This window comes from Streptomyces viridifaciens, assembly GCF_001888885.2.
Classification (GTDB): Bacteria; Actinomycetota; Actinomycetes; order Streptomycetales; family Streptomycetaceae; genus Kitasatospora; species Kitasatospora aureofaciens.
Map to the genome: position 1 here is coordinate 5,487,374 of NZ_CP090841.1, position 110,964 is coordinate 5,598,337.

Annotated in this window: 110 protein-coding genes and 1 tRNA gene (2 of these 111 only partly in view); 62 read left to right on the plus strand and 49 right to left on the minus strand. The window is 71.9% G+C overall.

Annotation, left to right across the window (positions count from 1 at the left end; all coding sequences use genetic code 11):
• The 3 genes from BOQ63_RS31715 to dnaE form a co-directional block, all read left to right on the plus strand.
• Nucleotides 1–160 carry the 3' portion of a VOC family protein gene (locus BOQ63_RS31715; RefSeq protein WP_030280400.1) on the plus strand. Its footprint begins 227 nt before the window's first position, so only the last 160 of its 387 coding nucleotides appear in the window; its start codon lies beyond the left edge, outside the window; its stop codon occupies nt 158–160.
• Nucleotides 161–247: 87 nt separating this feature from the next.
• Nucleotides 248–1,105: a hypothetical protein gene (locus BOQ63_RS31720; RefSeq protein WP_072655353.1), complete on the plus strand. Its 858-nt coding sequence runs from the start codon at nt 248–250 to the stop codon at nt 1,103–1,105.
• A 138-nt stretch (nt 1,106–1,243) separates the two neighbouring features.
• Nucleotides 1,244–4,777 carry a DNA polymerase III subunit alpha gene (gene dnaE, locus BOQ63_RS31725; protein ID WP_030280404.1) on the plus strand — a complete coding sequence of 1,178 codons (3,534 nt, stop codon included), beginning with the start codon at nt 1,244–1,246 and terminating at the stop codon, nt 4,775–4,777.
• Nucleotides 4,778–4,832: 55 nt separating this feature from the next.
• On the opposite strand, the gene BOQ63_RS31730 is transcribed toward dnaE, so the two are convergent.
• On the minus strand, nt 4,833–5,720 hold the full coding sequence (locus tag BOQ63_RS31730) for a LysR family transcriptional regulator (RefSeq protein ID WP_030280407.1): 888 nt from the start codon (nt 5,718–5,720) through the stop codon (nt 4,833–4,835).
• A gap of 72 nt (nt 5,721–5,792) precedes the next feature.
• On the opposite strand from BOQ63_RS31730, the gene BOQ63_RS31735 reads away from it, so the two are divergent.
• From BOQ63_RS31735 to BOQ63_RS31760, 6 genes are all read left to right on the plus strand, one after another.
• On the plus strand, nt 5,793–6,680 hold the full coding sequence (locus BOQ63_RS31735) for a dihydrodipicolinate synthase family protein (RefSeq protein WP_030280409.1): 888 nt from the start codon (nt 5,793–5,795) through the stop codon (nt 6,678–6,680).
• Between the two features lie 112 nt (nt 6,681–6,792).
• The gene (locus tag BOQ63_RS31740) at nt 6,793–7,821 is read left to right on the plus strand and encodes an aspartate-semialdehyde dehydrogenase (protein ID WP_030280411.1); all 1,029 of its coding nucleotides are present in this window, start codon (nt 6,793–6,795) and stop codon (nt 7,819–7,821) included.
• A 267-nt stretch (nt 7,822–8,088) separates the two neighbouring features.
• Nucleotides 8,089–9,390, plus strand: a complete 1,302-nt coding sequence (locus BOQ63_RS31745; RefSeq protein ID WP_030280413.1) for an NYN domain-containing protein — start codon at nt 8,089–8,091, stop codon at nt 9,388–9,390.
• A 90-nt stretch (nt 9,391–9,480) separates the two neighbouring features.
• Nucleotides 9,481–10,479 (plus strand): ABC transporter ATP-binding protein, encoded by a 999-nt coding sequence (locus BOQ63_RS31750; RefSeq protein ID WP_046386933.1) that lies wholly within the window; start codon nt 9,481–9,483, stop codon nt 10,477–10,479.
• A complete protein-coding gene (locus BOQ63_RS31755) occupies nt 10,476–11,285 on the plus strand; it encodes an ABC transporter permease (RefSeq protein ID WP_150476193.1) in 810 nt (269 codons plus the stop codon). The genes BOQ63_RS31750 and BOQ63_RS31755 overlap by 4 nt, the downstream gene beginning before the upstream one ends.
• Before the next feature lie 77 nt (nt 11,286–11,362).
• Complete coding sequence (locus BOQ63_RS31760; RefSeq protein ID WP_191093604.1) at nt 11,363–12,142, plus strand: hypothetical protein; 780 nt, start codon at nt 11,363–11,365, stop codon at nt 12,140–12,142.
• A gap of 101 nt (nt 12,143–12,243) precedes the next feature.
• Here the strand turns inward: BOQ63_RS31760 and ybaK are convergent, their stop codons facing one another.
• The 3 genes from ybaK to BOQ63_RS31775 all read right to left on the minus strand — a co-directional run bounded on the left by ybaK (nt 12,244) and on the right by BOQ63_RS31775 (nt 15,464).
• The gene (ybaK, locus tag BOQ63_RS31765) at nt 12,244–12,738 is read right to left on the minus strand and encodes a Cys-tRNA(Pro) deacylase (RefSeq protein ID WP_030280422.1); all 495 of its coding nucleotides are present in this window, start codon (nt 12,736–12,738) and stop codon (nt 12,244–12,246) included.
• Between the two features lie 59 nt (nt 12,739–12,797).
• A complete protein-coding gene (locus BOQ63_RS31770) occupies nt 12,798–13,526 on the minus strand; it encodes an LON peptidase substrate-binding domain-containing protein (protein ID WP_030280424.1) in 729 nt (242 codons plus the stop codon).
• Nucleotides 13,527–13,886: 360 nt separating this feature from the next.
• Nucleotides 13,887–15,464 (minus strand): hypothetical protein, encoded by a 1,578-nt coding sequence (locus tag BOQ63_RS31775; RefSeq protein WP_030280426.1) that lies wholly within the window; start codon nt 15,462–15,464, stop codon nt 13,887–13,889.
• 89 nt (nt 15,465–15,553) lie between these two features.
• Between BOQ63_RS31775 and hisD the strand changes: the two genes are divergently transcribed.
• From hisD to hisF, 8 genes are read left to right on the plus strand one after another with little or no spacing between them, the layout of a single operon-like run.
• Nucleotides 15,554–16,861, plus strand: a complete 1,308-nt coding sequence (gene hisD / locus BOQ63_RS31780; RefSeq protein WP_030280428.1) for a histidinol dehydrogenase — start codon at nt 15,554–15,556, stop codon at nt 16,859–16,861.
• A complete protein-coding gene (locus BOQ63_RS31785; RefSeq protein WP_078867136.1) occupies nt 16,858–18,054 on the plus strand; it encodes a histidinol-phosphate transaminase in 1,197 nt (398 codons plus the stop codon). The genes hisD and BOQ63_RS31785 overlap by 4 nt, the downstream gene beginning before the upstream one ends.
• Before the next feature lie 7 nt (nt 18,055–18,061).
• Entirely contained in the window at nt 18,062–18,655 is a 594-nt protein-coding gene (hisB, locus tag BOQ63_RS31790) for an imidazoleglycerol-phosphate dehydratase HisB (protein ID WP_030280433.1), read from the plus strand.
• Nucleotides 18,652–18,804, plus strand: a complete 153-nt coding sequence (locus tag BOQ63_RS31795; protein WP_030280435.1) for a CG2302 family histidine operon protein — start codon at nt 18,652–18,654, stop codon at nt 18,802–18,804. Before hisB ends, BOQ63_RS31795 begins: the two co-directional genes overlap by 4 nt.
• A gap of 37 nt (nt 18,805–18,841) precedes the next feature.
• Nucleotides 18,842–19,477, plus strand: coding sequence for an imidazole glycerol phosphate synthase subunit HisH (gene hisH, locus BOQ63_RS31800; protein ID WP_030280437.1), 636 nt, complete (start codon nt 18,842–18,844; stop codon nt 19,475–19,477).
• A gap of 20 nt (nt 19,478–19,497) precedes the next feature.
• Nucleotides 19,498–20,232 carry a bifunctional 1-(5-phosphoribosyl)-5-((5-phosphoribosylamino)methylideneamino)imidazole-4-carboxamide isomerase/phosphoribosylanthranilate isomerase PriA gene (gene priA / locus BOQ63_RS31805; RefSeq protein WP_030280439.1) on the plus strand — a complete coding sequence of 245 codons (735 nt, stop codon included), beginning with the start codon at nt 19,498–19,500 and terminating at the stop codon, nt 20,230–20,232.
• Entirely contained in the window at nt 20,229–20,669 is a 441-nt protein-coding gene (locus tag BOQ63_RS31810; RefSeq protein ID WP_030280441.1) for a RidA family protein, read from the plus strand. Before priA ends, BOQ63_RS31810 begins: the two co-directional genes overlap by 4 nt.
• The gene (gene hisF, locus BOQ63_RS31815) at nt 20,666–21,436 is read left to right on the plus strand and encodes an imidazole glycerol phosphate synthase subunit HisF (protein ID WP_030280443.1); all 771 of its coding nucleotides are present in this window, start codon (nt 20,666–20,668) and stop codon (nt 21,434–21,436) included. Before BOQ63_RS31810 ends, hisF begins: the two co-directional genes overlap by 4 nt.
• Before the next feature lie 104 nt (nt 21,437–21,540).
• Here hisF and BOQ63_RS31820 read toward each other — a convergent pair whose 3' ends face one another.
• The 3 genes from BOQ63_RS31820 to BOQ63_RS31830 all read right to left on the minus strand — a co-directional run bounded on the left by BOQ63_RS31820 (nt 21,541) and on the right by BOQ63_RS31830 (nt 23,966).
• Nucleotides 21,541–22,320: a VOC family protein gene (locus BOQ63_RS31820; RefSeq protein ID WP_030280446.1), complete on the minus strand. Its 780-nt coding sequence runs from the start codon at nt 22,318–22,320 to the stop codon at nt 21,541–21,543.
• A gap of 379 nt (nt 22,321–22,699) precedes the next feature.
• Nucleotides 22,700–23,338, minus strand: coding sequence for a TIGR03085 family metal-binding protein (locus BOQ63_RS31825; RefSeq protein WP_030280449.1), 639 nt, complete (start codon nt 23,336–23,338; stop codon nt 22,700–22,702).
• A 49-nt stretch (nt 23,339–23,387) separates the two neighbouring features.
• Nucleotides 23,388–23,966, minus strand: coding sequence for a hypothetical protein (locus tag BOQ63_RS31830; protein WP_050366829.1), 579 nt, complete (start codon nt 23,964–23,966; stop codon nt 23,388–23,390).
• Between the two features lie 123 nt (nt 23,967–24,089).
• On the opposite strand from BOQ63_RS31830, the gene hisI reads away from it, so the two are divergent.
• From hisI to BOQ63_RS31925, 19 genes are all read left to right on the plus strand, one after another.
• Complete coding sequence (gene hisI / locus BOQ63_RS31835) at nt 24,090–24,461, plus strand: phosphoribosyl-AMP cyclohydrolase (RefSeq protein WP_030281929.1); 372 nt, start codon at nt 24,090–24,092, stop codon at nt 24,459–24,461.
• Between the two features lie 39 nt (nt 24,462–24,500).
• Nucleotides 24,501–26,021, plus strand: a complete 1,521-nt coding sequence (locus BOQ63_RS31840; RefSeq protein WP_030281927.1) for an anthranilate synthase component I — start codon at nt 24,501–24,503, stop codon at nt 26,019–26,021.
• Nucleotides 26,022–26,041: 20 nt separating this feature from the next.
• On the plus strand, nt 26,042–26,503 hold the full coding sequence (locus tag BOQ63_RS31845; RefSeq protein ID WP_050366830.1) for a Uma2 family endonuclease: 462 nt from the start codon (nt 26,042–26,044) through the stop codon (nt 26,501–26,503).
• A 26-nt stretch (nt 26,504–26,529) separates the two neighbouring features.
• Complete coding sequence (locus BOQ63_RS31850) at nt 26,530–27,141, plus strand: TIGR02234 family membrane protein (protein ID WP_030281923.1); 612 nt, start codon at nt 26,530–26,532, stop codon at nt 27,139–27,141.
• Nucleotides 27,142–27,298: 157 nt separating this feature from the next.
• Complete coding sequence (locus BOQ63_RS31855) at nt 27,299–27,574, plus strand: HGxxPAAW family protein (RefSeq protein WP_030281921.1); 276 nt, start codon at nt 27,299–27,301, stop codon at nt 27,572–27,574.
• A gap of 137 nt (nt 27,575–27,711) precedes the next feature.
• The gene (locus BOQ63_RS31860; RefSeq protein WP_030281919.1) at nt 27,712–28,152 is read left to right on the plus strand and encodes a DUF2752 domain-containing protein; all 441 of its coding nucleotides are present in this window, start codon (nt 27,712–27,714) and stop codon (nt 28,150–28,152) included.
• Nucleotides 28,153–28,366: 214 nt separating this feature from the next.
• Complete coding sequence (gene trpC / locus BOQ63_RS31865) at nt 28,367–29,173, plus strand: indole-3-glycerol phosphate synthase TrpC (RefSeq protein ID WP_072655361.1); 807 nt, start codon at nt 28,367–28,369, stop codon at nt 29,171–29,173.
• Nucleotides 29,174–29,183: 10 nt separating this feature from the next.
• On the plus strand, nt 29,184–29,333 hold the full coding sequence (trpM, locus tag BOQ63_RS31870; RefSeq protein ID WP_167395798.1) for a tryptophan biosynthesis modulator TrpM: 150 nt from the start codon (nt 29,184–29,186) through the stop codon (nt 29,331–29,333).
• A 50-nt stretch (nt 29,334–29,383) separates the two neighbouring features.
• Nucleotides 29,384–30,634: a tryptophan synthase subunit beta gene (trpB, locus tag BOQ63_RS31875; protein ID WP_030281915.1), complete on the plus strand. Its 1,251-nt coding sequence runs from the start codon at nt 29,384–29,386 to the stop codon at nt 30,632–30,634.
• A 2-nt stretch (nt 30,635–30,636) separates the two neighbouring features.
• Nucleotides 30,637–31,461 (plus strand): tryptophan synthase subunit alpha, encoded by an 825-nt coding sequence (gene trpA, locus BOQ63_RS31880; protein WP_030281912.1) that lies wholly within the window; start codon nt 30,637–30,639, stop codon nt 31,459–31,461.
• 217 nt (nt 31,462–31,678) lie between these two features.
• On the plus strand, nt 31,679–31,924 hold the full coding sequence (locus tag BOQ63_RS31885) for a hypothetical protein (RefSeq protein WP_157846574.1): 246 nt from the start codon (nt 31,679–31,681) through the stop codon (nt 31,922–31,924).
• Between the two features lie 129 nt (nt 31,925–32,053).
• On the plus strand, nt 32,054–32,563 hold the full coding sequence (locus BOQ63_RS31890; RefSeq protein WP_078656452.1) for a MauE/DoxX family redox-associated membrane protein: 510 nt from the start codon (nt 32,054–32,056) through the stop codon (nt 32,561–32,563).
• A 61-nt stretch (nt 32,564–32,624) separates the two neighbouring features.
• Entirely contained in the window at nt 32,625–33,488 is an 864-nt protein-coding gene (locus BOQ63_RS31895; protein ID WP_030551222.1) for a DsbA family protein, read from the plus strand.
• Nucleotides 33,489–33,607: 119 nt separating this feature from the next.
• Nucleotides 33,608–34,693, plus strand: a complete 1,086-nt coding sequence (gene lgt / locus BOQ63_RS31900) for a prolipoprotein diacylglyceryl transferase (RefSeq protein ID WP_072655363.1) — start codon at nt 33,608–33,610, stop codon at nt 34,691–34,693.
• 145 nt (nt 34,694–34,838) lie between these two features.
• Nucleotides 34,839–35,576 (plus strand): VIT1/CCC1 transporter family protein, encoded by a 738-nt coding sequence (locus BOQ63_RS31905; RefSeq protein WP_370863283.1) that lies wholly within the window; start codon nt 34,839–34,841, stop codon nt 35,574–35,576.
• A gap of 445 nt (nt 35,577–36,021) precedes the next feature.
• Nucleotides 36,022–40,665, plus strand: coding sequence for a glutamate synthase large subunit (gene gltB, locus BOQ63_RS31910; protein ID WP_191093681.1), 4,644 nt, complete (start codon nt 36,022–36,024; stop codon nt 40,663–40,665).
• Entirely contained in the window at nt 40,658–42,118 is a 1,461-nt protein-coding gene (locus tag BOQ63_RS31915) for a glutamate synthase subunit beta (protein WP_072655364.1), read from the plus strand. Before gltB ends, BOQ63_RS31915 begins: the two co-directional genes overlap by 8 nt.
• A gap of 411 nt (nt 42,119–42,529) precedes the next feature.
• The gene (locus BOQ63_RS31920) at nt 42,530–43,396 is read left to right on the plus strand and encodes a Sco1979 family transcriptional regulator (protein ID WP_030281894.1); all 867 of its coding nucleotides are present in this window, start codon (nt 42,530–42,532) and stop codon (nt 43,394–43,396) included.
• 48 nt (nt 43,397–43,444) lie between these two features.
• Nucleotides 43,445–44,902: an aldehyde dehydrogenase family protein gene (locus BOQ63_RS31925; protein WP_030281892.1), complete on the plus strand. Its 1,458-nt coding sequence runs from the start codon at nt 43,445–43,447 to the stop codon at nt 44,900–44,902.
• A gap of 29 nt (nt 44,903–44,931) precedes the next feature.
• On the opposite strand, the gene BOQ63_RS31930 is transcribed toward BOQ63_RS31925, so the two are convergent.
• The 7 genes from BOQ63_RS31930 to BOQ63_RS31960 form a co-directional block, all read right to left on the minus strand.
• On the minus strand, nt 44,932–45,867 hold the full coding sequence (locus BOQ63_RS31930) for an AraC family transcriptional regulator (protein ID WP_072655365.1): 936 nt from the start codon (nt 45,865–45,867) through the stop codon (nt 44,932–44,934).
• A gap of 32 nt (nt 45,868–45,899) precedes the next feature.
• Nucleotides 45,900–46,826, minus strand: a complete 927-nt coding sequence (locus tag BOQ63_RS31935) for an NADP-dependent oxidoreductase (protein ID WP_072655366.1) — start codon at nt 46,824–46,826, stop codon at nt 45,900–45,902.
• Nucleotides 46,827–46,963: 137 nt separating this feature from the next.
• Entirely contained in the window at nt 46,964–47,524 is a 561-nt protein-coding gene (locus BOQ63_RS31940) for a Uma2 family endonuclease (RefSeq protein ID WP_072655367.1), read from the minus strand.
• Between the two features lie 74 nt (nt 47,525–47,598).
• On the minus strand, nt 47,599–49,434 hold the full coding sequence (locus tag BOQ63_RS31945; RefSeq protein ID WP_072655368.1) for a bifunctional metallophosphatase/5'-nucleotidase: 1,836 nt from the start codon (nt 49,432–49,434) through the stop codon (nt 47,599–47,601).
• Between the two features lie 267 nt (nt 49,435–49,701).
• Nucleotides 49,702–50,250, minus strand: a complete 549-nt coding sequence (locus tag BOQ63_RS31950) for a hypothetical protein (protein WP_143174807.1) — start codon at nt 50,248–50,250, stop codon at nt 49,702–49,704.
• Nucleotides 50,237–51,892 (minus strand): vWA domain-containing protein, encoded by a 1,656-nt coding sequence (locus tag BOQ63_RS31955; protein ID WP_223886092.1) that lies wholly within the window; start codon nt 51,890–51,892, stop codon nt 50,237–50,239. The genes BOQ63_RS31950 and BOQ63_RS31955 overlap by 14 nt, the downstream gene beginning before the upstream one ends.
• Nucleotides 51,889–52,986 carry a substrate-binding domain-containing protein gene (locus tag BOQ63_RS31960; protein ID WP_030551206.1) on the minus strand — a complete coding sequence of 366 codons (1,098 nt, stop codon included), beginning with the start codon at nt 52,984–52,986 and terminating at the stop codon, nt 51,889–51,891. Before BOQ63_RS31960 ends, BOQ63_RS31955 begins: the two co-directional genes overlap by 4 nt.
• 303 nt (nt 52,987–53,289) lie before the next feature.
• On the opposite strand from BOQ63_RS31960, the gene pyk reads away from it, so the two are divergent.
• The gene (gene pyk / locus BOQ63_RS31965) at nt 53,290–54,720 is read left to right on the plus strand and encodes a pyruvate kinase (RefSeq protein WP_072655369.1); all 1,431 of its coding nucleotides are present in this window, start codon (nt 53,290–53,292) and stop codon (nt 54,718–54,720) included.
• Between the two features lie 194 nt (nt 54,721–54,914).
• On the opposite strand, the gene BOQ63_RS31970 is transcribed toward pyk, so the two are convergent.
• On the minus strand, nt 54,915–55,703 hold the full coding sequence (locus BOQ63_RS31970; RefSeq protein ID WP_030281873.1) for a helix-turn-helix domain-containing protein: 789 nt from the start codon (nt 55,701–55,703) through the stop codon (nt 54,915–54,917).
• Nucleotides 55,704–55,804: 101 nt separating this feature from the next.
• Nucleotides 55,805–55,890 (minus strand) — tRNA-Leu (locus tag BOQ63_RS31975).
• A gap of 92 nt (nt 55,891–55,982) precedes the next feature.
• Here BOQ63_RS31975 and BOQ63_RS31980 point away from each other — a divergent pair.
• Entirely contained in the window at nt 55,983–56,639 is a 657-nt protein-coding gene (locus tag BOQ63_RS31980) for an ANTAR domain-containing response regulator (RefSeq protein WP_037828837.1), read from the plus strand.
• 61 nt (nt 56,640–56,700) lie between these two features.
• Here the strand turns inward: BOQ63_RS31980 and BOQ63_RS31985 are convergent, their stop codons facing one another.
• The 6 genes from BOQ63_RS31985 to BOQ63_RS32010 form a co-directional block, all read right to left on the minus strand.
• Nucleotides 56,701–57,417: an ABC transporter ATP-binding protein gene (locus BOQ63_RS31985; RefSeq protein WP_030281869.1), complete on the minus strand. Its 717-nt coding sequence runs from the start codon at nt 57,415–57,417 to the stop codon at nt 56,701–56,703.
• Complete coding sequence (locus tag BOQ63_RS31990) at nt 57,414–58,223, minus strand: ABC transporter ATP-binding protein (RefSeq protein ID WP_046385622.1); 810 nt, start codon at nt 58,221–58,223, stop codon at nt 57,414–57,416. The genes BOQ63_RS31985 and BOQ63_RS31990 overlap by 4 nt, the downstream gene beginning before the upstream one ends.
• A gap of 8 nt (nt 58,224–58,231) precedes the next feature.
• Nucleotides 58,232–60,163: a branched-chain amino acid ABC transporter permease gene (locus BOQ63_RS31995; protein ID WP_191093605.1), complete on the minus strand. Its 1,932-nt coding sequence runs from the start codon at nt 60,161–60,163 to the stop codon at nt 58,232–58,234.
• A gap of 5 nt (nt 60,164–60,168) precedes the next feature.
• The gene (locus BOQ63_RS32000) at nt 60,169–61,098 is read right to left on the minus strand and encodes a branched-chain amino acid ABC transporter permease (RefSeq protein ID WP_030281863.1); all 930 of its coding nucleotides are present in this window, start codon (nt 61,096–61,098) and stop codon (nt 60,169–60,171) included.
• 123 nt (nt 61,099–61,221) lie between these two features.
• Complete coding sequence (locus BOQ63_RS32005; protein ID WP_030281859.1) at nt 61,222–62,466, minus strand: branched-chain amino acid ABC transporter substrate-binding protein; 1,245 nt, start codon at nt 62,464–62,466, stop codon at nt 61,222–61,224.
• A 581-nt stretch (nt 62,467–63,047) separates the two neighbouring features.
• Nucleotides 63,048–63,512: a PaaI family thioesterase gene (locus BOQ63_RS32010; RefSeq protein WP_030281858.1), complete on the minus strand. Its 465-nt coding sequence runs from the start codon at nt 63,510–63,512 to the stop codon at nt 63,048–63,050.
• Nucleotides 63,513–63,741: 229 nt separating this feature from the next.
• Between BOQ63_RS32010 and polA the strand changes: the two genes are divergently transcribed.
• Complete coding sequence (gene polA, locus BOQ63_RS32015; RefSeq protein ID WP_050367169.1) at nt 63,742–66,429, plus strand: DNA polymerase I; 2,688 nt, start codon at nt 63,742–63,744, stop codon at nt 66,427–66,429.
• A 126-nt stretch (nt 66,430–66,555) separates the two neighbouring features.
• On the opposite strand, the gene BOQ63_RS32020 is transcribed toward polA, so the two are convergent.
• Nucleotides 66,556–67,284, minus strand: a complete 729-nt coding sequence (locus tag BOQ63_RS32020; protein WP_030281853.1) for an SDR family oxidoreductase — start codon at nt 67,282–67,284, stop codon at nt 66,556–66,558.
• 189 nt (nt 67,285–67,473) lie between these two features.
• On the opposite strand from BOQ63_RS32020, the gene BOQ63_RS32025 reads away from it, so the two are divergent.
• The 4 genes from BOQ63_RS32025 (at nt 67,474) to BOQ63_RS32040 (ending at nt 69,943) form a co-directional block, all read left to right on the plus strand.
• Nucleotides 67,474–67,689 carry a hypothetical protein gene (locus BOQ63_RS32025; RefSeq protein WP_030281851.1) on the plus strand — a complete coding sequence of 72 codons (216 nt, stop codon included), beginning with the start codon at nt 67,474–67,476 and terminating at the stop codon, nt 67,687–67,689.
• 11 nt (nt 67,690–67,700) lie between these two features.
• The gene (locus BOQ63_RS32030; protein ID WP_030281849.1) at nt 67,701–68,147 is read left to right on the plus strand and encodes a tetratricopeptide repeat protein; all 447 of its coding nucleotides are present in this window, start codon (nt 67,701–67,703) and stop codon (nt 68,145–68,147) included.
• Nucleotides 68,148–68,415: 268 nt separating this feature from the next.
• Nucleotides 68,416–68,562, plus strand: coding sequence for a hypothetical protein (locus tag BOQ63_RS32035; protein WP_157846573.1), 147 nt, complete (start codon nt 68,416–68,418; stop codon nt 68,560–68,562).
• Nucleotides 68,563–68,692: 130 nt separating this feature from the next.
• Nucleotides 68,693–69,943 (plus strand): chymotrypsin family serine protease, encoded by a 1,251-nt coding sequence (locus BOQ63_RS32040; RefSeq protein WP_030281846.1) that lies wholly within the window; start codon nt 68,693–68,695, stop codon nt 69,941–69,943.
• A 5-nt stretch (nt 69,944–69,948) separates the two neighbouring features.
• Here BOQ63_RS32040 and hrpB read toward each other — a convergent pair whose 3' ends face one another.
• Together hrpB and BOQ63_RS32050 are read right to left on the minus strand one after the other, a co-directional pair.
• Nucleotides 69,949–72,462: an ATP-dependent helicase HrpB gene (gene hrpB / locus BOQ63_RS32045; protein WP_150476194.1), complete on the minus strand. Its 2,514-nt coding sequence runs from the start codon at nt 72,460–72,462 to the stop codon at nt 69,949–69,951.
• Between the two features lie 8 nt (nt 72,463–72,470).
• Nucleotides 72,471–73,343: a class I SAM-dependent methyltransferase gene (locus BOQ63_RS32050; RefSeq protein WP_050366833.1), complete on the minus strand. Its 873-nt coding sequence runs from the start codon at nt 73,341–73,343 to the stop codon at nt 72,471–72,473.
• A gap of 413 nt (nt 73,344–73,756) precedes the next feature.
• Here BOQ63_RS32050 and rpsA point away from each other — a divergent pair, with 413 nt between their 5' ends.
• Nucleotides 73,757–75,247, plus strand: a complete 1,491-nt coding sequence (rpsA, locus tag BOQ63_RS32055; RefSeq protein WP_030281838.1) for a 30S ribosomal protein S1 — start codon at nt 73,757–73,759, stop codon at nt 75,245–75,247.
• 227 nt (nt 75,248–75,474) lie between these two features.
• Nucleotides 75,475–77,691 (plus strand): MMPL family transporter, encoded by a 2,217-nt coding sequence (locus tag BOQ63_RS32060; RefSeq protein WP_072655370.1) that lies wholly within the window; start codon nt 75,475–75,477, stop codon nt 77,689–77,691.
• Between the two features lie 20 nt (nt 77,692–77,711).
• On the opposite strand, the gene BOQ63_RS32065 is transcribed toward BOQ63_RS32060, so the two are convergent.
• A complete protein-coding gene (locus BOQ63_RS32065; protein WP_030281833.1) occupies nt 77,712–78,143 on the minus strand; it encodes a MarR family winged helix-turn-helix transcriptional regulator in 432 nt (143 codons plus the stop codon).
• 62 nt (nt 78,144–78,205) lie between these two features.
• Here BOQ63_RS32065 and BOQ63_RS32070 point away from each other — a divergent pair, with 62 nt between their 5' ends.
• Both BOQ63_RS32070 and coaE read left to right on the plus strand, forming a co-directional pair.
• Nucleotides 78,206–78,850 (plus strand): MBL fold metallo-hydrolase, encoded by a 645-nt coding sequence (locus BOQ63_RS32070; protein WP_072655371.1) that lies wholly within the window; start codon nt 78,206–78,208, stop codon nt 78,848–78,850.
• Nucleotides 78,851–78,882: 32 nt separating this feature from the next.
• Nucleotides 78,883–79,482, plus strand: a complete 600-nt coding sequence (gene coaE, locus BOQ63_RS32075) for a dephospho-CoA kinase (RefSeq protein ID WP_030281827.1) — start codon at nt 78,883–78,885, stop codon at nt 79,480–79,482.
• A 50-nt stretch (nt 79,483–79,532) separates the two neighbouring features.
• On the opposite strand, the gene BOQ63_RS32080 is transcribed toward coaE, so the two are convergent.
• Nucleotides 79,533–80,168, minus strand: coding sequence for a sensor histidine kinase (locus BOQ63_RS32080; protein WP_141763777.1), 636 nt, complete (start codon nt 80,166–80,168; stop codon nt 79,533–79,535).
• 123 nt (nt 80,169–80,291) lie between these two features.
• On the opposite strand from BOQ63_RS32080, the gene BOQ63_RS32085 reads away from it, so the two are divergent.
• Nucleotides 80,292–80,834 carry a GNAT family N-acetyltransferase gene (locus BOQ63_RS32085; RefSeq protein ID WP_223886093.1) on the plus strand — a complete coding sequence of 181 codons (543 nt, stop codon included), beginning with the start codon at nt 80,292–80,294 and terminating at the stop codon, nt 80,832–80,834.
• Between the two features lie 16 nt (nt 80,835–80,850).
• Here BOQ63_RS32085 and BOQ63_RS32090 read toward each other — a convergent pair whose 3' ends face one another.
• The gene (locus BOQ63_RS32090) at nt 80,851–81,579 is read right to left on the minus strand and encodes a CTP synthase C-terminal region-related (seleno)protein (RefSeq protein WP_072655374.1); all 729 of its coding nucleotides are present in this window, start codon (nt 81,577–81,579) and stop codon (nt 80,851–80,853) included.
• Nucleotides 81,580–81,649: 70 nt separating this feature from the next.
• Here BOQ63_RS32090 and BOQ63_RS32095 point away from each other — a divergent pair, with 70 nt between their 5' ends.
• Both BOQ63_RS32095 and BOQ63_RS32100 read left to right on the plus strand, forming a co-directional pair.
• Complete coding sequence (locus BOQ63_RS32095; protein ID WP_318299386.1) at nt 81,650–82,540, plus strand: LysR family transcriptional regulator; 891 nt, start codon at nt 81,650–81,652, stop codon at nt 82,538–82,540.
• 128 nt (nt 82,541–82,668) lie between these two features.
• Nucleotides 82,669–83,226: a hypothetical protein gene (locus BOQ63_RS32100; RefSeq protein ID WP_030281817.1), complete on the plus strand. Its 558-nt coding sequence runs from the start codon at nt 82,669–82,671 to the stop codon at nt 83,224–83,226.
• Between the two features lie 114 nt (nt 83,227–83,340).
• Here BOQ63_RS32100 and BOQ63_RS32105 read toward each other — a convergent pair whose 3' ends face one another.
• The 4 genes from BOQ63_RS32105 to BOQ63_RS32120 all read right to left on the minus strand — a co-directional run bounded on the left by BOQ63_RS32105 (nt 83,341) and on the right by BOQ63_RS32120 (nt 87,142).
• Nucleotides 83,341–84,138 carry a hypothetical protein gene (locus tag BOQ63_RS32105; protein ID WP_030281815.1) on the minus strand — a complete coding sequence of 266 codons (798 nt, stop codon included), beginning with the start codon at nt 84,136–84,138 and terminating at the stop codon, nt 83,341–83,343.
• Nucleotides 84,139–84,762: 624 nt separating this feature from the next.
• The gene (locus tag BOQ63_RS32110) at nt 84,763–86,028 is read right to left on the minus strand and encodes an alpha/beta hydrolase (protein WP_030281813.1); all 1,266 of its coding nucleotides are present in this window, start codon (nt 86,026–86,028) and stop codon (nt 84,763–84,765) included.
• 102 nt (nt 86,029–86,130) lie between these two features.
• Nucleotides 86,131–86,655, minus strand: coding sequence for a DUF6879 family protein (locus BOQ63_RS32115; RefSeq protein ID WP_072655375.1), 525 nt, complete (start codon nt 86,653–86,655; stop codon nt 86,131–86,133).
• A 10-nt stretch (nt 86,656–86,665) separates the two neighbouring features.
• Nucleotides 86,666–87,142 carry a hypothetical protein gene (locus BOQ63_RS32120; RefSeq protein WP_046387154.1) on the minus strand — a complete coding sequence of 159 codons (477 nt, stop codon included), beginning with the start codon at nt 87,140–87,142 and terminating at the stop codon, nt 86,666–86,668.
• A 119-nt stretch (nt 87,143–87,261) separates the two neighbouring features.
• Between BOQ63_RS32120 and BOQ63_RS32125 the strand changes: the two genes are divergently transcribed.
• Complete coding sequence (locus BOQ63_RS32125) at nt 87,262–87,612, plus strand: MerR family transcriptional regulator (protein WP_030281806.1); 351 nt, start codon at nt 87,262–87,264, stop codon at nt 87,610–87,612.
• Nucleotides 87,613–87,622: 10 nt separating this feature from the next.
• Here the strand turns inward: BOQ63_RS32125 and BOQ63_RS32130 are convergent, their stop codons facing one another.
• Nucleotides 87,623–88,483 carry a helix-turn-helix transcriptional regulator gene (locus tag BOQ63_RS32130; protein WP_072655377.1) on the minus strand — a complete coding sequence of 287 codons (861 nt, stop codon included), beginning with the start codon at nt 88,481–88,483 and terminating at the stop codon, nt 87,623–87,625.
• 166 nt (nt 88,484–88,649) lie between these two features.
• Here BOQ63_RS32130 and BOQ63_RS32135 point away from each other — a divergent pair, with 166 nt between their 5' ends.
• Entirely contained in the window at nt 88,650–89,426 is a 777-nt protein-coding gene (locus BOQ63_RS32135) for an SDR family oxidoreductase (protein ID WP_072655378.1), read from the plus strand.
• Here BOQ63_RS32135 and BOQ63_RS32140 read toward each other — a convergent pair.
• The 9 genes from BOQ63_RS32140 to BOQ63_RS32180 all read right to left on the minus strand — a co-directional run bounded on the left by BOQ63_RS32140 (nt 89,401) and on the right by BOQ63_RS32180 (nt 95,816).
• A complete protein-coding gene (locus BOQ63_RS32140) occupies nt 89,401–90,363 on the minus strand; it encodes an aminoglycoside phosphotransferase family protein (protein ID WP_150476195.1) in 963 nt (320 codons plus the stop codon). The genes BOQ63_RS32135 and BOQ63_RS32140 overlap by 26 nt on opposite strands.
• A gap of 133 nt (nt 90,364–90,496) precedes the next feature.
• Nucleotides 90,497–91,690, minus strand: coding sequence for a methyltransferase domain-containing protein (locus tag BOQ63_RS32145; protein ID WP_051835476.1), 1,194 nt, complete (start codon nt 91,688–91,690; stop codon nt 90,497–90,499).
• Complete coding sequence (tgmB, locus tag BOQ63_RS32150; RefSeq protein ID WP_030281795.1) at nt 91,683–92,627, minus strand: ATP-grasp ribosomal peptide maturase; 945 nt, start codon at nt 92,625–92,627, stop codon at nt 91,683–91,685. Before tgmB ends, BOQ63_RS32145 begins: the two co-directional genes overlap by 8 nt.
• Before the next feature lie 9 nt (nt 92,628–92,636).
• A complete protein-coding gene (gene tgmA / locus BOQ63_RS32155) occupies nt 92,637–92,852 on the minus strand; it encodes a putative ATP-grasp-modified RiPP (RefSeq protein ID WP_030281793.1) in 216 nt (71 codons plus the stop codon).
• A gap of 139 nt (nt 92,853–92,991) precedes the next feature.
• Complete coding sequence (locus BOQ63_RS32160; protein WP_030281791.1) at nt 92,992–93,837, minus strand: helix-turn-helix domain-containing protein; 846 nt, start codon at nt 93,835–93,837, stop codon at nt 92,992–92,994.
• 3 nt (nt 93,838–93,840) lie between these two features.
• Nucleotides 93,841–94,359 carry a DUF6879 family protein gene (locus tag BOQ63_RS32165; RefSeq protein ID WP_030281788.1) on the minus strand — a complete coding sequence of 173 codons (519 nt, stop codon included), beginning with the start codon at nt 94,357–94,359 and terminating at the stop codon, nt 93,841–93,843.
• Nucleotides 94,337–94,564, minus strand: coding sequence for a hypothetical protein (locus BOQ63_RS32170; RefSeq protein WP_030281786.1), 228 nt, complete (start codon nt 94,562–94,564; stop codon nt 94,337–94,339). The genes BOQ63_RS32165 and BOQ63_RS32170 overlap by 23 nt, the downstream gene beginning before the upstream one ends.
• 189 nt (nt 94,565–94,753) lie before the next feature.
• On the minus strand, nt 94,754–94,957 hold the full coding sequence (locus tag BOQ63_RS32175; RefSeq protein WP_037828833.1) for a DUF397 domain-containing protein: 204 nt from the start codon (nt 94,955–94,957) through the stop codon (nt 94,754–94,756).
• A complete protein-coding gene (locus tag BOQ63_RS32180) occupies nt 94,947–95,816 on the minus strand; it encodes a helix-turn-helix domain-containing protein (protein ID WP_499504631.1) in 870 nt (289 codons plus the stop codon). The genes BOQ63_RS32175 and BOQ63_RS32180 overlap by 11 nt, the downstream gene beginning before the upstream one ends.
• A gap of 248 nt (nt 95,817–96,064) precedes the next feature.
• On the opposite strand from BOQ63_RS32180, the gene BOQ63_RS32185 reads away from it, so the two are divergent.
• From BOQ63_RS32185 to BOQ63_RS32205, 5 genes are all read left to right on the plus strand, one after another.
• Nucleotides 96,065–96,457, plus strand: coding sequence for an ATP-binding protein (locus tag BOQ63_RS32185; protein ID WP_030551171.1), 393 nt, complete (start codon nt 96,065–96,067; stop codon nt 96,455–96,457).
• Complete coding sequence (locus BOQ63_RS32190; RefSeq protein WP_030551169.1) at nt 96,454–96,732, plus strand: hypothetical protein; 279 nt, start codon at nt 96,454–96,456, stop codon at nt 96,730–96,732. Before BOQ63_RS32185 ends, BOQ63_RS32190 begins: the two co-directional genes overlap by 4 nt.
• On the plus strand, nt 96,729–96,905 hold the full coding sequence (locus tag BOQ63_RS32195) for a hypothetical protein (protein WP_167395799.1): 177 nt from the start codon (nt 96,729–96,731) through the stop codon (nt 96,903–96,905). Before BOQ63_RS32190 ends, BOQ63_RS32195 begins: the two co-directional genes overlap by 4 nt.
• Before the next feature lie 50 nt (nt 96,906–96,955).
• Nucleotides 96,956–97,405, plus strand: coding sequence for a hypothetical protein (locus BOQ63_RS32200; protein WP_143174809.1), 450 nt, complete (start codon nt 96,956–96,958; stop codon nt 97,403–97,405).
• A 295-nt stretch (nt 97,406–97,700) separates the two neighbouring features.
• Nucleotides 97,701–97,895, plus strand: a complete 195-nt coding sequence (locus BOQ63_RS32205) for a hypothetical protein (RefSeq protein ID WP_030551160.1) — start codon at nt 97,701–97,703, stop codon at nt 97,893–97,895.
• On the opposite strand, the gene zapE is transcribed toward BOQ63_RS32205, so the two are convergent.
• Together zapE and BOQ63_RS32215 are read right to left on the minus strand one after the other, a co-directional pair.
• Nucleotides 97,862–98,842 carry an AFG1/ZapE family ATPase gene (gene zapE / locus BOQ63_RS32210; RefSeq protein WP_223886094.1) on the minus strand — a complete coding sequence of 327 codons (981 nt, stop codon included), beginning with the start codon at nt 98,840–98,842 and terminating at the stop codon, nt 97,862–97,864. The two genes, BOQ63_RS32205 and zapE, sit on opposite strands and share 34 nt — an antisense overlap.
• A gap of 133 nt (nt 98,843–98,975) precedes the next feature.
• Nucleotides 98,976–99,410 carry an SRPBCC family protein gene (locus BOQ63_RS32215; protein WP_030281775.1) on the minus strand — a complete coding sequence of 145 codons (435 nt, stop codon included), beginning with the start codon at nt 99,408–99,410 and terminating at the stop codon, nt 98,976–98,978.
• Nucleotides 99,411–99,518: 108 nt separating this feature from the next.
• Between BOQ63_RS32215 and BOQ63_RS32220 the strand changes: the two genes are divergently transcribed.
• Together BOQ63_RS32220 and BOQ63_RS32225 are read left to right on the plus strand one after the other, a co-directional pair.
• The gene (locus BOQ63_RS32220) at nt 99,519–100,157 is read left to right on the plus strand and encodes a formylglycine-generating enzyme family protein (protein ID WP_030281773.1); all 639 of its coding nucleotides are present in this window, start codon (nt 99,519–99,521) and stop codon (nt 100,155–100,157) included.
• A gap of 54 nt (nt 100,158–100,211) precedes the next feature.
• Nucleotides 100,212–100,733 carry a GNAT family N-acetyltransferase gene (locus tag BOQ63_RS32225; protein WP_030281771.1) on the plus strand — a complete coding sequence of 174 codons (522 nt, stop codon included), beginning with the start codon at nt 100,212–100,214 and terminating at the stop codon, nt 100,731–100,733.
• Between the two features lie 52 nt (nt 100,734–100,785).
• On the opposite strand, the gene BOQ63_RS32230 is transcribed toward BOQ63_RS32225, so the two are convergent.
• Together BOQ63_RS32230 and soxR are read right to left on the minus strand one after the other, a co-directional pair.
• Nucleotides 100,786–101,709 (minus strand): phosphotransferase family protein, encoded by a 924-nt coding sequence (locus tag BOQ63_RS32230; protein WP_030281769.1) that lies wholly within the window; start codon nt 101,707–101,709, stop codon nt 100,786–100,788.
• A gap of 43 nt (nt 101,710–101,752) precedes the next feature.
• Complete coding sequence (gene soxR, locus BOQ63_RS32235; RefSeq protein ID WP_046386780.1) at nt 101,753–102,304, minus strand: redox-sensitive transcriptional activator SoxR; 552 nt, start codon at nt 102,302–102,304, stop codon at nt 101,753–101,755.
• A gap of 56 nt (nt 102,305–102,360) precedes the next feature.
• Between soxR and BOQ63_RS32240 the strand changes: the two genes are divergently transcribed.
• Nucleotides 102,361–103,068, plus strand: coding sequence for a thiamine pyrophosphate-binding protein (locus BOQ63_RS32240; RefSeq protein ID WP_072655384.1), 708 nt, complete (start codon nt 102,361–102,363; stop codon nt 103,066–103,068).
• Nucleotides 103,069–103,122: 54 nt separating this feature from the next.
• Nucleotides 103,123–104,016, plus strand: a complete 894-nt coding sequence (locus tag BOQ63_RS32245; protein WP_030551150.1) for a transketolase family protein — start codon at nt 103,123–103,125, stop codon at nt 104,014–104,016.
• Nucleotides 104,017–104,020: 4 nt separating this feature from the next.
• Here BOQ63_RS32245 and treZ read toward each other — a convergent pair whose 3' ends face one another.
• From treZ to glgX, 3 genes are all read right to left on the minus strand, one after another.
• Nucleotides 104,021–105,751: a malto-oligosyltrehalose trehalohydrolase gene (treZ, locus tag BOQ63_RS32250; protein ID WP_072655385.1), complete on the minus strand. Its 1,731-nt coding sequence runs from the start codon at nt 105,749–105,751 to the stop codon at nt 104,021–104,023.
• A gap of 2 nt (nt 105,752–105,753) precedes the next feature.
• Complete coding sequence (treY, locus tag BOQ63_RS32255) at nt 105,754–108,237, minus strand: malto-oligosyltrehalose synthase (protein ID WP_051746737.1); 2,484 nt, start codon at nt 108,235–108,237, stop codon at nt 105,754–105,756.
• Between the two features lie 72 nt (nt 108,238–108,309).
• Nucleotides 108,310–110,457 (minus strand): glycogen debranching protein GlgX, encoded by a 2,148-nt coding sequence (gene glgX / locus BOQ63_RS32260; protein WP_072655388.1) that lies wholly within the window; start codon nt 110,455–110,457, stop codon nt 108,310–108,312.
• Between the two features lie 382 nt (nt 110,458–110,839).
• On the opposite strand from glgX, the gene BOQ63_RS32265 reads away from it, so the two are divergent.
• A protein-coding gene (locus BOQ63_RS32265) for a DUF5919 domain-containing protein (protein WP_094742868.1) crosses the window boundary here: on the plus strand, nt 110,840–110,964 show its 5' end (the start). It continues 1,150 nt past the right edge of the window; only the first 125 of its 1,275 coding nucleotides appear in the window; the start codon lies at nt 110,840–110,842; its stop codon lies off the right edge, out of view.

The window sequence follows — 110,964 nt, forward strand, 5'->3', positions numbered from 1 at the left end:
CCGGATGCACCTGGACGTGTGGGGTGATGCGGCCCGATTGGTGACGCTCGGGGCGACGGTGGTGCGGGGGCCCAGCGGTGAGGTGCACTGGCATGTGCTGGCGGATCCCGAGGGGAACGAGTTCTGCGTGTTCGCTCCACGGGACGGCGAGGTCGGCTGACCGGGGCCGTACAGGAAGTCGGGCGGGCCGACTTCCTGTGCGGCGGCCTTTTGTCGCCGGCGAAGGGGGCTGGGGCACGATGGGGGCGTGGCAGAGCGGAGATACGAGTACGCGCCGGCGGGGACGCTGCCGGGGTTGTTGCAGCGGGGGCGGGGCCTGGGTGCGCTGATGGCGGCGGAGGATCCGGGGGCGGCTGCGGAGCTGGTGTACGGGTGCATCCGGTGGGAGTGGTGCTGGGATCCGCGCGTCGACGAGCGGGGGCGCTACCTCGCGCGGTTGATCCGGGATCTGGAGTTGCCGCTCGGGCCGGTGGTCGAGGTGTTGTCCGGGGCCGAAGAGGCCCGTGCGCGGGCTGTCCGGGTTCTGGGGCTGCTGGCGCTCGGCGGCTCGGCGGAGGCCCGGGAGGCGCTGGGAGCCCGCGGGGCGCTGGGGGCGCTGGGGGCGTCCGCGTCCGCGTGGCGGGAGCGCGCAGGGGCTGGGGCGGGTTCGGCGGTGGGGCACGGTGAGGAGCGGGACGTTCCGGCCCTCGTCGCCGAGTTGGAGCGGGCCTGGGTGGATCGTGCCTGGTGCGGTCCGATGCGCCTGGCACGCGGGCTGGCACGGTTCGGTCCCGAGGCGGCGGACGCCGTGTCGCTGCTGCGCCGGTTCTGGCTGCAGACGCCGCACTCGTCCGAGCGGGCCGCGTACCTGGAAGCGCTGGCGGCCCTGGGCTCGGCCGGGATGGCGGAGGCGTACACCGAGTCGCTCTGGGACTGCGAGGCGGACGCGCGCCTGCTGGGGGCGGAACACGCCCCGGACACGCCACAGGTGCGGGCCCGGCTGGCGTTCCTCCGGGACGACCCGATCGAGGAACCGGAGGTCAGTAACACGGCCGGAGCGCGGCTGGCCGGGCTCGCTCCGGCCGGAGGGTTGCGGGGGTGCGTCTCCCCGGGAGGGGCGGGCTAGAGTGGACGCGTGAACGTGTGAGTGATGGTCCGGACCCCGAGAGGTGTTCCGGGCCACCGCCATTTCCAGGGGAAACTCCTGTGACCTGCACGTTCGCCGGCCCACCAGATCAGCACCAGAGCCTCCGGAGGCCCCGCCTTGAGCGACCAGCCGTTCGCGCACCTGCACGTCCACACCGAGTACTCGATGCTGGACGGTGCCGCCCGGCTGAAGCAGATGTTCAAGGAGGTCGAGCGGCTGGGGCAGACCCATGTCGCGATGACCGACCACGGGAACATGTACGGCGCCGCCGAGTTCCACAAGCAGGCGACCGACGCGGGGATCACTCCGGTGATCGGCATCGAGGCGTACGTCGCGCCCGAGTCCCGGTCGAACACCAAGCGCGTCCTGTGGGGCCAGCCGCACCAGAAGAAGGACGACGTCTCGGCGTCCGGCGCGTACACCCACAAGACCATCTGGGCCCGGAACAAGGAGGGCCTGCACAACCTCTTCAAGCTGACCTCGCGCTCGTACGCCGAGGGCTGGCTGGTGAAGTGGCCCCGGATGGACAAGGAGCTGATCTCCGAACTGTCCGGCGGGCTGATGGCCACCACCGGCTGCCCCTCCGGTGAGGTGCAGACCCGGCTGCGGCTCGGGCAGTTCGACGAGGCCGTGAAGGCCGCCGCCGACTACCAGGACATCTTCGGCAAGGAGAACTACTTCCTGGAGCTCATGGACCACGGCCTGGAGATCGAGAAGCGGGTCCGCGACGGGCTGCTGGAGATCAGCAGGAAGCTGAACATCCCCCCGGTGGTCACCAACGACTCGCACTACACCACCGAGGCCGACGCCGCTGCCCACGACCTGCTGCTCTGCGTGCAGACCGGCAAGAACCTCTCGGACCCGGACCGCTTCCGCTTCGACGGGACCGGCTACTACATCAAGTCCGCCGCCGAGATGTACGCGCTGGACTCCTCGGACGCCTGGCAGGAGGGCTGCCGCAACAGCCAGCTGCTGGTCGCCTCCCGGGTCGACACCGAGGGCATGTTCAAGTTCAAGAACCTGATGCCCCGCTTCCCGATCCCGGAGGGCTTCGAGTCCGAGGCGGAGTTCTTCCGGTCCAAGGTCTGGGAGGGCATGGACTGGCGCTTCCCGAACGGGTACGACGAGGAGCACAGGAAGCTCGCCGAGTACGAGATGGACACCATCATCCAGATGGGGTTCCCGGCGTACTTCCTCGTGGTCGCGGACTTCATCATGTGGGCCAAGAGCCAGGGCATCGCGGTGGGCCCGGGCCGTGGTTCGGCGGCCGGTTCGCTGGTCGCGTACGCGATGGGCATCACCGACCTCGACCCCATCCCGCACGGCCTGATCTTCGAGCGCTTCCTCAACCCCGAGCGCATCTCCATGCCCGACGTCGACATCGACTTCGACGAGCGCCGGCGCGGTGACGTGATCCGCTACGTGACGGAGAAGTGGGGGTCCGACAAGGTCGCCATGATCGTCACGTACGGCACCATCAAGGCGAAGGCCGCCATCAAGGACTCCTCCCGGGTCCTCGGCTACCCCTACGCGATGGGCGACCGGATCACCAAGGCGATGCCGCCGGACGTCATGGGCAAGGGCATCCCGCTGTCCGGCATCACCGACCCGACGCACCCCCGCTACAGCGAGGCGGGCGAGATCCGGGGGCTGTACGAGAACGACCCGGACGTGCGGAAGGTCATCGACACCGCACGCGGCATCGAGGGCCTGATCCGTCAGCCCGGCGTGCACGCGGCCGGCGTGATCATGTCCGCGGAGCCGCTGACCGACCACATCCCGGTCTGGACCCGGCACACCGACGGCGTCACCATCACGCAGTTCGACTACCCCACCTGTGAGGGCCTCGGCCTTCTGAAGATGGACTTCCTCGGCCTGCGCAACCTGACGATCATGGACGACGCCGTCAAGGCGATCGAGAAGAACAAGGGCATCAAGATCAACCTTCTTGAGCTGCCCCTCGACGACAAGCCCACCTACGAACTCCTCGCCCGCGGCGACACGCTGGGCGTCTTCCAGCTCGACGGCGGGCCGATGCGCTCGCTGCTGCGGCTGATGAAGCCCGACAACTTCGAGGACATCTCGGCCGTCCTCGCGCTGTACCGCCCGGGCCCGATGGGCGTCAACTCCCACACGAACTACGCGCTGCGCAAGAACGGCCAGCAGGAGATCACCCCGATCCACCCGGAGCTGGAGAAGCCCCTGGAGGAGGTGCTCCGGCCCACCTACGGCCTGATCGTCTACCAGGAGCAGGTGCAGAAGGCCGCGCAGATCCTGGCCGGCTACTCGCTCGGCCAGGCCGACCTGCTGCGCCGCGCGATGGGCAAGAAGAAGAAGGAGATCCTGGAGGCGGAGTTCGTCCCCTTCCAGAAGGGCTGCCGCGAGCGCGGCTACTCCGACGCGGCCATCCAGGCGGTGTGGGACGTCCTGGTCCCCTTCTCCGGCTACGCGTTCAACAAGGCGCACACCGCCGGGTACGGGCTGGTCTCGTACTGGACGGCGTACCTCAAGGCCAACTACCCGGCCGAGTACATGTCCGGCCTGCTCACCTCCGTCAAGGACGACAAGGACAAGTCGGCGGTCTACCTCAACGAGTGCCGCAAGATGGGCATCCAGGTGCTGCCGCCGGACGTCAACGAGTCGGACTCCGACTTCACGCCGCACGGCAGCGACACCGTCCGGTTCGGCCTGACCGCCATCCGCAACGTCGGCGGGCCGGTGGTCGAGTCGATGATCCGCACCCGGAAGGCCAAGGGGAAGTTCAGCTCCTTCCCGGACTTCCTGGAGAAGGTGGAGTCGGTGGTCTGCAACAAGCGGACCGTCGAATCGCTGATCAAGGCCGGGGCGTTCGACTCGCTCGGGCACACCCGCAAGGGCCTGAGCGCGCAGTTCGAGCCGATGATCGACAACGTCGTCGGGGTCAAGCGCAAGGAGGCCGAGGGGCAGTTCGACCTCTTCGGCGGCGACGCCACCTCGGACGAGCCCGGCTTCGGGCTGGACGTCGTCTTCTCCGAGGAGGAGTGGGACAAGTCCTTCCTGCTCACCCAGGAGCGGGAGATGCTCGGCCTGTACGTCTCCTCGCACCCGCTGCACGGCATCGAGCACGTGCTCGCCGACAAGTCGGACTGCGCGGTCGCCGACCTCGCCGAGCGGCCGGACGGCTCGATCGTCACCATCGGCGGCATCATCTCGGGCCTCCAGCGGAAGATGACCAAGCAGGGCAACGCCTGGGCGATCGCCACCGTCGAGGACCTGGCGGGCTCCATCGACTGCATGTTCTTCCCGGCCAGCTACCAGCTGGTCTCCTCCCAACTGGTCGAGGACGCCGTGGTGTTCGTGCGCGGCAAGCTCGACAAGCGGGAGGACGTGCCGCGGCTGATGGGCATGGAGCTGTCCGTCCCGGACCTGTCGAACGCCCACGCCGAGGCGCCGATCACCATCAACATCCCGAGCGGGAAGGTCACCCCGCCGCTGATCGCCCGGCTCAGCGAGGTGCTGACCCACCACAAGGGCACCACCGAGGTGCGGGTACGGCTGGAGGGCCGCGCCAAGACGACGGTGCTCCGGCTGGACCGGCACCGGGTGAAGTCGGACCCGGCCCTGTTCGGCGACCTGAAGCAGCTGCTCGGGCCGAGCTGCCTGGCCGGCTAGCCGGAGCGCGGGAGGCCCGGGGTGGCCGTGCCGGCGCCCCGGGCCTCGTGCGTTCTCAGGCGCCGCTGCCGAGCCCCGGCGGGACGGCCGTGTGCAGGGCGGAGACGAAGGCGGAGATGGCCGGGTGGGAGCCCGCCCCGGCCCGGAAGGCGGCGCGGGTGCGGCGGTACATCGGCAGGCGGGTGAGGACGACGCCGGGCGGGGGCTGGGCGGTGCCGAGGTGGGGGACCAGGGCGACGCCCTGACCGGCGGCGACCAGGGCGAGCACGGTGGTGAAGTCGTCGATCTGGTGCCGGATCCGGGGAGCGAAGCCCGCAGCCTCGCAGGCCCGGACGGCCATGGTGTGGCAGAGGGTGCCGGGCGGGGACAGGATCCACGGCGCCCCGCGCTGCTCGGCGACCGTCCCCGGCGCACGGGCGGCCAGGTACATCGGCTCGGTGAAGACCGGGCGGGTCACCGCGAGGCCCGGTTCCGGGTCGGCCGGGACGAGGTCGTACTCGTGGACCAGTGCCACGTCCAGTTCCCCCGCGCGCAGCGCCGCCCCGACGGCCGCCGGGTCCACCTCGGTGACCATCGGCTCCAGCCCAGGGTGCCAGGCGGCCAGGCCGCCGAGCACCGCCGGGATGATCGCGCGGGCCGCCGAGGGGTAGGTGCCGATCCGCAGCGGTCCGGCCAACCCCCGCTTGGCGTGGGCGAGTTCCGCGCCCGCCTGCTCCAGCAGGGCGAGCACGGACTCGGCGTGGCGGACCAGGCCCCGTCCGGCCGGGGTGAGGGCGACCCGCCGCCCGGTCCGCTCGAGCAGCGGGACGCCGGCCTCCTTCTCCAGGACGGACAGCTGCTGGGACACCGCCGAAGGACTGAAGGACAGCGCCTCGGCGACGGCCGCGATGGTGCCGAGGTGGGCGAGTTCGCGCAGCAGGCGCAGGCGTCGGACGTCGAGCATCGGTTCAGCTTACGAGAAGCGTCGGAAATGTGAACTGGACCTGGGTGATCGGCGGGCCGCAGGATCATGGGCATGGAACTCAAGGGCATCCACATCCCGCTGATCACCCCCTTCGCCGCCGACGGCAGCGTCGCCCTCGACGCGCTGGAGAAGCTCGCGCACGAGGTCCTGGACGCCGGGGCGGCCGGCCTGGTCGCGCTCGGCACCACCGGCGAGCCCGCCGCGCTGACCGCCGAGGAGCGGGACGCGGTGGTGGACGTCGCCGCGGCCGTCTGCGCCGGCCGCGGGGCGCAGCTGACGGTGGGCGCCTCCGGCGGAGACACCCGGGCCGTCGGCGAGGCGCTGGCCGCGCTCGGCGCGCGGGTGCCGCGGGCGGCGGCGCTGGTCACCACGCCGGCCTTCGTCCGGGCGGGGGAGGCCGGGACGGTCGCCCACTTCAGGGCGCTGGCCGCGAGCAGCCCGCTGCCGCTGGTCGTCTACCACATCCCGTACCGCACCGGGCAGCAGCTCTCCACCGCCGCGATGCGCGAACTGGCCGCGATCGACGGCGTGGTGGGCGTCAAGTACGCGACCGGCGGACTGGACCGGTCGGCCGTCGAACTGCTCGCCGACACCCCGGCCGGGTTCGCGCTGATGACCGGCGAGGACGCGTTCCTGGCGCCGATGCTGGCGCTCGGCGCGGCGGGCGGCATCCTGGCCTCCGCGCACCTGGCGACCCGCCGGTTCGTCGAGCTGTACGAGGCCTGGCAGGCCGGGGATGTCGAGCGGGCCCGGGCGCTCGGGCACCGGCTGACCGCGCTCGCGCTGTCCGCGTTCACGGCGCCCAACCCGACGGTGACCAAGGGCGTGCTGCACGCCCAGGGGCGGATCCCCACCCCGAACGTACGGCTGCCGCTGCTTCCGGCGGGGGAGACGGAGGTGGCAGCCGCGCTCGCCCTCGCAAGTGGTCTGGACCAGTAGCGGCGTCCGGAGTCCCTCTCACACCCTGGAACACCAGCTCGTACGGCGCCCGTGACAAGGCATGATGGGCAGTGTGCGGCTGTAGACAGCACCATTCAGAGGAGTAGTCGGAATGAAGATCGGCATTGTCGGGGCCACCGGCCAGGTCGGCGGCGTGGTCCGCGAGATCCTGGCCGAGCGCAACTTTCCGGTGGCGCAGCTGCGGCTGTTCGCCTCGGCCCGTTCGGCCGGGCGCACGCTGCCCTGGCAGGGCACCGAGATCACCGTCGAGGACGCGGCCACGGCCGACTACACCGGCCTGGACATCGTGATCTTCTCGGCCGGCGGCTCCACCTCCAAGGCCCTGGCCCCCAAGGTCGCCGCGGCCGGTGCCGTCGTCATCGACAACTCCTCCGCCTGGCGCCGCGACCCCGAGGTCCCGCTGGTCGTCTCCGAGGTCAACCCGGAGGCCGTCGCGGACCGCCCCAAGGGCATCATCGCCAACCCCAACTGCACCACCATGGCCGCCATGCCCGTGCTGCGCCCGCTGCACGAGGAGGCGGGGCTCGCCGCCCTGGTCGTCTCCACCTACCAGGCCGTCTCCGGCAGCGGCGTGGCCGGGGTGGCCGAGCTGCAGGACCAGGCCGCCAAGGTCGTGGACGGCGCCTCCGCGCTCGCTCACGACGGCTCCGCCGTCGAGTTCCCCGAGCCCAGGGTCTACCGGCGCCCGATCGCCTTCAACGTGGTGCCGCTGGCCGGCGCCATCGTCGAGGACGGCTCCAACGAGACCGACGAGGAGCAGAAGCTGCGCCACGAGAGCCGCAAGATCCTCGGGATCCCCGCGCTCAAGGTCGCCGGCACCTGCGTGCGCGTCCCGGTCTTCTCCGGCCACTCGCTGCAGATCAACGCCCGCTTCGAGCGCCCGATCAGTCCCGAGCGGGCCGTCGAGCTGCTCACCGGCGCCCCCGGCGTCGAGCTGTCCGACATCCCCACCCCGCTGCAGGCGGCCGGCCGGGACCCGAGCTACGTCGGCCGCATCCGGGCCGACGAGACCGTGGAGAACGGCCTGTCGCTGTTCGTCTCCAACGACAACCTGCGCAAGGGCGCCGCCCTCAACGCCGTCCAGCTGGCCGAGCTGGTGGCGAAGGAGCTCAAGGGCTGACGAGGGCCGACCCGGGACCCTGGTCCGCCACGCGTGACGTTTGGCGGGCCCCGTCGTTGAACGGGGCCCGCCTTCGTGTTTCTTTGCGACTCGTTGGGGCGGCTGTTGCGGGACCGGGACATCCCCCGAGGTTCGGCGCTCGAACCGTGGGGAAAAGGTGACCCAACGATCGGGCGGTCACGGGGGCCCCTCACCCCACACGTTCGGACGACGGGCGGACCGCCCACCCAGACCGACCTTCGAGGGCGAGCGAAAAGAGGTGCGCAGATGGACCGCTGTGTCGTCCTGGTGGATGCCGGATACCTGTTGGGCGCCGCTGCCAGTCTGCTCGCCGGTGACCCCTCCCGCTCCAAGGTCACCGTCAACCACACCGCGCTGATCAGCGCCCTGCGGGAACGCGCCGAGGCCGAGACCGGATTGCCCCTGCTGCGGATCTACTGGTTCGACGCGGCCCCCGACCGCCGCCCGATGCCCGAACACCGACGGCTGCGCGTGCTGCCCCGGGTCACCGTACGGCTGGGCGCCCTCACCCGGGCCGAGGGGCGCTGGGTGCAGAAGGGCGTGGACGCCGCGATGCACGCCGAACTCTCCGAACTCGCCCGCAACCGGGCCTGCGCCGACGTCGTGCTGATCACCGGCGACGGCGACCTGCTGCCCGGGATGATGACCGCCAAGGAACACGGCGTGGCCGTGCACCTGTGGGCGCTGCAGGCCGCCGACGGCGACTTCAACCAGTCCGAGGACCTGGTCGGCGAGGCCGACGAACGGCGGGTGCTGGACCGCGAGTGGATCGAGGCGTCCTTCTCGCTGCGCGACCACTCCACCGTGTTCCCCGCCCCCGGAACGGGCGGCGCCCGGCAGGAGATCGCCAAGATCCTCGCCGCCCCGCCCGCCTCCCTCCCCAGCGTGGTGCCCCCGGTCGTCCGGCCGGCCGCCGCGGCGGCGCCCGAGGAGCCCGCCGCCAACGGGCGGCCGCAGCCGGCCGCGGCGCTGCGGGTGGTGCCCACCCCGAAGGACCTCGCCGGGCGGGTCTCGGCCGTCACCCCGATCAACCCGGCGGCGGGCCTGCCGGTCAACGGCCAGGCCAACGGGCACGCGGCCGGGCACGCGGCGGTCGGACAGCCGGCCAACGGGCACGCCGCGGGCGGGCCGGTGCTGCGCTGGTCCTCCGACCGGGGCTGGGTCGACCGGCCCGCGCCCGAGCCCTCCGTCACCGCCGGCGACGGCCTGCCGACGCTGGCCCAGCTGACCACCGCCGAACAGCGCTGGGCCGACCGGGAGGAGGACATCACCACCATCGGCGGTGACGCCCACGAGGTCGGCCAGGTCTTCGCCCGGCGCTGGAGCGACCGGCTCGGCGACCCCGAACGGCTCACCGTGCTCTGGCCCGACTACCCCCGCATCCCGCACCGGGTCGACGGAGAGCTGCTGCGCTACGCGGCCCGCTTCGGTCTGCTCGCGCACAAGGACGACCAGATCGACGAACACGACCGCTACGCCATCCGGGCGGGCTTCTGGAAGGAACTCGCACTCCGGGTGCCGGGCGGGTCGATGGTGGTGGACGACTGACCACCGTCGGCGCCGCACCGCTCGGTCAGGGGGCCGGTGATCAGCCCCCGTTGTCCGGTTCCCCCGTGTGAGCGCGTAAAGTCTCCGGTCGTGAACGAGACGGCCGGGAGGGCACCCCACGACACCCCGCCGTGCGTCGCCGTACGCGAGCTGGTCAGGACCTACCGCAGCGGGCGCGGCGCCGCCGCCACCGTGATCCGGGCCAACGACGGGATCAGTCTGACCGTCCGGCAGGGCGAGATCTTCGGGCTGCTCGGGCCGAACGGCGCCGGGAAGTCCACCCTGGTCCGCCAGCTCACCGGCCTGCTGCGGCCGGACTCCGGCACGGTCGAACTGCTCGGGCACGACATCGTCCGCCACCCGGAGCGGGCCGCCCGGCTGCTCGGCTACCTCGGGCAGGAATCCACCGCCCTGGACGAGCTGACCGTCGCCCTGGCCGCCGAGACCACCGGGCGACTGCGCGGGCTCAGCCGGTCCGCGGCCCGGGCCGCCGCGGCGGACGTCCTCACCGAACTCGGGCTGGAGGCGATCGCCGCGCGGCCGCTCGCCAAGCTCTCCGGCGGACAGCGGCGGCTCGCCTGCTTCGCCGCCGCCCTGGTCGGGGACCGGCCGCTGCTCGTCCTGGACGAACCGACCACCGGCATGGACCCGGTGGCCCGGCGGGCCGTCTGGTCGGCCGTCGACCGGCGGCGGGCCGAGCACGGCACGACGGTACTGCTGGTCACCCACAACGTGATCGAGGCCGAGACCGTGCTCGACCGGGTCGCCGTGGTGGACGAGGGCCGGGTCATCGCCTGCGACACGCCCGGCGGCCTCAAGGCGCTGGTCGACGGCGACGTCCGGCTGGACCTGGTGTGGCGGGACGAGGCGCCGATCGGCGTGCCCGCCGTCGCCGAGCTGGCCGACCGGGCCGAGCGCACCGGGCGCCGCTGGACCGTCCGCACCACCCCGGAGCAGGCCCGCGAACTGGTCGCCGCCGTCACCACCGGCCCGGCCTTCGCCGCCCTCGACGACTTCACCCTCGCCACCCCGAGCCTTGAGGACGCCTACCTCAAGCTGGGCGGCCGCCACGGAGGACTGGCCAAGTGACGCTGCTCTCTGTGCCCCCGCAGGCCCGCCGGTCCGCCGTCTCCCCGGCGCCGCTCGCCCCCGCGGCGCGGCTGCTGCCCGCGCTCGCCGCCGTGTACCGGGCGCAGTTCGCCCGTGCCAAGGTGGCGCGCATCCCGCTGCTGTTCGTGGCGACCTTCCAGTCCGTCGGCATCCTGGTCATGATGCGGGGCGTCGTGGACGCCGGGCAGACCTCGGCCGCGCGGTCCGTGGTCGCCGGGTCCAGCGTGCTGGTGGTGGCCTTCGTCGCACTGAACCTGCTGGCGCAGTACTTCGGGAAGCTGCGGGCCACCGGGGGCCTCGACCACTACGCGACCCTGCCGGTGCCCGCCGCCTCGGTGGTGCTCGGCGCGGCCGCCGCGTACGCCTCCTTCACCCTGCCCGGGACGCTCGTCACGGCCGGCATCGGCGCGGTGATGTTCGGGCTGCCGCTCGGCCAGCTGTGGGTGCTGCTCGCCGTCGTACCGCTGGCCGGGGCCGCGCTGTCCGGGCTCGGCGCCGCCTGCGGGCTGCTGGCGCCGCGGCAGGAGATCGCGACCATGCTCGGGCAGCTCGGCATGTCGGCGGCCCTGCTGCTCGGCGTCCTGCCCGTCGACCACCTGCCGCAGCCGGTGGTGTGGCTGCGCGACCTGCTGCCCTCGACGTACGGCGTCGAGGCCTTCGCCCGGACCTTCGCGCCGCGCCCGGACTGGGGGATGGTGCTCGCCGACCTCGGGGTCTGCGCGGCGGTCGGCGTGGCGTCGCTGGCCCTGGCCACCTGGGCCTACCGGCGGGCCGTCGCCCGGTAGGGCGTGCCCGGGGGCCCGCCCGGCGGCCGCTCGGGTGGGTGGGCCGTTCGGACGGCCGTCGTGAAACGATGGGGCGCGTGACCGTACCGAACACACCTCCGGAACCCGCCCGCGCCGACGCGGCGGCCGAGCCGGGCGCCGCACCCGACCCGTTCGCACCGCCGCCGGTCTCCGACGGGGAACCGCCCGCCGGCCTGCCGGCCGCCCCGCCCGCCGCGCAGCACCCGCTGCCGGCCGAGCTGCGGATCGGCTCCGGGGTCGTGCTCGCCTGCCTGCTGCTCGGACTGGTGATGGCCGGGCTGTGGGCCTGGCTCGCGCCCAAGGTGCCGCTGGTCGTGGACGGGGACCGGATCCTCTACGTCGACCCCGAGGGCGAACAGCGGGCCGGCGCCGACGCCGTGTTCGTGCTGATCGGGCTGGGCGCGGGCATCCTCACGGCGCTCGGCGCCTTCCTGCTGACCCGCAAGCGCGGCGGCGGGATCTCGGTCGCGCTGGGGCTGGCGATCGGCGGACTGCTCGGCTCGATCGGCGCCTGGAAGCTCGGGCGGTGGCTCGGGCCCAGCGACAACCTGATCGCGGAGGCCCGGCGGGTCGGCAACGGCGGGCACTTCGACGCCGGCATCGACCTGGGGGCGCTGGGAGCGCTGCTGGTGTGGCCGATGGCGGCGATGGTGGTGCTGCTCGCGCTGTCGGCGGCGTTCGGGAAGCGGGAGGAGGACCCGCCGCCGTACTGGGGGGTGCCGGCGGGGACGTACGGGCCTCCTGCGGAGGGGGCTCCGGCTCCGGGTCTGGATCCCGCTACAGGTCCGGCTCCGGTGGACGTGCGGCCGGGGGCGGAGGAGCAGGGCAAGGGCTGAGTCGGGCGGTAGCGCGGTGGGGCGGAGGGTCGGCGGTCGGGTACAGGCCGCCGACCCTCCGCCCCTTGTGCTTCCCGGTGCTCTCCCGTGCCCCCGGCGCGTCAGCGGGCGATGGTGGCGGTGCGGGCCCGGGTGAGGGCGATCAGGTCGGCGGGGGTCAGCTCCACCTCCAGGCCGCGGCGGCCCGCCGAGACGTAGACGGTGGGGTGGGTGAGGGCGCTGGCGTCGATCACGGTCCGTAGCGGACGGCGCTGGCCCAGCGGGGAGATCCCGCCGAGGACGTAGCCGCTGCTGCGTTCGGCGGCGGCCGGGTCGGCCATGGCGGCCCGCTTGCCGCCGACCGCGGCCGCCAGGGCCTTGAGGTCGAGCTGCCCGGCGACCGGGACCACGCCGACGGTCAGGGTGCCGTCCACGTCGGCCACCAGGGTCTTGAAGACGCGCTCGGCGGCCACCCCGAGGGCCTCCGCTGCCTCGCCGCCGTAGGAGGCGGCGGCCGGGTCGTGCTCGTAGGCGTGGACGGTGAAGGGGACGGCGGCGGTCTCCAGGGCGACGGTGGCGGGGGTGCCCTGGCCGCCCTTCTTCGGCTTCTTGGCCATGCGGCGGTTCCTGGATCGGTCGGGCTTCGGGCTTCGGTTCCGGGCTTCGGTCCCGGGCTTCAGTTGGGGCTGAACGACTGGCGGGTGAGGTCGACCGCGGGCAACGAGGGCAGCCAGCTGAGGACGGCGCTCTCGCGGCGCAGCAGGTCGAGTTCGGCACGCAGCCGCCGGGCGGTGTCCGGGCAGGCGAGCAGCTGCTGCTTGACCGGGGTCTCGAACACCGAGGCGGCGGCGACCAGGTAGGAGAGCACCTGGGGGTCGTCGGGGAGCTGCTGGCGGCCGTGGGTGGTGGCCTCGCGGGCGCCGGCCAGGCGCTTCTGGTAGACCCGGAAGGCCCGCTCGACCTCGGAGGCGAGGGCGCCGGAGCCCTCGCCGGGGCGTTCCTCGATCGGCTCGATCTCACCGGTCAGGTACGGCCCGCTGACGTCCACCGAGCGCAGCCGGAACCGGGTGGTGCCGGTGACCAGCAGCTCGTACCGGCCGTCGGGCTGGGGCTGGGCCGAGGAGACGTCGGCGACGCAGCCGACGTGGTAGATCGCCTCCAGCGGGTCCCCGGTGGCGGTGCCGAGGCCGTCGAGCGGTCCGGCCGGGCCGTCCTCGGGCCGGACCGGTGCGACCTCGCGGCCGTCCTTGATGGCGAGCACGCCGAACCGGCGCGGCTCGTCCTCGGGCTGTTCGAGCAGGTCGGCGACGAGACGGCGGTAGCGCTCCTCGAAGACGTTCAGGGGCAGCACGAGGCCCGGGTAGAGCACGGTGTTCAGCGGGAAGAGCGGCAGCCGTTCTGTCACGGCCGACAGCGTAGTTCTTCGGGGCCGCACCTTGTCGCCCGGTTGACGTGGTGGACGGCCTCAGCCGCGCTGGAGAGCGGTCCGGTCTCGCCGCTCGACGGTTGCACGGACCGTGTCCAAGGGGCTCCCTGGACACGGGCCCGGGTTCAGCGGGAGAGCGGCCGGTCTGAGGACTCCTCAGACCGGCCGCTCTCCCGCTGATCAGCGTTTTAGGGAATCCGATGTGTGGGTGGGCCCGTGTGCTTGGGCACGGGCCCACCCGAAGAAGGATCTGTTCACCGTGAATGTGGGAATTCACTTGGCCCGCAACCGGTGTCCCTGAGAGACCACTCAGCAGATTCGTTTCGACCGAAGTTCTCATCAGCCGCGCTGGAGGAGGCGGGTGGCGCCGGCGACGACGGTGGAGGCGAGCAGCCAGCCGACCACGACCAGGCCGGCGGCGATCCACTGGCCGGCCCCGCCGGGGTTCCAGGCGCCCTGGTTGAGGTCGATGATCGGCAGCAGCTGGTTGAGGGTGTAGAGCACCGCGTTCCAGTGCGGCTTCTCGTCGGGCTTGAGCGGGTCCGGGCGGTGGGTGTCGAACCAGATGCTGCCGAGCGCCCAGGCCAGCAGGAGCCACAGGCCGGCGCGCCCGGGGCGGTAGCCGTAACCGACGGTGACGTCCTGGACCAGGCCCCAGATCCGGGCGGGCAGTGGAAGGGTCTCCCGGCGGCGGCGCTGCTTGGCGTAGAGCACCTCGCGGGCGTCGTCGTCGGCGCCGTCACGGCGAAGGGCGGCGGCGAGCTGCTCGTAGGACTCCGGCTGGAACTCCACCGCGGAGCCCTCCAGCCAGGCGATCCGCTGCTGGACGGTGAACTGTTCGACCGGGCGGAGGTTCTCGTAGACGAAGCCGGTCAGGCCCAGGTGTTTCCCGAGCGGCCAGGACTCCGGGTGGTCGACCAGGTTGCCGACCCGGGCGCGGGAGAGCGAGACGGTGCCGGTGGGCCGGAAGCCGCAGGTGAAGCGGAGCTCGGGGGTGTGGATGCGGCGCAGCGAGAGCTCGTCGTCACCCTCCAGGTGGAATTCTCCGGAGATCAGGCAGGCGGCGTCGAAGCGGGCGTCGGAGAGCCGTACCTGGCCGAAGGCGCGGAAGGGGGTGCTGGTGGAGCCGGGCTGGGGGTTCTCGCCGTAGCCGGAGCCGTAGTAGCTGCGGGAGCCGGCCCAGCCGTCGTCGGAGGAGCTGGTCAGGTAGAGCGTGTGGCCGACGACGATCCGGACGGCGTTGAGGCAGACCCGGTTCTGCGGGTCGGCGTGCAGCTGGGCGCCGCGGAGCGAGAAGCGGCCGCCTATTCGGGCGGTGCGGACGCTCAACTCGCCGTGCACCTCGACGCGTTCGGCCTCGAAGTCCTGGTGGACGGTCATCCCGTCGGCGGACACCGCGCGGCCGTAGCGGTCGGCGCCGATGTGGGCGAGGTTGAGCAGCAGATCGGTGCCGATCTTGGCGTCGGTGAGCCGGATGCCCTCGGGGATCCGGCAACGGGCCAGGTGGAGGTCGCCGGTGGTGGAGAGCCGGGAGGCCTCGAGCCGGGGGAACAGGCAGTCGACCATGCGCACGGTGGTGGCGGAGGCCTCCGAGAGGAGGATCTTGTGCTCGAAGCGGCAGCCGCGCAGTTCGACGTACCGCTCGATGTGGCCGCCGGCCAGGTTGAGCGAGCCGGTGATGTTCACCCCGCTCATCCGCAGCGAGGCGACACGCCCGGCGGTGGGCTGCGGGCCGGCCAGCAGCAGGTGGGCGAGCACCTCGGCGCCGACAGTCCGGCCGGGCCCCCAGGGGGCGTCCCCGAAGGGGTCGTCGATGTCGTCCTGGCCACAGCGACGGTCGAAGACCTCGCCCTCGCGGAAGGCCGCCCAGAGCGCCCGTTCCGTGTCGGTCCAGCTTTCTGGAGCGCTTTCCGCCATGTTTTCCCGTCCCCCCGGTCGTCTCGCCTTTCGTATCACGGACTGAAATGTGCGACCACCCGTTCCGGCCACTCCTTACACTGGGTGGCGTGATCTCTCGAATCGACCTCCGCGGCTCGCTCGACGACCCGCGTGACCTGCTGCCCCGTGCCGAGTTCGACGTGGCGGCCGCCCTGGAGAAGGTGCGGCCGATCGCCGAGGACGTACGCCATCGCGGGGTCGCGGCGCTGATCGAGATCACCGAGCGCTTCGACGGCGTCCGGCTGGAGTCCACCCGCGTCCCGGCCGAGCAGCTGACCGCCGCCCTGGAGACGCTGGACCCGCGGGTGCGGGCCGCGCTGGAGGAGTCGATCCGCCGGGCCCGGGCCGTGCACGCCGACCAGCGCCGCACCGGGCACACCACCCAGGTGGTGCCGGGCGGCACGGTCACCCAGCGCTGGGTGCCGGTCGAGCGGGTCGGCCTGTACGTGCCGGGCGGCCTGGCGGTCTACCCGTCCTCCGTGGTGATGAACGTGGTGCCGGCCCAGGAGGCGGGCGTCAAGGGCATCGCGGTCACCTCCCCGCCGCAGAAGGAGTTCGGCGGCCGGGTCCACCCGACGATCCTGGCGGCCTGCGCCCTGCTCGGCGTGGACGAGGTCTACTCCGTCGGCGGCGCCCAGGCGGTGGCGATGTTCGCCCTCGGCACCGAGGAGTGCGCGCCGGTCAACATGGTCACCGGCCCCGGCAACATCTACGTGGCCGCCGCCAAGCGGCTGTTCGCCGGCCGGATCGGCATCGACTCCGAGGCCGGCCCGACCGAGATCGCCGTCCTCGCCGACGACAGCGCGCTGCCCAGCGACGTCGCCGCCGACCTGATCAGCCAGGCCGAGCACGGCCCGACCTCCGGCTCGGTGCTGGTCACCGACTCCCCGGAGCTGGCCGACGCGGTCGAGGCCGAGCTGGCCGTGCAGGTCGCGCGGACCAAGCACACCGAGCGGGTCGCCGAGGCGCTGGGCGGCCGGCAGTCCGGCATCATCCTGGTCGACGACCTGACCCAGGGCCTCGCCGTGGTCAACGCGTACGCGGCCGAGCACCTGGAGATCCAGACCCGCGACCCGCACGCGGTGGCGGCCCGGGTCGTCAACGCCGGCGCGATCTTCATCGGCCGCTGGACCCCGGTCTCGCTGGGCGACTACGCGGCCGGCTCCAACCACGTGCTGCCGACCGGCGGCTGCGCCTGCCACTCCTCCGGGCTGTCGGTGCAGACCTTCCTGCGCGGCGTCCAGGTCGTCGAGTACGACCGGGACGCCCTGGCGGAGGTCGCCGCGCACGTGGTCACCCTGGCCGACGCCGAGGACCTCCCCGGACACGGGGACGCCATCAAGGCGCGCTTCGACTGGACGGTTCCCGGCTCGTGACCATTCGTACGACTCGCATCGACGACCTGCCCATCCGGGACGAGCTGCGCGGCCAGTCCCCGTACGGCGCACCGCAGTTGGACGTCCCCGTCCAGCTGAACACCAACGAGAACCCGTACCCGCTGCCCGAGGAGCTGGTCGCCCGGATCGCCGAGCGCGTCGCCGAGGCCGCCCGCGGCCTCAACCGCTACCCCGACCGGGACGCGGTCGAGCTGCGCGAAGGCCTCGCCGCCTACCTGACCCGCACCACCGGCTTCCCGGTCGCGCGCGAGCAGGTGTGGGCCGCCAACGGCTCCAACGAAGTCCTCCAGCAGCTGCTGCAGACCTTCGGCGGCCCCGGCCGCAGCGCCCTCGGCTTCGAGCCCTCGTACTCGATGCACGCGCTGATCTCCCGGGGCACCGGCACCGCCTGGATCTCCGGCCCGCGCCACGACGACTTCACCATCGACGTCGACGCGGCGCTCGCCGCCATCGCCGAGCACCGGCCGAACGTGGTCTTCATCTGCTCGCCGAACAACCCGACCGGGACGGCGGTGTCCGCCGACACCGTGCTGCGGCTGTACGAGGCCGCGCAGGCCGCCCGGCCCAGCCTGGTGGTGGTGGACGAGGCGTACGTCGAGTTCTCGCACCGCGCCTCCCTGCTGCCGCTGGTCGAGGGCCGCCCCAACCTGGTCGTCAGCCGCACCATGTCCAAGGCTTTCGGCGCCGCCGGCCTGCGCCTGGGCTACCTGGCCGCCGACCCGGCCGTCGTCGACGCCGTCCAGCTGGTGCGCCTGCCGTACCACCTGTCGGCCGTCACCCAGGCCACCGCGCTGGCCTGCCTGGAGCACACCGACACCCTGCTCGGGTACGTCGGCCGACTCAAGCAGGAGCGCGACCGGCTGGTGGACGCGCTGCGCGCGATGGGCCTGGAGGTGACCGACTCGGACGCCAACTTCGTCCAGTTCGGCCGCTTCGCCGACACCCACGCCGTCTGGCAGGCCATCCTCGACCAGGGTGTCCTTGTCCGTGACAACGGCGTCCCCGGGTGGCTGCGCGTCACCGCCGGCACGCCCGCCGAGAACGACGCCTTCCTGGACGCCGTCCGAACCGCCCTCCCTCCCTCCTTGCCCGCCATCGGACAGGAGGGGCCCAGGCCCACCCCCACCCTTGATCGAGCTCGCTCCGCGCGCGCTGCCAGTCAGGAGCTGTAACCACCCCATGTCCCGCATCGGACGCGTCGAGCGCACCACCAAGGAGACCTCCGTCCTGGTCGAGATGGACCTCGACGGCACCGGCAAGACCGACATCTCCACCGGCGTCGGCTTCTACGACCACATGCTCGACCAGCTCGGCCGCCACGGTCTGTTCGACCTCACCGTCAAGACCGACGGCGACCTGCACATCGACACCCACCACACCATCGAGGACACCGCCCTCGCGCTCGGCGCCGCCTTCAAGCAGGCGCTCGGCGACAAGGTCGGCATCTACCGCTTCGGCAACTGCACGGTGCCGCTGGACGAGTCGCTCGCCCAGGTCACCGTCGACCTCTCCGGCCGGCCCTACCTGGTGCACACCGAGCCCGAGGGCATGGCGCCGATGATCGGCAGCTACGACACCACGATGACCCGGCACATCCTGGAGTCGTTCGTGGCCCAGGCCCAGGTCGCCCTGCACGTGCACGTCCCGTACGGGCGCAACGCCCACCACATCGTGGAGTGCCAGTTCAAGGCGCTGGCCCGGGCGCTGCGCTACGCCGCCGAGCGCGACCCGCGCGCGGCCGGAATCCTCCCCTCGACCAAGGGTGCGCTGTGAGCAAGTCCGCCACGATCCTCCTCTTCGTCGGCCTCTTCCTGGCCGGCGGAGTGATCTCCTTCTGGAAGCAGAAGCTGCCGAAGGGCGTCATCCTGGTGCTGGCCATCGGCGCAGTGATGTGCCTGGGCTCCGGCCTCATGCGCCTGTAGAACCGCCCGGCCCTGTAGAGAGACTGGACACCTGAACATGGGCAAGAACGTCGTCGTCCTCGACTACGGCTCCGGCAACCTCCGCTCCGCGCAGCGCGCCCTGGAACGGACCGGGGCGAACGTCACGGTCAGTTCCGACTACGACACCGCGATGGCCGCGGACGGCCTGCTCGTCCCCGGAGTGGGCGCCTTCGAGGCCTGCATGCGCGGGCTGAAGTCGGTCCGCGGGGACTGGATCATCGGCCGCCGACTGGCCGGGGGCCGCCCGGTCATGGGCATCTGCGTCGGCATGCAGATCCTCTTCGAGAAGGGCGTCGAGCACGGCGTCGAGACGCCCGGCTGCGACGAGTGGCCCGGCACCGTCGAGCCGCTGGACGCCCCGGTCGTCCCGCACATGGGCTGGAACACGGTGGACGTGCCCGAGGGCAGCCGGATGTTCGCCGGCCTGGACCCGGAGACCCGCTTCTACTTCGTGCACTCCTACGGGGTGCGGCACTGGGAGCTGGAGACCCACAGCGCGCGGATCAACCCGCCGCTGGTCACCTGGGCCACCCACGGGCAGCCGTTCGTCGCCGCCGTCGAGAACGGCCCGCTGTGGGCCACCCAGTTCCACCCCGAGAAGTCCGGCGACGCCGGTGCCGCCCTGCTGACCAACTGGGTCAACACCCTCTGACCGTCTGAGAGTTGCAACTGATGAGCCTGAACAGCCGCCTGGAACTGCTGCCTGCCGTCGACGTCCGGGACGGCCAGGCCGTCCGCCTGGTCAAGGGCGCCTCCGGCACCGAGACCTCCTTCGGCGAGCCGCTCGCCGCCGCCCTCGCCTGGCAGAACGCCGGCGCCGAGTGGCTGCACCTGGTCGACCTGGACGCCGCCTTCGGCACCGGCAGCAACTACGAGCTGCTGCGCGAGGTCACCGGTCAGCTGGACATCAAGGTCGAGCTGTCCGGCGGCATCCGCGACGACGAGTCGCTCGCCCGCGCGCTCGCCACCGGCTGCACCCGGGTCAACCTCGGCACCGCCGCCCTGGAGGCCCCCGAGTGGGTCGCCAAGGCCATCGCCGAGCACGGCGACAAGATCGCCGTCGGCCTGGACGTGGTCGGCACCACCCTGCGCGGCCGCGGCTGGACCCGCGACGGCGGCCAGCTCTTCGACGTGCTGGAGCGGCTGAACCAGGAGGGCTGCGCCCGCTACGTCGTCACCGACGTCAACCGCGACGGCACCCTGACCGGCCCCAACCTGCAGCTGCTGCGCGACGTCTGCGGCGCCACCGACCGCCCGGTGGTCGCCTCCGGGGGCGTCTCCTCGCTGGACGACCTGCGCGCCATCGCCACTCTCGTCGGCGAGGGTGTCGAGGGCGCCATCGTGGGCAAGGCACTCTACGAGCAGAAGTTCACCCTCGAAGAGGCCCTGGAGGCGGTTTCCGGATGACCGATGGTCGGATCGTACGCGGCCGGATCACCGGGTTCTCCCCCTGGGAGGAGGAGTTCGGCTACTCCCGGGCGGTCGCCGCGGGCGACCACGTGCACGTGGCCGGCTCCACCGCCTGGGTGGACGGCCGGATCGAGCACGAGGGCGACCCGTACCGGCAGACCCTCGCCGCGTTCGGCGTGGGGCTCCGGGCCCTGGCCGCGTACGGTCTGACCGCGGACGACGTGGTCCGCACCCGGATGTACATCACCCACGCCCGCGACGCCGAGGAGGTGGGCCGCGCCCACCGCGAACTCTTCGTCGCCGCACGCCCGGTGACCACCATGGTGGTGGTCGACGGGCTGATCGACTCCCGGATGATGGTCGAGGTCGAGATCGACGCGTACCGCACCGGGCTGGCAAAGACCCTGGAAGCCCCGGAAGGCAATCAGCCGTGACCCTTGCAGTACGTGTCATCCCCTGCCTGGACGTCGACGCGGGGCGGGTGGTCAAGGGCGTCAACTTCCAGAACCTGCGCGACGCCGGCGACCCGGTCGAGATGGCCAAGCTCTACGACGCCGAGGGCGCCGACGAGCTGACCTTCCTCGACATCACCGCCTCCTCCGGCGACCGCGAGACCACCTACGACGTGGTGCGGCGCACCGCCGAGCAGGTGTTCATCCCGCTCACCGTCGGCGGCGGCATCCGGGCCGTCGAGGACGTGAACAAGCTGCTGCGGGCCGGCGCGGACAAGGTCGGCGTCAACACCGCGGCCATCGCCCGGCCCGAGCTGATCCGCGAGATCGCCCAGCGGTTCGGGCGGCAGGTGCTGGTGCTGTCGGTGGACGCCCGGCGCTGCCCCGAGGGCACCGAGACCGCCTCGGGCTACGAGGTCACCACCCACGGCGGGCGGCAGGGCACCGGCCTGGACGCCGTCGAATGGGCGGGCCGCGCAGCCGAGTTGGGGGCGGGCGAGATCCTGCTCAACTCGATGGACGCGGACGGCACCAAGGACGGCTACGACCTGGAGATGATTCGGGCCGTCCGCAAGGCCGTCTCGGTGCCGGTGATCGCCTCCGGAGGGGCGGGCAAGCTCGGTGACTTCGCGCCGGCCGTCGAGGCGGGTGCGGACGCGGTGCTGGCGGCCAGCGTCTTCCACTTCGGGGACCTGCGGATCGGCGAGGTCAAGGACGCGCTGCGGGAGGCCGGGCACCCGGTCCGGTGACCCGGTTCCTGATCCGGCGCCGGTGATCCGGTGCCGGTGATTCGTGCCGGTGATCACGTCCTGCACCGAGGGCCCGCCGCTGCCGCAGCGGGCCCTGTTCCTGCTCAGGACTCCTGCGGTTCGCCCTTGATCAGGGCGAACGGGGCGCCGTTCGGGTCGGCCAGCCAGGCGATCCGGCCGACGTTCTCCACGTCCTCGGCCGGCATCAGCACCGAGCCGCCGGCCGCCGTCGCCCTGCCGACCAGCGCGTCCACGTCCGCGGCGGCGAAGTACGGCGTCCAGGAGGGGGGCTGGCCCTCGCCCATCGTCGGGGCGATGCCGCCGAAGCTGGTCTGCTGCTGGTCGCCCTCGGACGTGGAGACCACCCGGTAGCTCATGCCCGGGGTCGGCTCGAAGACCTCGACCCGCCAGTTGAACAGCCCCTGGTAGAAGGCGAAGGCGCCCTCCAGGTCGGAGGTGTGCAGCTCGGCCCAGACCAGGGTGTTCGGCTCGGAGACGGAGTCCAGCCCCCGGGTGTTCCCAGCCTGCCACAGGGCGAACTCGGCGCCCTGGGGGTCGGTGAGTGCCGCGAACCGGCCCTCCTGCATGACGTCCATCGGCGGCACGCGGACCGTGGCGCCGGACTGCTCGGCGGCCTTGACGGTGGTGTCCACGTCGGCGGTGCGGAAGTACGTCGTCCAGGCGGGCCGCGCGTCGGTGTCGAGGTTGCCGAGCGCCGCGACCCGCTTCCCGGCCAGCTGCAGGAAGCCGTAGCCGCCGGCCTCGGGGACGGGCTGGAACGTCCAGCCGAAGACCTGGCCGTAGAAGTCGGCGGTGGCGGAGACGTTCGGGCTGCCCAGGTCGATCCAGCAGGGCGAGCCGACGGGGAAGTCGGTGGTGAGCATGAGCTGGTGCTCCTTCGACGGAGAGTGACCGGGGCAGTCCCGTCGGGCGCGCACACGCCCCTCCCCGGCCATCTGCGAGTCTGCACCCGGGCACTGACATCCGCACGTCCTGCGCGGGGTGGCTGGGACCCGTCGGGACCAGGGACGACCTGGACCCGGAGGGCGAGCGCGCGGTCTCGGCCCACATCAGGGAGGCCGCCGGGCACCAGGCCGTACGGCGGCCTCGGCACGGGCCTCGGCCGGGTCCTGACGGCCCTGCCCGGCCTCGGCTCCACCCGCGAGGCCACCTTCCTCTTCCGCGGCCCGAACCGGCTCGCCCCCAGGCGGGTTGGGACGTTCCGCGCAGGAAGTCGGCCAGGCCGGCTTCCTGCGCAGGGGGCTACGGCAGCGGCAGGACGTGGCGGAGGGCCTCGACGGCGTCCGGGGGGCCGTCGACGGTGAGGGTGGTGCGGGCGCCGCGGCCGTAGGCGAAGAGGACGAGTTCGGCCGGTTCGCCGGTGAGGTGGACGGTGGGGGCGCCGGCGGGGCCGACGGTGAGGGACCGGCCGTCGGGGCGGGCGAGGGTGAGGCGGACGGGGGAGTGGCGGCCGGCCTCGAAGCGGGCGAGGAGGGGCAGCCGGCGCCAGAGGGCCTCGGAGCGGCCGGGCGGGACGGGCCGGGCGGTCCAGTCGTCGCCGGCCCGGGCGACGTCCTCGGCGTGGACGAAGTACTCGACGGTGTTGGCGGCCTCGTCGGCGCCGGGGAGGGCGAACAGGGAGTAGACCGGGGGCCCGGCGCGGAACAGCCGGACCAGGTCCTCGTACGGCCGCTCGGCGTAGCCGTCCTGCACGCGCCGGGTCCAGCCGGCCAGGGCACCGATCCGGATGCCGGGCGCCGCGTCGGCGCGGCGCTCGCGGATCACCAGGTGGGCGGCGAGGTCCCGGGTGGTCCATCCGGCACACAGGGTGGGGGCGTCCGGCCCGGCGGCGGTGAGGAGTTCGGCGAGACGGTGGCGTTCGGCGAGGGCGTGGTTCGACATGTCGTCAGCCTAGGGTCGGATGAGGGATGAGGGGGAACAGGAGCAGGTTCTACGGGTGCAACGGGCCGGTGAGCTTGGGCGCGCCCTGCTTGCTGCCCGCGGTGAGGGTGCAGGTGTAGTCGCGCCAGCCCTGCTGGTAGTTGGCCGTGGCGGGGCCGAACTGGCGGGGGTAGTAGGACTTTCCGTCGCCCTGGTGGGCCTTGGCGGTGGCCTCGGCGTCCTTGCAGCCGTCGCGCATGGCGAGGGCGATGGGGATCTCGCCGCTGAGCCCGTCGGGGAGTTTGAGGTCGGCGATGACCTCGCCGTCGTGGGGGGTGGTGCAGGGGCGTTCCTCGGCCTTGGTGATCACCGGGCTGAGCTGGGGGTGGTCGAAGCAGGTGCCCACGGGGAAGAAGGCGTAAGGGGGTTGCGGCCTCGTGGGGGTGGGCGTGGGGGTCGGGGTCGGCGTCGGGGTGGCCGTGGGGGAGGGCGGGGGCGGGGCGGCTGCCGGCCCGGGGGCGTCCTCGGGCCAGAGCAGCGCGGTGGCCACCACCGCGAGCAGCACGGCCAGGACGGCGGCGACGGCGATCGCCAGGCCCCGGGACGGACGGGAGGCGGCGGCTTCGGGCGGCTGCTGCTCGGAGGTCATGGGCCGAGGATGGCCCAGCCGGGCCCCACCCGGCAGGCGGTTGGCGGAAAGTCCCTCCGTACGGGCCGTCCGCGAACCGGTCGCGCCGTCCGGCGGCCGTGGCCGGACTGACACAATGGCCCCATGTCCACCACACCCGCCGCTCCCGGCACCACCGCCCTCGACCCGGCGATCGCCGCCCGCCTCAAGCGCACCGAGGACGGCCTGCTCCCGGCCATCGCGCAGCAGTACGACACCGGTGAGGTGCTGATGCTGGGCTGGATGGACGACGAGGCGCTGCACCGCACGCTCACCACCGGCCGCTGCACCTACTGGAGCCGCAGCCGCCGCGAGTACTGGGTGAAGGGGGACACCTCCGGTCACGCCCAGGCGGTCAAGTCGGTGGCCCTCGACTGCGACGGCGACACCCTGCTGGTCAAGGTCGACCAGACCGGCGCGGCCTGCCACACCGGCGACCGCACCTGCTTCGACGCCGACGTGCTCCCGCTCGGCTGATCCCCGAACCCGCCCGAACTCCAGAAGGTGCCGCCCCGCATGGACCTCGAAGCCTTCCGCAAGCTCGCCGTCGACACCCGGGTCATCCCCGTCACCCGCAGGCTCCTCGCGGACGGCCTCACCCCGATCGGCCTCTACCGCAGTCTCGCCGAGGAGCGGCCCGGCACCTTCCTGCTGGAGTCCGCCGAGCAGGGCGTCTGGTCGCGCTACTCCTTCGTGGGCGTGCGCAGCGCCGCCGTGCTGACGGCCGGCCCGGACGGCGGCGCCCGCTGGCTCGGCACCCCGCCGGTGGGCATCCCCACCGACGGCGACCCGCTGGAGGTGCTGCGCGCCGCGCTGGCGGCACTGCACACCCCGCGCCGCGCCGACGACGGCCTGCCACCGCTGACCGGCGGCCTGGTCGGCTACCTCGGCTACGACATCGTCCGCCGCCTGGAGAAGCTGCCCGACCTCAATCCGGACGACCTCCGGCTGCCCGAGCTGACCATGCTGCTCGCCACCGACCTCGCGGTGCTCGACCACCTGGACGGCACGGTGCTGCTGATCGCCAACGCCGTCAACCACAACGACCTGGCCAGCGGCGTGGACGAGGCCTACGCGGACGCGGTGGCCCGGCTGGACGCGATGGAGGCCGATCTGCTGAAGCCGGTCGACCCGGGCCTGGCGACCTTCACCCCGGCCGGCCCCGGCGAGGTGCGTTCGCCGTTCGGCGGGGCGCCGTACCGGGCCGCCGTCGAGGAGGTCAAGGAGCGGATCCGGGCCGGCGAGGCCTTCCAGGTGGTGCCCTCGCAGCGCTTCGAGGCGCCCTGCCCGGCCTCCGCGCTGGACGTCTACCGCGTGCTGCGCACCACCAACCCCAGCCCGTACATGTACCTGTTCCGCTTCCCCGGCCCGGACGGCGGCGCCGAGGGCGGCTTCGACGTGGTCGGCTCCAGCCCGGAGGCGCTGGTCAAGGTCGCCGACGGCGAGGCGATGCTGCATCCGATCGCCGGGACCCGGCACCGCGGCGCGACCCCGCACGAGGACGCGGCGCTGGCCGCCGAGCTGCTCGCCGACCCCAAGGAGCGGGCGGAGCACCTGATGCTGGTCGACCTCGGCCGCAACGACCTGGGGCGGGTCTGCGAGCCGGGCAGCGTCGAGGTGGTCGACTTCATGCAGATCGAGCGCTACAGCCACGTGATGCACATCGTCTCGACGGTGACCGGCAGGGTCGCCCCCGGGCGGAGCGCCTTCGACGTGCTGACCGCCTGCTTCCCGGCCGGCACCCTCTCCGGCGCGCCCAAGCCCCGGGCGATGCGGATCATCGAGGAGCTGGAGCCGACCCGGCGCGGACTCTACGGCGGCTGCGTGGGCTACCTGGACTTCGCAGGGGACTCGGACACCGCGATCGCGATCCGCACCGCGGTGCTGCGCGACGGCACCGCGTACGTACAGGCGGGCGCGGGTGTGGTCGCCGACTCCGACCCGCACGGCGAGGACACCGAGTGCCGCAACAAGGCGGCCGCCGTGCTGCGGGCCGTCGCCACCGCCAATACGCTGCGGAGGCCGGAACTGTCCTGAGGCGTGAGGAGGCGGCCGGGATGGCCGAGGTGCCGTACGACGAGCTGCGCTGGGAGGTCGTGCTCGCCGCCGCCGTGCGGATCAGGGACGAACTCGCGGGCCGGGGGCGGGTGTTGTCCCAGGTCCTGGTCGACTTCCCGGCCGCGCACGGCCCGCTCGCCCCGGACCTCACGGTGATCGCCCCGGACGCCGTCCACCACGCCCGGGGCCGGTACGCCGCCTCCGACGTGGAGGCGGTGCTGGAGGTGTCGCACCCGGGCCGTGACCACGCCTGGGCCCGGGCCTGCGCGGAGAGCGGCGTGCCGCTGTACGTGGTGGTCGACCCGGCGGCCGCCGTCTGCACCGTGCACACCGCGCCCTCCCCCGGCGGGGTGTACCGGGAGGCCGAGCGGGTGCCCTTCGGCAACGACCTGTTCCTGCCGCTGGGCGGGCGCACGGTGGTGCTGCGGACGGACGAGTTCCCCACCCCGGGTACGGCGTAGCGCGCGGCCCGGGGGATAGTGGACGGGTGACCGCTGCAGACCCCACCCCCGCGCCCGCCGCCACCGCTCCCGCCACGCCCGCGGCCGGCCGCCGCACCCTCGGCGTGATGCTGCTGCTGACCGTGCTGAGCGCCGTGCTGGTGCTGACCGCGGTCGGGCGGGTCTGGGCCGAGGGCCGGGCCGGCACCCTGGACGTGTCCGTCACCGGCGGCAGGATCTCCGAACTGCCCGGCGGACTGGCCCTGGTGGGCCTGGCCGCGGCCGTCGCGGTGTTCGCGGTGCGCGGCGTCGGGCGGCTCGCGGTCGGCGCGCTGACCCTGCTGGCCGGGCTGGGCGCGGCCGCCGCCTCGGTGGCCGGGGCCTCGGACACCTCCGCGCTGGACTCCGCCGCCTCCGGCAAGCTGGCGCTGGCCGGCACGACCGCCAGCGAGGTGTCGCACACCGCCTGGCCCTGGGTCGCCCTGGCCGGCGGGCTGCTGCTGGCCGCGGCGGGCCTGATCACCCTGCGCTTCGGCCGCGGCTGGCCGGCCATGGGCAGCCGCTACGAGGCGCCGACCCGCAAGGCGCCGGCGAAGGCCGACACCCCCGGTGACCTGTGGAAGGCCCTGGACCGCGGCGAGGACCCGACCGCGGTCTGAGACCCCCGCACCCCGCCGCCCCGACCGACGGGGTGTGACGCGATAGACGGGCCACCCGCTTTGGGCCGCCCGTGTGTGGCCCGGCACAATGGAACCCGTCAACCCGCCGGCGGCCCCGCAGGCCCGGCCGGGCCCCGAGAGCCTAGGAGCACCATCGATGTCAGCAGCTGCACACGGTCACAACCCCGCCGCCTGGACCGGCGTCGTCATCTCCTTCGCCGGCTTCGGCATCGCGGGTGTCGCGATGATCCTGCCGTCGCCGCTGCTGGTCTGGGCCGGTCTGGCGGTCGTCCTCGTGGGCGGCATCGTCGGCAAGGCCATGTCGATGGCGGGCATGGGCAAGCAGCCCAGCGCCAACGTCTACAAGTCGATCGAGGAGCAGACCGCGGCGCGCAAGGCGGCCGTGGAGTCCCGCGCGACCGTCGCCGCCTGACGACGGCCGGTACTCCCGGTCCTCCCGTACGGGCTCCGCGCGGACTCCGTGCACCTGAGGATTCGTACATCCGAACGGCGGGCGCGCCACGCCCGCCGTTTCGTTCTGTCCGGGCCCGGCACGGGCACAATCGGGGCGTGAACGCCGCTCCCACCGCCTCCGCCCCGCCGCCCGTGCTGCGCCGGATGGGCCCGCCGCTGGCCGCGCTGGCGGCGGTGGCCGTCCCCGCCGGGTACGTCGCGGTGGTGGACCCGAACGCCCCCGGGCACTACCCCGACTGCCCCTTCCTGACCGCCACCGGCTGGTGGTGCCCCGGCTGCGGGGGCCTGCGCTGCGTCCACGCGCTGGCCCACGGGGACCTCACCGGCGCGCTGCACGACAACGCGGTGGCCGTCCTGCTGTTCGGTGTGCTGGGGGTGCTGTGGCTGCGCTGGAGCTGGGCGGCGCTGACCCTCGGCCCGCCGGTCCGGGTCTCGGTCGGGGCCCGGCGCTGGGCACTGATCGGCCTGCTGGTGCTGGTGTTCGAGGTGGTGCGCAACCTGTCGATCGGGGCGGGGCTGGCACCGCCGGTGGTCTGAACGCCCCGGTCGGTGGCCCCCTGGACCGGCGGGAAGCCGGTGGAGGGCCGGTGAAGCCGCAGCTGGGAGCCCTCGAACGGAACGTCCCGTTCCGCGAGACGCGTACCGGGCGGATGCGCTGCGCGTGCCGGGTGCCGATACCATCGAAGTGCCGACGGGCCCCCGCCCGTCCGGCTCGCGCTGGCGAACCAGCAGAAATGATGGGGGCTCCTGAGTGAGTGTGCTCGACTCGATCATCGAAGGGGTCCGCGAGGACCTCGCCGAGCGGCAGGCGCGCGTCTCCCTTGACGAGCTCAAGGCGCTCGCGGCCAAGGCCCCGGAGGCCAAGGACGGCGTCGCCGCCCTCAGGGGCGACGGGGTCCGGGTGATCTGCGAGGTGAAGCGCTCCAGCCCGTCCAAGGGTGCGTTGGCCTCGATCGCCGACCCGGCCGCCCTGGCCCGCGACTACGCGGCCGGCGGTGCCGCCGCGATCAGCGTGCTGACCGAGCAGCGCCGTTTCGGCGGGTCGCTCGCCGACCTGGACGCGGTCCGCGCCGCGGTGGACACCCCGGTGCTGCGCAAGGACTTCATCGTCACCGCCTACCAGCTGTGGGAGGCCCGCGCCCACGGCGCCGACCTCGCGCTGCTGATCGTCGCCGCCCTGGAGCAGCCGGCCCTGGTGTCGCTGATCGAGCGCGCCGAGTCGATCGGCCTCACCCCGCTGGTCGAGGTGCACGACGAGGACGAGATCAAGCGTGCGGTGGACGCCGGGGCGCGGATCATCGGCGTCAACGCCCGCAACCTGAAGACTCTGGAGGTCGACCGCAGCACGTTCGAGAACGTGGTGCACGCCATCCCGGACGGCGTCGTCAAGGTCGCCGAGTCCGGTGTGCGCGGCCCGCTGGACGTGATCAACTACGCCAACCTCGGCGCCGACGCGGTGCTGGTCGGCGAGTCGCTGGTGACCGGCAAGGACCCGCGGGCCGCGGTCGCCGACCTGGTCGCGGCCGGCGCCCACCCCGCCCTCCGGCACAAGGACTGACGCGGCCCGGATGAAGATCGCCACCCGACTCGCCCCCGGCTGCCGCCCGCGCGGCTGCCGCGCGCCCGCACGCCGGGTGCTGGGGCGCCGGGTGCGGTACGTGATCGGCTGCGAACCGGGCCAGGTGCCGGGGCGGCGATGGCGCGTGACGCACGGCTGAACCCAGCCGATCAGACGTCACCGTCATCCATCTCCGCAAGGGAAACCACCATGTCCGAGAAGGACTACCTGCCCGGCGCCCAGGTGCCGGACGCCCGCGGCTACTTCGGCGCGTACGGCGGCCGCTTCATCCCCGAGGCGCTGGTCGCCGCGGTCGAACAGGTCGCCGAGGAGTACGAGAAGGCCAAGGCCGACCCGGCCTTCGCCGCCGAGCTCGACGGGCTGCTGAAGGACTACACCGGCCGCCCGAGCCCGCTGACCGACGTGCACCGCTTCTCCGCCGAGGCGGGCGGCGCGCGGATCCTGCTCAAGCGCGAGGACCTCAACCACACCGGCTCGCACAAGATCAACAACGTGCTGGGCCAGGCCCTGCTCACCAGGCGGATGGGCAAGACCCGGATCATCGCCGAGACCGGTGCCGGTCAGCACGGCGTGGCCACCGCCACCGCCTGCGCCCTGTTCGGCTTCGACTGCACCATCTACATGGGCGAGGTCGACACCGAGCGCCAGGCGCTCAACGTCGCCCGGATGCGGATGCTCGGCGCCGAGGTGATCGCCGTCAAGTCCGGCAGCCGGACGCTCAAGGACGCCATCAACGAGGCCTTCCGCGACTGGGTCGCCAACGTCGACTCCACCCACTACCTGTTCGGGACCGTCGCCGGTCCGCACCCCTTCCCGATGATGGTCCGCGACTTCCACCGGATCATCGGCGTCGAGGCCCGGCAGCAGGTGCTCGACCGCACCGGGCGGCTGCCCGACGCGGTCGTCGCGTGCGTCGGCGGCGGCTCCAACGCGATGGGCATCTTCCACGAGTTCATCCCGGACGCCGGGGTGCGACTGATCGGCTGCGAGGCGGCCGGCGAGGGCGCCGACACCCCCAAGCACGCCGCCACCCTGACCAAGGGCGACCCGGGGGTGCTGCACGGCTCCCGCACGTACGTCCTGCAGGACGAGGACGGGCAGACCGTCGAGTCGCACTCCATCTCGGCCGGGCTCGACTACCCGGGCGTCGGCCCGGAGCACGCCTGGCTGAAGGACACCGGACGGGCCGAGTACCGGCCGGTGACGGACGACGCGGCCATGCGGGCGCTGCGGCTGCTGTCCCGCACCGAGGGCATCATCCCGGCCATCGAGAGCGCCCACGCCCTCGCCGGGGCCCTGGACCTGGGCCGCGAGCTCGGGCCGGAGGCGACCATCCTGGTCTCGCTCTCCGGGCGCGGCGACAAGGACATGCACACCGCGGCCCAGTACTTCGGGCTGTACGACGAGCCGGCCGGCGACCGGGCCGAGGGGGGCAAGTGATCATGGCTTCGAAGCCGAGTGCCAGCAAGCTGAGCGGAGTCCTGGCCGGCGCCAAGGCCGACGGCCGGGCCGCGCTGATCGGCTACCTCCCGGCCGGGTTCCCCACCGTCGAGGGCGGGATCCGGGCGGTCGACGCACTGATCGAGGGCGGCTGCGACGTCGTCGAGATCGGACTGCCGCACTCCGACCCGGTCCTGGACGGCGCCGTCATCCAGACCGCCGACGACATCGCGCTGCGGGGCGGGGTGCGGATCAAGGACGTGCTGCGCACCGTCCAGGAGGTCGCCGCCGCGCACCCCGGGACGGCGGTGCTGGTGATGACGTACTGGAACCCGGTCGACCGCTACGGGGTGGCGCGCTTCGCGGCCGACCTCGCCGCGGCGGGCGGGGCGGGCTGCATCCTGCCGGACCTGCCGGTGGAGGAGTCCGAGGAGTGGCGCAAGGCGGCGGACGCGCACGGGCTGGACACCGTGTTCGTGGTCGCCCCCAGCAGCAAGGACGCACGGCTGGCCGAGGTCACGGCCGCGGGCAGCGGCTTCGTGTACGCGGCCGCGGTGATGGGCGTGACCGGCACCCGGTCGGCGGTCGGATCGCTGGCCGAGGACCTCGTCGCCCGCACCCGGGCCACCACGGACCTGCCGGTGTGCGTCGGTCTCGGGGTCTCGAACGCGGAGCAGGCGGCGGAGGTCGCCCGGTTCGCGGACGGGGTGATCGTGGGGTCGGCGTTCGTGAAGCGGATCCTGGAGGCCGGCGAGGACGAGGCCGCGGCGCTGGACGGTGTCCGGGCGCTCGCCGGTGAGCTCGCCGCGGGAGTGCGCAGGCGCTGACGCACGGTCCGGTCGACGGCCCGCCACCCCTGCGAGGGGTGGCGGGCCGTTCCGCTGCGCGGGCCCGGTTCGCCGCCGTCAGCTTCGGGGCGGCCCCGAACGGGTGAACACTGACGGCGACACGCATCAGGCGGGATTGACCGGCGTTGACTGGAGGGACGAGTGCACCGGACAACGTGCACGGGGGTAGCCGAGCGAGCGGAAGGGGTGAGCGCCGGTGGCGGGTCTTCATCGGGCCGTGCTGCTGCGGGCGGCGGCTGCCGCCCTGGCCCTGGGCGCCGCGGTCGGCGCGCACACCGAGGTGGGGCAGGCGCTGGCCAAGCGGGGGGCCGAGCGGGCGGAGCGGGACGCGGTGGCCTGCGCGGAGGCGGCGCGCTGGGACGCGGTCGAGCGGGCGGCCCGGGCACAGCACGAGGGACGTCCGGAGCTGTTCGATCCGGGGCGGGTGCCGGGCTGCCGGTGACGCAGGTGTGTTCGAGGAGAATCGGACACAACGTCACTCGTCCGGCTTAATTCCTGAATCCGGAGGAACCGGCCTTCGCCCCTTACGGTTCGTCAGGAAGTGAACGAGTTTCCCGAGGGGGGTTCCCTGATGGCCGGCGCCGCAGTGCAGCCCCGTGACTCCGCACCGGCGCGGCGGCCGCTGCCGGCCTGGAGCGAGTGGGCGGGCACGGCCGTGCGGCTCGGCCTGGCGGTGGTCTGGGGGTGGGCCGGGCTGGCCAAGATCGCCGATCCGGCCGAGGCCGCCCAGGCCGTCCGGGCGTACGAGATCCTGCCCGAGGGCCTGGTCAAGCCGATCGGCTACGGGCTGCCCTTCCTGGAGCTGGCGCTCGCCCTGCTGCTGGTGATCGGGCTCGGGGTCCGGCTGGTGGCCGGGGCCTCCGCGCTGCTGCTGCTCACCTTCGTCGCCGGGATCGCCTCGGCCTGGGCGCGCGGCATCTCGATCGACTGCGGCTGCTTCGGCGGCGGCGGGCACGTCGACGCCTCGCAGACCGAGTACCTCCAGGAGGTCCTGCGCGACACCGGGTTCCTGCTCCTGGCCGGATGGCTGTTGTGGCGGCCCCGCACCCGGCTCTCGGCCGACGGCTGGCTGGCGAGCTGAACCGTTCGGCCACTCCCATTCCCGCACCCGACGGAGGCCCCCGACCGTGGATGTCAACGCAATGAGCGAGAAGAACCGAGAAGGCAAGCGCACCGCCCGCGAGCGGATGCTGGAGCAGCGGGCGGTCGAGGAGGCCACCTCCCGGCGCAGGAAGAAGCTGATCGTCGGCGGGGCCGTGCTCGCGGTGATCGTCGCCGCGGTGGCCACCGGCGTCGTGGTGCAGAACCAGCGCTCCAAGCCGGAGACCCCGACCGCCGCCCCTGCCGGGACGATCGGTGACAAGAACCTGGTGGTCCCGGTCGGCGCGAGCAACGCGCCGTCGGTCCTCACGGTGTACGAGGACCCGCGCTGTCCGGCCTGCGGCATTTTCGAGCGCGAGTTCTCGGCGACCATCGACCAGCTGGAGGACGCCGGGAAGATCTACACCAACGCCCACGTCGTGTCCTTCATCGACCGGTCGCTGCAGGGCAAGGGCTCCAAGAACGGGGCCAACGCGCTGGGGTGCGCCCAGGACGCCGGGCACTTCCGGGACTTCCACGACGTGCTGTACCGCAACCAGCCGGACGAGACCAACGACGCCTTCGGCAACAAGGCGGTCCTGCTCAACCTGGCGAAGCAGGTGAACGGGCTGGACACGCCCGAATTCCGGGCCTGCGTCAACGACAACAAGTACGGCGGATGGGTGTCGGCGGTGCAGCAGGACTTCGACAGGTCCAGCTACAAGTCGACCCCGACCGTGCTGCTCAACGGCAAGCCGATCTACCCGAAGAACGGCGACGAGGACATCACCCCGGCGAACCTGGTGAAGTGGGTGGACGCCGCCAACCAGGGCAAGCCGTTGGGCACGGCGGGCTCGAACGGGCAGACCCCGGCGCCCACCGCGGCCGCTTCGGAGGCCAACAACCCGTCACCGGCGGCGGGCTGAGCCGCCGCTCCGCCGTCGCCCCCTCCCCGCCGGGAGGGGGCGACGGCGTCCGTTGTTCGGTTTCTGTGACCCCGGGGGTGCCCGACGGGGACGTCGGACCCTGTAGCGTCGGAACTGCCATGGATATCGCCTACATTCCCAGCCCGTCGCGGGGCGTCCTCCACCTCGGACCGATCCCGCTGCGCGCCTACGCCTTCTGCATCATCCTCGGGGTCGTCGCAGCCGTCTGGCTCGGCAGCAAGCGCTGGGTCGCCCGGGGCGGTGCCAAGCACACCGTCGGTGACATCGCCGTCTGGGCCGTGCCGTTCGGCCTGGTCGGCGGCCGGCTGTACCACGTGATCACCGACCACCAGCTGTACTTCGGCGAGGGGAAGAACCCCTGGAACGCCTTCAAGATCTGGGAGGGCGGCCTCGGCATCTGGGGCGCGGTCGCGCTGGGCGCGGTCGGCGCCTGGATCGGCTGCCGCCGCCGGGGCGTGCCGCTGCCCGCGTACGCCGACGCCATCGCGCCGGGCATCGTGCTCGCGCAGGCGATGGGCCGCTGGGGCAACTACTTCAACCAGGAGCTGTACGGACGGGCGACCACGCTGCCGTGGGGCCTGGAGATCCACAAGACGCTGCCCGACGGCGAGGTCGTGAACGGGGTCTTCCACCCGACCTTCCTGTACGAGTCGATCTGGGACGTGGCGGTCGTGCTGCTGGTGATCTGGGCCGACCGGCGCTGGAAGCTGGGGCACGGCCGGGCGTTCGCCCTGTACGTGGCCGCGTACACGGTGGGCCGGTTCTGGACCGAGTGGCTGCGGATCGACGAGGCGCACGTCTACTTCGGCCTGCGGCTCAACGACTGGACGTCGATCGTGGTGTTCATCGGCGCCGTGGCGTACCTCGTGATCGTCGGGAAGAAGCGGCCCGGGCGCGAGGACCCGGCGAGCATCGACCCGGCGGCGCACGCCGAGGCGGAGGCTGCCGGGGAGAAGGCGGCCGGGGACAGGGCGGCCGACGAGAAGGCCGTCGCGGGGAAGGCGCTCGCGGGGAAGGCTGCCGCGGCGAAGGCGAAGGGCGAGGGGCCGAGCGAGACGGTGGCCGGGGACAAGCCCTCCCGCATCGTGGACGGCGACGGGCGCGCGGAAGCGGACCCGCAGCCGGCCGCCGCGGCCTCCGCGGCCGCCGAGAAGACCGGCAAGGACGCCGAGAACCCCATCTGAGCAGGCACTTCCACTGACTGAGGCTGCCCTTCGCAAGCGCTGCGAAGGGCAGCCTCAGCATCGTTCGGGAAGCCTTATCTTGCTGGAAATGCCCAGGTCAAGCGGGCTACGGTCGGGGGGACGAACGAAGACGAGGGGAAGAACCGTGACTGCGAGCACCCTGGAAGCCGAGCCGGCCCAGCACCCGCGGATACCCGCGGCCGACCACCACCGGGACGTCAACGGCGGCTGGCTGCGGCCCGCGGTGTTCGGCGCGGTGGACGGCCTGGTGTCCAACTTCGCGCTGATGACCGGCGTGGTCGGCGGGGCGGCGTCCAACGGCACGGTGATCCTGACCGGGCTGGCGGGCCTGGCGGCCGGCGCCTGCTCGATGGCGGCGGGGGAGTACACCTCGGTGGCCTCGCAGCGGGAGCTGGTGCAGGCCGAGATCGAGGCCGAGCGGCTGGAGCTGAGCCGCAACCCGCACGGCGAGCTGGCCGAGCTGGCGCAGCTGTACGTCTCGCGCGGGGTCGACCCGGAGCTCGCCCACGAGGTGGCCCGGCAGCTGTCCCGGGACCCGGAGCTGGCGCTGGAGATCCACGCGCGGGAGGAGCTGGGGATCGACCCCACCGACCTGCCCTCGCCGCTGGTCGCGGCCGGTTCGTCCTTCCTGTGCTTCGCGCTCGGCGCGCTGCTGCCGCTGCTGCCGTACCTGCTGGGGGCCACCTCGCTGCTGCCCGCGGTGGTGCTCGCGGCGCTCGGCCTGTTCGGCTGCGGCGCGGTGGTGGCCCGGGTGACGGCGCGCAGCTGGTGGTTCAGCGGGCTGCGGCAGCTGGTGCTGGGCGGGGCCGCGGCCGGGGTGACGTACCTGCTCGGGGTGCTGATCGGCGGACACGTCGGGTAGGCGGCGGGGCCGACGGGCGGTCGACGAGCACTGCATGGTTATGCCGGGCAGTGCGTGACGTTTCACACATGGACGTCGCGCGCTGCCCGGCATCGTCTCATCATCCGGCGTTCCCGGCCGCGGATTCGCATCCGGCGGACCCGGTCCCGGAATGGATTCCCAGGCGCCCATGATCGGCTCGTGTGGCGATCCGGTTTCGCCCCTGTTTCGGGCCGGGGGTCGTTGGGCACAATCGTCGGGACGTGCACCGCTGCGCGTCCTCTTCCTCCAGCCCCCTGACCTGCGTGTCCGTCCGCCATGTGGACGGGATATTCCGCTTCTCGGGATCCTGGGCAACCATGTAACTTGCACGACACACCGCACCATCGCATCAGGGCCAACGTCGTCCCTACTTGCACCAACTTGCCGAAAGACGACGACGGGAGAGCCGATGCTGTCTGCATCCATGCACTCCGCCAACGAGCCTCAGGCCGGCGCCGCCCGCCAGCCGTACGCGCTCGTGCCGGATGCGCGACCTGCTGCTCAGGGCCTGTACGACCCGCGAAACGAGCACGACGCCTGTGGCGTCGGTTTCGTCGCCACGCTGACCGGCATCGCCGACCACACGATCGTCGAGCAGGCGCTGAACGTCCTGCGCAACCTGGAGCACCGCGGCGCCACCGGCGCCGAGCCGGACTCCGGTGACGGCGCGGGCATCCTGACCCAGATCCCGGACGCCTTCCTGCGCGGGCAGGTCTCCTTCGAGCTCCCGGCCGCCGGCTCCTACGCCGTCGGCATCGCCTTCCTGCCGGACGAGGACGGCGCCGACGCCGCCGCCGTCGCGCAGATCGAGGCGATCGCCGCGGAGGAGGACCTGACCGTCCTCGGCTGGCGCGACGTGCCGGTCACCCCGGACCTCCTCGGCGCCACCGCGCGCAGCGTGATGCCCCGGTTCCGGCAGCTCTTCCTCGCGTCAGCGCCTGTCGGGCAGAGCCCCGGCGCGGACGGGCGGGCCGGCATCGAGCTCGACCGCATCGCCTTCGTCGTCCGCAAGCGGGCCGAGCGCGAGGCCGGGGTGTACTTCCCGTCGCTGTCCGCCCGCACCATCGTCTACAAGGGCATGCTGACCACCGGCCAGCTGGAGCCCTTCTTCCCCGACCTGTCGGACCGCACCTACGCGTCCGCCCTCGGTCTGGTGCACTCGCGGTTCTCCACCAACACCTTCCCGAGCTGGCCGCTCGCCCACCCGTACCGCTTCGTCGCCCACAACGGCGAGATCAACACGGTCAAGGGCAACCGCAACTGGATGCGCGCCCGGGAGTCCCAGCTCGCGACCGACCTGATCCCGGCCAACAAGAACGGGCGGGGACTGGAGCGGATCTTCCCGATCTGCACCCCGGACCACTCCGACTCGGCCTCCTTCGACGAGGTCCTGGAGCTGCTCCACCTCGGCGGCCGCTCGCTGCCCCACTCGGTGCTGATGATGATCCCGGAGGCGTGGGAGAACCACGCCACCATGGACCCGGCCCGCCGCGCGTTCTACCAGTACCACTCCAACCTGATGGAGCCCTGGGACGGCCCGGCCTGCGTCACCTTCACCGACGGCACCCGGATCGGCGCCGTGCTCGACCGCAACGGCCTGCGCCCGGCCCGCTACTGGGTCACCGAGGACGGCCTGGTCGTGCTCTCCTCCGAGGTCGGCGTCCTGGACATCGACCAGCAGAAGGTCGTCCAGAAGGGCCGCCTGCAGCCCGGCAAGATGTTCCTGGTCTGCCTCAACGAGAAGCGGATCGTCCCGGACGAGGAGATCAAGGCCGACCTGGCCGCCGAGCACCCCTACGAGGAGTGGGTCACCGGCGGGCAGATCCAGCTCGCCAAGCTCCCCGAGCGCGAGCACATCGCCCACACCCACGCCTCCGTCACCCGCCGCCAGCAGACCTTCGGCTACACCGAGGAGGAGCTGCGCGTCATCCTCGCGCCGATGGCCCGCACCGGCGCCGAGGCCCTCGGCTCGATGGGCACCGACTCGCCGATCGCCGCCCTGAGCGAAAAGCCCCGGCTGCTGTTCGACTACTTCGTGCAGCTCTTCGCGCAGGTCACCAACCCGCCGCTGGACGCCATCCGCGAGGAGCTCGTCACCTCGCTGCTGTCCAACCTCGGCCCCGAGGGCAACCTGCTGACCGCCGAGGCCGCCTCCTGCCGCTCGGTCGGCATCACCTTCCCGGTGATCGACAACGACGAGCTGGCCAAGCTCGTCCACATCAACGCCGACGGCGACCAGCCCGGGCTGAAGGCCGTCACGCTGTCCGGCCTCTACAAGGTCGCCAGCGGCGGCGAGGGCCTGGCCGCGCGCCTGGCCGCGATCGCCGCCGAGGCCGACGCCGCGATCGCCGACGGCGCCCGGATCATCGTGCTCTCCGACCGGCACTCCGACGCCGAGCACGCCCCGATCCCCTCGCTGCTGCTCACCTCCGCCATCCACCACCACCTGATCCGCACCAAGCAGCGCACCCAGGTGTCGCTGCTGGTCGAGGCCGGCGACGTCCGCGAGGTGCACCACGTCGCGCTGCTGATCGGCTTCGGCGCCGGCGCGGTCAACCCGTACCTGGCGATGGAGTCCGTCGAGGACCTCGTCGCGCAGGGCACGTTCATGAATGAGGGGGGCATCGAGGGCGTCGAGGCCGAGAAGGCGATCAAGAACCTGATCAAGGCGCTCGGCAAGGGCGTGCTCAAGGTGATGTCCAAGATGGGCATCTCCACCGTCGCCTCCTACCGCGGCGCCCAGGTCTTCGAGGCCATCGGCCTCTCCCAGGAGCTGGTCGACGGCTACTTCGCCGGCACCACCACCAAGCTCGGCGGCATCGGCCTGGAGGAGATCGCCCGCGAGACCGCCGCCCGGCACGCCAAGGCGTACCCGGCCTCCGGCATCCCGGCCGCCCACCGCGCCCTGGAGATCGGCGGGGAGTACCAGTGGCGCCGCGAGGGCGAGCCGCACCTGTTCGACCCGGACACCGTCTTCCGGCTCCAGCACTCCACCCGCAACCGCCGGTACGACATCTTCAAGCAGTACACGGACCGGGTGAACGAGCAGTCCGAGCGCCTGATGACGCTGCGCGGCCTGTTCCAGCTGGACGGCCTCGGCCGCGAGCCGATCCCGGTCGAGGAGGTCGAGCCGGTCTCCGAGATCGTCAAGCGCTTCTCCACCGGCGCCATGTCCTACGGCTCGATCTCCCGAGAGGCCCACGAGACCCTCGCCATCGCGATGAACCGCCTCGGCGGCAAGTCCAACACCGGTGAGGGCGGCGAGGACCCGGACCGCCTGTACGACCCCGAGCGCCGCTCGGCGATCAAGCAGGTCGCCTCCGGCCGGTTCGGCGTCACCTCCGAGTACCTGGTCAACGCCGACGACATCCAGATCAAGATGGCCCAGGGCGCCAAGCCCGGCGAGGGCGGCCAGCTGCCCGGCCACAAGGTGTACCCGTGGGTCGCCCGGACCAGGCACTCCACCCCGGGCGTCGGCCTGATCTCCCCGCCGCCGCACCACGACATCTACTCGATCGAGGACCTGGCCCAGCTGATCCACGACCTCAAGAACGCCAACCCGGCCGCCCGCATCCACGTGAAGCTGGTGTCCGAGGTCGGCGTCGGGACGGTCGCGGCCGGCGTGTCCAAGGCACACGCCGACGTCGTCCTCGTCTCCGGGCACGACGGCGGCACCGGCGCCTCGCCGCTCACCTCGCTCAAGCACGCGGGCGGCCCCTGGGAGCTCGGCCTCGCCGAGACCCAGCAGACCCTGCTGCTCAACGGGTTGCGCGACCGCATCGTGGTCCAGACCGACGGCCAGCTGAAGACCGGCCGTGACGTCGTCATCGCCGCGCTGCTCGGCGCCGAGGAGTTCGGCTTCGCCACCGCCCCGCTGGTCGTCTCCGGCTGCATCATGATGCGCGTCTGCCACCTGGACACCTGCCCGGTCGGCGTCGCCACCCAGAACCCGGTGCTGCGCGAGCGCTTCTCCGGCAAGCCCGAATTCGTCGTCAACTTCTTCGAGTTCATCGCCGAGGAGGTCCGGGAGATCCTGGCCTCGCTGGGCTTCCGCTCGATCGAGGAGGCCGTCGGCCACGCCGAGCACATCGACGCCCGGGCCGCCATCGACCACTGGAAGGCCGCCGGGCTCGACCTGGCCCCGCTGTTCCACGTGCCCGAACTGCCCGAGGGCGCAGCCCGCCACCGCACCACCGACCAGGACCACGCCCTGGACAAGGCCCTCGACAACCAGCTGATCGAGCTGGCCCAGGACGCCCTGGAGCGCGGCGAGTCGGTCCGGCTGGAGCTGCCGATCCGCAACGTCAACCGCACCGTCGGCACCATGCTCGGCCACGAGGTCACCAAGCGGTACCGCGGCGAGGGCCTGCCGGAGGGGACGATCGACGTCACCTTCACCGGCTCGGCCGGGCAGTCCTTCGGCGCCTTCCTGCCCAAGGGGATCACCCTGCGCCTCGAGGGCGACGCCAACGACTACGTCGGCAAGGGACTCTCCGGCGGCGTGGTCGTGGTGCGCCCGGCGCGCGAGGCCGCGGCCATCGGCAACGACGCCCAGAACCACGTGATCGCCGGAAACACCATCGGCTACGGCGCCACCTCCGGCCGGATCCACCTGCGCGGCAAGGCCGGTGAGCGCTTCGCCGTCCGCAACTCCGGCGCGACGCTGGTCGTCGAGGGCGTCGGCGACCACGCCCTGGAGTACATGACCGGCGGCCGGGTCGTCATCCTCGGCGAGACCGGACGCAACCTCGCGGCCGGCATGTCCGGCGGCATCGCGTACGTCCTGGACCTGCGCCCCGCCAACGTCAACGACGGCATGGTGGGCATCGAGGCCCCCACCGCCGCCGACCGCGACTGGCTGCGCGAGACCGTGCAGCAGCACTACGAGGAGACCGGCTCCACCGTCGCCGCCGAACTCCTGGCCGACTGGGGCAGCGGGGTCTCCCGCTTCTCCAAGATCATGCCGACCGACTACAAGGCAGTGCTCGCCGCCAAGGACGCCGCTGAGCGCGATGGCCTCTCCGAGGCCGAGACCACTCGCAAGATGATGGAGGCGGCACATGGCTGACCCCAAGGGCTTCCTGACCACGCCCAAGCAGCTGGCCGAGCGCCGGCCCGTGGACGTTCGCATCCGGGACTGGAACGAGGTCTACGTCGAGCGCAGCCTCCTGCCGATCATCAGCAAGCAGGCCGGCCGCTGCATGGACTGCGGCATCCCGTTCTGCCACAACGGCTGCCCGCTCGGGAACCTCATCCCCGAGTGGAACGACCTCGCCTACCGCGACGACTTCACCGGCGCCATCGAGCGGCTGCACGCCACCAACAACTTCCCGGAGTTCACCGGGCGGCTGTGCCCGGCGCCCTGCGAGTCGGCCTGCGTGCTCGGCATCAACCAGGACGCGGTGACCATCAAGAACGTCGAGGTCACCATCATCGACAAGGCCTGGGACCGCGGCGGGGTCACCCCGCAGATCCCCGAGCGGCTCTCCGGCAAGACCGTCGCCGTCGTCGGGTCCGGCCCGGCCGGCCTGGCCGCCGCCCAGCAGCTCACCCGGGCCGGCCACACCGTGGTGGTGTACGAGCGCGCCGACCGCATCGGCGGACTGCTGCGCTACGGCATCCCCGAGTTCAAGATGGAGAAGCGCCACATCAACCGCCGCATCGAGCAGATGCGCGCGGAGGGCACCCGGTTCCGCACCGGAGTGCACGTCGGCGAGGACATCACCGGGCAGCAGCTGCGCGAGCGTTTCGACGCCGTCGTGGTCGCCGCCGGCGCCACCACCGCCCGTGACCTGCCGGTGCCCGGGCGCGAGCTCAAGGGCGTCCACCAGGCCATGGAGTACCTGCCGCTGGCCAACAAGGTGCAGGAGGGCGACCTCGTCGACTCGCCCATCAGCGCCAAGGGCAAGCACGTCGTCGTGATCGGCGGCGGCGACACCGGCGCGGACTGCGTCGGTACCGCCCACCGCCAGGGCGCCCTGTCGGTCACCCAGCTGGAGATCATGCCCCGCCCCGGCGAGGAGCGCCCCGGGCACCAGCCGTGGCCCACCACGCCGATGACCTACAAGGTCACCTCCGCGCACGAGGAGGGCGGCGAGCGGGTCTACTCCGTCAACACCACCCACCTCACCGGCGACGAGGACGGCAACGTCCAGGAACTGCACCTCGTCGAGGTCGAGTTCAAGGACGGCCGGTTCGAGCCCGTCCCGGGCACCGAGCGGACCATCCCCGCCCAGCTGGTCACCCTGGCCATGGGCTTCACCGGGACGGACGTCAGGAACGGCCTGGTCGAGCAGCTGGGAGTGGACCTCGACGCGCGCGGTAACATTGCCCGCGACGGCCGGTTCGCCACCAATGTCGATGGCGTGTACGTCTGCGGAGACGCCGGCCGAGGCCAGTCGCTGATCGTCTGGGCCATCGCGGAAGGCCGTTCGGCCGCCGCCGCGGTGGACAGGTACCTGGGCGGCAAGACCCCGCTTCCCGCCCCGATCCGGCCCACGGACCGCCCGCTGGTGGTCTGACGGGCCCTGACGGTCCGACCGGCCCCACCCCGAACCCCCGGCGCCGCATCGCCGGGAGCTCAACCCGCTGCCCCCGCCAGCGTCGCCGGGCCAACGCGGTCTCCTGGCGCCTGCCCTCTTCCCCGACCAGTTGGAGGGCGGGCGCCGTCGCGTTTCCGCCGAGTGTTCGCGCGGGCTTCGCGGGCCCTTCGGGCGGCGTTCCCAGGCGCTTCTCACCTGCGCTCTCACCCGCCTCTTACCGGCGCTCCCACCTGCGCCTTCACCACCGGGCCGCCAACCGCCTCACAGCTTCCTCCCAGGCTTCGCACAGCCGCCGGAACGCGCACCGGGACGGACTGTTGTTCGTCGGTGCCAGGTGGCAGACTGCCGCCGACGGCCGGGGGGCTGCGCGAGTGCGGAGGTTGACTTCTCATGGGCACGACTCAGGCAGGCGGAGGCGCCACCGTAAGGCGCCTGCTGCTCGGCAGCCAGCTGCGCAAGCTCCGCGAGTCCAGAGGCGTCAGCCGCGAGGAGGCCGGGTACTCGATCCGTGCCTCCGAGTCCAAGATCAGCCGGATGGAACTCGGCCGGGTCGGCTTCAAGGAACGCGACGTCGCCGACCTCCTCACCCTCTACGGCGTCGACGCCGAACAGGAACGGGCCAACGTGCTCGGACTCGTCCGCGAGGCCAACGCCACCTCCTGGTGGCACGACTACGGCGACGTGCTGCCCGCCTGGTTCCAGAACTACCTCGGACTGGAGGAGGCCGCCGCCGAGATCCTCAGCTACGAGGTCCAGTTCGTCCACGGGCTGCTGCAGACCGCCGACTACGCCCGCGCCGTCATCGCAGCCGGCTGCCACGGCCTCCAGGACGAGGAGATCGAACGCCGCGTCGAGGTCCGCCGCAAGCGCCAGGACCTGCTCACCGCCGAACACCCGCCCGAGCTGCTCGCCGTCCTCGACGAGGCCGCGCTGCGCCGCCCCTGGGGCGGACCGGAGCTGATGCGCGGCCAGCTCGACCGGCTGCTCGAACTCGCCGAACTGCCCAACGTGCGGCTGCAGGTGCGCCCGCTCGGCGGCGCGGCGCTGGGCGCCGAGAGCGGCGCGTTCAGCGTGCTGGGCTTCAGTGAGGCCGAACTCGCCGACGTGGTCTACCTGGAGCAGTTCACCACCGCGCTGTACGTGGACAAGCCCGCCGAGGTCGCCTCCTACCGGCAGGCGATGGACGGGCTGCTCGCCGAGAGCCTCGAACCCGGACCGACCCGCGATCTTCTGCGCTCGGTACGCCAAGAGCTTTGACACGTCAGTACGATGAGCTCCCATCAGGTCGGGCACGAGAGGGATCAGATGTCGTACTTCTCCGAGTTGGCGCTGCAGTACATCGACGGCGAATGGTGCGGCGGCAGCGGCTCCTGGGACATCGTCGACGTCGACCCGTACACCGGTGACAAGCTGGCCACCATCACCGTGGCCACCGTCGCCGAGGTCGACCGGGCCTACCGTGCCGCCGAGCGCGCCCAGCGCGGCTGGGCCGCCACCAACCCGTACCAGCGCCGGCTGGTCTTCGAGCGCGCGCTGCGGCTGGTCGAGGAGCGCCAGGACGAGATCGCCCGGGCGATCACGGCCGAGCTCGGCGGCACCGCGCTCAAGGCCGGCTTCGAGCTGTCCCTGGTCAAGGACATGCTGCGGGAGTGCCTGCACCTGTCGGTGGCCTCCGAGGGGCGGCTGCTGCCCTCCACCGCGCCCGGCAAGGAGAACCGCCTGCACCGGCTGCCGGTCGGCGTGGTCGGCGTGATCAGCCCGTTCAACTTCCCGCTGTTCCTGGCCCTCAAGGCCGTCGCCCCGGCGCTCGCGCTCGGCAACGGCGTCGTGCTCAAGCCGCACCAGGAGACCCCGGTCGTCGGCGGCAGCCTGATCGCCAAGCTCTTCGAGGACGCCGGACTGCCGCCCGGCCTGCTGAACGTGGTCATCACCGACATCGCGGAGATCGGGGACAGCTTCCTGGAGCACCCGGTGCCCAAGGTGATCTCCTTCACCGGCTCCGACCAGGTCGGCCGACACGTCGCCACCGTCGCCGCCGCCCACTTCAAGCGGACGGTGCTGGAACTCGGCGGCAACAGTGCGCTGATCGTGCTGGACGACGCCGACCTCGACTACGCCGTGGACGCGGCCGTGTTCAGCCGCTTCGTCCACCAGGGCCAGGTCTGCATGGCCGCCAACCGGGTGCTGGTCGACCGCAGCGTGCTCGCCGAGTTCACCGAGAAGTTCGTCGCCAAGACCGCCTCGCTGACCGTCGGCGACCCGAAGGACCCGGCCACCCACATCGGCCCGCTGATCAACTCCGTCCAGGCCGACGCGATCAACGCCCAGGTCGACCAGGCGATCGCGGCCGGCGCCACCGCGCTGCTGCGCGGCGACACGACCGGCAGCCTCATGGCGCCCACCGTGCTCACCGACCTGGCCGAGGACGCGCCCATCCTGCAGCGCGAACTCTTCGGCCCGGTGGCCCTCCTGGTGCCCTTCGACGGCGAGGACGAGGCCGTCCGGATCGCCAACGACACGCCCTTCGGACTCAGCGGCGCGGTGCACACCGCGGACGTCGAGCGCGGGGTCCGGATCGCCCAGCGGATCGAGACCGGCATGATCCACGTCAACGGCGGGACGATCGCGGACGAGCCCGGTGTGCCGTTCGGCGGGGAGAAGCACTCCGGGGTCGGCCGCCTCAACGGAGAGTCCACGGTGGACGCCTTCACCACGGTGAAGTGGATCTCGGTGCAGCACGGGCGGGCGCCGTTCCCGTTCTAGGGGTTCGACGCTCTGGGGCCCTGACGGCCTCAGGCGGCGCGGGCCTCCCGGCGGAAGCCGCCGGGGGCCTGGCCGAACTCCCGCTTGAACGCCTTCGCGAAGGCGTACTCCGAGCCGTACCCGGTCTGCGCGGCCACCGCCGTCAGCGGCGCCTCCGACTCGCGCAGCAGCCGGGCGGCGGTGGTCATCCGCCAGCGGGTCAGGTACGCCATCGGCGGCTCGCCCACCATCGAGGTGAAGCGGCGGGCGAACGCGGCCCGGGACAGGCCCGCCCGGTCCGCCAGGGACTCCACCGTCCAGGCGGTCGCCGGGGCCTCGTGGATGGCGTTCAGGGCGGGCGCCACGGCGCTGTCCCGCAGGGCCGCCGCCCAGCCCGCGGCGGCCGCGGGGGGCTGGTCCTCGAACCAGGCCCGTAGGACGTACAGCAGCAGCGAGTCGATCAGTGCCGGGACGATCCCGCTCGAGCCGATCCGGGGGTTCTCCAGCTCGGTGCCCAACAGCTGTACGGCGGCGGCCAGTTCGGGGTGGCGGCCGTGCCTGGTCGGCAGGTGGATCACGGCCGGCAGCTGGCGGACCATCGGGTGCGGACGGCCCTGGTCCAGGTGGTAGTTGCCGCACAGCAGACTGGTGCGGGCGCCGTCGCCGCCGATCGTCAGGGTGCCGATCGGCGAGCCGTGGTCGATCCGGCAGGCCTCGGCGTCCACCGGCGGGGTGTCCGGGGTGTCGGCCAGGACGTGGCCCCGGCCGTCCCGCAGGAAGATGACGTCCCCGGGACTGAGGGGAACGGGCCCGCCGCCGGCGGCCGGGTCGGCGGGGACCAGCCAGCAGGTGCCGTACAGCACCACGTGGAAGCCCGCCCCGGCCACCGGGGGCAGCCGGAGGGCCCACGGCGCGCGGCCCTCGGTGCGCACCGACGCGGGGTGCGCCGTGCGCATCGAGGCCAGCGCCTCGGTCAGGATGTCCATCGTCGGCCCCCGGGGTTCTCGTCGCTCGACGGTCAGTCCGTGGTGAGGACGACCTTGCCCTGGACGGTACCGGAGGCGACCAGCTCGTGGGCCCGGCCGGCCTCGGCGAGCGGGAACACCGCGGCGACGTGCGGGCGGATCCGGCCCTCGTCGACCAGGGCGGCGATCGCCTCCAGGCCGGCGTAGTCGGGTTCCACCGAGACGCCCGCGAAGCGCCGCCCGGCGGCCTCGATCTCGGCGGCCAGCTCATGGTTCCAGTGCTCCATGATGCTGACCAGGGTGCCGCCCGGCTTGAGCACCTCGAGGGCGCGGGTGCCCTCGGAGGAGGAGTCGAAGACGACGTCGACGTCCTGGACCGCCTCGGTGTAGTCGGTGGTCCGGTAGTCGAGCACCTCATCGGCGCCGATCTCCTTGAGGAAGGTGTGCTTGGGCTCGCTGGCGAGGGCGATCACGTACGCGCCGCGGGCCTTGGCGATGTGCACCGCGAGGTGGCCGACGCCGCCGGCCGCACGGTGGACCAGCACCCGGTCGCCCTCGCCGACCTTCGCCAGGTCCACCAGGCCCTGCCAGGCGGTCAGCGCGGCCAGCGGCAGCGCGGCGGCCTCGGTGTGGTCCAGCGAAGCGGGCTTGCGGGCCAGTTGGCGGGACGGCGCGGCCACGTACTCGGCGTAGGCGCCGGCCGCGCGGGGGAAGAACGGCATCCCGTACACCTCCTCGCCCACCCGGTAGCGGGCGCCCGGGCCGGCCTCCTCGACCACCCCGGAGACGTCCCAGCCCACCGTGAACGGAGGCTCGCCCAGCAGCGGGAACGCCCCCGCCCGCACCGCCACGTCCACCGGGTTCACCCCGGCGGCCTTCACCCGCACCAGCACCTCGCCGCTCAACGGCTTCGGGCGCTCCACCTCGGCCACCTTCATGACCTCGGGGCCGCCGAACTCCTGCTGCACGATTGCGCGCATCGAACTCTCCCTCATCCGGTTCAACACCGGCCCCCGTGGGGCCGTTCTCGACGTGCTCAACAGTAGGGAGGCCGGAAGAGCGGATGAATATCCTTCAGTCTCGGCTGGATGTCCGATCGTCTCGTGGGGAGAGTGGTTCAGGCCGAGTAGCGGACGAGGCGGTCGGTAACGAGCTCGAAGTCGAAGGGGGCCGGGACCGGCACGCGGTCGCCGAACTTGCCGTGCCACTGCTGGTGGTAGCCGCCAGCGGAGGGCTCGGAGTAGAGCGTGATGTCGCCCTCGCGCGGGTCGATCAGGAGATAGAGCGGGATGCCCATCAGTGGGTAGTCGCGCACCTTGCCGACCAGGTCGTTCTCCGGGTTCGACGGCGAGACGATCTCGACCGCGATGGGCGCTTGTTCGGCCGGGATCTGGTTGCCGCTCGATTCCAGGGGGATGTAAGTGAGGTCGGGGTTGCGCAGCTTTCCCACGTTGGGGGAGGCGAGGTCGGAGTTCTCGCTCGGCATCATGTCGGACGGGCGGTGTGCGTCGAACTGCTCGCGGATCTGCAGGAGGTTGCGCTGAGGGATCGCGGACGGTCCGGCCATCATGATGATCTCGTCGCCGGAGATCTCGAGCTTCCATCCGGCCGGGGGCGTCAGGCTCTGCGCGTACGCGAGCAGTTGGGCGTGGCGGTCGGGAATCTGGAACTCGCTCATGGCTCCATTCTTCCACCGGGAGAGGCACGAAGGCCGTCCGCGCGGGGGCGGACGGCCTTCGTGGAAAGCTGCGACTAGAACACCGGCTGGCCGGCGCGGACGAGGCGCCAGGAGTCGGTGAAGAAGTCGGCGGGGTCGATGACGCCCTTGGCCTTGACCCAGGCGATCATGGTGTTGCGGATCTCGTCGGAGTTCGACCAGACCGCCTTGGCGGTGGCGACGTGCGGGAAGTTGCCGCCGCCGTTGGCGCGGTAGTTGTTGACCGCGAGGACGAACTGGGCGTTCGGGTCGATCGGCTTGCCCTGGAAGCTGAGGTTGACGATCCGGCTGCCCTTGGGCTGGGCGATGTCGATGTCGTAGCTCAGGCCGTAGAGCGAGTCGTAGTTGTAGTCCGGGGTGTCCTCGGCGTTGGTCAGGGTGTCCTTGTTGACCGGGGCGCCCGCGGCGAGCTGGTTGTAGTACTTAGCCGAGAACTCCAGGTAGTCCTTGAGCTGGGCGCCCGTCAGGATGCGGGCCTCCAGGGTGTTCTCGTAGATGTACAGGCCGGCCGCGTCGCGCAGCTTGACCTGGCCGGACGGGATCAGCGCGGTGCGGTTGAACGGGGCGGCCTGGGCCAGGACCGGGAGGTTGGCGTACTGCCCGCCCGCCAGCGCGGCCTTGACGGCGTCGGCCTGGACCTTGCCGATCAGGTCGATGATCGGGGTGGCCTTGAACCGGGCGTCGGCGATGGACAGCTCGATCTTGCTGGTGCCGATGTTCTGGTTGACGTACGCCACGACCTTCTTGTGCTGGCCGAGGATGGCGTTGCTGATCTCCGGGTTCTCCGGCGCGGTGTTGGAGTTCAGCACCCGGGAGGAGACCGAGGCGACCTTCCAGTGGCCGTCGGCGAACTCGACCTCGAAGTCGAAGCAGCTCAGGCGCTGGCCCCAGCACAGCGGCTCGGAGAGCACGACCGTCTTGCCGGTCTTCTTGTTGACGATGAGGCGCTGGGCGACCTCCTTGTGGGTGTGGCCCACCAGTACCGCGTCGATGTCCGGGACGGTCGCGGCCATCTCGCCGGAGGCGTCCTCGGGCCAGGGGAGCTGGTCGCCGTAGGTGGTGGCCTCGTCGATGCCGGAGTGGGCGGAGACCACGATGACGTCCGCGCCGGCGGCCTTCATCCGGGGCACGTACTTGGCGGCGGTTTCCACGATGCCCGGGAAGACCATCTTGCCGGCGACGTTGGCCTTGTCCCAGATCGCGATGCCCGGGTTGGTGAGGCCGAGGATGCCGACCTTGATCGGGGTGTCCTCGTCCAGCCACACCTCCTTGATCACGTACGGCTTGAAGGCGGGCTTCTCGTTCTTCGCGTGCAGCGCGTTGGCGCCCAGCAGCGGGAACTCCAGCTGGTCCTCGAAGGCCTTCACGGTGGGGATGCCGTAGTTGAACTCGTGGTTGCCGAGCGCGGCGGCGTCGTAGCCCATGAGGTTCATGGCGACGGCCATCGGGTGGTCCGGCACGTTGTCGCCGTCGGTGGCGATCGGCTCGATCCGGGCGTAGTAGTAGGTCAGCTGGGTGCCCTGGATGATGTCGCCCGAGTCGATCAGCAGGCAGCGGTCCCAGCCCTTGTCCTCGCGGACCTGGTTGGCCAGGGTGGAGATCTTGGCGAGGCCGACCGCGTTGTGGGCCTTGTCGACGTACTCGGCGTCGGTGAAGTAGTCCCAGTTGAGCACCCGGCCGTGGAGGTCGGTGGTGCCCATGACGGTGAAGGCCTGGCGGCGCGGCTTGCGCTTGTTGCCCTTGGCGGCCGCCGTGTCCGGCTCGGCGGCCGCGGCGGCGGGGGCGGCGGCGACGACGGCTCCGCCGGTCAGGGCGGCGCCGGCGGCGGTGGCGGCGGACCGGGTGACGAAGTCACGGCGGTTCAGGGGCATGGACGACTCTCCCGAGTGGGAACGACGGCCGATGGGCCGTCAACTTGTGGACGTACGAAGTGCGTGGCGCGTCCGCTACTGCGGTGACGCGCGTAGAGGGACGCGCGTAGAAGTGTGCCGTGCGGGCCGGGCCGCTGGATAGCCCCCGGACGTTTCCAACAGGTGAGATCTTGGCGACTCGTTCGTGACCGGCATGGGCGGGGGAGGAGGTGGTACGGACCGGGACGGTCGGCTTCCGGCCGGTCGGGGGCCTTTCCGGAAAGCTGCTCAGCCGAGCTCGGCCGCCAGCTGCTTCACCTCCCGGCCCAGCTCCGCCGCGGGGTCCGGCGTGTCCGGGCCCGCCCACGGCAGCCAGGTCCGGGCCCGCAGATAGCCGTCCACCGCCACCGGCAGCCGGTGCCGGACGATCCGGTCGGCCGCCGGACCGGGCCCGGTCTCGCGCAGCGCCGCCAGCAGCGCGTCCACCCCGGCCGAGGCGGGCAGCGGGACGGTGTCCAGGTAGACGGTGAGCGCCTCCAGTTCGGGGTCGGGCGGGGGCTCGGCCGTCTCGCGTGGCGCTGACACAGACACGGACACAGGCGCAGGCGCAGGCGTCGGGACCGGCGGCGGTGCGGGCTGCGGGGGCGTGGGCTTCGGGCCGGGCGTCAGCAGCGCCCCGGCCCCGTACAACCCCGCCACCACCCCCGGCCACCACGCCCCGCCAAGCCCGGCGAAGTGCAGCCCCAGCCCGAGGGCGCCACCCCCGCAGCCGACCAGGTTCCTGGTCGACTCCAGGTACCGCAGCGCCCTCCGGCCGTACCCGTCACTGGTAGCCACGGATCTCCTCGAACACCCCGTCCAGCGAACCGCCGCCGTCGAACAGCTTGCCGCCGCTCACGTCCGCGATCCCCTGCAACTGGCCCACCGCCGCCTCACCGAACTTGATCGGGAACACCGGGATCGCCTTCTCGGCGGGCGACAGCGCATCGTGGAAGCTCCTGAAGTCGCCGTCCGTGGCACCCTCGTTGCTCTCCCCGTCCGTCATCAGCACGATCGAGGTGAAACGGTCGTCGTTCGCCGCCTTCTGCTGGCCCTCGATCACCCGGTACGCCTGCTCCAGCGAGTCGTACAGCGCCGTACCGCCCTCGGCCCGCAGCGACTGGACGTCGGCGTTGATCGACGCCAGCTCCGCCTCCGGACCGGGCGTCCCGCCGGAGGGCGGCACCACGTGGGTCTTCGTCCACTTCACCTGCGAGGCGAAGGAGATCAGCGTCACCTCCTCGCGGTCCCGGAACCGCCGCACCCCGCGGGTGTCGTCCGTGCCCGTCAGCCGGCCCAGCGCCGTCTTCAGAGAGCTCAGCCGCGCACCCTCCATCGAACCCGAGGTGTCCAGCACGTACACCGTCCTCGACGGGCGGCGCAGCTCGTTCTGGTACGAGCCCAGCAGGCCGTCCGCCACCGCCCGCGTCCCCGGGAACGGCAGCTCGCGGCGGCGGTCGGTCGGCAGCCCCGCCGCCGGGGCCGCGCCCGCCGTCACCGGGCGGCGCAGCGTCAGCTCCGAGATGCGCTGCTGCACGTCCTGCTTCAACAGGTAGGCGGCCAGCCGCTGGAAGGACTCCCGCTCGCCCGGCCCCGAGGAGGACAGCAGCGACAGCGGGTAGTCCGCCGAGACCACGCCGTCCACCGGGCGCACCACCGTCAGCCGCTGCTCCGGCGGCAGGGTCCTGTTCATCGACAGCAGCACCGACTCGTAGTTCACCAGCGCCCCCACCCTGCCCGGCTCGGCCCGGGTGTACGCCTGCGCCAGCCAGCCCGAGGAACCGGAGGTGAGCTTCTGGCCGGTGAAGAACTGCTTCAGCTGCGGCGTCGCCTTCTGCACGTCCGCCTCGCTCAGCGCCGCCCCCGCGCCCGAGAACGCCGAGGCCACCGCCACCAGGGTGGAGAAACCGGAGTTGGAACGCGACGGGTCGGACATCCCGTACGACAGCTTCCCCGCGGCGGCCGCGTCGCCGATCTGCGCCCAGGTGACCTTCGAGCCGTCGCCCCAGCCGAGGTCGGCGAGCACCGAGGAGCGCACCCCGACCGCCACCGGGGAGACCATCACCGGGGTCTCCGACAGCACCTTGGACCTGCCGGTCGGATCCAGGCGCAGATACTGGTTGGACGGGAACCAGACCGCGTCGTACTTGCCGTCCGCCCGGCCCGAGGACACCGTGTCCGCGCCGTCCAGCGTGCCGGTGAAGGCCAGCTGCACCGTCACCCCGGTCGCCTTGCGGGCATCGTCCAGGACCGGCTGGAGGTCCTGGAGCTCACTGCCGGCCAGGACGCGCAGCACCCCGGGGCGCGCGGTCTCCGCGAGCGAGCCGGTCGGGTTCGGCTGCGGTGCCGGGGCGGGGGAGGAGGTGCAGGCGGTCGCCGCGGCGAGCACCGCCGCCAGCGCGGCGATCAGCCAACTGCGGCTCTTGATCGGGTGGTTCACTTCGGGCTCCCCTTGGCCGCCGCGGTCAGTTTGAGCAGGTTGTCCAGGGACGGCACGGGCGACTGCTTCACCCTCGCCGCGTTCAGGTCCTGGGCGAAGGCCGGCTGCCTGCTGCCCTTCACCAGTTCGGCGAAGGCGCCCGGACGCGCCTGCGGGCGGAAGCCGAACCGGGCCTCCAGGGTGCGCAGCGCGTCGTCGTCCTGGAGCAGGGCGGCCAGCTTCCTGCCGTTCTCCGTGCGGGCGATGATGGTGTGGTCGGAGTAGACCGTGGTGTCCGGGTACATCACCACCGTGTCGCCGGCCGACTGGCCCTGGGCCGTCAGCGAGGCGACCTGGGACTCGTACCCGAACAACAACGGATTGCCGACCCCCGCCTGGAAGTCCCGGAACGGCTCGTCGCTGCTGCTCTTCTGGCCGCCCTGCATCGCCGTCGCCTGGTGCAGCACCGGCCGGGCGGCCTCCACCCCCGCGTCGTCGGACACCACCTGGTGGTTGTTGAGGACGTACGACAGCAGCGCGACGTACAGCGCGCCGGAGGACGAACTCTCCGGATCGGTGGTGGTGACGTAGATCGGCCCGGCCAGATCACCGTGGCCCTCCGCGTTCGTCAGATCCTGCCACCTGCGGTTCGCCCTGAGGACGTTGACGTACTCGTCCATCCTGAACGTCCAGACGCCCGAATCGGCGTCCTGCGCCGCCAGCTTGTTGTCCTTGAGGACCTGCGCGACCGGCGCGTGCGCCACCACCACCAGCGGTGAGTAGAACGGCACCAACGGCGAGTCCTGCTGCCCCCAGTTGCGCTGGATCTCGCGGGCCGGTGCGGTGCTCGCGGGGAACGCGAAGTCCAGCCCGGAGTTGCTCTTCGCCTGCTCGCTCATCGTCCAGGAACCGGTCGAGTCGGAGTGGACCTCCAGGCCCTGCTTCGCCAACTCCGCCTTCACCTCAGGACTTTCGAAGAACGCCCGCTTCTCCGAACCGATCAGCCCGGTGACCGTGACCGTCTTCCGCGGGTCCGGGCCGTCGTCCGGGACCAGCGCGTACGTCACCCCGCCCAACAGGGCCAGGGCGGCGACCACCCCCAGAGCGCGTCTCATTCCGAGCGCCTCCCCCTCGTCGCTCCACACCCGGGCGCGGTCACCCGGGGGTGACGAGCGTCCCGCCGGGCGGGGAGCACGGACGGAAGGGGCGGTGAACCGGGGGTGAACACCGTTTCACGGAATCGCATCGGCCGGGGGCCCCGGGGGCCTCCGCAGGCCGCTTCAGCACGACTGCGGGGAGGGCCCTCGCACAACGGTCCGAGGAAGTGTCAGATTGTTCAACTCCCCTTACCCCAAAGGTCATCCCGCGGTCCGTACCCACGTCGAGGTTACGCGCCGGTAATGCCTACCCTCAGCAGTATGCGCCGAGCAAAAATCGTCTGCACCCTCGGGCCGGCCACCGACTCGTACGACCAGATCAAAACCCTGGTCGACGCCGGTATGGACATCGCCCGACTCAACCTCAGCCACGGCTCGCACGCCGAGCACGAGGAACGCTACCGCCGCGTCCGCAAGGCCGTCGACGAAACCGGCCGCAGCGTCGGCATCCTCGCCGACCTCCAAGGCCCGAAGATCCGGCTCGACACCTTCGCCCACGGACCCGTACTCCTCGAACGCGGCGACGAGTTCACCATCTCCACCGACAAGGGCGTCGTGGGGGACAACACCATCTGCGGCACCACCTACGCCGGCCTCGCCGGCGACGTCGGCCGCGGCGAACGCATCCTCGTCGACGACGGACGGGTGACCCTGGAAGTCGTCGAGGTCGACGGCCCCCGAGTGCGATGTCTCGTCATCGAAGGCGGACTCGTCTCCGACCACAAGGGCCTCAACCTCCCCGGCGTCGCCGTCTCCGTCCCCGCACTCAGCGACAAGGACGTCGCCGACCTGCGGTGGGCGCTGCGCACCGGGGCCGACCTGGTCGCGCTCTCCTTCGTCCGCAGCGGGCGCGACATCGAGGACGTGCACCGGGTGATGGACGAGGAGGGGCGGCGCGTTCCGGTCATCGCCAAGATCGAGAAGCCGCAGGCGGTCGAGAACCTGGACTCCATCGTGGACGCCTTCGACGGCATCATGGTGGCCCGCGGTGACCTGGGCGTGGAGATGCCCCTCGAACAGGTCCCGCTCGTCCAGAAGCGCGCCATCAAGCTTGCCAAGCGCAACGCCAAGCCGGTCATCGTCGCGACCCAGATGCTCGACTCGATGATCAACGCCTCCCGGCCGACCCGCGCCGAGGCCTCCGACGTCGCCAACGCGGTGCTCGACGGCACGGACGCGGTCATGCTCTCCGGGGAGACCTCCGTCGGCAAGTACCCCGTCGAGACGGTCAGGACCATGGGCCGGATCATCGAGGCTGCCGAGAACGACATCCTGGCCGCGGGGCTGCCTCCGCTGACCACCGGCACCAAGCCGCGGACCCAGGGCGGCGCCGTCGCCCGCGCGGCGGCCGAGATCGGCGACTTCCTCCACGCCAAGTACCTGGTCGCCTTCACCCAGTCCGGCGACACCGCCCGCCGCCTCACCCGCTACCGCTCACCCATCCCCGTGCTCGCCTTCACCTACGAACCGGCCGTGCGCAGCCAACTCGCCCTCACCTGGGGCGTGGAGACCTTCCTCGGCCCGTTCGCCCCGACCACCGACCAGATGGTCGAACAGGTCGACGCTGCCCTGCTCTCCCTCGGCCGCTGCCAGAAGGGCGACATCGTCATCATCACCGCCGGCTCCCCTCCGGGGTTGGCGGGCTCCACCAACCTCGTCCGCGTCCACCACGTGGGGACCCTGGACGTCTGAGGGGCGTTTCCTCGGGCGGCATCCCTCGTGTGAGGGATGCCGCCCGTGCGCCGGGTCGGGTGAGAATCGGAGAGATGCGCGATCACGGGCGCACCCTCTGGCGCGACCTCCACGAGGAGGTTATGAACCGCCCCGGCGCAGGCGCGGCCTACGAGGCCGCCCGGGCCGAGTGCGAGCGAACCGCTGTGCGGGGGTCAGTACTTGGGGCCGATGTGGGCGTCCATGAGGGCGACGGAGTCCTTTCGGGCGATGGAGATGTTGACCTGCCCGGTGAGGCGGGGGATCGAGGCCTTCCACTGGACGCCGACGGCGTCGAGGGTGGCGGTGAAGAGGCCGATGATGTCGGTCGAGGTGTTGGTAAAGAAGTACCTCGGGTACTCGTAGCGACGGACCACGCCGTCGACGGTCTTGGTGGCCCAGTTGGTGATGCGGCAACCGTCGGAGTGGATGAGACCGCGTAGGAACTGCCACGGGTGCGTATCGACGATCTCCTGCTGCCAGGGCTCCAAGGCTATGCTGCGCTCGTGCTTCTTTCCGGGGCCGTGCTGGGGGAAGTGGCAGGTCAAGTGGTTCGAATAGACTTTGACGTCATGGCATCCGGTGCGCCGCACCCGGCAAGGCTTGTTGTTGGGGAGGACCTCGCGCATGGCCTGTTCGACGGAATCCATGATGCCCGGCCACTTGTCGTCGCAGGTGATCTGGAGGCTCTGGGTCCTCCGGTACTCGTTGGGCAGCAGGATGTGGCCGTCGCCGAGGTAGAGGCCGAGTAGGTAGGAGTAGGCGGGGCGGTTCAGCTCGTCGCCGTAGCAGTGCATACAGGCAGAGCGCTTACGGCCGGGGAGCTTGTTGCGCTTGGCGAGGTCCTGGTGCTTCCACCAGGAAACCGTGCCTTGCGGGACACGGAGCCGACGGGCCACTTCGGCATTGCTGATGCCGCGACGGAGGAGGTGGACAGCCTGTTCGCGCACGGAGAGAGCGGTCATGTGCGTCACATTGCGACGTGCGCAGCCGAATGCTGGATGCTTTGACGGCGTTCCACTAGATGAGGTGAATTTCCTGCAACCTGGGAATACCAGGGAAATTCTGGTGCCGAGTGTGGGATTCGAACCCACACGCCCTTTCAGGCAATCGCTTTTGAGGCGATCGTGTCTGCCCTTCCACCAACCCGGCTGGTTCGCGCCCACGAAGGATACCCTGTGGGCACCGTCGAGCGCAGCTAGGTACCCTCGTGCATGCAGTACCCCGCCGGAACTAGGAGCGCAGTGAGCACCGCCGACGAGCAGGCACAGCCGCTTGAGACCGATTCGCCCCAGATCACCCGGATCGTGATCGCCGAGGACGAGGCGCTGATCCGCCTCGACCTCAAGGAGATGCTGGAGGAGGAGGGGTACACCGTCGTCGGCGAAGCGGGGGACGGGGAGACGGCGGTACGGCTGGTGAAGGAGCTGAAGCCGGACCTGGCGATCTTCGACGTGAAGATGCCGGTGCTGGACGGGCTCTCGGCCGCTGAGCAGATCCATGAGGAGCACCTGGCGCCCGTCCTGATGCTGACCGCGTTCTCGCAGCGGGAGCTGGTGGACCGGGCGCGGGACGCCGGGGCGATGGCGTACATCGTGAAGCCGTTCTCGAAGTCGGACCTGGTGCCGGCGATCGAGATGGCGGTGTCGCGGTACACCGAGATGCGGGCGCTGGAGAAGGAGATCGGGGATCTCACCCAGCGGCTGGAGACCCGGAAGCTGGTGGACCGCGCCAAGGGTGTGCTGCAGACGAAGTTCGGGCTGAACGAGCCGGCGGCGTTCCGGTGGATCCAGAAGACGTCGATGGACCGCCGGATGACGATGGCGGCGGTGGCCGAGGCGGTCATCGAGGAGGGCGAGGCCCAGGACCGCAAGAAGGCGGAAGAGGGTAAGCCCGAGTAGGGCGGTACGCAGGAGGGCCCGGCAGAACGTTTCTGCCGGGCCCTCCTTGCGTTTGGCGGGGTCAGTCCTCGCCGAGGTACGCCTTGCGGACGGACTCGTCGTGGAGGAGGTCGGCGCCCGTCCCGGAGAGGACGACGCGGCCGGTCTCCATGACGTAGCCGCGGTCGGACAGCGACAGGGCGGCCTGGGCGTTCTGCTCGACCAGCAGGATGGTCGTGCCGCTCGCCTTGAGCTCGACGATGGTGGACATGATCTTCTGCATCATCAGCGGGGAGAGGCCCATCGAGGGCTCGTCCAGCATGAGCAGCTTGGGCTGGGACATCAGCGCCCGGCCCATGGCGAGCATCTGCTGTTCGCCGCCGGAGAGCGTCCCGGCGGCCTGGCGGCGGCGCTCCCCGAGGATGGGGAACAACGAGTAGGCGCGTTCCACGTCGGCCGCGATGCCGGCCGCGTCGGTGCGCAGGAAGGCGCCGAGGAGGAGGTTCTCCTCGATGGTCATGCGGGGGAAGATGTGCCGGCCTTCGGGGGAGTGGGCGAGTCCGAGGGCGACGATCTTGTGGGCGGGGACGGTGGCGAGGTCCTGGCCGTCGAAGGTGATCCGGCCGGCGGTGGGTCTGAGGAGGCCGGAGAGGGTGCGCAGGGTGGTGGTCTTGCCGGCGCCGTTGGTGCCGATGAGGGTGGTGACCTCGCCCTGGTGGACGGTGAAGCTGATGCCCTTGACGGCTTCGATCTTGCCGTAGGCGACGCGGAGGTCCTCGACCTCGAGGAGTGCGGTCACTGGGTGTCCTCCGGTGCGGCGGGGGTGGTGCTTTCGAGCGGGGCGCCGAGGTAGGCGCTGATGACGCGTTCGTCGTTCTGGACGGTCGCGCGGTCGCCTTCGACGATCTTCTGGCCCTGGACGAGCACGGCGGTGCGGTCGCAGAGGTTGAAGATGAACCGCATGTCGTGCTCGATGACGAGGACGGAGACGCCCTGGTCGCGGATGGCGAAGACGAGTTCCTCGGCGGCCCGGGTCTCCTGGGGGTTCATGCCGGCGGTGGGTTCGTCGAGGAGCAGCAGGCCGGGGTCGGAGGCGAGGGCGCGGGCGATTTCGAGCTTGCGCTGTTCGCCGTAGGGGAGGTTGCGGGCGAGGTGGTCGGCCTTGTGGGCGAGGCCGGTGAAGGCGAGGAGTTCCATGGCCTTCTCGCGGCTCTCGGCCTCGGCGTGGTGGTAGCGGGGGAGGCGGAGGATGGCGGAGAAGATGCCTTCCCTGGTGCGGGTGTGGCGGCCGACGAGGACGTTCTCCAGGACGGTCATGTTGGCGAAGAGCCGGATGTTCTGGAAGGTGCGGGCGATGCCGGCCTGGGTGACGAGGTGGGGTTTGGGGGGTAGGACGGTGCCGCGGTAGCGGACGGCGCCTTCGGTGGGGACGTACAGGCCGGTGAGGCAGTTGAAGAAGGTGGTCTTGCCGGCGCCGTTGGGGCCGATGAGGCCGATGATCTCGCCTTCGCCGACGGTGAGGGAGACGTCGTTGACGGCGGTGAGGCCGCCGAACCGCATGGTGACGCCGGTGACGTCGAGCAGGGGCGCAGTTGTGGTGGTCATGTGGCGGGTCACGCCCCTGCCTTGGTGAGTGCGGTGGTGTCGTCGTCGGCGGCGGGTGGGGCCGGTTCGTCGGCTTCGTGGAATTCCAGTTGCCGGCGCCGGTTGGGGATGAGGCCTTCGGGGCGGACGCGCATCAGGACGATGAGGGCGGCGCCGAAGACGAGGAGCTGGTAGTCGGAGAGGAATTCGAGTTTCTTGGGGATGAGGAAGAGGAGGGTGGCGCCGGCGAGTGGGCCGCTGATGGTGCCCATGCCGCCGAGGATGACGGCGGCGAGGAGGAAGGCGGAGTTGGGGGGCAGGGCGTCGGCGAAGGTGTACTGGTCGGGGGTGACGGTGTAGGTGACGTGGGCCTGGACGGTGCCGGCGACGCCGGCGAGGCAGGCGCCGAGGGCGAAGGCGAGGAGTTTGAGGCGGAAGCCGTTGATGCCCATGGCTTCGGCGGCGGTCTCGTCCTCGCGGATGGCGATCCAGGCGCGGCCGATGCGGGAGTTGCCGACTCGTGCGAAGACCAGGACGACGAGGGCGGTGACGAGCAGCATCAGCAGGTAGTAGTTGCCGAAGCGGCCGATCTGGATGCCGCCGAGGGCGTGGGTCTGGCTGAAGTCGAAGCCGAGGATGTTCAGTTCGGGGATGCGGGGGATGCCGTTGGAGCCGTTGGTGACGTTGGGTCCGGTGGTGCCGTTGAGGTTCTGCATGGTGATGCGGAAGATCTCGCCGAAGCCGAGGGTGACGATGGCGAGGTAGTCGCCGCGCAGGCGCAGGGTGGGGGCGCCGATCACGACGCCGAAGACCATGGAGACGGCGGCGCCGACGATCACGGCGGCCCAGAACGGCAGCTGGACGTGGATGGGTGAGGCGGGGGAGCCGGAGACCAGGGCGGCGGCGTAGGCGCCGACGCCGAGGAAGGCGACGTATCCGAGGTCGAGCAGGCCGGCGAGGCCGACGACGATGTTGAGGCCGAGGGCGACGGTGGCGAAGATCAGGATGTTGGTGGCGACGGAGGCGTACTGCTCGCCGGTCTGGAACGGGAAGCTGGCGGCGGCGGCGAAGGCGGCGCCGGTGGTGACCGGGCGGTACTTGAGGGTCAGTGCGCGCAGCCTGCCCAGCAGGCCGGAGCCGGCGAGCGCGGCGATCATGAAGGCGATGAGCAGCAGGTAGCCGATGAAGAGCTCGCCGTAGTCGGTGTCGATGCCGAAGGTGATCGCGTAGGAGCCGACGCCGAAGGCGGCGACGATGAGCAGGACCTCGACCCAGGAGGGGAGTTCGCGGGGCGCGGGGAGGGGGCGGTCGACCTTGCCGAGGCGCAGCCGGCTGTTGGCGAGGTGGCCGAGTTGGAGGAGGAGGACGGCGCCGGCGGCGATGGCGAGGGCGCCGGAGAGGGCGGTCATCACGGGGGCGACGGGCTTGTCGCCGGGGATGGCGTGGGCGGCGATCCAGCCGACGGGGGCGGCGGGCAGGAGGAGGAAGAGCCGCTTGTCGAGGATGCGGAGCGGTACGTGGGTGCGCCGGTCGAGGGGGAGGCCGAGGGCGCCGAGGACGCCGAGGAGGCCGCCGGCGGCGAGGACCCAGCCGCCGGGTTCGAGGTTGGCGAGGCCGCCGAGTTCGGTGGAGATGGAGGTGACGGAGTAGGCGGCGACGGCGAGGGCGCCGGTGGCGGCGTACAGGACGGCGTTGTTGCTGCGGGTGGGGGCGGCCCAGCGCAGGCCGGGGGTGCCGAGGGTGGCGAGCAGCAGGGCGAGGGTGAGGACGCCGGCGGCGACGGCGAGCCACTGGAGGCCGGCGGGGGAGCCGTAGTAGGTGAGGTCGCCGGGGAAGTCGCTGGTCCAGGTCCAGGACATGGCGGCGGAGGCGGCGACGGCGAGGGCGCCGAGTCCGGTGAGGGTGGTGGCGGCGGTGGCGGGCAGCGGGATGACCGGGGTGGTCTCGGTTCTGGTGGTCATGGTGGTCACGCCCTGTCCGCGACGCGCTCGCCGAGCAGGCCCTGGGGCCGGACGAGGAGCACGAGGATGAGGAGTACGAAGGCCCAGACGTCCTTCCAGGCGCCGCCTCCGAAGAGGTGCATGCCGGGCAGGTGCTGGATGTAGCCGGTGGCGAGGGCTTCGGCGAGGCCGAGGGCGAGGCCGCCGAGCATGGCTCCGTAGATGTTGCCGATGCCGCCGAGGACGGCGGCGGTGAAGGCCTTGAGGCCGAGGATGAAGCCCATCCGGAAGTCGACCTGGCCGCTGCGCAGTCCGTAGGCGACGGCGGCGACGGCGGCGAACGCGGCGCCGATGGCGAAGGCCATGACGATGATGCGGTCGGTGTCGATGCCCATGAGCTTGGCGGTGTCGGGGTCCTGGCTGGTGGCCTGCATGGCACGGCCGGAGCGGGTGCGGGTGACGAACCAGCCGAGGGCGAGCATGCACAGGGGGGCGGCGATGATCAGGAAGAGGTCGCTGCGCTGGACGGTGACGGAGCCGAGGCTGAAGGGGTCGCCGGGGATCTTGGGGAAGACCCGGGCCTTCTTGGCGTCGGGGTAGAAGGAGAAGACGAGTTGCTGGAGGAAGATGGACAGCCCGATCGCGGTGATCAGCGGGGCGAGCCGGGGGGCGTTGCGCAGTGGCCGGTAGGCGAAGCGTTCGGCGGCGACGGCGGTGAGGGTGGAGACCAGGATGCCGGCGATCAGCATGAGTGGCAGGGCCAGCCACAGGGTGGTGCCGCCGGGGAGGGCGAGGTAGGCGGTCAGGGCGCCGAAGCCGCCGACCATGACGATCTCGCCGTGGGCGAAGTTGATGAGCTGGACGATGCCGTAGACCATCGTGTAGCCGATCGCGACGAGTCCGTAGAGGGCGCCGAGGATCAGGCCGTTGGCCAGCTGCTGCGGTAGGTCGTGCACCGCTGGGCCTCCGTAGTGCGTTCTGGGGTGTCCGCGTGGGTGGTGGATGTGGGGGCGCGCGGGGGCACTCGTGGCGCCCCCGCGCGCTGGTGGTGCTGGTGGTGACGGGTTGCGGAGGGGCGGTCAGCCGTTGAAGGTGCCGGACTTCTCGACGGCCCACTTGCCGTCCTTGACGGTGTAGACGGTGAGCTGCTTGTTGGTGGTGTCACCGAACTCGTCGAAGGAGACCTTGCCGGTGACGCCGTTGAAGGAGACCTTCTGGACGGCGTCGCGGACGGCCTTGCGGGCGTCGCCGCTGGGCAGCTTGCCGTTGTTGGCGGCGACGACGTTCTTGACGCCTTCGATGATGGCCCAGGCGCTGTCGTAGGAGTAGCCGCCGTAGGTCTCGTAGGCGTCCTTGTAGTTGGCGGCCTTGTAGTCGGCGATGAACTTCTTGGCGGTGTCGAGGGTTTCGACGGGCAGGCCGACGGCGGTGGCGAAGTCGCCCTGGCTCTTGGGGTTGAGCTTGATGAACTCGTCGCTCTGGATGCCGTCGCCGCCCATCAGGGGGATGTTGACGCCGGCGTCCTTGAGCTGGAGGGAGAGCGGGCCGGCGGCGGGGTACTCGCCGCCGTAGTAGACGGCGTCGGCGCCGGAGGCCTTGACCTTGGTGACGATGGCGGAGAAGTCGCGGTCGTCGGGGTTGACGTGCTCCTCGCCGGCGAGGGTGCCGCCGAGCTTGGTGAACTGGCCCTTGAAGGTGGCGGCGAGGCCGGCGCCGTAGGTCTTCTGGTCGTCGATCAGGAAGACCTTGGTCTTCTTGGCGTCGTTGTAGAGGAACTGGGCGGCGAAGGGGCCCTGGACGGCGTCGGTGGTGGCGGTGCGGAAGTAGGACTTGAAGGGGCGCTTCTTGTCGCCGGTGGCCCACTTCTCGCCCTGGCTGAGGGCGACGCCGGTGTTGGCGGGGGAGATCTCGGTGAGGCCGGCGTCGTCGAAGATCTGCTGCATCGACTGCGCCACGCTGGAGTTGAGCGGGCCGACGACGCCGAGGACCTTGGAGTCGCTGACCAGCTGGGTGGCGTTCTGCTGGCCGGGGGCGGGCTTGGCGGTGTCGTCCAGGGCCTTGACCTCGAACTTGACGCCGGGGACCTCGTTGGTGGCGTTGGCGGTCTTGACGGCGAGGTCGACGGAGTTGCGGATGCCGAGGCCGAGGGCGGAGAGGTCGCCGGTGAGCGGGGCGTCGACGCCGATCACGACGGTGGTGGTGGCGGCGTTGTTGTCCTTGCTGCCGGCGTTGTCGCCGGACTTGCCGCCGCGGGAGCCGCAGGCGCTGAGGCTGAGGGCGCCGATCACGGCAATGCTCACGACAATTGCTGAACGATGACGCACGAGGGTCCCCTTCGGTTCAGGAGGCGCCGCGCCGAGTGGCGGGAGCCGGGATGCGCGGAGGGCCGGGCCCATTCCGGATGGCGCGGTGACTGGCCGTGACTCTAGATGTCGGGGGGCGGCTCGGGCAGTGGTGTGAGCAGGCTGTGATTCTCTTGTTATGAGCACACGGAGCATTTGTCTCAGCATGTGGTCGTTCCGGCTCGACCGACCCTGAACTGCCGGGCGTTTACCCGCTGGTGGCGGGATGTAAGGGCCAGAAATGGGGGTTGCCGCTGGCGCTGTCGATAATCGGACGCAGGTGTCCGATGTGCTGCATTCGACCGTGCACGTCCGCATTGCGGACAAGGGGGGCGCGGTGAAGGGGCTTCGGGGTCTCGGAACCGCCGCTTGCGCGGATTTCCTACTTATTACGCTGCGTTACAGGAGTGGGAGGAAGGGTGGGAGACGCGTCGATCGCATCCGGACATGCCGACGCCCCCTCGCTCAGACCAACGCCTGCCCACGGGGGCGGACGGTCAAACGAGGGGGCGGGAAGGGGACTTGCTGCTCTCCGGGCCGAACCGGCCGTACCCGCAGGCCCGTTACAGGTCGCGCAGCATGCAGGTCAGCCGGCAGCTGGTGACCCGCTTGCCGGTGTCGTCGGTGATCGCGATCTCGTACGTGGCGGCCGTACGACCCTTGAACACCGCCGTCGCCACCCCGGTGACCAGACCGGAGGTGGCCGAGCGATGGTGGGTCGCGTTGAGGTCCACGCCCACCGCGTACCGGCCCGGACCGGCGTGCAGCATCGCGCCGATCGAGCCGAGCGTCTCGGCCAGCGCCGCGGAGGCGCCGCCGTGCAGCAGCCCGTACGGCTGCTGGTTGCCCTCCACCGGCATGGTGCCGACCACCCGGTCGCCGGAGGCCTCGACGATCCGGATGCCGAGCTTCTCGCCGAGGTGGCCGCCGGAGAAGGTCTCCGGGCTCACGCCGAGCTTGGCGAAGTGGTCGAGCACGTCCTGCGGGACCTTCAGGACGGGGGCGGTGTCGGGAGCCGCGTCGGTCATGGGGGTACTCCTTCGGGGGTGTCGCGTCGTCGTGCTGCCTGTGATCGTACGACCGTCCTACTCGCCGGTAGTGGCGGTGCCGCCCTGGCGCGGCGCCCCTTTTGTCGGTGCCGGGCCATAGGATCGGTGACCGGTAGTGGAATCGGCAGGAACGGACGTTGACGTGGCTACGCAGAGTACGGACAAGGGCGCGACGGGTGACGGCGGGGCCGGCGCGCGGCCCCGGCTGATGCTGCTCGACGGGCACTCGATGGCCTACCGGGCCTTCTACGCCCTGCCCGTGGAGAACTTCAACACCTCCACCGGCCAGCCCACCAACGCGGTCTACGGCTTCGCCTCGATGCTCGCCAACACCGTCCGCGACGAACAGCCCACCCACCTCGCCGTCGCCTTCGACCTCTCCCGGCAGACCTTCCGCTCCGCCGAGTTCCCCGACTACAAGGCCAACCGCGCCAAGACGCCGGACGAGTTCCGCAGCCAGGTCGGCCTGATCGGCGAACTCCTCGACGCCATGAACATCCCCCGGATGACGGTCGAGGGCTTCGAGGCCGACGACATCATCGCCACCCTGGCCACCGCCGCCGAGGCGGCCGGCTACGACGTCGACATCGTCACCGGCGACCGCGACTCCCTCCAACTGGTCACCGACCACGTCACCGTGCTCTACCCCACCAAGGGCGTCTCCGAGCTCACCCGCTTCACCCCGGAGAAGGTCGCCGAGAAGTACGGCGTCGCCCCGCGCCAGTACCCCGACCTCGCGGCCCTGCGCGGCGACCCGTCCGACAACCTGCCCGGCATCCCCGGCGTCGGCGAGAAGACCGCCGCCAAGTGGGTCAACCAGTTCGGCTCCTTCGACGAACTCGTCGCCCGCGCCGACGAGGTGAAGGGCAAGATCGGCGAGAAGCTGCGCGACAACCTCGACTCGGTCAAGCGCAACCGGGTGCTCACCGAGCTGGTCCGCGACGTCGAACTCCCGCTGGGCGTCGCCGACCTGGCCCGCCGGCCGTTCGACAAGGCCGCCGTCGGCACCCTGATGGAGTCGCTGGAGTTCCGCAACGCCAACTTCCGCGACCGGGTCTTCGGCATCGACCCGGCCGTCGGCGAGGCCGCGGTGGAGGCCGAGCTCGCCCCCGGCGTCGAGGTCGACGGCGAACTGCTCACCGACCCCGGAACGCTCGCCGCCTGGCTGCGCGAGCACGCCTCCGACGGCAAGACCACCGTCGCCCTCGCCGCCGTCTACCAGTGGGCGCTCGGCACCGGCGAGGTCAGCGAAGTCGCCCTCGCCGCAGGGGAGTCGGCCGCCTGGTTCGACCCGGCGCTGCTCGCCGAGGAGGACGAGCAGGCCTTCGCCGGCTGGCTCGCAGACGCGGCCGCCCCCAAGGCCCTGCACATCGCCAAGCAGGTCATGCGCGCCTTCGCCGAGCGCGGCTGGACCATCGCCGGGGTCGTCGCCGACACCGCGCTCGCCGCCTACCTGGAGAAGCCCGGCCGCCGCACCTTCACCCTGGAGGTCCTCGCCGAGGAGTACCTGGCCCGCTCCCTCACCCCCGCCCCGGCGGCCGAGAGCGGCCAACTCGCCTTCGACGCACCGGAGGAGGACCCGACCGCGCACGCCCAGGCCCTCATGCTCCAGGCCCGCGCCGTGCTCGACCTCGCCGCTCTCTTCGACACCCGCCTCGCCGAGGTCGGCGCCGCCGGGCTGCTGCACGACATGGAACTGCCCATCGCCGCGCTGCTCGCCCGCATGGAGCGCCACGGCATCGCCGCCGACCGCGACTGGCTCACCCGGCTGGAGACCCAGTTCGCCGCCGAGATCCAGCGCTGCGTCGAGGAGGCCCACGCCGCCGCCGGGCGCGAGTTCAACCTCGGCTCGCCCAAGCAGCTCCAGGAGATCCTCTTCGGCGAACTCGCCCTCCCCAAGACCAAGAAGATCAAGACCGGCTACACCACCGATGCCGACGCGCTCACCTGGCTGGCCACCCAGACCGACAACGAGCTGCCCGTCATCCTGCTGCGCCACCGCGACCAGGCCAAGCTGCGCACCACCGTCGAGGGCCTGCTCAAGACGGTCTCGCCCAAGGGCCGGATCCACACCACCTTCAACCAGATGGTCGCCGCCACCGGCCGGCTCTCCTCGCAGGACCCGAACCTGCAGAACATCCCGGTCCGGACGGAGGAGGGGCGCGCCATCCGCCGCGCCTTCGTCGTCGGGGCCGGGTACGAGTCGCTGCTCACCGCCGACTACTCGCAGATCGAGCTGCGGATCATGGCCCACCTCTCCGAGGACGAGGCGCTGATCGAGGCCTTCGCCACCGGCGAGGACCTCCACACCACCGTCGCCTCCCAGGTCTTCGAGGTCCCCGGCGCGGCGGTGGACGCCGAGATGCGCCGCAAGATCAAGGCGATGTCCTACGGCCTCGCGTACGGGCTGTCCGCATACGGGCTCTCCCAGCAGCTCGGCATCAAGCCGGCCGAGGCCCAAGGCCTGATGGACACCTACTTCGAGCGCTTCGGCGGCGTGCGCGACTACCTGCACCGGGTCGTCGACGAGGCCCGCGCCACCGGCTACACCGAGACCCTGCTCGGCCGCCGCCGCTACCTGCCCGACCTCAACAGCGACAACCGCCAGCGCCGCGAGATGGCCGAGCGGATGGCCCTCAACGCCCCCATCCAGGGCTCGGCCGCCGACATCGTCAAGATCGCCATGCTGCGGGTCGACGAGGCGCTGCGCGAGGCCGGGCTCGCCTCCCGGATGCTGCTCCAGGTGCACGACGAAATCGTGCTGGAGCTCGCCCCGGGCGAGCGCGACCGGGTCGAGGCCGTCGTCCGCGAGCAGATGGCCGGCGCCTACCCGCTGCGCGCCCCGCTGGACGTCTCCGTCGGTGTCGGCGCCAACTGGGAGGCCGCCGCGCACTGACCCGGAGCGGTAGTCGGCCGCCGGCGGCGGGCCCGGGCGCACGAAGTGCCCGGGCCCGCCGACGTGTTCGCTCGGTTCGGCCCGTTCGTTTAGTTGGGCCTGCTGCCCCTGGTGCTGGACGACCGTTCAGACCTGCTCGAAGTGGAAGGCCTTGATGAAGCAGTCGCGGGGCTGGGACACCGCGAAGAGGACGCACTCGACGAGGGATTGGGCGGCGAGGGGGGCCCGGGCGTGGCGCGGGGTGGTCTCCCACTCCTCGGCGAGGGGGTCGGGGTTGTCGAAGTCGGGCGGGTAGAGGGAGATCACCCGGACTCCCCGGGGCCGCAGGCGCTTGGAGAGGATGTCGACGAAACCGGCCTGGGCGTTCTTGGCCGCGTAGAAGGAGTCATGGGCGTCCGAGCGGTGATGGCCCGGGGTTCCGCAGGCGGAGACCATGGTCACCACGTCCGGTTTGACCGAGTTGAGCAGGAGGGGGAGGAAGTTCTTCACGGTCAGGACGGTGCCGGTGGCGCCGGAGGCGATCGTGTCGACGACGTCGGCGTCGGAGGCCGACAGGAGGTCCGGGCCTGCGAGGTAGCGGGAGCCGTTGTTGATCAGCACGTCGATGTGGTCGGTCTGCCCGCCCACTCGGGCAGCGAAGTCGCGGATCGAGGCGGGGTCCGTCAGGTCGCAGGCGAAGGCGTGGACGCGCTGCTTTCCCCGGTCGCGTATCTCGTCCCGGACCCGCTCGGCAGCGGCGAGGGTGCGGGCGGAGAGGAAGACCTCGGCGCCGAGGTCCGCCAGGCGGATGGCCAGTGTGCGCCCGAAGTCGCGGCCGGCAGCGGTGATGACCACCCTGTGGTCGTCGAATCTCATGTGCCCAGCTTGGCCGACGGCAAGGCGGCGCCACATCCTCCCCGTGTTCGCCCGGCGCAGGGAGTCGGCCCGTCCGACTTCCTGCGCGGCAGGCCTCGTCCGGGCCCGGACGGAGGAGTGTCCGCGCCCGCCGCTACGATCTGCCCGGCCGCCGCGCAGTGGGCGCGGCGCGGATCCGGGGGAGCGGCGATGACGGAACAGGGCGCGGAGGAGCGGCGGGGGTTGCTGCGGCCGCGGCTGGCGGTCCCGGCCGGGCTGGCGGCGCTGCTGTTGGTGGGCGGCTCGGTGTGGGCGCTGTCCGGTGGCGGGGGTGGTGCGGCCGCGCCGGTGGGGGCGGGTACGGCGAGCGCGGCGGTGAGCCCCACTGCGGAGCCCTCGCCGACCGCTGCGCCGTCGTTGCCATGACAGGGACGGCCATGCAACTGCCCGATGAGGTCCATGCCGAGATCACCGACCTGTGTCAGGAGGGTGATGCCCTGGCCGGAATGGGAGAGTTCGACGAGGCCAGGCTGCGCTACATCGAAGCCCTCCGGCTGCTGCCGGGCGATCCCCGTGGGTGGGCGGCCTCGACCTGGATCTACGTAGCGATCGGAGACGTGCACTTCCGACGCGGTGTTCACGACAAGGCCTACAAGTGCTTCCACAACGCCGTTCAGTGTCCTGACGGACTCGGCAATCCGTACATCCACCTTCGATTGGGCCAGACCGCCTTCGAGCTGGGCGACCACGACCGAGCTGCGGATGAGCTGATCAGGGCCCACATGGGTGGCGGACCCGAAATCTTCGAAGAGGACGACCCCAGGTATCTCAAGTTCCTGCGGGCCCGTGCGGACCTGAACCACTCCGGCAGTGCGGGCTCCTGACGGCTCACCGTTGGCGAATCGCCCGGGGCCAACGCGGGCCACCCGGTGGCAACCATGAGGGACGCCCGGAATTCGGCCTCCACCCCGACGACCTGCCGGCCTGACCCCTCCACGAACTCCTGCAGCGCAGCACTGGCTGCCGGCGGCCCACGTAGTGTCAAATACATTGGCAGCGCCCCGGGATGCGCCGTGAGCGGGGTACGGTGCGGGCGGACGGGAACGGGGAGGGAGATCGACAGTGAAGCGGCCGGGGTACGCAATTGCGGTGGTGCTCGACATCGTCTTGCTGGTCGGGTTGGTCCAGGGGTGGCTGCCCACCAGCTCCGAGGGGTTCCGCGAGTTCCTGGTCATCCTCACCACCGTGATCCTGTCGTTCGTCCTCTTCTCGGCGATCCGGCCGAACCGACGCGACTGACCCACCTGCCGGGGGCGCGCTGCTTCCCAAGTGCGCCTGCCACAGCCCGACATGCGCCTTCTGGCCAGGCGAGATGCCGCCCAGTCCCTACGCTGGATGCCGGCCCGCCAGCTCCGTCGAAGGACCGCTCATGCGCCGCTCCCGTCTCCTGCTGTCCCTGGCCCTGTCCGCCGTGACCGCCTCCGCTCTCGTTGCCGCCGATGCCGCGCCGGACGAACCGATCCGCTCCGTCCGCCTGCCGGTGCTCCGTGACCCGCAGGCGCAGCAGACGCTCCACCGCATGACGGACCCGGTGCAGGACTGGGTGGAGTCCGGCGATCAGGCGGCGGACGGCTACGCCGGGACCGTGATCGACGCCTGGAACCAGCACGCCGACCTCTACTGGAAGGGCGAGGCCCCGACCAAGGTGCAGGCGCTGCTCGGCGCGAACGCCAGCCCCGGCTTCACCGTCGACGTTCACCGCAGCCCGTACTCCCGTGCGGAGATGCGTGCCGCGATCGAGCGGTTCACCGCCGCGGTGGCGCCCGGGGCCTGGACGTCGATCGGCCCGCAGGAGGACGGCGCCGCCATCTCGATCACGTACGTGCCTTCGAAGGCGACGCGGCTGACCGGTGGCGCCACGACCGAGCAGGCGTACTCCCGGAGGGCCGCCGAGATCGCCGGGATGCCGGTGACGGCCACCGTCGAGGGCATCCCGGCAGCGCTGTCCGGCAGTCGGCACTCCGACAGCGCGCCGTACTACGCGGGCGCCGAGGTCAACACCGGCAAGGCCGCGTTCTGCTCGACCGCGTTCAGCGGGTGGAAGGACAGGACGAAGGTGCTGCTGACCGCCGCGCACTGCGGCGGCGGCCGGTACTACAACGGCACCGGCGGCTACATCGGCGACCTGTACGCGATCGGCGACGGCTTGGACGTCGGCATGATCGCGATCAACGGCAATGGCGCCGACCGGTTCTACGACGGCGCCTGGTCGGACCGGAGCGGCTCGTCACGACACACGTACGGGGCCGGACGCAACAACGTGGGGGACCTGGTCTGCCTCAGCGGTGCCCAGTCGGGGTGGAAGTGCGATGTGGAGGTCAAGAAGGTCGACGTGGAGACGACGAACGACGAGGGGACGAGGATCCGGCCGGTGGACATCGCGGAGTCGAAGGGCGGTGACCGACGGGCGGTCGGCGCGAAGGGCGACAGCGGTGGCCCGGCGCTGGCGAACCCGTCCGGCGCCAGCGGCGACATGGAGGCTCGCGGCGTGATCGTGGCCGGAAGGTCGGAGGTCAGCTGCCCGGCCGGGTCGACGGCGCACTCGACGACCTGCTACGCGCAGGTCATGTACGTGCCGATGACGCCGGTGGTGAACCAGATGGGCTTCTCGATCTCCTGACGGCGTCACTTCCGGGCGTTGGTACGGCGGGTCGGCTCCGCCGTCGTCGGGTCTTCGGGCCAGGGGTGGCGGGGGTAGCGGCCCCTGAGGTCGGCACGGACGGCCGGGTAGCCGTTCTGCCAGAAGGACGCCAGGTCTCCCGTGACGGCGGCGGGCCGGCCGGCCGGGGAGAGCAGGTGGATGGTCAGCGGGACGCGGCCGCCGGCCAGGGCGGGGGTGACGGTCCAGCCGAAGAGCTCTTGCAGCTTGACTGCCAGGAACGGGCGTTCGGTGCTGTAGTCGACTCGTATCCTCGAGCCGGACGGCACGGTGATCCGCTCCGGCGCGAGTTCGTCCAGGCGGCCCGCTTCGCCGGTGGCCCAGGGGAGCAGACGCTGCAACGCGGCCGTGGTATCGATCCTCGCGAGGTCGGCGCGGCGGCGGGCGCGGGAGAGTTCGGGCTCGAGCCACTCGTCGGCGCGTTCGAGCAGCGCCCCGTCGGAGACGTCGGGCCAGGGGTCGCCGAGAGCGGTGCGGAGGAAGGCGAGGCGTTCGCGCAGGCCCGGGGAGGGCCAGGTCAGCACGGTGCTGATGCCCTCGCGGGCCAGGCCTTCGAGGAGGGCGGCGCGGACGAGTGCGGGGTCGGGGCGGCTGAGGGGCTTCTCGGTGAGTTCGATGGCGCCGAGGGACTCGACCCGGCGGGAGACGACCTCACCTCGTCGGGTGTCCCAGTGGACTTCCTCGCGGGCGGTGAGCAGAGCGGCTCCGGCCTGATGGGCGGTGTCCTCGTCCAGTGCCGCAGCGTGCAGGATGCGGGCGGAGTGCGAGCCGGCCGGGCGGTCGGCGACCGCGACGGCGAGCCAGGGGAGGGCGCCGAGCCGGGTGTCGCGGGCGGGTTCGGCAGCCGTCCCGGAGGCCATCAGGTACGGGCTGCGCTCGCCGGGGGCGGGGCGCTCCACCCGGGCGCGGGCGATGCGTTCGGGGAAGGCGAGGGCGACGACGAGTCCGACGGCGGTCGCGTCGGGGAGTGGGGTGGTCGGTTCGTCGGAGGCGGAGCGCTGGAGGCGGCGGACTTCGTCGCGCCAGCGGGCGGCGTACGGATCGCCGGCGGAACGGACCGTCCGCCACACCGCGCCGAGGTCGTCGCCCAGCGCACGCGGCGGCTCCTCGGAGAGCAGGGCGACCACCTCGGCCGCGCGCCTGGCGCCGACGGCGGGGGCGCCGTCGATCAGGGCGCGGGCGAGTCGGGGGTGCAGCCCGGTGCGGGCGAGGCGGGTACCCCGTGGGGTGGCACGGCCGTCGGAGGAGACGGCGCCCAGGGCGATGAGGGTCTGCCGGGCGGCGGCCATCGCCCCGGCGGGCGGGGCGTCGGGCAGGGCGAGGCCGGTGGCGTCCGGGTCGCCCCAGCAGGCGGCCTGGAGGGCGAACGAGGTGAGGTCGGCGAGGGCGATCTCGGGGGTGGGGAACCGTGCGGCGCGGGCGTCCTCGGCCTCGTGCCAGCAGCGGTAGACGGTCCCCGGGGCCTCGCGCCCGGCACGCCCCGCGCGCTGGCGGGCGGCGGCGAGCGAAGCCCGTACGGTGACCAGCCCGGCCAGCCCCCGGGCGTGGTCGGTGCGGGGTTCGCGGGCGAGCCCGGCGTCGACCACGATCCGAACCCCGGGCACGGTGAGCGAGGACTCGGCGACGGCGGTGGTCAGGACGACGCGGCGTCCCTGCCCGGCAGAGAGCGCGGCGTCCTGGACGGCTTGCGGGGCGCGGCCGTGGAGTTGCAGCACTTCGGCCGAAACGCCGCCCAGCTGCCCCGCGACGCGGGCGATCTCGCCGACGCCGGGGAGGAAGCAGAGCACGTCCCCGTCGCGCTCACCCAACGCCCGCCGCACGACGGCCGCGACGTGGTCGAGCAGCGCCGGGTCGACCCGGGTCCCGTGCGCGGGCCGGACGGCGCGCGGCGGCGGTGCCCAGACCACGTCCACCGGGTGGGACACCCCGTGCGCCTCCACCACCGGTGCGCCGCCGAGGAGTTCGGCCCAGGCCTCGGTGTCGGAGGTGGCCGAGGCGCAGACCAGCCGCAGTTCGGGCCGCAGCGCCGCCCGTACGTCCAGCAGGAAGGCGAGCGCGGTGTCCGCGTCCAGGTGCCGTTCGTGGCACTCGTCGAGGACGACGACATCGACGCCCGGCAACTCCTGGTCGCGCTGCAGCCGCTGCAGCAGCACGCCGGTGGTGACCACCTCGACGACGGTCTCGGGCCCGGCGCGACGCTCCCCGCGCACCGTGTAGCCGACCCGGCTTCCGACGGCCTCGCCGAGCAGCCAGGCCATCCGCCGGGCGGCGGCCCGTACGGCGAGGCGGCGCGGTTCGGCGACCAGCACCCGCCGCACGGGCCGGCCGTCGGAGAGCAGCCCCGCGAGGGCGAGCGGCACCAGCGTCGTCTTGCCGGTCCCGGGCGGGGCCGCGAGGACGGCGGTGCCGTCCTGCTCCAGTGCCTCGTGCAGGGCGGGCAGGGCGGTGCGGACGGGAAGTTCGCGCCAGGCGGGGTTCATGGAGGGGCTCAGCCCCGCTCGGTGACGAAGATCGCCGTGCCGGGGATCAGCCGCCCGCGCAGCGGGGACCAGCCGCCCCACTCCTGTTCCAGGTCGGCCGGCCACTCGGGCTCGACCAGGTCGATCAGCCGGAAGCCGGCGGCGACGAGTTCGCGGACCCGGTCGCCGAGGGTGCGGTGGTGTTCGACGTAGGTGGCGTTGCCGTTCTCGTCCTGCTCGACGTACGGGGTGCGGTCGAAGTAGGAGGACGTCGCGGTGAGCCCCTCGACGCCGGGCTCGTCGGGGAAGGCCCATCGGATCGGGTGGGTGACCGAGAACACCCAGCGCCCCCCGGGCCGCAGCACCCGGTGCACCTCGCGCATCAGACGCTCGGTGTCGGCGCTGAACGGGACGGCTCCGTAGGCGGAGCAGGCGAGGTCGAAGGAGGCGTCGGCGAAGGGCAGGACGGCGGCGTCGGCCTGGACGACGGGGACGGGCGCGGTGCCGCGGCCGAGGTCGATCCGGCGGGAGTGCTGGAGCTGGCGGTAGGAGATGTCGAGGGCGACGGGGCGGGCGCCGCGGGCTGCGAGCCAGCGGGAGCACTGGGCGGCGCCGGCGCCGATCTCCAGGACGTCGCGGCCGGAGACGTCGCCGAGCAGGCGGGCGTCGGCCTCGTCCAGTCCCTCGGGGCACCAGGTGAAGCGGTCGTCGCCGAGGAACTCGCCGTGCTCGTCCTGGTACTCGTCGGCGTTGCGGTCCCACCAGTGCCGACTGGCCCGGCTGCTCTCCCCGACGCCCGCCGAGCGCCGCACCGCGTCGTCGCCGGTGTCGTCCTCGTCGACGGATGAGTCAAGATCGTGAAGAGGGGACTGGGGGGTGGTGGCCACGGTGACAATGCCCATCGCGTAGGGTATGAAGTGCGGAAGCGCCGCTGCCGCGAACCGGCCCGTCAGGGTCCGGCTCCTGGTGGTGGCATCCGGGGAAGGGCCCCTGCGAGCGCCACCGCGAGGTGCGCAATCGGAGGATATGGCCTGATCCGTACCGGGCTCCACCGTCTTGCCTCTCTTGGCGTTGACCGTGCCTGGCCGTCCCCGTATGCTACAAGTTGCGCTGCGGGCCTGCGCGCCTCGGACGGAGCAGGTCGCGCTCGCATCTGTCGAAGACCCCACGGTCGCAAGACGGACGCCGGTTCTCGTTGTTCACGGGATCACCGGTGCGCCGTGTTCTTGGCTGTCCGGCTTTCGGTGGGAGCGATACGGGCCCTCCGCGTGGCATTACCTACGACTTTCATGTCCGTACCGGAGCCCTTTTCCTAATGACGAGCCCCACCGACTCCTCCCTCAGCACCACCCCGCAGGTCGCGGTCAACGACATCGGCGACGCGGACGCGTTCCTCGCCGCGATCGACGAGACCATCAAGTACTTCAACGATGGCGACATCGTCGAGGGCGTCATCGTGAAGGTCGACCGTGACGAGGTCCTCCTCGACATCGGTTACAAGACCGAGGGCGTCATCCCGTCCCGCGAGCTCTCGATCAAGCACGACGTTGACCCGCACGAGGTCGTCGCCGTCGGTGACAACATCGAGGCCCTGGTTCTCCAGAAGGAGGACAAGGAGGGTCGTCTCATCCTGTCCAAGAAGCGCGCTCAGTACGAGCGTGCCTGGGGCACGATCGAGAAGATCAAGGAAGAGGACGGCATCGTCACCGGTACCGTCATCGAGGTCGTCAAGGGTGGTCTCATCCTCGACATCGGCCTCCGCGGCTTCCTCCCGGCCTCGCTCGTCGAGATGCGTCGCGTCCGCGACCTCCAGCCCTACGTGGGCAAGGAGCTCGAGGCCAAGATCATCGAGCTGGACAAGAACCGCAACAACGTGGTCCTGTCCCGCCGTGCCTGGCTGGAGCAGACCCAGAGCGAGGTCCGCCAGACCTTCCTCACCACCCTGCAGAAGGGCCAGGTGCGCTCCGGCGTCGTCTCCTCGATCGTCAACTTCGGTGCCTTCGTGGACCTGGGTGGCGTCGACGGCCTGGTGCACGTCTCCGAGCTGTCCTGGAAGCACATCGACCACCCGTCCGAGGTCGTCGAGGTCGGCCAGGAGGTCACCGTCGAGGTTCTCGACGTTGACATGGACCGCGAGCGCGTCTCCCTGTCGCTGAAGGCGACCCAGGAGGACCCGTGGCAGCAGTTCGCCCGTACCCACCAGATCGGCCAGGTCGTTCCGGGTAAGGTCACCAAGCTGGTTCCGTTCGGTGCGTTCGTCCGCGTGGACGAGGGCATCGAGGGTCTGGTCCACATCTCCGAGCTGGCCGAGCGCCACGTCGAGATCCCGGAGCAGGTCGTCCAGGTCGGCGACGAGATCTTCGTCAAGGTCATCGACATCGACCTCGAGCGTCGTCGCATCAGCCTGTCGCTGAAGCAGGCCAACGAGGCCCTGGGTGCCAACCCGGCCGAGGTCGAGTTCGACCCGACCCTGTACGGCATGGCCGCCTCGTACGACGACCAGGGCAACTACATCTACCCGGAGGGCTTCGACCCCGAGGCGAACGACTGGCTGCCCGGCTTCGAGAAGCAGCGTGAGGAGTGGGAGCGCCAGTACGCCGAGGCGCAGTCCCGCTTCGAGCAGCACCAGGCCCAGGTCATCAAGAGCCGCGAGGCCGACGCCGAGGCCGCTGCCGAGGGTGGCGACGCCGTCGCCGCTGCCGCCGGTGGCTCCTACTCGTCCAGCAGCGACGAGGGCTCGGGCGCCCTGGCCTCCGACGAGGCCCTGGCCGCCCTGCGCGAGAAGCTGGCCGGCGGCCAGAGCTGAGGCTCTCGCCCCCCGCTAGCTGACAGCTAGGGAACGGGCCCCATCCGGATTCGTCCGGGTGGGGCCCGTTCCGCGTTTTTCCCGGGGTCGGCTCGCGCCCTTCGTTTTCTGGTTTGACTTATGTGTGGTTTATGTGTAGGGAAATGTGAGATGAGGCTCATCGCCCTGCTATAGGCCGGAGTTCGGGTTGCACCTACATTGAGTGGAACTGCCCGAAAGGCTCCTCCATGCGCAACCCCACCACCGCCGCCACCACCGCTGTGGTCGGCGGCCGGCTCGCCGCGATAGGCCGGTTCTGCTTCCGCCACCGCCGCTGGGTGCTCGGCTTCTGGTCCGTCGTCCTGGTCGCCGGGGTGCTGATCGGCGGTCGGGTCTTCGAGGGTTCGGTGGCCGGAGCCTCCTCCGCCACCGCCGAGGCCGACCGGGGCAGCGCGGTGGTCGCCGCGGCCGATCCGGTCAAGGGCACGGTGACCGCCGTGGTGGACGGCAAGCCGGTGGACGATCCTGCCGTGCGCGCGGCCGTCCAGAAGGCCACCGCCGGGATCGCCGCCCTGCCCGGGGTCTCCGGCGTCCAGGACGCGTACGGCCCGGGCCCCGGTCCGGCCGCGCTGCGGGCCGCCGACGGGACGGCGAGCCTGGTCACCGTACGGATGGCCGCCGCCGCGACCTCGGCCCAGACCGACACGGTCACCCACCGGCTCGCCGCGCTGGACGGCGCGGGCGGTGCGCACGTGACCGTCGGCGGGGACCTGGTGCTCCAGCAGGAGGTCAAGAAGCAGACCGAGCAGGACACCCGCTTCGGCGAGATGGTGACCCTGCCGCTCACCCTGGTCGTGATGGTGCTGGTCTTCGGCGGCCTGGCCGCCGCCTCACTGCCGGTGATCGGCGCCGTGGCTTCGGTGGGCGGGGCACTTCTGGCCATGTTCGGGTTCAGCCGGATCATGGACATCGACACCAGTGTGCTGCCGATCGCCACCGTGCTGGGGCTCGGGCTGTCGATCGACTACGCGCTGCTGATGGTGAACCGTTTCCGCGAGGAACGCGGCCACGGCGCGGGCATCGCCGCCGCCGTCGAGCGGACCGCCGCGACCGCCGGGCGCACCGTCGCCTTCTCCGGACTGACCGTGGCCGTCGCGCTGTCCGGCCTGTTCGTCTTCACCAGTCCGGTGCTGGGCGCCGTCGCCGCGGCCGGGGTGAGCGTGGTGGTGATCGCGGTCGCCGCGGCACTGACCCTGATCCCCGCGCTGCTCGGCTTCGCGGGCTCGCGGATCAGGACGCCGACCGCACCCGTCCCGGACGAGGGCTTCTTCAGCCGGACCGTACGGCGGGTCCGCAAGCGGGCGGTGGCGGTGACCCTCGCCTCGGTGGCGCTGCTGATGGCGGCCGGGGCCCCCTTCCTGCACGCCGAGATGCGCAGCTCCGGCGCCGCCGTGCTGCCCACCTCCTCGGCCGGGCGGCAGGTCGCCGAGACCGTCGACCACCGCTTCCCGCAGGTCGCGGCCGCGCCGATCACCGTGGTGGTCGAGGGCGGGGGGCCGGTGGCGCAGGCGTACGCGGACGACGTGGTCGCCAAGCTGCCCGGGGTGAGCGGGGTGCGGGCGGTGACGCCGGTCGGCGACGAGGTGTCGACGGTGGACGTGCTCGTGCACGGGGACCCGCAGGGCGACACGGCCAAGCGGGTGGTGGACGAGCTGCGGGCCGACCGGGGCGGGCTGCGGACGTACGTCACCGGCGGCGCGGCCTCGGTGGTGGACTTCAAGGACGAGTTGCTGTCGCGCGGGCCGTGGGCGCTCGGCCTGGTCGCGGCCGGGACGCTGGTGCTGCTGTTCCTGATGACCGGCTCGGTGGTGATGCCGGTCAAGGCGCTGCTGATGAACCTGTTGTCGCTGGGCGCCTCGCTCGGAGCGCTGACCCTGGTGTTCCAGGACGGCTGGCTCAGCGGACTGCTCGGGTTCAGCCCGACCGGCGGGTTGGAGACCTTCATCCCGGTGCTGGTCTTCGCCTTCGCCTTCGGGCTGTCGATGGACTACGAGGTGTTCCTGCTCTCCCGGATCAAGGAGCTGACCCAGCGCGGGCACGGCTGTGTCCGGGCGGTGGAGCTGGGCGTCCAGCGCAGCGGTCGGATCATCACCTCGGCGGCGATGCTGATGGTGATCGTCTTCGCGGGCTTCGCGCTCGGGGACATGCTCATGGTCAAGCAGATGGGCATCGCACTGGCCGTGGCCGTCGCGGTGGACGCCACCCTGGTGCGCTGCCTGCTGGTGCCCGCGGCGATGAGCCTGTTCGGCGAGTTCAACTGGTGGGCGCCCGCCCCGCTGCGGCGGCTGCACCGCAGGTTCGGGCTGAGTGAGCACGTCGACCTGCCGGAGATCGAGCAGTCGGCGATCCCGGTGCAGGCGCAGGCGCCTGCTCCGGAGCTGGTTGCGTCGGGGCAGGCGCGGTAGCGGCCGACTCCGGCGGGTCTTCAGCTGAGGCGCTGCAGCAGTTCGACGCTCGCGCGCAGCTGGGCCCGTTCCTCGGTGCTGAGGCGGGTCTCGATGGCGGTGGCGATGTGGTGCTCGCGGCGGGCGCGCTGGTCGAGCAGGGCGGCGCGGCCGGCGTTGGTGGGGGCGATCAGCTGCTTGCGGCCGTCGGTGGGGTGGGGCTGCTGGGCGACCAGACCGGCCTCGGCCATGAGTGCGACGGTGCGGGCCATCGACTGGTGGCGCACGCGTCGGCGGTCGGCGAGTTCGGCGACGGTGCAGGAGCGTTCGTCGCGGATCAGCAGGCCGAGCACGGCGGCCTGGTTCGGCGGCAGGTCGTCGCTGTCGCGCAGAGTCCGGACCAGGTTGCCGAGGGCGGCGCGCAGGTCGGCGGCGAGGTCCAGGGTGTCCGGGTGCGGGGTGTCGCTGGTCATGGGAGAAGTCTATCCGGAAGATATGCAGCAAGACTGTACAGCCATGCTGTATGGTTTTGGGCATGCGAATCACCAAGTTCGGACACGCCTGCGTACGCGTCCAGCACGACGACACCACCCTGATCGTCGACCCCGGCGCCTTCACCGACCCCGCCGCACTCGCCGGGGCGGACGCCGTCCTCATCACCCACGAGCACATGGACCACTTCGAGGAGTCCCGGCTGCGCGCCGCGATGGAGGCCGACCCGGCCCTGCGGGTGTGGACCAACGGCGCCGTCGCCGCCCAGCTGGAGGGCCTCGGGCAGCGGGTCACCGAGGTCGGCGAGGGCGACGCCTTCGAGATCGGCGGGGTCGGCGTCTCGGTGCACGGCGAGTGGCACGCGGTGATCCACCCGGACGTCCCGCGGGTGAAGAACATCGGCTTCCTCTTCGACGGCCGGTTGTTCCACCCCGGCGACGCCTTCACCGTGCCGCCGCACGCGGTGGACACCCTGCTGCTGCCGCTCGCGGGGCCGTGGAGCAAGGCCTCCGAAGTGGTCGACTATGTCCGCGAGTCGGGCCCGCGCCAGGCCGTCCCGGTGCACGAGGCCACGCTCAGCCCGATCGGGCACATGGTCGCCACCCGGCTGCTCGGGCCGGACGGGCCGGGCACCGGCGGCGCGGAGCTGGTCGTGCTCGGCGAGAGTGAGAGCCTCGACCTGGACTGACGGTCCCGGCGCCGCGCCGGTAGCCTGACGCCATGCTGAAGATCGGACTGACGGGTGGCATCGGCGCGGGCAAGAGCGAGGTGTCCCGGCTGTTCGCCGCGCACGGCGCGGTGATCGTGGACTCCGACCTGATCGCCCGCGAGGTGGTCGCGCCGGGGACGGACGGCCTGGCGGCCGTGCTCGCCGAGTTCGGCCCGCAGGTGCTGCGGGAGGACGGCACGCTGGACCGCCCGGCCCTCGGGGCGATCGTGTTCGCCGACCCGGAGAAGCTGCGGGCGCTGAACGCGATCGTCCACCCGCTGGTGCGGGCCCGCTCCGCCGAACTGGAGGCGGCGGCCGCACCGGACGCGGTCGTGGTGCACGACGTGCCGCTGCTCACCGAGAACGGGCTGGCCCCGCTGTTCGACCTGGTCGTGGTCGTCGACGCCGACGACGAGGTGCGGGTGGAGCGGCTGGTGCGGCTGCGCGGGATGGCCGAGGAGGAGGCCCGGGCCCGGATGGCCGCGCAGGCCTCGCGGGCGGACCGGCTGGCGATCGCCGACCTGGTGATCGACAACGGCGGGCCGCTGGAGGCGCTGACGGCGCGGGTCGACGAGGTGTGGGCGGAGCTGGTGAAGCGGGCCGCCGCGTAGCGGCCACCGCCGCACCGGGCCGCCGCGTGGCGGCCGCCGCCGTACCGGTCTCAGACCACCCTGAGCGGCAGTCGGGCCCGGACGGCGAAACCGCCCTCGGGGGTCGGGCCGGCGTGCAGGGTGCCGCCGAGGTCGTCGGCGCGGGTGCGCATTCCGTGCAGGCCGTGGCCGCCCGAGGGCAGGCCGGGGCCGGCACCTTCCGAAGCCACCGGCCCAGCGAGATCGGTGGGCTGGGCGGGCTGGGCAGGCTCGGCGGGGGAATTGACCACCGCCAGGCGCAGCCCGTCCGGTTCGACCGCGACCGTGACGGCGACCTCGGCGGCCGGGGCGTGCTTGTGGGCGTTGGTCAGTGCCTCCTGGACGATCCGGTAGGCCGCGTACTGCACCTTGGGCCCGGGTGCGGGCAGCCCGTCGTCCGGGCCGGTGACGGTCAGGCCCACGGCCAGCCCCGCCCGCCGGGACTCCTCGACCAGAGTGGGCAGGCCGCGCAGCGAGGGCGCCTGGTCGGAGGCCGGGGTCAGCACCCCGAGCAGGCCGCGCAGTTCGGTGAGCGCCTGAAGGCCCAGGCCGCGGATCAGGCCGAGGGTCTCCCGGACGGCGGCCGGGTCGTCGGCCCGGGCGACCTGTCCGGCGCCCGCGTGCAGGGTGATCAGCGAGACGCGGTTGCACACCATGGGCTGGCGCATGAGGGGCATGCTGTCACACCCGGGGCGTGCCGGGATGGGGCTCGTGTTCAAGTGGCCGGCATCACCGGCATCCGGTGGTCGGGACGGGACTTGGGGGCCGCTCCGAGGGGAATGGAGCATGGAGTGATAAGTGATCGTTTCTCTGCAGAACCGCTGGCCGTCGAGCGGCTGGAGGAGTACACCCGCGCCGGTCAGGAGGAGATCCTCGGCCCGGGCGAGGACCCGTACGGCGTCGCCTACACCGGGTTGACCTTCCGGCCCAAGGAGATCCACTTCGGCATCCGGGCCGCCGGCGGCCGGCTGATCGCCCACACCGGGCTGCTCCCCGTCCCGCTCACCGTCGGCGGCACCGACCTGGAGGCGGTGGGCGTCGGCGGGGTGTGCGTCGCGGCCGAGCGGCGGGGCGAGGGCCTGGCGCACGCCGTGGTCGGGGCCGCCGTGGACCACGGGCGCGCGCTCGGCTTCCGGTACGCGCTGCTGTTCTGCCGTCCGCCGCTGGCGGTGTTCTACCGGGGGCTCGGCTTCCGCGAGGTGGCCGAGGAGGTGACGGTCGAACAGCCGGAGGGGCGGCTCGCGGTGATGCCGCTGAGCACCATGTGGCGTCCGCTGGCGGCGGACGCCGGGTGGCCGGAGGGGCCGGTGCGGCTGCGGTCACTGCCGATGTGACGGGGTCGGCGCCCGGTCAGACGGGCGTCGCCTCGCCGAGCGCCGCGTGGGCGACGGCGGCCTCGGCCAGGGCGCGGATCATCGGGTGGGCCCGGGTGCCGTCGCCGGACAGCTCGGGCTGGAACAGCGAGGCGAGGAAGAACGGGTGGCCGGGCAGTTCCAGGACCCGGACCTGCCCGGACTCGTCCGCCCCGCTGAAGCGCAGCCCGTGGGCGCGCAGCCGGTCCAGGTAGTCGGCGTTGAGGCCGTAGTTGCAGTGGTAGCGCTCCAGGCTGCCGGTGGCGCCGAGGGCGCGTTCGGCGAGAGTGCCGGGGGTGATCACGACGGCGCCCTCGTGGCCGACCAGGGAGCAGGCGAGCGGCACGATCACCTGCTCCTCGCGGTCGGGGTCCTGCTCGCCGTGGACGGCCCCGCCGAGGTCGCAGACGTTGCGGGCGTACTCCAGCACCGCGTGCTGGAACCCGGCGCAGGTGCCGAGGAAGGGGATGCCGCCCTCGCGGGCGGTCCGGATCGCGGCCAGGGCGCCCGCCTCGCTGCGGTACGGGCTGCCGGGGAGCAGCCAGATCGCGTCGAAGCCGTCGAGCGCGCCCGGCGCCCCGGCGTCCTCGGTGGGGATCCAGTAGGCGTCCAGGACGAGCTGGTCGCGCTCGGCGAGGGCGTCGAGCAGGCCGGGGATGCGGGCGTGCGAGCGGACGGCGGGGGAGCGGTCGCCGACCAGGGCGATCCGTGGGGTCAGGTAGGTCATGCGGCTATCCTGACGCGGCACCCGATATCAGCGCCAACGATGATTTCTTACCCGTCGATCAGATCGGTTGATGACCACCGTGGATCCGCAGCAGCTGCGCACCTTCGCCACCGTCACCCGGCTGGCCTCCTTCTCCGAGGCGGCCCGGGAACTCGGCTACACCCAGTCCGCGGTGTCCCAGCAGATCGCCGCGCTGGAGGCGGACCTCGGCACCGCCCTGCTGGTGCGCCGACCGGTCGGCCCCACCGTGGCCGGGCGGCGGTTGCTGGAGCACGCCGTCCCGCTGCTCGTCCGGCTGGAGGCGGCGCGCGCCGACGTCGCGCGCCTGGCCGGTTCCCCGAGTGCCCGACTGGTGCTCGGTGCCACCCCGCTGGCGGTCGGAGCGGCACTGGGGCGCGCGCTCGGCGAGGTGCGCCGGGCGTACCCGCAGGTGGAGCCGGTCGTCCGGGTGCTCGCCCAGGACGTGCTGGCGGCCCGGGTCGCCACCGGCGAGGTCGACCTCGCGCTGATCGACGGGCTGGCCGCGCCCAGCGATCCGCTGCCGCTGCCCGAGGTCGGCCCGCTGACCACCGTCGCGGTGGACGAGCGGCCCGTCGCCGTCGCCCTGCCCGCCGGGCACCCGCTGGCCGGCCGCGCCGGGCTCGCCCTCTCCGACCTGTCGGCCGCGCGCTGGCTGGACGCCCCCGACCTCACCCCGACCGCAGACCGGCTGCGCGCCGCCGCCGGCACCGACGGCTTCCGGCCCGCCACCCGGTACCGCGGCACCGATCTGCACGGGCTGCTCGCGCTGGTCGCCACCGGGCACGGGCTCACCCTGCTGCCCGAGCCGGTGGTGGCCGGGGCGCCCGGAGTCGACCACGCGCCGGTCGCCGCGCCCCGGCTGGTGCACCGCACCGAACTCGTCCACGGCAGCCTGCCGGAGGGGCCGGCGGCGCTGCTGGCACGGCTGTTGGTCGACTGAGGCGCGGGCGGATGTGGAGGGGCGGTCACCACTCGTTCACGTCCCGGGGCTGACGGCGGTCGGCATACCGGTGCTGTCATGGGCACAGTCGCCCGGCGATCGGCCGGGCCGGCCCTGGAGAGCGCCCCATGATGTTCCGTCAGCGTCTCACCGTCGTCGCCGCGGCGGCCGCCCTCGCCGCCGCCGGGCTCGCCACCGGCACCGCACAGGCCGCCGCCCCCGCCCCGCAGGGGAAGGCCAAGTCCGGCACTCTCACGGCGAGTTGCTCGCAGGCGTACCTGCCGCTGCCCGACCCGTCCTGCACCCCCGGCGCGTACAACCCGGACGTCACCCAGGCCACCATCGGCCAGACCATCTGCGTCTCCGGCTGGACCGCCACCGTGCGCCCGCCGACGAGCTACACCAACGCGCTGAAGGTCCAGCAGATAGCCCGGTACGGGTACGCGGACACCAACCCGTCGGACTACGAGGAGGACCACTTCGTCCCGCTCGAACTCGGCGGCGCGCCGCGCGACCCGCGCAACCTGTGGCCCGAGCCGCGCTACGGCAACGAGCCCGCGCAGAGCAAGGACTCGGTCGAGACCAGACTCAAGAACGCGGTGTGCGCCCGCAAGGTGACCCTGGCGGCCGCCCGCAGCGCGATCGCCGGCGACTGGACCACGGCGCTCAGCCGCCTGGGGCTCTGACCCGGCGGCAGAGTGATGCCGCCCGGCCCGTCCGGTCCCCTGTGCCGGACGGACCGGGCGGCCGTCTGTGTGGGTGGTGCGGGCCTGCTGGGATCAGCAGCCCGTCGTGCGGATCTAGTAGCAGCCGGGAAGGGCCTCGCAGAGCGCGGAGGTCATGCCGGTGCCGACGTACTTGTCGTCGGGCGCCTTCCAGGCGTCCTTGGGCTGGGCGCCGCCCTTGGTGGTGGCCCAGACGGACAGCTCGCTGACCGTTCCGCCCGCGTTGACCACGTACTCGTGCAGGGTGGCGGTGGAGCCGTCGGCCTGCGGGACCGTCAGGGTGGCGGCGAAATACGGCGCGTCGTCCGCGCTGTTGACCTTCACGGTGGCGCCCGGCGCGGTCTTGGCGCAGTCCTTGACGGCCGTGGCGAGGCGGTCCTTGATGACGCCCACGCTCTGGCCGTTTCCGCTGCTGTGGGTCGGGTCGCCCCAGAAGAAGAGGGTCTGCTGGGCCGTCCAGCGGTCGCCGCCGAAGCCCACCGAGGCCTTGGCCTTGGCGGTGCCCTCGGTGAACAGGTACTCCTCTCCCTTGGGGAGCGGGGAGTGGCACAGCTCCATGCCCTTGAAGCCGACCGCTCCGGTGACCGGCTTGGCGTTGGCGGCCAGCGGGGCGTAGTGGTAGGTCTCGTCCATCGGGATGTTCTTGGTGTCCATCCAGGCCTTGGCCGGGATGCCCTTGCCGTCGGGCTTGGACGTGCTCCCCGTGCTTCCCGCGCTCGGTGCCGTGGTGCCGGTCGCCGTGGTGCCGGTCGGTGCGGGGGCGGCGGTCTTGCCGCCGTCCTGGCCGCTGTTGTCCGGGCCGCAGGCACTCAGGGCGCCCACGCAGAGCAGGGCGGCGGCGGTGGCGGTGACCAGTCGGGTGCTGCTGCGCAACTGACGATTCCTCGCGTGTCCGGTGTCGTGGTTCGGGGCTGGGACCGGGGCCGGCGGCGCTTCGGCCGCCCGTCCTCGCCGCCCGGCCGACCCGTGGCTGCGGGCACTCGACATGGCTGTTCCTCCCCCGTTTCGTGCTGCCGTCAGGCCCCCTGGCTCCGCAGCTCACCGCAGGTCTGAGCGTTGGTCAGACCGGTTACTGCGTCGACGGCGGAGGAAACTTATGCCACGGGGGCGCCGGGAGCAAAGCGGGATTCCTGCCGGGCGCCGGGCGAGTGCGGCAGTTGCAGCGGACCGGTGGGGAACATGTGTGCGGACGCGGCGGAAGCGATGGGCAGGGCGCGGCCGCAGCAGGCGGATCCGCCCGCTCCCGGACACCGCCGGGCCCGGCGCATCCCTTGCCGGGCACGCGCTCCGGCGCTGGATCGTGCCCGTCCGTCACGAGGCCCGCCCGGCCGACCCGGCGGCCGACACCAAGGCTTCCCCTCCGGCCGCAATGCCCGTGTGATCCCACCCACGGTCCGGGTCGGCGTGTCCGCTCGGGGTGGCGGTTCCGGTGCGGCTGGTACCGAATCCGGACGGAATCCGTACCGGGCCGTTACGACCGGAGCGGTGTGCCGGCCGTTACGGCTGGGGGTGGGTGCCCGGGACGCCGAGTTGGGCGGCGAGCCAGGGGAGGGCCTGGGTGAAGGTGGCGGCGCCGGTCTGCCAGGTGTGCTTGCCGGAGCCGACGGTGGAGGTGGTGCGGATGCCGTCCCGCTTGGCGGCCGCCTCCAGGGCCTTGGCGGCCTCGATCTGGCCGTGTTCCTCGTCGCCCTGGCCGAAGTAGCCGGAAACGCCCTGGTACTTGGGGTGGTGGGCGAGCACGGTCAGCGGGTCGTGGGCGGCCCAGGCCGCGGCGTCGCCGCCGTACAGCTCCTGGATGGTGTGGTCCTTGTCGCCGATGTACGGGCCCTTGTCGCCGGAGAAGTCGCCGAAGTGGGTGAAGCGGTTGGGGTGTTCGACGACGAGGTCGACGGCACAGGTGCCGCCCATCGACCAGCCGGCCACGCCCCACTTGTGCGGGTCGGTGGCGGCGTTGAAGGTCTTCTGGATGTACGGAGGGACGTCCTTGAGCAGGTGGCTCTCGGAGTTGCCGTGCGGCCCGTCCACGCACTCGGTGTCCACCCGGAAGCCGCCGGTCGCGTCGACGAAGACCAGGATCGGGGCGAAGCCGTTGTGCTTGGCGGCGAACTCGTCGGCGGTCCTGACCGCGTTGCCGGAGCGGATCCAGTTGTCGGGCGCCGCGAACTCGCCGCCGATCATCTCCAGCACCGGCAGCTTGGGCCGGCTCTGGCTGCGGAACCAGGCGGGCGGCAGGTAGACCAGTTCCTGGCGGTGGGCGAAGCCGCTGGCGGTGTCCGGGATGTCGACCTGCACGATGCGGCCGGTCCTGGTCTTGCCGTGGATCGAGCCGAGTTCGGCCAGGGTGATCTGGTCCGGCAGCGGCTGCCCGCTGAGCTCGCCGATCGCGTCGTCGATCGTCGGGTAGTAGCCGGTGGCGATGTTCACGCTGTTCGCGGCGCAGAACAGCGCCAGCAGTACGGTCGGTGCCACCAGCGCCCGCCGCCACCACTTCGCGCCGCGCCAGCCGAAGCCCAGCACGGAGAGCGCCGCGATCGCCACGCCGCTCCACAGCCACACCCCGAACGGGATCGGGTCGGTGATCCCGCCCAGGGTGAGCACGCCGAGGGCGACGACCGCGGTGACCGCCAGCGCCGTCCCGAGCGCGATCGGTCCCCACTTGCGCTGCCAGTTCCGGTCCCGCCGAGCCGCCGTCGTCACGAACAGGGCGAGGGCGGCGGCCTGGACCGTCCAGGGGAACCAGCCGTCGAGCAGGGAGACGTTCATGCGCGGAGGCTAGGCGCGGCGGATGAGAAGGGGGTGAGAAGGCTGACCGTCCGCTGACCGGCTGCTGGGAGTCGGCTGGGAGGGGGTCCGGGGGGGCGCGGTTCAGACGGAGTAGCGGTCGTGCGGGGTCCCGCGCTCCCAGACGGCCTCGAAGGCGGTGGAGGCCGCCCTCACCACGGCGGGATCCTCGGTGAACTCGTGGCCGGCCCAGGCGCCGTCGCCGGTGAACCAGTGGAAGAGGACCAGGCGGTCGTCGATCAGCCAGAGATCGTTGCCGGGCAGGGCCAGGTCGGAGGCCAGGCGCCGGGGGAGCCAGCGGACCTGCTCCCCGGCCGCGATGTTGGCGGGGGTGAGGGCGTGCTCCCAGCGGATGTAGTCCGTCACGGGCTCGGAGACGATCCGGGCCCGGCGCAGGACGACGCCCCGGGCGACGGTCTCCCGCACGAGGGGCAGCCAGCCGGCCCAGAAGGCGGAGTCGGGATCGAGGTCGACCGCGCCGGAGCGGCTGAACTCCTCGAAGGCGGCTTCCTCGTCGGCGACGCCGTAGACGTCACGCATCTCCAGGTGGAAGGCCGTTCGCCGGGCGCCCCTCAGCAGGGCGGAGAAGTCCGGCACGTTCTGCGTCATCGCACACCTCTCACGGGGTGGTGGGCTCGGGATCGTTGCGGCGGACGGAGGCGAGCAGGGCGGCGCGGTCCCGCCACCAGGGCAGGAGCTGCACGACGCCGAACGTCGCCTCCAGGACGAAGAAGAACCACAGCACCCGGGTGGCGCCGTGGGCCAGCGCGTACGCCTGCCACGAGGCGAACAGCGTACGCGCGATTCCGTCCAACAGGCCGTGCAGCGGCAGAGGTTGGATGATCCGAAGGAGCGCCCAGACGATCACGACCGAGCCCATCAGGTTCGCGTAAAGGGTCTGGAACGGGTTCAGGGCGGGGAGGGTGCCCAGCCCGAACCGGGCACTGAGGGAGGACAGCGCGCCGTGCAGCAGCGCGTACGTCCACGGGGTCGCGAATCCCGCCGTGACGACGAGGTCGTACCAGGCGCTGGAACGTACGAGACGGATGTAGGCGGCCGTGCGGGGCGGGGTGAGCGGGTCGGGTTGGCGGGTCATGAGGGAGGCTCCTGCCGGTTTCCGGTGGACGACGGCCTCACGGTAGACAGTGGAGTACTGTCCAAGGTCAAGCCACGGCTCGGCGGGGAGCGGGGCGGCGGATCGTTCGGCGGAGGATCATGAGGATCGGGGAGCTGGCCGCGCAGGCGGGCGTCAGCAGGGACACCGTTCGGTTCTACGAGAGGATCGGCCTGCTCGAAGGGCGTCGGCAGGCCAACGGCTACCGCGACTTCCCGCCGGAGACGGTGACCTGGCTGCACTACGTCCGCACCGCGCAGACGCTCGGCTTCACGCTGGCCGAGATCGCCCAGCACGGCGCGCAGCTGCGCGACGCTCCCGATGGCGCGGAGGCGCTGTCCGCGCTGCTGCGGGACAAGATCCGGATCATCGACGAGCGGATGGCCGAGCTGGCCTCGCTGCGGGCGGACCTGGACGCGCGCGTGGGCACCGGGTGCCCGCTGCGCGGCTGAGCCGGTCGGGTCAGCGGGTGGGGATCCCGGGCGCGGTCCAGCTGGCCAGCACCAGGAGGGACTGGGCGGTTTCGGAGCCCGGTTCGACGTTGTAGACGCACAGGGTCTGCTCCGCGTCGCCGGGGACCTGGAAGGACTCGTAGGAGAAGTGCAGGTCCCCGACGAGCGGGTGGTGGTAGTGCTTGGCGCCGTGGGTGCGGCGCAGTACCCGGTGGTCGTTCCACCATCCGGTGAACTCCGGTGACTTCAGGGTGAGTTCGCCGACGAGGTCGGCGAGCCGGCGGTCGTCCGGGTAGCGGCCCGCTTCGAGTCGGAGCATGGCCACGGTTTCGGCGGCGATCCGTGCCCAGTCGCCCACCCGCTCGCGGGCCCGGGGGTCGAGGAGGTAGTAGCGGGCCAGGTTGCGGTGGGTGGCGGGCAGGGCGTCGAAGTCCGTGAGGACCTCCCGGGCGAGCCGGTTGGAGGCCAGTACGTCGGTGCGGCGGCCCAGGATGAACGCCGGTACGTGGTCGAGGGTTTCGAGCATCAGGTACAGGCCGGGCCGGACCCGCTGGGCCTTGGTGGCGGGGGCGGCGCGGCGAGGGCGCTGGGTGCCGGAGTGCAGGAGGTCGGTGAGGTGTTCGCGCTCGGTGTCGTCCAGGCGTAGCGCGCGGGTGATCGCGTCGACGACCTCGGCGGAGGGGTTGAGGGCGCGGCCCTGCTCCAGGCGCGTGTAGTACTCGGTGCTGACACCGGCCAGGCGGGCCACCTCGTCCCTGCGCAGGCCGGGAACGCGGCGGACGCGCCCGTCGGCGGGCAGCCCGGCCTCCTCGGGGGTGACGCGTGCGCGGCGGGAGCGCAGGAAGCCGGCGATCTCCTTGGTGCGGTCCATGGGTCCATTGTCGGTGTGGTGGGTGGGGGTGTGGGCGCTCTTGGGTGGCCCTGGTGGTACCTGCCTGGGCAGGGCCAGTTATGGCGGTCCAGGGGGATGGTCCGGGGGTTGTACTGGACCTGCGGCCGACGGGGATCGGCCGAAAGCCCCCTGGAAGGAAAGTGCCATGCTTACGAACACTCTGTCCCGGCCGCTGACCGGCCGTGTCGCCGTCGTCACCGGGGCCTCCAGCGGCATCGGCGAGGCGTCCGCCGAGAAGCTGGCGTCGCTGGGTGCCCGCGTCGTCGTCCTGGCGCGGCGGGCCGAGCGGCTGGCGGAGCTGGTCGGGCGGATCGAGGAGAACGGCGGCGCCGCGTCGGCGATCGCCGTCGATGTCACCGAGGCGGCGGCTGTGCAGGCGGCCGCCGAGCGGGTGGAGGCCGAGTTCGGCGGGGCCGACCTGCTGCTGAACAACGCCGGTGTGATGCTGCCCGCTCCGATCGAGGAGCTGGCGACCGGGCAGTGGAGGCAGCAGATCGACCTGAACATCACCGGGCTGATGAACGCGATCGGCGCCTTCACCCCGCAGCTGGTGAAGGCTGCGGCGGAGCGCGGGGTGGCGGACCTGATCAACACGTCGTCCATTGCGGCGCAGAACATCTTCCCGAACTTCGCGGTGTACTCGGGGACCAAGGCGTACGTCAGCCACCTGTCGCGCCACCTGCGGGCGGAGCTGGGCGCGAAGAAGGTGCGGGTGTCGGCGGTCGAGCCGGGGATCGTCGGCACCGAGTTGCAGAGCCACGTGACGGATCAGGGTGCGCTGGAGTGGCTGGAGGGGTCGAAGGAGACCGTGGAGTGGCTCACGCCGGAGGACGTCGCGGAGATGGTCGGTGTGATCGCGACGCTGCCGGCCCGGGTGAACCTGCAACAGGTCACCATCATGCCGACGGGGCAGGCCAGTTGAGCGGTGGCGCTGCGGACGTCTCACGGGTGGTGCCGACGAGGCGGCGCAGGGCGGCCTGAGCGGGCGGGCCCCAGGTGGCCTTGCCGCCGGGGCGGTTGTGGCGGCCGGCCTCGCCGACGAAGATGCCGCCGAGGGCCCGGATGAGGGCCCAGCCGCGGGCGCGGCGCACGGTGGCGGGGTCGGCGGCCGGTTCGTAGGCCTGGTGGAAGAGCTCGGCGGCGCCGTCCGGGAGCAGGTTCCAGGCGGCGGCGAGGTCGCAGGCCGGATCGCCCGCGCAGAGTTCGCCGAAGTCGATCACGCCGCAGAGGGCGCCGTCGGCGGTGAGGACGTTGGCGGGGTGGAGGTCGCCGTGGATCCAGAGGGCCGGCCCGGTCCAGGGCGGGGCGGTGACGGCGTCCTCCCAGAGGGTGCGGACGGCGTCCGGGTCGGGGATCAGGCCCAGATCGGTGGCGGTGGCGAGGCCCCCTGTGAACTGCTCGGCGTGCAGGGCCAGTGGACCCCCGCGGTCGTCGCGCCCGGTGGGGGCCGAGGCGGGGGCGGGCCGGTGGAGGGCGGTCAGGAAGGCGGCCAGGCTGCGGGCGGAGGAGGCGGCGCGGGTGACGGGGGCCAGGTCGGCGGGGGTGCCGGGGACCCAGGTGGTGACCAGCCAGGGGTGGGGGAAGCGCTCGGAGGGCTCGCCGAGGCGCTGCGGAACCGGGATTGCGAGGGACAGACCGGCCGGGAGGGTCGGCAGCCAGGTGTGCTCCTTGCGCAGAATGTCCGCTGCCGACTCCGTCGCCCAGGGAACCCGGACGGCGAGGTCGTCCCCGAGCCGCCACATCTGGTTGTCCCAGCCACGCGCCCCGAGGCGGAGGGGGAGGTGGGCGAGGTCGGGATGCTGGTCGAGGAGGAGGCGGCGGATGAGGTCCGCGGTGATCTCGTTCGGCGTGTGGGGCATGGGCGAACGGTAGTTGAGGCAGACGGTCGGGCGTACGGAAACGGGCGGCCCCGCGCGATGCGCGGGGCCGCCCGCAACTACGGTCCAGATCGGCGCATCCCCGTAAGGTGATCTCCTCACGGATAGACCGTGATCACTCCCCGAGAACGCCGACCGGGTTGCCGGGGTCGTCCAGCCAGACCGTGTTCGCCTCCGAGGTCACCGTGAGTCCGTAACGCTCAAGCCCAGGACGTCCGTTGGACAACCACGTAGAGGCGGCGGACTCCAGCTCGGTCCAGAGGTCGCGTGGGCCGTCCTGGAAGGCGCGTGTGGTGCCGTCGTTCCACCTCTCCAGTACGGCCCACGATCCGTCGGTGTGGAGGAACCACTGGCCCGCGACGCGGTCGGTTGCCAGGCGCAGCCGGGTCGTGCCCGGCATGGCGAGTTGGGCGCTCCACAGGAACGTCGGGTCGACCAGGACGTCGGGGCGGATGGCAGTGTCGAGGCCGACGGTGGCGTCGCGAGCCTGAAGGGCGGCGCTCATGAGGGGCCCGATCGCGGGCCGGAGGGTCTCTCGGGAGAGCATGAACGAGACGTCCGAGCCGAGGAATCGGCCCTGCGCTGCGCCGTCGCCGACGTGCAGTTTCACGTAGCCGTAGGCGTCGAAGCTGCCGACCAGGGACACCAGGATTACCGCGCCGGGGAGCGACTGGGCCAGCCATGCGGACGGGACGCGGCTGGGCGAGTACGTTGCGATGATGCGGCCGTACGGTCCGCCGTCCGGGCTGCCCTTGCCGCCGTCGCCGACGACCAGGCGGGGCCGGTAGCCGATGGAGGCGAGCCGTTCGGCGTCTGCGGCGGACAGGACGGCGTCGTGCTCAACACTGGTCACGTGCTGGTCGCCGAGCCGGGCGCACAGGAGCGCGGTGGAGTAGCCGGTGCCGGTCCCGACTTCGAGCACGTTCGTGCCGTCCGGAACGTCGAGGTCTTCGAGCATCCGTACCACGACGCCGGGCAGCGTCGAGGAACTGGTGGGTGTCCCGATGCAGGATCCGCTGTTCGGCAGGGTCGCACCCCGGTCGAGTTGGGTGACCCACGTCGTGTTCTGGTAGGTGAGTCGTAGCCACTTCTGCGCGTCGGCTTCCCGGCTGACCAGGGTGTATCGGGTCATGCCGTCCGGGGCGTCCACGGTGGTGTAGAAGGTTGGCAGGAAGACATGGCGGGGCACTGCCAGTACAGCGTCCCGCCACTGCGGGCTGCGGAGTGAGCCGGCGCGCTCCAGCTCGTCTGCCAGGGCGAGGCGCAGAACGCGCGCCGCTTCTTCGGTCCCGGCCACGCTGTCACTCACCTGTGTTGCCCTTCTCCAGAAGATCTGCGATGGCGCGCGAGATGGGCACGCCGGTCCTGTGTTCGATCCACGACCATTGGCCGTTGGGGTTCACTTCGAGGAAGCGCCATTCCCCGGCCGGCGTCACGATGAAGTCGAATGCCCCGAAGACGAGTCCGAATTCGCGCATGAACGTGGAAACGCGCTCGCGCACCGGGCCGGGTACGGCCGTCGGCCGGTAGGTGAGGCTCTGGTAGTCGGTACGCCAGTCGATGTGGGCGGCCTCCGATCCGGCGTGGATCTCGACGGGGAAGAAGCGGTCGCCGACCACGGTCAGCCGGACCTCGTGGGCCTTGTCGATCCACTCCTGGAAGAGGTGGGCGCACAGGCGTACGGAGTCGTCCAGGTCGGCGGGGTCGATGACGACCGTGTCCACGGGCGAGCCGAGGCTCTTGGTGATGACCGGGGCGTCGAGGTCGGCGGCGAACTTCAGGGCCGCCTCGGGGTCGTTGGTAATGATGCTGCGTGGTGGATCCAGCCCCAGGCGACGGGCGACGGTGAGTTGCCACGGCTTGTGGTTGGCATCCAATTCCCGCGCAGGGTGGTTGATCCATAGGCAGGGAAGGGCGACGGCGACACCGACGAAGCCGGCCCGGGACTGGGCGGCGGCGAACCGCCGCCCGGCCTCGGACAAGCCGTCTGGCAGCCGGAACTCTTCTGGCCTGCGGAAGTACACCGACCGGACACGGGCCAGGTCGAGCGTGCGGTGCCCGTTGTCGAGCAGACCGGCCCACCTGTCCTCCAACGTTGCGGTCAGGATGAGTTCGGTGGGGAACTCGGCGGTGTCGCATCGGAACACGGGGACACCCCGGCTGTTCAGATGCTCAACCACGAGATCCGCAGTGGAGTCGAGCTGGTTCGTGAGAACCAGTACCGCCTCGCCGTCAGGTTCCGTCACCTGGCTCTCCTAGTAGAAGTCGGTGCCTTCGTCGTTCCTGCTGTCGGAGTTGGTGTTGCTGCTGGTCTCGCCGAGGGCGGTGTGTGCCCAGGGATTGCCGTCGGATGTGACGGCGATCTGCAGCCCCTGGTCGTAGGTGACGCTGGTGGTGTCGGCCGGCTCGCTGGTCTGGCGTGCGGCGTAGCGCATGGCGAAGGGCTGCCGTTCCGCGGAGGCGGTGGTCATGGTGCTCTCCTCTCGTGGGTCGAATCCGGTGGTGCTGCCCGCTCGGAGTAGCCGCAGGTGGCGTTTGCGGCCTCTCACTGGGAGACGGTAGGGAGAGAGCGCGCCTGCGGTCGACCAACTTGCTTCAGCTTGCTTGTAATCACCCAAGCGCGTTGATGGCGCTGGTGATGAGCGACCTCGCTTCGGCTCCGTGGACAGCGATGCCGGCCAGTTCGGAGAACGTTCGACTGTACTCGGCGATCTCGGCCGGCTGGGTGATGGTGAGGTGGGCGGAGACGAGCTCGACGTTCACCTGCGCGTCGTCGTACATCGTGAAGGACTCAACCGGCCAGCCGGAGCCTCGGGGTGATCCGAGCGGAATCACCCCGAGGCTGACTGACGGCAGGGCGCTGACGGTGCTCAGATGGCCGAGCTGGCCGATGAGGACGTCCGGGGTGCCGATGACTGTCCGAAGCACCCACTCCTCGACCAGGATGGCGAAGCGGTGATCTCCGCTGTGCAGGACCTTCTGCCGCTCGATCCGGACTGCGACGGCGTCGTCGACGTCGTCGGGAGCGCTGCGCAGTGACACGATCGTATTGAGCACGGCGCGCGTGTATGCGGGTGTTTGGAGCAGCCCCGGGACGACCCAGGATTGGTACATGCGGAATCGACGGGTTCGTTGAAAGAGGGGGCGTACGGACTCCTGGGCCCGTTTGAGACCTGACCGTTCGAGGCGGAGCCATTCGATGTACATGCCCTCGATGTTGCGGGCAGTCGCGATGAGGTCCGCTGCTTGACCGGGGGCGCCGCAGATGGCGGTCCAGGTCCTTATGTCGGCTTCCGAGGGCATCACGCGACCGCTCTGGATCTTGGAGCACTTGGATTCGTGCCACCCAGCAGCTTCGGCCAGCGCTCGCGCGCTGAGTCCGGAATCCCGTCGGATATCGCGCAGACGCTGGCCCAGGGCTTGCCTGGCTTGCTGGACGCTGGATGACGCGGACACGGCTCAGGTCAGCCGGAAGTCCTGGTGAGGTACCGCGCGCGCCCAGACAGCCTCGAACGCCGAGGCGCAGAGACTCACCGTCTGAGGGGCGGCGTTGAATTCGTGTTCCACGAAGTCGCCCTCGCCGCTGAAGTGGTGGATCAGAAGATGCTGCCCGTCGATGAGCCAGAAGTCGTTGCCGGGGAGAGCCAGATCGGTCGCCTGTCGGCGGGGGAGCCATCTGACCTGCTCACCGGAGGCGATGTTGCGGAACGTGATCTCGTGCTCGAACCGGATGTACTCGCTGGGCGGTTCGGAGATGATGCGAGCCCGTCGCACGTCGACTCCGCGGGCGGTGGTTTCCTTGATCAGCTGCAACCAAGGGCTCCACCACGACGAACGGTCCGTCGGATCGTCCCGCCGCCCGCTGAGCCAACGGAGGAACAACGGGTCGTCGCGCATGTATCCGTCGCGCATCTCCAGGTGGAGCGCCGAGCGGGTGCAGCCTCGCAGCAGCTCCTCAAGCGTGGGTGCCGCCGCCACCGTTCACCTCCGGGAAGAACTGCATCATGCGCCTGGGGAATTCGATCACGGTCTCGTGCTCGGGGACGTCCATGTGCGCGAGACGTGCCGGGTCGAGCACCCTCCAGCCCTGGAGGATGTAGTTGCCCGTCACGTCGTCGAAGTAGACGGTCGGGGACTTGCCTTCGGGACTGTCGGGGTCTTGCCCGAGCTTGTGCAGTGCCATGGTGGGCCTCCTAGCGGCCGGAGCCGATTGCCTTGGGCGATCGTTTCGTACGGAGGGCTTCCCGTGCCACGAACTTGCTCGAACTTGCCCGCTCGTAGCCGCGCATCGGTTGTCCTCTCGAGCCGCTTGGACAAGTTCGTTGAACGGGCGGCTCCGCGTGTGACGCGGAGCCGCCCGTGAGAGCGGAGGTCAGAGGGAGCTGGGGAAGTCACCGGCCCGGATGCCGGCCACGAACGCTCGCCAGGCCGCAGGGGAGAAGCCGAGGGCCGGGCCGTGGGGATCCTTGCTGTCGCGGACCGGGATGAGACCGGTGATGCCGTCGGCTACTTCGACGCAGTTGCCGCCTTCGCCGCCGCTGTAGCTGCTCTTGCGCCACGCCAGGTCAGCTGTCATTTCGATATCTCTCCTTCAGTAGCTGATTCATCCACGCAGCGGAATCCTGGGGAGTCATCGCGGTCTTGGCCAGTTGCTCGAAGACGAACTCGTGGCGCGCGATGTCGGATTCCCGCTCCAAGTAGAGGCTGCTGGTCAGTGCTTCGACATAGACGATCTGACCCGGCACGTCCGCGAAGGAGAGAAGGTGGAACGGCATGCTCATCGCTGCGTGAGCACCAGCGCTGAATGGCAGTACCTGGATGGAGATGCTGGGCTCTGCTGCGAGCTTCAACAGATGCAGGATCTGCTCGTGCATGACGCCGTGGCTTCCGACCGGGCGGCTCAAAGCGGCCTCGTTGAGAACCGCATGGATCTCGGGTGGGTTCGGTCGGCGGAGAATCTCCTGGCGCTGCATCCTGAGCCGCGACCGTCGACCGATCGTGCCCTCTATGTCGCCGTCCTGTCCGGCGAGGGAGGCACGGAAGATTGCACGAGAGTAGTCGGGCGTCTGAAACAGTCCGGGAATCAACTCTGTCTCGTGGGACCGGATTCGTGCAGCGTCAGCCTCCAGACCGACGTAGGTCTGGAACCAATCCGGCAGTGTGTCGCCGTAGTCGTGCCACCAGCCGCGTTGCGTACTGCGGCGGGTCAGAGAGATGAACTGGCGCAGTTCGGCCTCGTCGCTGACGCCGTACAGTTCGAGCATCGCGCGAACGTCGGATTCCTTCAGCGTCGTCTGACCGGACTCGATCCGCGACACCTTTGTCGCGCTGAACCCGAGCTCGTCCGCAACGGCCGTGGCCTGAAGCCCAGCCCGATCGCGCAATCGTCGCAGCTCGGAGCCAAGCCTACGGCGCAGCACGGTTGGACTGTCCATGCTCGTCGCTCCCTCTTGGTTGACGTCGAGTCACAGTCTGCCACCTCCCCAATTGATCACAAGAGTCTTGCGGCTCTGCGCAATTGCGCGACGATGCGCTTGCGTAACGAAGCCATCGCAGCGCATGCTACAGCGAGTAGCCCTTCGGGTTTCCTGAGTGACCGGAACGGACCTACTGCCGGGCATTCCCTTGCCTTCGCCCGGTCGTCGCATGGCTTCAACCCCTCTCCCTGGAAGGTGACTTCGCCATGTCTCGAAACTCCTCCACCATCTGGCTCCCGCGCAGCCGCCGCTCGCCCGCCATCGCGCGTCAGCGGCTTTCCGTCCTCCTCTCCTCCACCCCGAACGGGGACCGCTTCCTCGACTCCGGGCTCGTCGTCACCACCGAGTTCGTCACCAACGCCGTCCTCCACGGCACCCCGATCGGCCACCTCATCTACTTCGCCCTCGACGTCGACCCCACCCGCCTCCGCATCGAGGTCCACGACGCCCGGGGTGACCGCCTCCCCGCCCTGTCCTCGCCCGGTCTCGACGGCGAGACCGGGCGAGGGCTCCACCTCGTCGACTCCCTCACCAAGCGCTGGGGCTGCTGCCCGCGCCGACCCGTGGGCAAGATCGTCTGGGGCGAGGTGGCCGCGTGAGGGCCGACCACGAGATCCGCGTCGAAGTCCCCGGCGTGAGGCCCCCGTCGGTCCGCACCCTCAGCCCCGACGGCCTCGAATCCCTCTGGAACTCGATCTGCTTCCGCCCGATGTCCCCGCTCCAGCGCGAGATCCTGGAGCGCGCCCTCGCCGGCCCCTGCGCCGAACGCAACGTCATTCGCCACCTCGCCGCGAACCCGTACCTCGCCCTCCCCTTCGGCGACTGCGAGTTGCGCATCAGCTGGGCGAACACTGCCGAAGGGGAGCCGGCGTGATCTACCGCTTCCGCGACTGGTGGTTCCGGCACTGTTCCCGCGCGCCGGTCGGCCGCCTCCTGCGTGCCGAACGGCGGCGCCTGGAAGCGGAGTTGGCGCGTCGGCCGCCCGGCGCCTCCGCTGCGGTCCGCCAACGTGTGCTCGCCGCCGTCCGCGAGTCCGGATCCACCTGATCGCACCGCCTCAGCGTGCTACCTGTGAACGCGTTCACAGGAGGTGGCGGGTGGCCGCGGTTCCCGCAAGTGCGCGGTGGTCGGCCGGGATGGCGTGTGCGGTGTTCGTGGTGCCGCTGGTGCTCATCGCCGGGGCGTACGGGGTCAGTTTCGCGCTCTTCCTGTCCGCGGTCGGGCTGCTGACCGCCGTCGTCTGTACGGTGCCCGTCTTCTGCCGCCGCGAGGACCGCTTCCGGGTCGCCTGTGCGGCAGCGGGTTTCACCGTCGCCGCCGTATGGGTGCCGCTACTGATCATCGGATTCCTTGCGGTGCTGCCCTTGTGCGGCTGGGCCTGGTGCCTCGCCTACCTCTTCATGCCGGTCGCGGCGGTCACCACCCTGATCGCCGCGTTCCAGCGGGCCCGGGGGCCTGAGTGCGGCCGGACGGCGGTCGCTCCCGGGTGGCTGGCCGCGGTGGCCTCGGCGGCGGGCTGGTTCCCGCTGGTCGAGGCGGCCCATTAAGGGTCGGGAAAACGGCGCGGCGGGCAGTTTTCAGCCGGTTAACGGTGGAGCAAAAATGGTCCGACCGTGATGGACAAACTCTTTTGTGGATTGTCGGCCGATCCTGAAATTATCGCGACAGTGAAAATCATTGCAGATAAGCCATTTTCAACACGTAGGCGTGACGTGCGCAAATCATTGGCTCGCGGGAGTAATCTGCGTCCGACCGGATCTCGGGCTCCATGCGCAGGTTTTTCGGATCGCGCCGATCGTTCATGGGTTCGAGATGTTCAGAATCTCTGAAATGAGGACCCCTATGTCCATTCCCAATGACGACAACATCACCGCCTTCCAGGACAACTGGCGGTTCTGCAACAACTGCTGTTCCCTGTGGTGGAACGGCCGTTCGGACAACGGGGCCTGCCCCTCTCCCAACTCCCCGGACGGGCAGCACCACGGTCAGGGCAGCTGGAACTTCTACCTGCCGGCCAACCCCGACCAGAGCATCTGATCGAACCGGTGGCGGGCGCCGGGTCCGTCGAAATGGAGTGGATCCCCTCGGCCGAATGCGGCCGAGGGGATCCACTCCATTTGCGTGGCCGATCGGATCGAACTCGCGGCACGCGAACGGCGGGGGAGACCCTTCTCGCCGTCGTGGGTATCTGCTCCGCCACGATTCGCCGATTGCTCAGCGGGTGGCCTCCTGGGCCGGCTGGCGGAGGAGGGCGAGGCGGCTGGCGGTGCGGTCGAGGTCGCGCATGAGGGTCGAGTCGGTGGGGAGGCGGCGAGGGGGGCGGCGCCGATGAGGATCAGGCGGATGTCGCGGTCGCAGCAGACGTCGACCAGATTGGCGAAGCGGCGCCGGCCGTCGGGGGACGCGTCGGTGAGCGGTGGGACGGCGTCCAGGGCGATGGTGGGGAAGCGGTCGGCGACCGCCAGGTAGTCCGTGACGGAGGTGCCGCCCTCGCACAACTCCTGGAAGCCGAACCACACGTGGTCGTCGCGGACGGCCCGGGCCGGCAGCTCACGGTGGTGGGCGACGACCGCACCCGCTTCCGACGGCCGGGGCGGGGTGAGACCGGCCGGGGTTTCGTCGCCGGGGTGGAGGCGGGAGCCGAGGGCGAACCCGTGGGCGTCGTCCGGCCGGGACTGCTGCCGGAAGTCGACCGGCCCGGAGATGTCGAGCACGTCCATCCGCTCCTCGATCAGCCTGATCGGCGGCCCGTCGAGGAAGGTGTTCACCAGCCAGCTCTTGCCGCGGCCGACCGGGCCCCAGAGGTAGAGGCGACGCGGCGTGCGGCGCAGCCGCCAGGCCGGGTGGGCCAGTTCGCCGGCCAGTCGGCTGAGTCGCTCGACCGGGAGTTCCTGGGCGGGGTCGAGCGTGAATCCGTGCTGTTCGGCGGTCCGGTGGAAGTGTCCACGCATCGCCTCGTACTGCTTCCGGGCCCTGTCCGCCACGGGTCCGGACCCTGGCAGGGCGTCGGACCTTCAAGATCAACAGGTGTTCGTCGACGACGATGGGAACGCCGAGCGGGTCCGGCGGGGCGAGCACCCGTCGGACGCGCTCGGCTCGCCGACCCGCTCGGCCCGCTCAGCTCGCGAAGCGCTCGCGCAGGCCGGCGAGGCCGGTGGTGAAGACGCCGTGGACGCGTTCGGTGGAGTCCTTGCGGTGTTCGGCCTCGATGTCGTACCGGACGCTCCACTCCACGAAGCTGGCGGCCAGTTCGGTCACCGGGGTGACCCGCAGGGTGGCGCGGTAGCCGTCGAAGTGGAAGGTGCCGTCGGGGAAGCTGTAGGTGTAGCTGCGGGCCTCGTCGTCGTAGGCGAGCAGCGTCTCGTGCAGGACGACGCCGTCGGGCAGCTCGAAGACCCGGACCGAACCGATCGCGTTGCCCGCCAGGCCGTTGCCGAGCCGGCTGGGCGGCAGGTGGGGGTGCCAGTCGCCGAGGGCGTGGAAGTCCCCGACCAGCTCCCACACCCGCTCCGCGGGAGCCTCCACCACTGTGCTGACTGTCAGGACCGCCATGGTCGTTGCCGCCTTCCGTCCGTTGGCCAAAGCCACTCATTCTGATGTGACATCAGATCACCGCGCCAGGGGACAGGCCGATCGGGGCGGCCCGTAGGATCGTCGATCATGGAACCGAGTACCGGACTGATCGCCGTGCCGCCCGGCCGCGTCATGCTCTCCGACCGCCGTACCCAGCGGACCTGGGGCGTGGAGGTGGCCCCGTTCGAGCTGGCGGTCTGTCCGGTCACCCGTGAGCAGTACGAGGGCGTCGCGGGCGACCGTCGCCCCGCGCACAGCGTGTCCTGGCTGGACGCCGTCCGCTACTGCAACGAGCTGTCCCGGCGCGAGGGGCTGGCGCCCGCCTACCGGGTGGACGGCGAGGACGTCTCCTGGGACCGCAGCGCCGACGGCTACCGGCTGCCGACCGAGGCCGAGTGGGAGCACGCCTGCCGGGCCGGGACGGACGGGCCGCGCTACGGTCCGCTGGACGAGATCGCCTGGTACCGCGGCAACTCGGGCGAGCGCCCGCACTCCGTCGGAGAGCTGCGGCCCAACGCCTACGGGCTGTACGACCTGCTCGGCAACGTGTGGGAGTGGTGCTGGGAGCTGTACGACCCCGAGGTGTACGGCAGTTACCGCGTCCTGCGCGGCGGCGGCTGGTTCGACGAGCACTGGAGCTGCCGCGCCTCCGTCCGCCGCCGCAGCCACCCGACCCTGCGGATCGACGACGTGGGCTTCCGGCTCGCGCGGTCGGCAGGGGCGTAGAACCAGGCGGACACCCGGCGGAACCCCCTCGGCGGTCCGCGCGTTGGCGCCTGCGTGAACGATGAAGCGGTATCCCTGCGTCCGATAGCCGAAGCCGACCTCCCCGCCTTCGGTCGGCTGGTCAACGACCCCGAGGTGGTGGGCGAGTTCCAGTGGTTCGGCTGGCGGGACCCGGAGCGCTTCCGGCGCCGGTGGGCGGAGCACGGGCTGCTCGGCGACGACCAGTGGATCTTCGCGGTCGTGGCCGGCGAAGAGTTCTGCGGCTTCGTCGCCGCCAGGCGGAAGGGGATGCTGCCGACGGCGCCGTACTGGAGCATCGGTATCCAGCTGATGCCGCAGGCACGCGGACGGGGGATCGGCACCGAGGCCCAACGGCTCCTGGTGGACTACCTGTTCGCACACACGCCGACGATGCGGGTGGAGGCGGACACGGACGTCGACAACATCGCGGAGCAGCGCGCCCTGGAGAAGGTCGGCTTCACCCGGGAGGGTGTCCACCGTGCGGTGAACTTCCGGGCCGGGCAGTGGCGCGACGGGGTGTACTACGGGCTGCTGCGCACCGACCCGAGGCCCTGAACCCGAGGTCCTGAACCCGAGGTCCTGAGTCAGAGGTCCTGGCTCAAGGCTCTCAGGCGACCCCGAACCACTCTTCGGCGAGGCCGTCCAGGGTCCGCGCCGAGGGCCTCAACTCCCGCAGGTACCACGGCAGGTTGCTGTACACGTGCAGCAGCGTGTACGCCATCAGCAGCCGGGGCTCGAACGGGCGGCCGTAGGCGGTGAGCAGCTGTCCGAGCAGCTGCGGGTCGGCGCGGGTCGTGAAGAGGCCGACGGCGACCAGGTCGTAGGCCGGATCGCCGATCATCGCGGGCTCGAAGTCGATCAGCCCGGTGAGCCGCCAGTGGGCGGTCGGGTCGGCGATCAGGTGCTCGCGCATGAACTCGGTGTGCAACAGGGACCGTTGTGGCGCGGTCGGCAGCGGGGTGGCGGCGAGGAACCCGGGGATCTGCTCCAACCACGCCGCCGGCAGCCCGCGTTCGCGCTGCCGGTCGACGGCGCCCGCGCGCTGCCGGGCCAGGAAGGCGGGCCAGTCGCCGGGGGCGAGGGCGCCGGCGAGCGGCGCGGCGTCGAGGGAGTGCAGGGCGGCGAGCGCCTCGCCGCAGTCGCGGGCGATCCGCTCGCGGCCGGCCCGGGGGATGCGCGGCCAGGCGGGGGCGAGGCCCTCGCCGTGGAGGCGGGACATCAGGACGTAGCGCCAGCCGTTGACGTACTCGCCCGCCGCCCGGACGGCGGGGGTGGGGATCGGCAGGGCGCCTTCCAGGAAGGTCAGGACGCGCTGCTCGGCCAGGCCGTCCCCGGCGCTGGCCGCCGGGAACAGCTTGAGCACGTGTTCCTCGCCGACCGCGTAGACCGGGACGGACCCCTCCGCGAAGCGGGTCAACGGCCGCCCGCCGAGGCCCAGTCGCGCGCAGAGCGCCTCGGCGCCCGGGCGCATCACCGACTCGTCGGGGACGACCGCGTCCCACTGCTCGTCCGTCTCGACCGGGGGCAGCACGGCGCCACGGTACGCACGCCGACCGCCCTGCGGCAAAGGCTTTTCAGGGCGTGTCGTCACGGCGGCCGCCGCCGCCCGGGACGTCCGCCGGGGCGGGTTCCGGACCGGTGGCCGGGTCGCGGGTGAGCAGGTAGCGGGCGCCGGGGCCGGCCTGGGCGGCCCGGTCGTCGGCGTTGTAGAGGGCGCAGCGGGTGAGCGAGAGGCAGCCGCAGCCGATGCAGCCGGTCAGTTTGGCCTTGAGCAGTTCGAGTTCGGCGATCTGTTCGTCGATCCGGCCCTGCCAGGACGCGGCGACGGCGGTCCACTCGGCGCCGCTGGGAGCGGGGCGCTCGGGCAGCCGGTCGAGGGCGACCCGGGCCTCGTCCAGGGAGAGTCCGACCCGCTGGGCGGCCCGGACGAAGGCGATCCGGCGCAGCGTGCCGCGCAGGTAGCGGCGCTGGCCGCCGGAGGTGCGGGTGGCGTGGATCAGGCCGAGGCTCTCGTAGTAGCGCAGCGCGGAGGCGGCCAGGCCGCTGCGCGCGGCCAGCTGGCCGATGGTGAGCAGGTCGCCGGAGCGCGGGCCGGTGGTGCGGCCGCCGTCGGGAATCGCGGTCATGGGGGCTCACTGTAGCCGCTTGACCTCAAGCTCGCTTTAAGTTGCACGATCGGTTCATGACGACGAAGACAGAGACGGCGGCCCCGGCCCGCTTCGAGGACCTCCAGCCGCTGATGGCCCTGATGACCGGCGACGAGAAGCACGACGTCGCGGCCACCTCCACGCTGGACGCGCTCTGGGTGCTGTACGACCGGGTGCTGCGGGTCACCCCGGACACCGCCGCGGAGCAGGACCGCGACCGGTTCCTGCTCTCCAAGGGGCACGGCCCGATGGCCTACTACGCCGTACTGGCCGCCAAGGGCTTCATCGACCCGGCCGTGCTGCCGGGCTTCGGCGGCTACGACTCGCCGCTGGGCTACCACCCGGACCGCACCCTGCTGCCCGGCGTGGAGATCTCCTCCGGTTCGCTCGGGCACGGCCTGCCGCTGGCCGTCGGCACCGCGCTCGGCCTGCGGGCGCAGGGGCTGACCGACCCGGCGGTGTGGGTGCTGCTCGGCGACGCCGAGTTCGACGAGGGCTCCAACCACGAGGCGATGGCCTTCGCCGGCGCCTACGGGCTGGACCGGCTGCACGCGGTGGTGATCGACAACTCCTCGGCCACCCACGGCTGGCAGGGCGGGATCGCCCAGCGGTTCGCCGCCGAGGGCTGGTCGACCGCGACGGTGGACGGCCGGGACCACGAGGCGCTGCACCGGGCCTACACCACCGCGCACCCGGGCCGCCCGCACGTGGTGGTCGCCCGGGTCGAGCCGAAGTACTCCTGATCCCCGAAAGCCCCTGATCCAGCCAGCACCACGAAAGTGAAAGGCACGTCACCGATGGACACCATGCGCGAGCGCTTCGTCGACGTCACCACCCGTCTCCTGGACGAGGACCCCCGGCTGGCCGTGGTGCTCGCCGACATCACCGCCGCCGCCTTCGAGCCCGCCCGCGAGCGCCACCCCGACCGGGTGGTCAACGTCGGCATCCGCGAGCAGCTGCTGATCGGCGCGGCCGGTGGCCTGGCGCTCAGCGGCATGCGTCCGATCGCCCACACCTTCGCCAGCTTCCTCGTCGAACGGCCCTTCGAGCAGCTGAAGTTGAGCCTGGTCCACCAGGGTGTCGGCGCCGTCCTGGTCAGCGCGGGCGGCTCCTACGACAACCCGGCCGCCGGTCGCACCCACATGTCCCCGGGCGACGTCGCCCTGCTGGACACCCTCCCGGACTGGACGGTGCACGTTCCCGGCCACCCGGAGGAGGCCGAGCAGCTGCTGCGCCACGCCGTCGCCGACGGCGACCGCAACGTGTACGTCCGGCTCTCCAACCACCAGAACGCCGCGCCCGTCCCGGTCGAGCCCGGCCGCTTCGCCACCGTGCGCACCGGCTCGCGCGGTGTGGTGCTGGCCGTCGGCCCGATGCTGGACGCGGTGCTGGCGGCCACCGAGGGCCTGGACGTCACCGTGCTGTACGCGGCGACGGTGCGCCCCTTCGACACCGCCGGGCTGCGCGCCGCACTGGGCGAACGGACGGACGTGGTGCTGGTGGAGCCGTACCTGGAGGGCACCTCGGCGAACGAGGCGCACGCCGCGCTGGCCGACCACCCGCACCGGGTGCTGGCCCTGGGCGTGCCGCGGGGCGAGCACCGGCACTACGGTTCGATGGCCGAGCACCTGGCCGCGTACGGCCTGGACGCCGCCTCGCTCAAGGAGCGGATCGCCACCTTCCTCTGGTGAGCGGTCAGGTGCTCACGACGGCGACGGAGCCGGCGTCCAGCCGCACCGCCCCGCCCTCCAGGGCGGCCGCCCCGAAGGCCGCCACCACCTCCCGCCCGGCGGCCGCCAGTGGCAGCACCGCCCCGCCCCGGCCGAGGTTGACCGCCACCCGGTACGGCCCCCGGTGCACCACCAGCCAGCCCGCCGCCTCGTCGAAGTCGACCCGCACCGCGCCGAGGTCCGGGTCGGCCAGCTCGGGGCGTTCGCGCCGCAGCCGGATCAAGGTCCGGTACCAGCCGAGGAGTTCGGCGTGCGGGGCGCGCCGGACCTCGGTCCAGTCGAGGACCGAGCGCAGTACGGTGGCCGGCTCCTGCGGGTCCGGGACGGCCTCGGCGGCCCAGCCGTGCTCGGCGAACTCCCGGCGCCGGCCCTGCCGGACGGCCTCCGCGAGGTCCGGGTCGGTGTGGTCGGTGAAGTACTGCCAGGGGGTGGCGGCGCCCCACTCCTCGCCCATGAACAGCATCGGGGTGAACGGCGAGGTGAGCACCAGCGCGGCCCCGCAGGCCAGCCGCCCGGCGGGCAGTGAGGTGGAGATCCGGTCGCCGAGTGCCCGGTTGCCGACCTGGTCGTGGGTCTGGAGGTAGCCGAGCAGCCGGTGGCCGCCGCCGGGGCCGAACGGCCGTCCGTGGGTGCGCTCGCGGAAGGAGGACCAGGTGCCGTCGTGGAAGAACCCGCGCCGCAGGGTCTTGGCCAGCGCGGCGAGCGGTCGGCGGGCGAAGTCCCCGTAGTAGCCCTGGGATTCGCCGGTGAGCGCGCAGTGCAGGGCGTGGTGGAAGTCGTCGCTCCACTGGGCGGTGAGGCCCTGGCCGCCGGCCTCGCGGGCGTCGGTGGTGCGCGGGGAGTTGAGGTCGGACTCGGCGATCAGGAACAGCGGCCGGTTGCTCGCGACCGCCAGTCTCTCGACCGCGTGGGAGAGTTCCTCCAGGAAGTGGACGGCCCGGTCGTCCGCCAGGGCGTGCACGGCGTCCAGCCGCAGGCCGTCGATCCGGTAGTCGCGCAGCCAGGCCAGTGCGCTGCCGATCAGGTAGGCACGCACCTCGTCCGAGCCGGGCGCGTCCAGGTTGACCGCCGAGCCCCACGGGGTGTGGTGCCGGTCGGTGAAGTACGGGCCGTACGCCGGAAGGTGGTTGCCGGACGGGCCGAGGTGGTTGTGCACGACGTCGAGCACCACCCCGAGGCCCTTGCGGTGCGCGGCGTCCACGAAGCGCTTGAGGCCCTCCGGCCCGCCGTAGGGCTCGTGCACGGCCCACAGCGACACTCCGTCGTAGCCCCAGCCGTGCCTGCCGGGGAACGGGCAGACCGGCATCAGCTCGACGAAGTCCACGCCCAACTCGACCAGGTGGTCGAGCTGTTCGGCGGCCGCGTCGAAGGTGCCGCGCGCGGTGAAGGTGCCGACGTGCAGCTCGTACAGCACGGCGCCGGGCAGCGCGCGGCCGTGCCAGCCGGTCCGCGACCAGCGGAAGGCGGCGTGGTCCACCGCCCGGCTGGGCCCGTCCGGGCCGTGCGGCTGCCGGGGCGAGCGCGGGTCGGGCAGCGGTGGGCCGCCGTCCAGCCGGAAGGAGTAGTCGCCCTCGGGGGCCTCGCCCGTCCACCAGCCGTCCCGGTCCGGGCAGCGGGCCAACTCGTGGATGGCTTCACCCACTTGGACGTCGACGCGGTGAGTCGCGTACGGCGCCCACACCTCGTAGCGCGACATCCTCAGCCCCTCCTGCTCAGCAGTGCCACCGGGTACGTCGTCAGCAGCTCCGCCACCGGCACCGGCCCGGCCGGGAAGCTGCGCAGCGACAGCTGGTCCGTCCAGGGGGCGCCGCCCGGCAGCTCCAGCACCTCGTCGCGCCAGCCGCCGGCCCGGGCCAGCCCGTAGGGCAGCCGGGTGACCGCGGTGACCACGTCCTCGCCCCGGGCGAAGGCCAGCAGGTGGTCACCGGCCGGGCCCGCCGCGGCCAGTGGCCGGTAGGCGCCGAGCGGGCCGGAGCGGCGCAGGTGCAGGGCGGTGGCGGTCAGGTGCAGCTTCTCCCGGGCGAGGTCGCCGGGGCGCGGGGCGGCCGCGTCGGTGAGCCGTACGGCCAGCGCGCCGAGGTCCACCACGCCGCGGTTGTCCGGGTCCACCAGGGTGTACAGCGGCTCCTCGCTGCCCTGGTAGAGGTCCGGCACGCCCGGGACGGTCAGGTGCAGCAGGGCGGCGGCCAGCGTGTTGGAGCGGGCGTACGGGGCGAGGGAGTGGACCAGGCCCTCGATCCGGGGCAGCAGTCCGGCGTTGCCGAAGACGGCACGCGCCCGCTGCTCCAGGGCCTGCTCGTACCCGGTGTCGGGGGCCGTCCAGGAGGTGTGCAGCTTGGCCTCGCGGGCGGCCTTGAGCAGGGCGGCGACCAGCCGGTCCGGGGTGATCGGCCAGGCGGCGACCAGGGTGTGCCAGAGCACCCAGTCGGCGTCACGGTCGAAGCCCGGCCCGGCGGCGGTGGACCAGGCGGCGGCCTCGGCGGCCCAGGCATCGGGCTGCTCGGCGAGGACGGCGAGCCGGGCCCGGGCGTCGGCGCTGCGCTTGGTGTCGTGGGTGGAGAGCACCGTCATGCTGTGGGGCCAGGTGCGCTCCAGGTACCGGCACCAGTCGTGGAACTCGACCGGGTGCACCCCGGGCCTGGCCGGCTCGCCGCCGACCTCGTTGAGGCCGGGCAGGGCGTTCCAGCGGTAGAAGGCGGTGTCCTCGACGCCCTTGGCGGCCACGGCGGCGGCGGTCTGGGCGAAGCGCACGCAGAACTCGTCCTTGTCGGCGCTGCGGCCCAGCTCGCCGAGGGCGAGCGCGGCGACCAGGCGCTCGGTCGGGTCCGCGGAGCCGTCCGGGCCGTCCGCGGGGCCGTCCGGGCCGAGCGAGCGGGTGGCCTGCAGCGGGTCGTCGAAGGCGGGCTCCCCGGGCCGCGCGTACGGCCGGTACGTCGGGTAGTCGGTGAGCAGCCGCCGCAGCGCCGCCCGCAGCTGCCCGGGCGCGTGGTCGGCGTGGGCCGGCTCGGCGGCGCCGATCCGCAGCGCGATCCGGACCAGCCGCTCGACCTCGGAGGTCAGCTCGCCGCCGGGCCCGGTCATGTCGGCCCGGCCGCGCCGGGCGGCGGCGACGGCCGGGTGCGGGTCCTGGCACAGGTCGCGGACCGGCCCGCCGTGCAGGAAGGACTCGTAGGCCCCGGCCAGCCGGCAGGCGCCGGTGCGGTCGGTGAGCACGCCGTCGATCCGGCGCAGTGCGTCGTAGCCGGTGGTGCCCGCGACAGGCCAGTCCTGGGGCAGCCGCTCCTCGCCGGTGAGGATCTTCTCGACCACGACGTAGGCGCCGCCGGTGGCGTCGGCGAGGTGCCGCAGGTAGCCGCGCGGGTCGGCCAGCCCGTCCGGGTGGTCGATCCGGAAGCCGTCCAGGACGCCGTCGGCGTGCAGCCCCAGCAGCACGGCGTGGGTGGCGGCGAAGACCTCCGGCTCCTCGACCCGGACGGCGATCAGCTCGTTGACGGTGAAGAAGCGCCGGTAGTTGAGCTCGGTGCGGGCCAGGCGCCACCAGGCCAGCCGGTACCACTGGCGGGCGAGCAGCTCGGGCAGCGGCAGCTGCTCGGTGCCCGGGCGCAGCGGCAGCTCGTGCCGGTGGTAGCGCAGCCGATCACCGTCCACCGTCAGCTGGTCCAGGACGGCGCCGAGCCGGTCACCGAGCAGCGGCAGCAGCACCCGCCCGCGCCCGGGGGCGTCGGCGGGCCCGGGCTGGGCGGTCCAGTCGATGTCGAACCAGCGCGCGTACGGCGAGTCGGGGCCGTCCCGCAGCACCTGCCAGAGCGGCTGGTTGAGGCGCTCGGGGACGGGCACGGCCATGTGGTTGGGCACCACGTCGGCGACAAGCCGCAGGCCGTGCCGGTGCGCCTCGGCGGCCAGGGCGCGCAGCGCGGTCTCGCCGCCGAGCTGCTCGCTGATCCTGGTGTGGTCGACGGTGTCGTAGCCGTGGGTGGAGCCGGGGGCGGCCTCCAGCAGGGGGGAGAGGTGCAGGTGGGAGACGCCGAGGGCGGCCAGGTAGGGGACGGCGGCGGTGGCGTCGTGGAGGGTGAAGCCGGGCTGGAGCTGGAGGCGGTAGGAGGCGGTGGGGGGCGGGGTCGGCGGTGACCAGGGGCGGGTAGCGGCCGGGCGGGGCTGCGCGGGCTCGGCGGCGGAGGTCATAGCTCCATAGGTACCCGGCCGGGGCCGCCGCCAAGACCCGCTGTTGACCCGAACAGGTGAGCGCACGCGGGATCAGGCCGGTCGCTGCAGCACCATGAGCGAGCGGTCGGTGAGCCACAGGGCGTCCCCCGCCTTGACCCGCGGGCCGGTCCCCGGGGCGGGCAGTTCGGGCTGGGCGGTGTCGACCACGATCTGCCACTCCTGTCCGTGGTCGGCGGGCACGGTGAACTCCAGTGGCTCGAAGTGGGCGTTGAACATCAGCAGGAAGGAGTCGTCGACGATCCGCCCGCCGCGCCGGTCCGGCTCGGAGATGGCGTAGCCGTTCAGGAAGACGGTCAGCGACTTGGCGTAGCTGGCGCCCCAGTTGCGCTTGGTCATCTCCTCCCCGGCGGGGGTGAACCAGGCGATGTCGGTGAGGTCGTCGTAGCCGTTCGGGGCGGGGGCCCCGGCGCCGTGCCCCCCGGGTACCGGCCGCCCGTGGAAGAAGCGCCGGCGCCGGAACACCGGGTGGTCGCGGCGCAGCCAGATCATCCCCTGGGTGAACTCCAGCAGCCGGGCCTCCGGCCCCTCGCCCTCGGGCCAGTGCACCCAGGTGAGCTCGTTGTCCTGGCAGTACGCGTTGTTGTTGCCCTGCTGGGTGCGGCCGAGTTCGTCGCCGTGGGAGAGCATCGGCACGCCCTGGGAGAGCATCAGGGTGGCGATGAAGTTGCGTTGCTGGCGGGCCCGCAGCTCCTCGACGGCCGGGTCGGTGGTCGGGCCCTCGGCGCCGCAGTTCCAGGAGCGGTTGAAGGATTCGCCGTCCCGGTTGTCCTCGCCGTTGGCCTCGTTGTGCTTGTCGTTGTAGGAGACCAGGTCGCGCAGGGTGAAGCCGTCGTGGCAGGTGACGAAGTTGATGGAGGCGATCGGGCGGCGGCCGTCGTCCTGGTAGAGGTCGGAGGAGCCGGTGAGCCGGGAGCCGAACTCGGCCAGGGTGGCGTTCTCGCCGCGCCACAGGTCGCGCACGGTGTCCCGGTACATGCCGTTCCACTCCGTCCACAGCGGGGGGAAGTTGCCGACCTGGTAGCCGCCCTCGCCGAGGTCCCAGGGTTCGGCGATCAGCTTGGCCTGGGAGACCACCGGGTCCTGCTGGACCAGGTCGAAGAACGAGGACAGCCGGTCGACCTCGTGGAACTGCCGGGCCAGGGTGGCGGCGAGGTCGAAGCGGAAGCCGTCCACGTGCATCTCGGTGACCCAGTAGCGCAGCGAGTCCATGATCAGCTGGAGCACGTGCGGGCTGCGCATCAGCAGGCTGTTGCCGGTGCCGGTGGTGTCCTCGTAGAAGCGCTGGTCCTGGGCGAGGCGGTAGTAGGAGACGTTGTCCAGGCCGCGCAGCGACAGCGTAGGCCCGAGGTGGTTGCCCTCGGCGGTGTGGTTGTAGACGACGTCGAGGATCACCTCGATCCCGGCCGCGTGCAGCGCCTTGACCATCGACTTGAACTCCTGCACCTGCTGGCCGCGGTCGCCGCCCGAGGAGTAGGAGGAGTGCGGGGCGAAGAAGCCGATGGTGTTGTAGCCCCAGTAGTTGGCCAGGCCGAGGTCGCGCAGCCGGTGGTCGCGGACGAACTGGTGCACCGGCATCAGCTCGATCGCGGTGACGCCGAGCTTGGCCAGGTGTTCGATGACGGCCGGGTGGGCCAGGCCCGCGTAGGTGCCGCGGATCTCCTCGGGGATGCCCGGGTGCAGCTGGGTGAGGCCCTTGACGTGGGCCTCGTAGATCACGGTGCGGTGGTAGTCGGTGCGCGGCGGGTGGTCGGTGCCCCAGTCGAAGTACGGGTTGATCACCACCGAGTGCATGGTGTGGGGGGCCGAGTCGAGGTCGTTGCGGCGCTCGGGTGCGCCGAAGTGGTAGCCGTAGACGGACTCGTCCCAGTCGATGTGGCCGCTCATCGCCTTGGCGTAGGGGTCCAGCAGCAGTTTGGCGCTGTTGTGCCGCTGGCCCAGGCCCGGGTTGTACGGGCCGTGCACGCGGAAGCCGTAGCGCTGGCCGGGCTGGACGCCCGGGAGGTAGGCGTGCCGGACGAAGGCGTCCGTCTCGCGCAGTTCGACGGCGGTCTCCGAGCCGTCCTCGTCGAGCAGGCACAACTCGATCCGGTCGGCACTCTCCGAGAACACCGCGAAGTTGGTGCCGGCCCCGTCGTAGGTGGCGCCGAGGGGGTAGGGCTTACCGGGCCAGACCTGCATGACGTCCTCAACTTCCCTATGCTGTACGGAAACTGGCTTATAGTCCGACGATCTGCCCGGACCCGTGCGCTCTCTTCCCGGCCGGGTGGTCGGGCATGTGCGACGCTCGCGCGCCGTGACGCACGGCACAGCCCGCAATACTCCCCGAGCCCTTCCCCGACGGCCGGGAGATAGTGCCGGGGTTAGTCCGAACGGGTGTCCAGCGGCGAATCCTGTGAAGAATGGGGCGGGTGGTGCGCGCGAGCCCCTCGGCCAACCGGCTGCGGGCGGCTCTCGGCGGGCAGTACCCTTGATCGTCCGGCCGCCCCGGCCGACCGGTGCTTGTCAACGGCCCGTCAACGGACCCCGCGCCCGCGGGGGTCAGCCGCAGATGAGGTGGCGCATGGTGTTCCCCGCTGGCGGGCGAGGCTCCGGGCCCGACGGCCCCGACCGGGGCGGTGCCCGCAGCGAGGCGCCCACGGTCGTCATGCGCCCCACCATGACCGGCCGCGCCCTGGTGCCGGCCCA

Excerpts from the sequence above, each read along its gene's own strand:
- treZ (WP_072655385.1), bottom strand. The coding sequence starts at position 105,751 with ATGTCGCGCTACGAGGTGTGGGCGCCGTACGCGACTCACCGCGTCGAC.
- BOQ63_RS32010 (WP_030281858.1), bottom strand. The coding sequence starts at position 63,512 with ATGACCGACGCGGCTCCCGACACCGCCCCCGTCCTGAAGGTCCCGCAG.
- BOQ63_RS32065 (WP_030281833.1), bottom strand. The coding sequence starts at position 78,143 with ATGACCAGCGACACCCCGCACCCGGACACCCTGGACCTCGCCGCCGAC.
- polA (WP_050367169.1), top strand. The coding sequence starts at position 63,742 with ATGCTGCTCGACGGGCACTCGATGGCCTACCGGGCCTTCTACGCCCTG.
- BOQ63_RS31740 (WP_030280411.1), top strand. The coding sequence starts at position 6,793 with ATGAAGATCGGCATTGTCGGGGCCACCGGCCAGGTCGGCGGCGTGGTC.
- BOQ63_RS31890 (WP_078656452.1), top strand. The coding sequence starts at position 32,054 with ATGGCCGGCGCCGCAGTGCAGCCCCGTGACTCCGCACCGGCGCGGCGG.
- BOQ63_RS31830 (WP_050366829.1), bottom strand. The coding sequence starts at position 23,966 with ATGACCTCCGAGCAGCAGCCGCCCGAAGCCGCCGCCTCCCGTCCGTCC.
- BOQ63_RS32030 (WP_030281849.1), top strand. The coding sequence starts at position 67,701 with ATGCAACTGCCCGATGAGGTCCATGCCGAGATCACCGACCTGTGTCAG.
- BOQ63_RS31775 (WP_030280426.1), bottom strand. The coding sequence starts at position 15,464 with ATGGCGGAAAGCGCTCCAGAAAGCTGGACCGACACGGAACGGGCGCTC.
- BOQ63_RS31940 (WP_072655367.1), bottom strand. The coding sequence starts at position 47,524 with ATGAGCGAGTTCCAGATTCCCGACCGCCACGCCCAACTGCTCGCGTAC.
- BOQ63_RS32170 (WP_030281786.1), bottom strand. The coding sequence starts at position 94,564 with ATGGCACTGCACAAGCTCGGGCAAGACCCCGACAGTCCCGAAGGCAAG.
- BOQ63_RS32220 (WP_030281773.1), top strand. The coding sequence starts at position 99,519 with ATGGAACCGAGTACCGGACTGATCGCCGTGCCGCCCGGCCGCGTCATG.
- trpM (WP_167395798.1), top strand. The coding sequence starts at position 29,184 with ATGAAGATCGCCACCCGACTCGCCCCCGGCTGCCGCCCGCGCGGCTGC.
- BOQ63_RS32125 (WP_030281806.1), top strand. The coding sequence starts at position 87,262 with ATGAGGATCGGGGAGCTGGCCGCGCAGGCGGGCGTCAGCAGGGACACC.
- priA (WP_030280439.1), top strand. The coding sequence starts at position 19,498 with ATGAGCCTGAACAGCCGCCTGGAACTGCTGCCTGCCGTCGACGTCCGG.
- BOQ63_RS31810 (WP_030280441.1), top strand. The coding sequence starts at position 20,229 with ATGACCGATGGTCGGATCGTACGCGGCCGGATCACCGGGTTCTCCCCC.
- BOQ63_RS32135 (WP_072655378.1), top strand. The coding sequence starts at position 88,650 with ATGCTTACGAACACTCTGTCCCGGCCGCTGACCGGCCGTGTCGCCGTC.
- BOQ63_RS32095 (WP_318299386.1), top strand. The coding sequence starts at position 81,650 with ATGACCACCGTGGATCCGCAGCAGCTGCGCACCTTCGCCACCGTCACC.
- BOQ63_RS31855 (WP_030281921.1), top strand. The coding sequence starts at position 27,299 with ATGTCAGCAGCTGCACACGGTCACAACCCCGCCGCCTGGACCGGCGTC.
- BOQ63_RS32140 (WP_150476195.1), bottom strand. The coding sequence starts at position 90,363 with ATGCCCCACACGCCGAACGAGATCACCGCGGACCTCATCCGCCGCCTC.
- BOQ63_RS31730 (WP_030280407.1), bottom strand. The coding sequence starts at position 5,720 with ATGCTCGACGTCCGACGCCTGCGCCTGCTGCGCGAACTCGCCCACCTC.
- trpA (WP_030281912.1), top strand. The coding sequence starts at position 30,637 with ATGGCTTCGAAGCCGAGTGCCAGCAAGCTGAGCGGAGTCCTGGCCGGC.
- BOQ63_RS32050 (WP_050366833.1), bottom strand. The coding sequence starts at position 73,343 with ATGGGCATTGTCACCGTGGCCACCACCCCCCAGTCCCCTCTTCACGAT.
- coaE (WP_030281827.1), top strand. The coding sequence starts at position 78,883 with ATGCTGAAGATCGGACTGACGGGTGGCATCGGCGCGGGCAAGAGCGAG.
- BOQ63_RS32100 (WP_030281817.1), top strand. The coding sequence starts at position 82,669 with ATGATGTTCCGTCAGCGTCTCACCGTCGTCGCCGCGGCGGCCGCCCTC.
- BOQ63_RS32060 (WP_072655370.1), top strand. The coding sequence starts at position 75,475 with ATGCGCAACCCCACCACCGCCGCCACCACCGCTGTGGTCGGCGGCCGG.
- lgt (WP_072655363.1), top strand. The coding sequence starts at position 33,608 with ATGGATATCGCCTACATTCCCAGCCCGTCGCGGGGCGTCCTCCACCTC.
- BOQ63_RS31895 (WP_030551222.1), top strand. The coding sequence starts at position 32,625 with ATGAGCGAGAAGAACCGAGAAGGCAAGCGCACCGCCCGCGAGCGGATG.
- BOQ63_RS31925 (WP_030281892.1), top strand. The coding sequence starts at position 43,445 with ATGTCGTACTTCTCCGAGTTGGCGCTGCAGTACATCGACGGCGAATGG.
- BOQ63_RS32240 (WP_072655384.1), top strand. The coding sequence starts at position 102,361 with ATGACGACGAAGACAGAGACGGCGGCCCCGGCCCGCTTCGAGGACCTC.
- BOQ63_RS31845 (WP_050366830.1), top strand. The coding sequence starts at position 26,042 with ATGGCCGAGGTGCCGTACGACGAGCTGCGCTGGGAGGTCGTGCTCGCC.
- BOQ63_RS32070 (WP_072655371.1), top strand. The coding sequence starts at position 78,206 with ATGCGAATCACCAAGTTCGGACACGCCTGCGTACGCGTCCAGCACGAC.
- BOQ63_RS32185 (WP_030551171.1), top strand. The coding sequence starts at position 96,065 with ATGTCTCGAAACTCCTCCACCATCTGGCTCCCGCGCAGCCGCCGCTCG.
- BOQ63_RS32120 (WP_046387154.1), bottom strand. The coding sequence starts at position 87,142 with ATGACCCGCCAACCCGACCCGCTCACCCCGCCCCGCACGGCCGCCTAC.
- BOQ63_RS31935 (WP_072655366.1), bottom strand. The coding sequence starts at position 46,826 with ATGCGCGCAATCGTGCAGCAGGAGTTCGGCGGCCCCGAGGTCATGAAG.
- BOQ63_RS32020 (WP_030281853.1), bottom strand. The coding sequence starts at position 67,284 with ATGAGATTCGACGACCACAGGGTGGTCATCACCGCTGCCGGCCGCGAC.
- BOQ63_RS31840 (WP_030281927.1), top strand. The coding sequence starts at position 24,501 with ATGGACCTCGAAGCCTTCCGCAAGCTCGCCGTCGACACCCGGGTCATC.
- BOQ63_RS31825 (WP_030280449.1), bottom strand. The coding sequence starts at position 23,338 with ATGTCGAACCACGCCCTCGCCGAACGCCACCGTCTCGCCGAACTCCTC.
- BOQ63_RS31915 (WP_072655364.1), top strand. The coding sequence starts at position 40,658 with ATGGCTGACCCCAAGGGCTTCCTGACCACGCCCAAGCAGCTGGCCGAG.
- trpB (WP_030281915.1), top strand. The coding sequence starts at position 29,384 with ATGTCCGAGAAGGACTACCTGCCCGGCGCCCAGGTGCCGGACGCCCGC.
- hisI (WP_030281929.1), top strand. The coding sequence starts at position 24,090 with ATGTCCACCACACCCGCCGCTCCCGGCACCACCGCCCTCGACCCGGCG.
- BOQ63_RS32040 (WP_030281846.1), top strand. The coding sequence starts at position 68,693 with ATGCGCCGCTCCCGTCTCCTGCTGTCCCTGGCCCTGTCCGCCGTGACC.
- hisB (WP_030280433.1), top strand. The coding sequence starts at position 18,062 with ATGTCCCGCATCGGACGCGTCGAGCGCACCACCAAGGAGACCTCCGTC.
- BOQ63_RS31735 (WP_030280409.1), top strand. The coding sequence starts at position 5,793 with ATGGAACTCAAGGGCATCCACATCCCGCTGATCACCCCCTTCGCCGCC.
- BOQ63_RS31930 (WP_072655365.1), bottom strand. The coding sequence starts at position 45,867 with ATGGACATCCTGACCGAGGCGCTGGCCTCGATGCGCACGGCGCACCCC.
- BOQ63_RS31990 (WP_046385622.1), bottom strand. The coding sequence starts at position 58,223 with ATGACCACCACAACTGCGCCCCTGCTCGACGTCACCGGCGTCACCATG.
- BOQ63_RS32245 (WP_030551150.1), top strand. The coding sequence starts at position 103,123 with ATGGACACCATGCGCGAGCGCTTCGTCGACGTCACCACCCGTCTCCTG.
- BOQ63_RS32205 (WP_030551160.1), top strand. The coding sequence starts at position 97,701 with ATGTCCATTCCCAATGACGACAACATCACCGCCTTCCAGGACAACTGG.
- BOQ63_RS32175 (WP_037828833.1), bottom strand. The coding sequence starts at position 94,957 with ATGACAGCTGACCTGGCGTGGCGCAAGAGCAGCTACAGCGGCGGCGAA.
- BOQ63_RS31820 (WP_030280446.1), bottom strand. The coding sequence starts at position 22,320 with ATGCTCACCACCGACTTCCCCGTCGGCTCGCCCTGCTGGATCGACCTG.
- tgmA (WP_030281793.1), bottom strand. The coding sequence starts at position 92,852 with ATGACCACCGCCTCCGCGGAACGGCAGCCCTTCGCCATGCGCTACGCC.
- BOQ63_RS32110 (WP_030281813.1), bottom strand. The coding sequence starts at position 86,028 with ATGAACGTCTCCCTGCTCGACGGCTGGTTCCCCTGGACGGTCCAGGCC.
- ybaK (WP_030280422.1), bottom strand. The coding sequence starts at position 12,738 with ATGGCCAAGAAGCCGAAGAAGGGCGGCCAGGGCACCCCCGCCACCGTC.
- glgX (WP_072655388.1), bottom strand. The coding sequence starts at position 110,457 with ATGCAGGTCTGGCCCGGTAAGCCCTACCCCCTCGGCGCCACCTACGAC.
- BOQ63_RS31970 (WP_030281873.1), bottom strand. The coding sequence starts at position 55,703 with ATGACCGCTCTCTCCGTGCGCGAACAGGCTGTCCACCTCCTCCGTCGC.
- BOQ63_RS32130 (WP_072655377.1), bottom strand. The coding sequence starts at position 88,483 with ATGGACCGCACCAAGGAGATCGCCGGCTTCCTGCGCTCCCGCCGCGCA.
- BOQ63_RS32115 (WP_072655375.1), bottom strand. The coding sequence starts at position 86,655 with ATGACGCAGAACGTGCCGGACTTCTCCGCCCTGCTGAGGGGCGCCCGG.
- BOQ63_RS31945 (WP_072655368.1), bottom strand. The coding sequence starts at position 49,434 with ATGCCCCTGAACCGCCGTGACTTCGTCACCCGGTCCGCCGCCACCGCC.
- BOQ63_RS31920 (WP_030281894.1), top strand. The coding sequence starts at position 42,530 with ATGGGCACGACTCAGGCAGGCGGAGGCGCCACCGTAAGGCGCCTGCTG.
- hisH (WP_030280437.1), top strand. The coding sequence starts at position 18,842 with ATGGGCAAGAACGTCGTCGTCCTCGACTACGGCTCCGGCAACCTCCGC.
- rpsA (WP_030281838.1), top strand. The coding sequence starts at position 73,757 with ATGACGAGCCCCACCGACTCCTCCCTCAGCACCACCCCGCAGGTCGCG.
- BOQ63_RS31745 (WP_030280413.1), top strand. The coding sequence starts at position 8,089 with ATGGACCGCTGTGTCGTCCTGGTGGATGCCGGATACCTGTTGGGCGCC.
- BOQ63_RS31960 (WP_030551206.1), bottom strand. The coding sequence starts at position 52,986 with ATGAGACGCGCTCTGGGGGTGGTCGCCGCCCTGGCCCTGTTGGGCGGG.
- BOQ63_RS32025 (WP_030281851.1), top strand. The coding sequence starts at position 67,474 with ATGACGGAACAGGGCGCGGAGGAGCGGCGGGGGTTGCTGCGGCCGCGG.
- BOQ63_RS32180 (WP_499504631.1), bottom strand. The coding sequence starts at position 95,816 with ATGGACAGTCCAACCGTGCTGCGCCGTAGGCTTGGCTCCGAGCTGCGA.
- gltB (WP_191093681.1), top strand. The coding sequence starts at position 36,022 with ATGCACTCCGCCAACGAGCCTCAGGCCGGCGCCGCCCGCCAGCCGTAC.
- BOQ63_RS32080 (WP_141763777.1), bottom strand. The coding sequence starts at position 80,168 with ATGCGCCAGCCCATGGTGTGCAACCGCGTCTCGCTGATCACCCTGCAC.
- pyk (WP_072655369.1), top strand. The coding sequence starts at position 53,290 with ATGCGCCGAGCAAAAATCGTCTGCACCCTCGGGCCGGCCACCGACTCG.
- hrpB (WP_150476194.1), bottom strand. The coding sequence starts at position 72,462 with ATGAACCCCGCCTGGCGCGAACTTCCCGTCCGCACCGCCCTGCCCGCC.
- BOQ63_RS32090 (WP_072655374.1), bottom strand. The coding sequence starts at position 81,579 with ATGACCTACCTGACCCCACGGATCGCCCTGGTCGGCGACCGCTCCCCC.
- soxR (WP_046386780.1), bottom strand. The coding sequence starts at position 102,304 with ATGACCGCGATTCCCGACGGCGGCCGCACCACCGGCCCGCGCTCCGGC.
- treY (WP_051746737.1), bottom strand. The coding sequence starts at position 108,237 with ATGACCTCCGCCGCCGAGCCCGCGCAGCCCCGCCCGGCCGCTACCCGC.
- BOQ63_RS32215 (WP_030281775.1), bottom strand. The coding sequence starts at position 99,410 with ATGGCGGTCCTGACAGTCAGCACAGTGGTGGAGGCTCCCGCGGAGCGG.
- BOQ63_RS31995 (WP_191093605.1), bottom strand. The coding sequence starts at position 60,163 with ATGACCACCAGAACCGAGACCACCCCGGTCATCCCGCTGCCCGCCACC.